The sequence below is a fragment of the Luteibacter sp. P1_D3 genome (assembly GCF_056406135.1).
On the sequence record NZ_JBFUAT010000007.1, the window covers coordinates 53356 to 135785 of the forward strand.

Genomic DNA, 82430 nt, shown 5'->3' on the forward strand with positions numbered 1-82430 from the left:
GCGGGCCGTCATGCCTGCCGTGCTGGCGCATGGGCCGACAGCTGAGCAGCTCACGGCTGCCGAAATGTATCTCGCCTCGCTGGCGCCTTCGCCGCAGGCCTCGTTGTTCAACCAGCAGCACGCTAACTCGGGGGTAGCTACCCGGGGACAGCCGAGTCCGGTCGGTTGCGTGTCTGCACTTTCCCGGACGCCGGAGTAGGTATGGCAACAGAACACTGGTATCGCTGGCACCACGGCACCGTCACAGATCCGAAGTGGCGGACCATCGCGTCACGCGCATCAAAGGCACTGTCACGCAATGTCACGATTGGTCACGTCGTGTCCATTTGGGCGGCGATGATGGAGAACGCGTCACAGTCTCCTGTGCGTGGCGAGCTGTGCAACTGGTCGCACGAGGACATCGGTGCCGCCCTCGACATACCCGAGGATGAGGTCGAACAGATCTTCATCGCGATGCAGGGGAAGACCATCGAAGGTGAGCGTCTCACCTCGTGGAATCGTAGGCAGCCCAAGGCCGAGGACCGTACTGCGGCCGACCGAAAGCGTGCTCAGCGAGAGCGTGACAAGTCCCATGACGTCACGGCTCACAACATTGAGTCACGCAATGTCACGGGCGGTCACGACAGAGGAGAGGAGAGGAGAGTAGAAGAGAAGAAGCAAGAGCAGATGCCGCCAACTTCGTCGGCGCCCGCTGCACTTGCTCTTGTTTCCGATCAGGCTCCCGGCGAAAAGGCGCCGAGGCGCAACGGCACCCGCCTTCCTGCGGACTGGAAGCCTTCGAGCGAGTTGATCGCCGCGGCCCGCGCCGAACGCCCCGACATCGACCTTCGCGTGGAGACGGCCAAGTTCCGCGACCACTGGCACGCCAAGGCCGGAAGGGACGCAGCGAAGCTCGACTGGGACGCGACCTACCGGAACTGGATCCGCAACGCGCGCGGCCCGACCGGCTTCGGTGGCCGTTCTGAGCCTGCGCGCAATCGCCAGGAGCTTCGCCGATGAGGCCGCCCGAGACTGGCTGGATGGGTCTGCGCGTTCCACCATCGGCCGTGGACGCCGAGCAGAGCGTGCTGGGTGGCCTGATGATGGTTCCGGATCGTATCGACGCCGTGTCGGCGAAGCTGGTCGAGGACGACTTCTACCGCCGCGACCACCGGATGATCTACCGGTCCATGATCGAGCTGGCGCGCCGTGGCACGCCGTGCGACGCGATCACCCTTGGCGAGTGGTTCGTGCGCAACGGCATCGAGATGATCGAGCCCGCCTACCTGCTCGACCTGGTGAACAACACCCCGAGCGCGGCGAACATCGAGGCGTATGCCGCCATCGTCCGTGAGAAGTCCGTCCGCCGCCGTGTGATCGACGTTGCGACCCAGATGGTGGAGAACGCCTTCGGTGCCGAGCAAGACGCCACGGCGTTGGTGGATGGTGGCATTGCTCAGCTGATGGGCATGCAGCACATCGAGAAGAGCACCGAGTACACGCTCCGTCAGGCCCTAACGATCGCGTATGACGCCGCCGACGCCGCCAAGGCTCGTGGCGGCAAGATCCCCGGTATCCCCACCGGCCTGACGGAGCTCGACGACGTGCTCGGCGGACTGCACAAGTCGGACCTGATCATCATCGGTGCGCGTCCGTCGATGGGTAAGACGGCGCTGCTGCTCAACATGGCGCTCGGTGATGACGGCGACGCGGGGCTCATTTCCACCGAGCAGCCGGTGGTCCAGATCGGCTCGCGCATCCTCGCCATCCAGGGCAACGTCAACGCCTCACGGCTGCGCAACGGCTCGCACGACGACGAAGACCTGGCGCGGCTGTTCAACGCTACCGCCGCGCTGCTGGACCCCGAGAACCCTCGTGAGCTCATGGTCTGCGACCAGGCCGGCATGACTATCGGCGAGCTGCAGCGCATCGCCCGCCGCTGGAAGCAGAAGCACGGTATCAAGCGCCTTCTCGTCGATTACGTTCAGCGCGTCAAAGGGAACGACCCGCGCGCCTCCCGCATCGACCAGGTGGGCGAGGTTGCCATCGGTCTGAAGGACATCGCCCGCGAGCTGGACATCCCCGTCGTGGCGCTTGCCCAGGTGAACCGCGACGTCGAAAAGCGCGCGGACAAGCGCCCGAACATGGGCGACCTGGCCAACTCGAGCGAGATCGAGAAGGAAGCCGACCAAATCCTGATGCTCTACCGGGACGAGGTCTACAACAAGGACACGCCGGACAAGGGCATCGCCGAGATCAGCGTCGAGAAGAACCGTCACGGTCCGACGGGCTTCGTTCGTGCGGTCTGGCAGGCCGAGACCATGCGCTTCCGCGACCTCTCGCACCACGGCGCCTATGACTACTGACCTGCTGACGCGGATCACCGCTGATCGCCAGCGCATCGAGCAGGAGCGCGAGGCCAACCGTGCGCGCCACCCTTATGCGATGGAGTTGTTCGATGGGCTCCGCGAAGCAGGCCTGGCGCCGAAGCTGAGGCACTCCGTGAACGCCGCCGGCGAAGAGCTCGGCGCACCGGTGAAGCTTCCAGGAATCGGCGTAGCCGGCGACAAGCTGGCGCACCTTCCGGCCTACGAGGCCTCCTGGCGAAAGTTCTACGGCAAGAAAGCCGAGACCAACGCCACCTACCGCTAGCGCATGCAGCGCGCCATCAAGCCCGGAATGGAGCCACGCCATGACTGACACACCCGAAAAGTCCAAGCTGCCATTGAGGATCAGGGCTCGCCTAGCGCTGGAATGGTCACGCCACTATGTGGAGACCTCTCGGTTCGCCACGAAGTCCTCGAAGAAACACATCACTGACCTGTGCGATCTCGTGCAGGAGTTGGCCGAACCGCCGGCGCCGCCGGCGATTACGCACGGCTTCAGTGCTGGCGCGCCACCCAAGAGGATGCCGACGCATCCCAAGGCACTGCCCGTACCCGCACCCGGACTCCGCTGGGGCACTGCGCCAACGATCATTCGGCTGAGCGAAAGCGACTGCTCACCAATCGTTTTCGTCACTGAGGACCGGCGTGCGTTCACTGAGGCATGCGTGGTCGAGGCCGTGCGCCGCATGGAATCCGGCCAGTGAAACGAGCGCCTCTGCTGCGCAAGACCCCGATCAAGTCCGCCCGTGGCTTCGCCGCCACAGCCGTCGTCAAGGCTGCTGCGAAGCGCGTGACGGTCGAGCTAGACGAGTCGGGGAAGGTCATCGCCGTGTATGGCCGTAAGGGTCTGACGGTCCGCCGGCAGCCTGTGGCAACCAAGGCCCAGAAGAAGCGCTGGGCCGATGCCAAGGCGCGCGGCTGTGTCGCTTGCCACCTCAACGGCGTCGATCATGGGCTGGCGCGTGCGAGCTATGGCAACGACCTTGAGATGCACCACCTTCTGTCCGGCGGCCGTCGCATCGGCCATGACGCGACCGTGTGTCTATGCCACTTCCACCATCAATCAAAACGCCTGCCATACCCCGAAGCAGGCTATCAGTGGCACGCCATATGCTTCGGGCCCAGCCTTGAGCGCGAGTCGCGCCGCTTCCACGAGTTCTACGGCACGGACGAGCAGCTGCTCGCCTACCAGGAAACCATGCTCGCGCAGCTGGCGCCCCAGTTCGGACCGGAGGCGTCATGGTGAAGCCGCTGGTCATCGAGGTCGACGACTTCAAGCTGCTGGCCGGCCCGAACTCGCGCGGACACTACCTGGTGAAGGCGCGTCGCACGAAGCGAGAACGCCAGACAGCACACTGGCTGCTGCTCGACGCCAAACGCCCACCGCTTCCTGTGGTCGTGCACATGGTCCGCGTGGCGCCACGCCGCATCGACGAGGACGACAACCTGCCGGGGATGTTCAAGGCCATGCGTGACGGCGTGGCCGACGCCTACGGCATCGCGGACAACGACAAGACGAAGATCCGCTTCACGTATGACCAGGAGCGCGGCAAGCCTCACCAGTACAGCGTCCGCATCGAAGTGTCGCCGGCATGAACCTTGGCGGCCTGCTCGCGGAACGCGCCCAGTACAAGCTGGACGCAGTCTCGCGCCTGACCGCCGATATCGCCGACCCATCGTTAAGCCTTGACGACATCGCAAACCGCTGTGACCAGGCGGCCCGCGACCTGATAGCGGCAGCGTCTCTCGTACGGCGAATCGCCAAGCAACAGAAAAAGAGCGGTGCCGCTGGCGCCGTGCACGACACGCATCAGAAATAGGGGAACACCATGCACACCGGGAAACGTCTCGCCATGCTCAACGCCAAGAACTGCAGGTTCGACATCGGGTCGGGTGGCATCCCTGACATCGTCGCCACGGACGTCGCCGCTGCCCTGGGCATGGTCGCCGCCGGCATCGGCCGCGAGGTGCTGTGTCGCGTCTGGTGGCCCGATGGCGCCAAGCTGTCCAAGGATCAACTCAACGACATGGTCGACGCCCTGATGCGCGACGAGTGGGCGAAACGCGAGGCGTCAATGCTTGACGGTCTTCTGGCGATCGCGTCCCGTGGCAGCCGAGGGCAGGGTGCCTACGCGACGGCGCACGCGAACCGGTGGCCGCGCCTGGTCATCACCGAGCGCGGTCTCACGACGCTGGCCGAAGGCTACGGAAAGGTTCGGACCGCCGTCCTGAACGAGCTGGCCAGCGCAGGGCTCTGTCAGTACTGCTCCGGGCGCGGCATGACCGCGAACACCATGGGCGTCTACAAGGCCTGCACCGAGTGCACGGGAGCCGGCCACCTGCGCCTGAGCGACCGTGGCCGCGCCGAGCTCGCCGGTTTCTCGTGGAAGACCTACCGGGAGGGCTGGGCGTCGGTCTACGACTGGACGTTCCAGCGTTGCACCGATGACCTCCACCAAGCCGAGCGCCAGTTCCAGCACGCCCTCACGTAGGATGGCAGCCATGAAAGACCTTAAATCGATGACGCCCGGTTATTACTGGTGCACCCACGAACTGGCCATGTGGATCCCTGATGGACAGGAGTTCCCGCGCGAGTGGAACGTGGTCTACGTTGCCGACGGCTGCGTTGCTCACGCTGGCGCGGACCAGCAGACGCCAGCCGATGAGTTGCCGGAATATGTATCGTTCTATGGACCGCTTGTAGGTGCTCGCCATGCTTGGCAACCCATCGCGACAGCGCCCAAGGATGGAACTCGAGTTCTTGTCCATGAGATGGGCGAGCGTATCCCCTGTGTCGCATTCTTCAACGGCGCCGGGTGGATGGCAGACGAGACGCATTATTTCGGCGACTATGGGCTGCATGACGACATATCGATGCTCGACACTCATAGCGTGACGCACTGGGTGCCATTGCCGGATCTACCCGTTGAACTGGGTGGGTGATGCCCACCCAAAAAATCGCTATCCTCGCGCCTAGTGATAGTCACCTTCGAAACCCGGCCCCGTGCCGGGTTTCTTCGTTTTGCGTCCGCCGCTGGGCGGTAGACGGCCTTCCAAGCCGACGAAGATGGGTTCGATTCCCTCAGGACGCTCCACTTGTGCCCGCCTCCCCTTGGGCGCATCGGCCAGTGCGTTGCTCCCCTCAGCGCGCTGGCCAACCTATTGAGATACCCCATGGACGCCATGACTCTGAGCGCGGCGGCTGGGATCAGCGTGCCGCGCGCCGAACTATGGGCGCTGCCCATCACCGCGGGCATGAGCCGGTTCAACGTGAACACGACTCTTCGTCAGGCCTGCTACATCGCGCAGACGGGACATGAGTCCCTCGGTTTCGCCGTCGTTCGCGAGATATGGAACCCCAAGCAGGTTCCGGCACAGGCCAGGTATGAGGGCCGCGCGGACCTCGGCAACACCCAGCCTGGCGATGGCATGCGCTTCATGGGCCGTGGGCTGATTCAGATCACAGGGCGCGACAACTACACAAAGGCGGCGAAAGCTCTTGGCGTCGACTTCGTGCGCAACCCCCAGTTGCTCGAGCGCGACGACCATGCGGCGATGGCGTCCGCGTGGTGGTGGTACGAGCACGGCTGCAACGAGCTGGCGGACAGCGGCGACTACCTGGCGCTGTCGATCCGGATCAATGGGAAGAACAAGAGCACCGGCCTGCCCAATGGATGGGAGGACCGCCTCGCTCGATTCGAGCGGGCAAAGAAAGCGCTTGGTGTTCAGTGACCGATAACGACCCGGAGCTCGAACCCGTGTATCTCCTCGCCGAAGTGACCGAAGCCCGAGCTGCCGAAGTGGCGATGCAGCACATCACCGCATACGCGCCATTCGTTTCGGCTTCGGAAGAGATCGACGAGCGGAGCATCTCGGCGTTCGAGCGCCTCGCCGCGACCAGGGCGGTCGGCAAGACGGAAATGACGGAGCTTCTGGGCCGTGACATCCGTCGATTCGTTCGCTCGTTGCGCTCAAAAACGGTCATCTACCCGCAGATGGGCTCGGTTCGTCTGGCGGTCCTCGCACACGTCGCGATGGTCATTGGTCAGCGCGCGCTGATGGAGTGCCGACCTCTTTGGGATGCGATCTCCGGCAGTCGTTGGGATGACGCCTCTGACGCGCTCCTGCTGACTCGCTGGCCCGAGAAGGCAAAGGTCGAGGAAGAGCGCCGTCGCGTGCTTGAGCTTGCCCGGATGATGCGCACCGGATCCCAGCCAATTGCCTGGACTCATTGACCATGACCACGCCTCGCGATGCCCGGGTCCTAAAGGGTGGAATCGCCATCCTCGTGTGGCTGCTCATGGGCCTGATCGGTATGGCGCTCCTGCAGCTCAAGGTTCCGCCCGAGAACAAAGACCTTTTGAACCTGATCGTCGGTGCCCTGATCGCCAATGCCGGCGCTGTCGTCGGTGACCTATTCGGGAACAGCCGAGGCTCGGCTAAGGCGGAAACGCAGTGAACCCCTGGATCAAGATCCTGTGCCTGGTGATTGCCGGCGCGATCGGCTTCGGTGGTGGGTACTACGTCGCGCACCTGATCGGAGCACGCGACCTGTCCACGGCCACCTCGGCTTGGGACAAGGAGCGCACAAAGCTTGCCAGCGCGACAGCCGACGCCGTGACCGCCCAGCGCACTGCCGAACAAGGCCAGGCCAACGCAATCAGCGAGGCCGCCAAGTCCTACGCCAAGGGGAAGACCGATGCCGAACAGAACGCCAAGCAGGCTATTGCTGACCTCGATGCTGGCACTCGCCGGCTGCGCGCACAGTGGGCCACCTGTAAAGCCACCACCGGCGTCGTGTCATCTGCCGCCAGTGGACCAGTCGCTGATGGAGAGGACCGACTACGTGAAGGCGGTATCCGACGTGTTCTTTCAGCCGTTGGACAGTGCCAAGCCCAGCGTGATTCCCTCCAGCAAGCGCTGATGGGTGAGCGTCAGGTGCTTCCTTCCCTCTGATGCCCAGGCTTAAGACGCTAGGAAACAGGGTGGCCATGGCGCCGAGCAGGCAGCCAGCCACCCATCGGGCGGCCGACAGGCGCATGACTGGCCGAGCACTACAGGAGCGTCGGCTACGCATCTGGGCGCGTGACCCGCACTGTGCCGACTGCGGTCGTCTCGTGGCGATGCATGAGTTCGAGCTCGATCACAAGGTGGCCCTGATCAACGGCGGTGCCGATGTGGACGCCAACTGCCAGGTGCTGTGCATCGGGCCCGACGGGTGCCACCACCGGAAGACGCAGGTTGACCTCGGTCGGGCAACGTGAACGAGAACGAGTCTCATCCGATACGGACCAGACCGATCGGTCGGCAGGGCGACAGGCCGCGAGGTCGATCGGACCAAAACCGACCGACCGATAGGTAGGGGCGGGTCGAAAGTCTGGGCCGATCTGGCCCGGAAACCGACTGTCCTCTCACGCACAGAAAATATCCCCTGTTTGATTAATCGCAGCAGGGTCCGGAAATCAAACAACCGGCGTCCCGCAAGGCTTTGACGCCTGCCGGTCGCACCGAGGTGATGCATGCCGCGCGGAGGTCCCCGCCCAGGCGCTGGCCGACCGAAGGGCAGCGGCACGAAGGGCAAGAAAGCGTCCGCCCCGAAGGCGGAAACAAAGAAGACGAAGGCAAAGCCCCGGAAGGTGAGGGTTCTTCCGCCTGGCCCGCCGCCGAACGCTGAAGTGTTCGAGGGCGAGGTGCTGCCGGCGAACATGAACCCGCTGGAGTACATGCTCCACGTGATGAACAACCGGAAGGCCGAACCGGAACGTCGCGACAGGATGGCCGTCGCGGCTGCGCCTTACGTTCATGGGAAGAAGGGCGAGCAGGGCAAGAAGGCCGCGAAGGATGATGCCGCTGCCGCCGTCGGCGGCGCTGGGCGGTTCTCTTCTGCACCGCCTCCGCGCCGAAACAACGTGAACTGATCGGATGGAATGGACCACAGCGTGTCCCGACTGGGCAGACCGCCTTGTCGCGGGCAGGTCGATCATTCCCGCGCCCATCTTTCCGGAGGAGGCCGACCGCGCCCTGGGCATCTTCAAGCAGCTCCGGGTCGTGGACTTGCCTGGAAAGCCAACGTTCGGGGAGTGCAGCGACCAGTTCGTTTTCGACTTCGTCGCCGCGATCTTCGGCGCCTATGACGCCGAAACTGGCAAGCAGCTGATCCGAGAGTTCTTCCTGCTGATCAGCAAGAAGAACACGAAGTCGACGGTCGCCGCGGGGATCATGTTGACGGCCGTGATCCTCTGCTGGCGAGAGGATGAGGAACACCTAATCCTGGCGCCGACGAAGGAGGTCGCGGACAACAGCTTCAAGCCGGCGGCTGGCATGGTCCGCGCGGACGAGGAGCTAAGCGACCTGTTCCACGTTCAGGACCACATCCGAACCATCACGCGCCGCGACTCGAAGGCATCGCTGAAGGTTGTGGCTGCCGACACCGAGACGGTCTCGGGAAAGAAGTCGGGAAAGATCCTGGTCGATGAGCATTGGCTGTTCGGCAAGAAGGCGAACGCACAAGCGATGTTCATGGAGGCCACAGGTGGCCAGGTGTCTCGTGATGAGGGTTGGGTGATCTTCCTCACCACTCAGAGCGACGACCCGCCGGCTGGTGTGTTCAAAGAAAAGCTTCAGTACTACAGGGACGTGCGAGACGGACTGATCGTCGACCGGAAGTCGTTGGGCATCCTCTACGAGTTTCCGCCGGCGATGGTGAAGGCCAAGGCCTATCTCGATCCGAAGAATTTCTACATCACCAACCCGAATCTGGGCCGGTCGGTCAGCGAGGAATGGCTAGGCGACCAGCTGACGAAGAACCTGCCGAAGACGGATGGATCGCTTCAGCAGTTCCTTGCCAAGCACCTGAACGTCGAGATCGGGCTGAACCTTCGCTCCGACCGGTGGACGGGGGCGGACTACTGGGAGCAGCAGGGGCGCCGCGAGGTGACCCTCGAATATCTTCTTGAATGGTCCGAGGTGATCGACTTCGGCATCGATGGTGGTGGCCTGGACGATCTCCTAGGTGGCAGCGCTATCGGGCGGCACCGAGACACGAAAGAGTGGCTGATATGGACCCACGCGTGGGCCCACCCTTCGGTCCTTGAGCGGCGTATGGAGATCGCGCCTGCACTGCGCGACTTCGCGCGAGATGGTCATCTCACGCTGGTGGAGCGAATCGGCGACGACGTCGACGAGCTGGCCGGCTATGTGGCGCGAATTCACGGCGCGGGCCTGCTCGACATGGCGGGCGTGGATCCCGCGGGACTCGGCGGCATTCTCGATGCCCTCGAAGCTTCCGGCGTACCAAAGGACAAGATCGTCGGTATCAGCCAGGGCTGGAAGCTCGGGGGTGCCATCAAGACCCTGGAGCGGAAACTGGCAGAAGGATCAGCCTGGCACGGACTCCAACCGATGATGAACTGGTGTGTGGGTAACGCTCGAATCGTCGTCACCAGCAACGCCATCAACATCACGAAGCAGGCCAGCGGCACCGCGAAGATCGATCCGCTGATGGCGGTCTTCAACGCGGCGTCGCTGATGAGCCTGAACCCGGCGGCAAGTGCACCTTCGGTGTACGAAACGCGCGGCATCCGCTTTCTCTGAGGACAGGCATGAGCCTTCTCGATATCTTCCGGCGACCGGCAGCGCCGGAAGCCTCGGCTGTGCCCGCGCCAACGCCCGATCCAGAAGTTTCGCCGGTGCCTGCACTCCATGCTCAGGCCCCGGTCGGGCAGACGTTTGACGGCCTGACGGATCCGGGCCTTCTGGAATACATCCGGCGGGGCGAAGCGGGAGGCATGGGCAGCCGCCACCTGCACTCGCTCCGCAACATGGCGGCGCTGCGTTGCGTGTCCCTTCTAAGCCAGATGGTGGGCATGCTGCCCGTGAACCTTCTGGAGAACGGCCCGGACAAGAAATATGCCGAGGATCACCCGGCGTACAGGCTTCTTAAGCTGAAGCCGAACAGTTGGCAGACGCCATTCGAGTTCAAGTCGACCATGCAGATGGTCTGCCTTGAGGAAGGCAACGCCTACGCGCGAGTTATCTGGTCCGCCGGTCGCCCCATCGGGATGATCCCGCTTGCGATCGGATCGACAATTCCCCGGCTGACCAGCCAGTGGGAGATGGTTTACGACTACACCCGGCCTGACGGTCAGCTGGTCACGCTGCCTGCCAATGAGGTCTTTCACCTAAAGGACCTGAGCGTCGATGGCGTGCTTGGGATGTCGCGCATGCGCCTGGCGAAGGATGCCCTGGCGCTGGCACGGCAGGCCGAGCGCGCGGCCGACAGGCTGCTTCGTACCGGCGTGATGGCAGGTGGATCTATCGAGGTGCCCAATGCCTTGAGCGACCAAGCCTACACGCGGATGACGTCATCGCTGACCACGGATTACGCCGGTGCCGAGAACAACGGCAAGTGGATGGTGCTCGAGGAAGGCGCCGTAGCGAACAAGTTCGGTTCCACGGCCTCCGACGCCCAGCACATCGAGAACCGCAACGCCCAGATCGAAGAAGTCGCCCGAGCATTCGGCATCCCGCGCCCGCTCCTGATGATGGACGACACCAGTTGGGGCTCGGGTATCAAGGAGCTGAACAAGTTCTTTGTGAGCTATGGCCTCGGGCCGTGGTTTACCAGCTGGGAGCAGGCTGCCGCGCGCGTCTTCCTGCCGGGCAAAGATCTGGACAAATACACGTTCAAGTTCAACGCGAACGCGTTGTTGCGCGGCACGCCTGAAGAACAGGCCGACTACATCGCCAAATCGCTTGGCGCTGGCGGCCAGGCGCCGTGGCAAACCCAGAACGAGGCTCGCGAAACGCTGGATATGCCGCGGTCGAAAGACCCGAACGCAGACCTTCTTCGCAACCCAATGACACAACCGAGGACCGGCAATGAGCCTCCGAAACCTGCCTGAAATTCGCGCTGACCAGCGCTTGAGCGCGGCAGAGTTTGACGTCCGCCAAGACGCTTTCGAACGTTGGCATCCCGAGGTCCAGGCCGCGAGCGAGACAGAGACATCGATCTCGATCTATGACTCGATCGGCGAAAATTGGGACGGCACTGGCATCACCGCCAAACTCGTCAGCTCGATCTTGCGAAACATCGGTGCTGACAAAGATGTGACGGTCAACATCAACTCGCCGGGTGGCAATTTTTTCGAAGGCGTCGCCATCTACAACCTGTTGCGCGAGCACAAGGGCAAGGTAACGACGCGTGTGATCGGCGTCGCGGCCTCTGCGGCGTCGGTGGTTGCTATGGCTGGCGACGACATCCTCATGGGTGACGGCACCTTCCTGATGATCCACAACGCCTGGACCGTGGCCATAGGCAATCGCCATGACATGGCTGAAGCCGCGGCTCTTCTGGAGCCGTTCGACGCAGCAATGGCGAAGCTATACGCGAATCGCGCCGGCATTACGGTGGCAGCCGCCGCGGCCCTGATGGACGACGAGACATGGATCGATGCCGACCAGGCGCTGAAGGACGGCTTTGCCACCGGACGCGTCGACACCTCGGATGTCGCCGAGGTCGAGCCCGCGAAGGCCAGTAGCAAGAAGTCTCTTGCCATGGTTGAAGCCTCAATGAAGCGTTCGGGGTACTCCCGAGCGGCTCGCCGAGACGCCCTTAAATCACTTTTCACTGGTACGCCGAGCGCTGCCGATGAACCTGCCACGCCGTGCGCTGGCGCCGACCTCGCGGATTCCCTGCGAGCAGCTTTGCTTACCCTCGGAGTCAACCAGCAATGAATATGAAGCCCAACGCCCGCGTCCAGCGTGGTATCCAGTCCGTTCGTGCCGAAGGCGCGAACAACCCGGGCGAGGTCAAGGCCCTCGTCGAGTCCCTGAACCAGGCGTTCGCCACGTTCAAGGCCGAGCACACGAAGCAGCTCGAAGACATCAAGCAGGGCCAGACCGACGCACTGCAGGCCCTGAAAGTTGACAAGATCAACGCTGATATCGATCGCCTGCAGGCCGCGGTCGACACCGCGAACACGCAGCTCGCAGCTGCCCAGATGGGTGCCGGTGGCGATCAGCGGCGCTTGCGCGACGCCGACTACAGCGCTGCGTTCCAGGCGCATGTCCGCAAGGGCGCCATCGAGGCATCGATGTCGAAGGGTTCTGCGCCGGATGGTGGTTACACCGCCCCCGTCGAATGGGACCGTACGATTACCGACAAGCTCGTTCTGGTCTCCCCGATGCGTCAGATCGCACGTGTCCAGCCCATCTCTGGGAACAGCTTTACCAAGCTGATTAACCTGCGCGGTACGGCCTCCGGTTGGGTCGGTGAAACGGCTGCTCGGCCGGCCACGGCAACCTCCCAGTTCGGCTCGCTTCAGTACGATACGGGCGAGATCTACGCCAACCCGGCCGCGACGCAGCAGCTCCTCGATGATTCCGAAGTCGATATCGAGGCGTGGCTCGGCGACGAGGTCGAGCTCGAGTTCTCCCATCAGGAAGGCCTCGCCTTCGTCTCGGGTGACGGCACGAATGGCCGACCGAACGGCTTTCTGACCTACGTAACCGGCGGTGCGAACGCGGCCAAACATCCGCTCGGCGCCATCAGCCTGGTGAACACCGGTGCTGCTGCGGCCATCACGTCGGATTCCCTCATCGACTTGGTGTACGCCGTCCCCAGTGCCTATCGCGGTGCTGCGCGATTCCTGATGAACAACACCACGCAGGGCATCGTGCGCAAGCTGAAGGACGGCCAGGGCAACTACCTGTGGCAGCCGTCGGCCGTCGCCGGTCAGCCGGCCACGCTCAATGGCTATGCGCTGACCGAGATGCCGGATATGCCGGATGTGGCGGCGAACTCGCTGCCGATCGCCTTTGGCGACTTCAACCGCGGCTACCTGGTCATTGATCGCAAGGGTGTGACCGTGCTGCGCGATCCGTTCACCAACAAGCCGTTCGTGCAGTTCTACACGACCAAGCGCGTTGGCGGCGGCCTGCTCGACCCGACGCCGATCAAGGTTCTGAAGGTCTCGGCGTAAGCCACCAACCACCAACCACCAACTACGGGGCCGGAAGGTCCGGCCCCGTTCGGAGAAACGCATGGCAAAGCTCACGAAGGCCTTCCGGGGCGTAAAAAGCGGCGATATTTATCCCACCGACTTCGCCCAGGGCGACGATTGCCCGCGTGAGTTGGAGGCGGGCGCCAAGGCATCCGGAGCCCTCAACGGCGCCGTCCAGCTGACCGCCGCCGAACAATTCGTGTCGGGCACCGCTGCGGATGTCATCGCTAGCCTGGCCGACCAGAAGGACGTCGACCTGCTCAACGAGGCGTTGACGGCCGAGAATGACAAGCAGAACTCGCGGAAGACGGTGGTTGATGCGATCACCGCTGCCATCGCCGCCCTGCAGGGCTGATCATGGGCCTGATCACGATTGAGCAGGCGCGTGCGCACTGCCGTGCCGACGCCGATGTGCCGGATGCCCAGCTGCAGCCTTACATCGACGGAGCCGAGAGCGCGGCGTGCGCTTACCTCAATCGTGCTGTTTTTGGCACTCAGGGCGACCTTGATGCCGCCTTGGACGCCCTTCCAGCAAAGGCCGCTACCGCGGCGCAGGCATATGCTGACGCCGTTGAGGCTGCGGCGTCCATTGTTGACGCCGACCAGCGCCGTGTGACGCTTGAGGTCGCCAGTTTGCGGAAGAGCATCTCCTCCGCAGACGCCACTCGCGTCATGAACGGCATCGTCGCGGCGCCCAGTGTCGTAAGTGCCATCTTGCTGACCCTCGGCAGCCTCTACTCGAACCGTGAGGCGGTGATCGTGGGCCTGCAGGTAGCAGAGTTGCCGCTCGGCGCGTGCGAGCTCCTTCGGCCGTATCGCCTGGTAATGATGCCGTGAGCCTTGCCGCTGGTTCGTTGAACCGTCAGATCAGGATCCAGGAGAAGATCGACGGCCACGACGCCGCCGGCCAGCCCACGAAGGTGTGGGCAGACTTCCTGTCGACGTGGGCGAATGTGAGGGGTCAGACCGGCGTCGGCACGATTGTCGGGGCCCAGGGCGACATTGCCTCGGCGGTTACGCAGTACAGCTTCCGCATCCGCTACAGGCAGGGCCTCGATGCTGGGATGCGCGTGTTGCTGGATGGAGCCCCGTATGACATCACGTCCGTGCAGATGGACGAAGACCGCCGCGAGTGGACCGACCTGGTCTGTAATCGAGGAGCGAACGATGGCTGACCAGCATATCCACACCCCTGACTACGGCCGCGGCCCTCGCCATGTGTACGTCAATGGTAAGCCGATGAAGCGCGTCGTTTACGCGGACACCCGTCGCGGCATCGTGCGTTACGTACCGGAGCCGATACGGTTGAACAAGCGCGGGGACTGCGTCATCGAGCGTACTCGCCGCGGCAAGGTCGAAGTGAAGCCGATCGATGGCTGAGGGCTTCCAGGCGAAGGCGGACACGAGTAGCGCCTTCGCGGGTCTTGACCAACTCACCGGCCCGCTCGCGACCAAGCTCGCGCGGTCAATGGGCGTTGCCAGCGGCACGGTGTATCGCGACGAAGCGAAACTGCTGGCCCCTAAGGACGATGGATTGCTGGAAAGCGCGATCTACCTTGCCTACAAGGACAACCGGTCCAACGACGACAGCGTGACGTACTCCATCACGTGGAACGCAAAGAAGGCACCGCATGGGCACCTTCAGGAGTTCGGTCACTGGCAGACGCATGTGACCTACAAGGGATCGGACGGGCATTGGTACACGCTGCCGAACGTTCCCTTGGCTCAGCCGCGGTGGGTTCCGGCGCATCCGTTTCTCCGCCCAGCCTTCGACTCCGCTCGGGCCCGGGCGCAGCATGCCGCGATTGACCGCGGTCGCGAGCGCCTTCCCGAGCTTTTCCGCGAAGCCTACCAACCACCTGACGAAGACTTCGTATGAGCCTGGAGGAGAGCCTTTTCGCGCTGCTTGGCCCGCTCGTCGAAGGGCGCTGCACGCCGGACGTCACCGACGACAACCCCGTCTATCCGCTGATCGTCTATCAGGGCGCCGGCGGCCAGGCCATCGACTTTGCTGACCAGACGCCGGCCGACAAGGACAACGCCAGAGTTCAGGTCTGGGTGTGGTGCCGCACCCGCCTGGAGGCGAGCGCGCTCGCGCGGCAAGTGCGCGACGTTCTGCTAGCGAGCAGCCTGACCGTGAAGACCCTCGGCGCCGCCGTTCCCGACACCAACGCCGTCCTGAAGCTTTACGGGGCTCGCACCGATTTCAGCATCTGGTATCCGCGCACGTAGCGGCGACCTGACAGCAGCACCACCGGCCGCCGCAGGGCGGCTTTTTCTTGCCCGCCGTTTGGCGGCGAACCAACCCACCGTCAAACTCAGAGGACTCACGCATGAGCCTGAAATTCCCCAACGGCGCCGTTTTCGGTATCTCCACCGCGATCGCCGCCGCCATTGCAGCCACTGCTGTATCGAACGCGAACCCCGCGGTGGCCACGGTTCCGACCGGCTCGATCGATGAGGGAGATGTCCTCGTCCTTCTCTCCGATTGGGTCGATGCCAACAACACTGCCGTCGAGGCTGGCGATGTCACTGTCGGCGCGAGCGACACCGTGAAGTTGCTCGGTTTCGACGCGACGGACACGGACACCTTCGAGGCTGGCAAGGCGAACGCTCGCCTGGCCGTCGCGTCCGGCTTCGTCGACTTCAGCCAGCAGGGCGAGGTGTCCACCAGTGGCGGCGATCAGCAGTTCTGGACGGGCCAGTTCCTTGAGGCGACCCGCCAGATCAGCGTGCCGACGGTGAAGAACGCGAAGACATTCACGCTTCCGCTGTTCTTCGATCCGAAGCTGCCGTGGTACGCGGCGGCGAAGGCCGCTGACCGCAAGCGTGAGCCCATCGTGCTGCGATGCAAGCTTCCCGGCGGTGACACCATCTACCGCTACGGCTACCTGTCGTTCGATGCCGACCCGACGATGGCGGCCAATACCCCGATGGGCAACACGGCGACCTTCTCGGCGCTGGGTGACTCCATCCTGGTGGAGGCTGACGCTTGAGCCTGAAGAAGGGCTCCGGCCCCAAGACCCTGCCGGCGACCCTGACCATCACCGGCCAGGGTGCGACCGACAAGATCGACGTCACCTACCACAACCGGAAACAGTCGGAAGTCATCGAGCGCGCCCAGAGCGGCGCGTCGCTGATCACCTACGTGGTCGAGTCGTGGAGCCTGGACTTCGAGCTGACCGAAGAGGGCGTCGGCGAACTCGAGGACGAGTACCCCGGCATGGTCGGAATCCTGATGGAAGGATTCCACCAGGCCCGGCGGAAGGCCATCGAAAAAAACTGATCGCCGCCACTCGGGCGCTTTACTGGAAGCGCCCGAGCGAGGCGGAGCTCGCGGGTACCGGCCTGAAGCCGAAGCACTACATCGAGCCTGACGTGAGCGTCTTGCCCGAAGTGTGGGATTCCATCCAGTTCTTCTACAAGGTCTGGCGCCAATGGCGCGTTGGCCAGGGCGGCGCCTACGCCCTCGATTACCTCGTCGTGTTCCACGAACTCGACCGCATGAACCTTCCCCCCGATCGCTACGACGAGATGCTCGCGCACCTGCGCGTCATCGAAGAGACGGCGCTCGAAGTCATCCACAAGGGCTGAGCAATGGCTGACGAAGAAAGCATCGGCACCGCCCGAATCGATGTCACGATCAACACCGCGACGATGGATGTCGGGGCGGAAGCTGCCAAGCGGAAGGTATCTGGGCTCGGTGCGGAGGCTGCAGCCCAGTTCGACAAGGCGAATGCCAGCACGAAGCGGTACGCCGACAGCCTCCTTCGCCAGGCTGACATGCTGGGCAAAACCCGCGCCGAGCAGATCGCCTATAACGCCAAGGTGAAGATCGGCGGCGAGCTGGGTGACCAGATCGCAAAGAAGGCGCTCGCCAACCAGGCCGCGCTGACGAAGGCGACTGACGATTACGTTATGAGCGACAAGGCGCGTGCCGCCGCGATGCGCGGCGTGCCCGCCCAGATCACGGACATTGTGTCGGGCCTGGCGACGGGCCAACGGCCGTTGTCGGTCTTGCTGCAGCAGGGCGGGCAGCTGAAGGACATGTTCGGCGGTGTTGTACCTGCTGCGAAGGCCCTAGGCGCATCTGTGCTCGGCCTGATCAACCCGGTCACGATCCTTGCGGGGGCTTCGGCGCTGCTTTTTGCCGCATGGAAGGCTGGCAGCGACGAACAGACCGCCTTCCAGAAGGCGATCATCAACACGGGCAACTACGCAAACACCACGGCTCAGCAGCTGCAGGGCTATGCGGCGGACCTCGGCGCAGCGAATGGCAAGCAGCACGATGCTGCGCTCGTGCTCGCGGAAGTGACCGGATCGGGCAAGTTCACGTCTGATCAGCTGCGCCTGGTTGCCCAGGCCGCGCTTGCGGCCGGCGACGGTGCAAGCGACGTCGTCGCGCAGTTCGCGAAGCTCGGCGACGACCCCGTAAAGGCTTCGGTCGAGCTCAATTCGACCATGCACTTCCTCACCGCAGCCACCTACGACCAGATCAAGGCGCTGGAGGATCAGGGTCGCACGCAGGATGCCGCCACGCTGGCTATGCAGACCTACAGTGCCGCCGTGGTTTCGCGGACCAACGAGGTGAAGGCGAACCTCGGCCTGCTGGAAAAGTCCTGGGCTGGCGTCACCGGCGCCGCCAAGACTGCATGGGACACCATGATGGACGTGGGCCGGCCGCAGACCGACCAGGCCAAGTTCGATGTCCTTGCTCAGAATCGCGATGCGGCGAAACAACTTATCGACCGCGGCAAGGGCGGGATCTCGTTCTACGGCACGACGGCGCAGAAGTACTACGACGACGCCACCCAGCAGCTCAGTGCGATGCAGGATGCCTACATCGCGGCCCAGAAGAAATCCACGCAGCAGGCGAACCTTCAGCAGGCCAATGATGCCGCTATTTCGCTGTCGCAGCAGGCCCAGCAGTACGAGTCCGACGAGACGAAGCGCGCCCGCGAGATCGCTGCCATCCACCAGCAGGCCAACGATGCGATCGCGAAAGCCAACCTGGCCGGCGACAAGGACCTCGCGGCGAAGATTCGAGCCAGTGAGGCCGCCGCTGTGGCTGGTATTCAGTCCAGGGCGCCGAAGGAAAAGGATCTGACGATCGACGTGTCTGACGGCTACAAGCAGATGCTTGACCAGATCGAAAAGAACATCACGGCCGACAAGAAAGAGATCGAGCAGCGCGCGAGGGCGACGGTTGAGCTGATCTCCTACCGGGAGGCCATGCAGCAGCGCCTCCAGACCGACAAGCAGGCCTTGGACCTTCAGGTGCAGAGCCTGGGGATGGGGCAGCACCAGATCGACCTACAGCGGCAGCTGCTGGACGTTCAGAGAGACGCAGACCGGGACCTGGCCAAGCTCAACGAGCCCTCGAATCGTCGCACGCTGACCGACGACGAGTACCAGGCGCGCCTCGCCGCGATCAAGGACTACGAGGATCAGCGCACCCAGCTGATCTACGACGCCGATGAAAAGATTCAGGCGGCGCGTGGCGACTGGACCAATGGTGCCAAGCGCGCGATCGCGGATATCCAGTACGACGCGGCCGACACGGCGGCCAGCGTGGGCAACCTGGTACAGAGCACCTACGGGAGCTTGTCGGACTTCATCGTCAACGCGGCGACCACCGGCAAGGCCAGTATCAAGGACCTGGTGTCCTCAATCCTGAAGGAAGTGGCGCGACTCGAAGCCAACAAGGCGGCGGCCGGCCTGCTGAGCTACGGGATCAATGCGCTGATTGGTGGCGGCTAYGGCGGCACGAACGGCAGTGGCGGGGTCGACTACAACTCGTCGGGTTTCGTGTCGCACGTGTACGCGAAGGGTGGTGTCGTCGATGGCGCCGCCCTCTCGAGCTATTCGAACAGCATCGTCGATAGACCGACGACCTTTGCCTTCGCCCGCGGCGCTGGTCTGATGGGCGAGGCCGGACCGGAGGCGATCATCCCGCTGACGCGCACTGCCGACGGCAAGCTCGGCGTCAAGCAGGTGGGCGGTGGTGGCGGCAGCGGGGACGGAGTGAGCGTCAGCGTCGTCGTGAACGCCGATGGCAGCAGCGGCGTGTCCACACAGGGTGATGACGCACGCTTCGGTCAGCAGCTCGGCGATGCCATCAAAGCCACGGTGAAGCAGGAGCTGGCCATGGCAATGCGGCCTGGCGGCGCGCTCTGGCGGAGGCAGCCGGCATGACCGACACCTTCACTTGGGCGACTCAGGCCGGCAACACTGGGACCGAGACGGGCTCGGTGCTCGAGAGCCGCTATGGCGACGGGTACCGGGCGATCGTCGCCAACGGCATTGATCCGGTGTCGCGATCGTGGCCCTTCTCGTGGACGGGCCGGTGGCAGGACGTCTTCGCTATGCGCGATTTCCTCCGCGCACACACTGGCGTGCCGTTCTACTGGACGGCCCCGCGTGACGTGCAGCAGCTCTTCACCTGCAAGGAATGGCAGGTCCGTGACGTTGGCGGCCCGATCTACACCATCTCGGGCACCTTCGAGCAGTTCAACGCGTCATGACGATCTATGCAGATATCCAGACCCTTGCGCCTGGCGCCTGGGTCGAGCTCTTCGAGATCGACGCACGCGCAATCACTGGCGGTGGTTCGGGCGACATCCTCCGGTTTCACGGCTATACGCGAATGGGCCAGATTTTCTGGCAGGGGAATGCCTACGACCCATGGCCGATCACGACCCAGGGGTTCAAGGTCGATCCCGACCAGCCACCGGTGCCGACCCTATCGGCCGGCAACATCAACGGTCGCATGACTGCGTTGTGCCTGGCCTTCCAAGACCTGGTCGGCGCGCGAATGACGCGCCGTCGCACGCTGGGTAAGTACCTCGACGCCATCAACTTCCCCGAAGGCAACCCGACGGCCGACCCAGAGCAGGAGATCCCTCCAGAGCTGTGGTTCATCGAGCGTCGCTCGGCCGAGGATTCCACGCAGGTCACCTGGGAGTTGGCAAGTCCGATGGACTTCGGCGGGCGACAGCTGCCGGCGCGGCAGATCATCGCGAACGTGTGCAGCTGGCTGATCAAGGGCGGCTATCGCGGGCCCTACTGCGGCTATACGGGTCCCGCGGTCGCCCAGGCCGACGACACGCCAACGGATGACCCTGTGCTCGACGCGTGCAGCGGTCGCCTGCGCGGCTGCCGGCTTCGCTTCGGCGAAAACAGTGAGCTCCCCTATGGATCGTTCCCTGCCGCGACCCTGATCAAGTGATGAAACTGACGACGCAAGCCGACATCCACGCGCACGCGCTGGCGGAGTACCCACGCGAGTGCTGCGGCGTGATCGTGGTCCGCAAGGGGCGTGAGCGCTACATTCCCTGCCGGAATGTGGCCGAGACGCCTTCCGACCATTTCCGGATGTCCACGCAGGACGTGAAGCTCGCCGAGGGCGAAGGCGAAATCACAGCCGTTGTGCACTCGCATCCCAACGTGCCAGCGAGGCCTTCAGAGGCGGATCTGGTCGGGTGCGAGCACTCGGAGCTTCCTTGGGTGATCGTCAGCGTGATGCCCGGGCCGGTGATTGCGGATACGCAGGTCATCCAGCCGAGCGGCTACGCGGCACCTCTGGTGGGCCGTAGCTGGGCGCACGGTGTGCTCGACTGCTGGGCACTGTGCCGGGACTGGTATGTGGCCGAGCGTGGCGTGCAGTTGCCGGACCCCGAACGGGCTGATAACTGGTGGGACGACGGCGTCAGCGACCTGTACGGCGATGCCGCCATGGAGTCCGCTGGGTTCACGAAGATCAACCTGAGTGACATCGCCGAGGGCGACCTGATCCTCATGCAGATTCGGTCGAAGAACCTCGTCCCGAACCACGCTGCGATCTATCTGGGTGGCGGCCACATCCTCCACCACCTCTATGGCCGCCTGAGCTCGCGGGACGTTTACGGCGGCTACTGGCAAGAGACGACGCGCTCGGTGTGGCGCCTGGAAACGACATGACCGCAACGACCATCATTTTGTCTGGCCAGATGCGAAAGCGCTTTGGCCGATCCTTTCAGTTGCATCTCGACACCAAGACGCCGGCAGAAGCGATACGCGCCCTGTGCACGATGGTCGACGGCTTCAGGCAATTCCTCATGGATGGGATGGACCGCGGCATCGAGTTCGCCATCTGGCGCGGCGAGGGCGCGCACGCCGAGAACATCGGCAAAGAGCAAATGCGCGAACCGGCAGGGTCGGTGATCCGTATTGCGCCGGTCCATGCGGGCGCGAAGAACGGCGGTGTGCTGACCACGATCGTGGGCGCCGTGCTGGTGTTCATCGGGTTCGCGATCTCCGGTTTCTCCTTCGGTACCCTGTCGCCCTTGGGCGCGATCTTCGTCACGGCCGGTATCGGCATGATCGCCGGCGGCGTGGTGCAGCTGCTCAGCCCTCAGCCGAAGCTGCAGAAGGGCGGCGCGGACTCGGCGGAAAACCAGGCCAGCTACGTCTTCAACGGTCCGGTCAATACGACGGCCCAGGGCGGGTGCATCCCGGTCCTTTACGGCGGCCCGATGGAGATCGGCTCGACCGTGATTTCAGCCGGGATCGAGGCCATGGACTACAGCTCGCGGCCATCGAACGTCCATCTCGGTACGGCCCTCGGAAACACCAAGACCAGCCCCTACGACGCCGACTGATTCAGTCAAGTACGAACACCACCCAGGCCCGCCATGAGCGGGCCTTTTCTTTGGGACATCCATGGGCCTCGATCGAATCCTCGGTGCGAAGGGCGGCGCCGCGGCGCACACCCCTGTCGAAGCGCCGGACACGCTGCGCTCGATTTCCTACTTCCAGATCGAGGACGCGCTTTCCGAGGGAGAGATCGCCGGCCTGGTGAATGGCCTGCAGTCCGTGAAACTGGACGGCACACCAGTCGCTAACGCGGATGGGTCGCTGAACTTCACCGGCGTCTCGGTGCAATACCGGAGCGGCACGCAGGACCAGGCCTCTATCCCCGGCTATGGCTCAGTAAAGAACGAAATCGCCATTGCCACCGAGCTGAAGTCGGTCACCCCGTGGGTGCGGGCGGTCGACAATATCGAACTCTCTGCGGTGTCACTGACGCTTCAGGTAGACGCGCTTCAAAAGAGCGATACATCGAACGGTGACATCAACGGCTTCCTGGTCGGTTTCGCCATCGATATCTCCACGGATGGAGGTGCCTACAACACGGTGGTCAACGGTGCGTTCAACGGTAAGGCCAGTGGCCCGTATCAAAGGACGATTCGTGTCGACCTTCCGCCGGCAACCCTCGGGTGGAACGTCCGTGTCCGTCGTCTGACCCCGAACGCCAACAGCGCAACGGTCGCAGATACCACGCGCATCGTCTCGATGACCGAGATCATCGACGCAAAGCTTCGCTACCCGAACACCGCTTATATCGCCATCAGTGGCGACGCTTCGCAGTTCTCGAATATCCCGGCTCGATCGTACGTGTGCTTTGGCCGAATGATCCGCGTGCCCAGCAACTACGACCCACAGACCCGCGCGTATAACGGCATCTGGGACGGCTCGTTCAAGATCGCCTGGACGAACAATCCGGCGTGGATCGTCTACGACATGATCGTTCAGGACCGCTTTGGCTTGGGCGATCTCGTCGACGCGTCCCTTATCGACAAGTGGGAGCTGTATCGGATCGCTCAATACTGCGACCAGCTCGTGCCGGACGGAAAGGGCGGCCAGGAGCCGCGCTACACCTGCACGGTATACCTCCAGTCCCGCGCGGATGCCTTCCGCCTGATGGGCGATCTCGCCTCGGTATTCAGCGGCGTGACCTACTGGATGGGTGGGGCGATCACGACGATCGCCGACATGCCGCAGGACCCGGTCTACACCTACACCGCAGCGAACGTGATCGACGGGCGGTTCACTTACCAGTCCAGTGCCCGCAAGACTCGCTTCTCGACCGCCCTGGTCACGTACAGCGATCCTACCAACAGCTATAAGCAGGTTCCTGAGTACGTTCAGGACGCAGCGGCGATCGCTCGCTATGGCGTTCAGCAGGACGAGTTCGTGGCGTTCGGTTGCACAAGCCAGGGCCAGGCGCATCGACGCGGACTGTGGGCCATCACGACGAGCCAGTACGAGACCGACTCGGTCGTCTTCTCGGTGGGCCTCGAAGGGCTACGCGCGGCGCCTGGCCAGATCATCCGCGTGCAGGACCCTTCTCGCGCTGGCTTTCGCCAGGGTGGCCGCATTAGTGCATCGACGGAAACGAAGGTTACGGTCGATCGCGCGCCCGGCGAGGTTGCCGTGGGGGACACGCTGACAATCCATCTGCCGACAGGCACTGCCGAGACGCGCACGATCAGCCAGGTCAATGGCCGCGACCTCTACGTCAGCCAGCCCTTCACCGAGGCACCGGTGGGGCAGTCCGTGTGGACAGTTGAGAGCGCGACACTGGCCAACCAGACGTTCCGCATCCTCAATGTCTCCGAGGACAGCAGCCAGGGGGCCATCAGCTTCACGATCAGCGCTGTGCAGCATAACGCGAGCAAGTTCGCGCACATCGACAACGGCGCGCAAATCCAGATCCCGCCGATCAGCAAGCTGCCCACCGGCGTCCAGCCACCGCCGACTAACGTGCGCGTGTCCAGCCACCAGGTGGTCGAGCAGGGCATCGCCAACAACGTGATGACCATCGAGTGGGACGCGGCGATCGGCGCGGCCACCTACAAGGTCGAGTGGCAGAAGGATAACGGCCAATGGATTCAGGCCGGCCAACCACCGACGACATCGGTCGATGTTATCGGCGTTTACACCGGTACCTACGTGGCGCGGGTAACAGCCATCAATAGCGGCAACACCCCGTCGCTTGCAGCCTTGAGTGCTCCCACGCCCATTCTGGGCAAGACGGGTGCTCCGCCGCTGCTTACGACTCTCACGACGGTCTCGCTGCCGTTCGGCATCGGCTTGGACTGGACGTTTCCGCCGAACGCGACCGACAGTCAGCGAACGGAGATCTGGGCGAGCACCAATCCGGTCCGTCCTGACGCCGAGGGAACGATCGCTTACCACATGGGCGACTACGCCTATCCGGGAAGCCACACCGAGCTCCACGGCCTGTCTGCCGGTGCCTCGTTGTTCTTCTGGGGTCGTATCGTCGACAAGGCCGGAAATATCGGTGGCTGGTATCCGGTGGCTGGTGCCGTCAACGGGCAGAGCATTTCGGACCCGGACCAGCTGCAGGACTACTGGAAGCAGACCATCGGTCGTGGTGCGCTGCAGGCGTCCCTGATGGCGGACATCGACGCTGGCGCCTCGTACGGCCAGTACGTCAACGCGCCCGTTTGGGCCGCCGGCACCGCATACGCAGCCGACAGCATCGTCAGCCATGCCGATCGCCTATGGCGTGCTGCCCAACCTGTACCGATCGGCGGCGCGGAGCCGGGCACGAACCCGACTTTCTGGGAGGACATCGGCGACATCGTGCAGACCGCTTATGGTCAGGCTGCGTCGATCCATGACGCGACGCTGAAGGTCGACGAGCTCGACGGGCAAGTCCAGACCRTTGCATCGCAACTCGATGCGCTGGAGGTCACCGCTGGGACACCGGTGAAGGCTGGCGCGGATACCTCGCCGGCAGGTGGTAACACGCGGCGTGCCGGTATCTACACCTACTCGGTGGCGCGCGTAGACGGGGATCTGGCGGAGGCGACCAAGACCGAGACGCTGACGGCTCAGGTCAGCGGGTATTCGGCTTCTATCCAGACCATTCAGCAGGCCCAGGCGACGCTCGACGGTAAAGTAAGCGCCTCCTACACGATGAAGGTGCAGGTCGCGGCGAACGGCCAGTTGTACATGGCGGGCATCGCCATCGGCGTCGACTATAGCGGTGGCGACGCCTCTTCGCAGGTTCTGGTGAATGCGGGCACGTTCGCCGTGATCAACGCGGTCGATGGTGGGTCGCCGGCGACGTACCCCTTCGTGATTCAGGGTGGGCAGGTGTTCATCAGCCAAGCGCTTATCGGCACCGGCTGGATCACCGACGCGATGATCGGGAATCAGATCAAATCGACCGCCGTGACCAGCGGCGGCTTGCCTGTGTGGGAAATCAACAAGTCTGGAACCCGCATTGTTCGCGGTGAGGTTTTCACGATGACCGAGGACACCAATAGCTGGCGCATGGCGGCTAACGCGACGGGTGTGGTCGTAATCGAGATGGGGAACCTGGTCTGATGGCCGTCGGTCTTCGTGTTCGCGATCCGGTGACGGGTGTAGTGCTCATCACACTCGATACGCACCTGACGAAGGTCCTCGGTTTCTTCAACACAGGTACGGCCGATGGCTCTATCGCCGACGGAAGCCTGGCCAACGGAACACCCTTCTTCGCGCCGCTTCCTGCGGACGGATCGAGTGGCAAGCAAACCCCGACGTTCGTCATCACTTCAAGCGGAATGAGTTGGTCGTGGCCTGGGAACCCGCCCGCGAACGCGCGCGTGGCAGTGGACGTCACCTATGGATTCTGGACCTGATGCCTGTCGGCTTTCGAACAAGAAACTCTGGTGGAGGGATCCAGATCGACCAGACCTACCGCAATCTCGCGCTGCGGTCGAAGGGATCGTTTTCCCCTGGAACACCATTCAACAGCAATGCGTGGCGTCTCGGATCGATCACGGTATCAGGTAACAACCCCGTACTCGCATGGCGCTGTTCGCAGCCATGCGCGCTGATCTCAGCCACCCGTTCGGGAACGTCCATCACCTACCAGTTTGTGGTGGCCGCGACCACCGGCACAGTCGAATGGTGGCTTTTCGACGATCCAACATTCGGCGTTCCCGTTGGTAACGTAGGTCTTCGCATCCGCAACCCAGCAACGGGAGGCGTAGTCTTCGATTCGCGCATGAAGTACATGCGCGTAGTCGGTTCCGTTGCTGGCGACTACAGCCAGCTCGTTCCCCCAGCGAACGGAAACTACTCGGGAAGCCCAGCGATCATCACTGGCAACGCCGCCTATCGTTACATCGTCCAGACGATCGGTGCGCCCACCGGGCCGCCGCCCTATCCATGGATTGAGATAGCGATGTGGCCAATGGCAGCCGTCAACGGCTCACAGGTGACATGGTCTCAGCAGGCCACCGGTGGTGTGAACCACCAGGCTAACGAGACCATCTCAACCCCGAGTACGCAGCAGAACTCGTACAGCTACCTCTTCGTCGACGTCTCCAACTACTGAGAATCCCATGCCCCAGTCCCGTCCCAACTTCGACCCGGCTACCGGCGACGACACGAGCGGCGCGCTGCGCAAGCTCGACAACAACTGCAACGATCTGGATACGCGCCTCATTGCAGTTAAGACCACGGCGGATGGGGCGAGCACCGCTGCGGGGAACGCCCAGACGACGGCCACGGCCGCCAATACGCTCGCGAACACAGCCAACAACACCGCCAACTCTGCCCTGACTAAGGCTAACGCGGCGCTCCCGAAGGCGGGCGGCGCTACGACAGGAGCCATTACAGCATCAGTTGGTGCAGGGCTGGCGTTTGGGTCGACGGGTGCCGCCGCCATTGGTGGAACCTACTACAGCGACTATTACCAAGCCTCAGTGAACGCCGTAAGTGCGAACATCCATATGCGCATGCAGTGCGTCGACGTGAATGGGGGTGCGACCTATTCGTTGATCAACACCGCGCACTTCGACAACACGAACGCAGACTTCCGGTTCCAGCACAACGGCATCGCGCAGGCGACCACTTGGCAGAGCACGTCGGACGTGCGGATTAAGCGCAACCTCGTGCCACTGACGGATCCCCTCGACAAGATCGACCATCTGACCGGGTACGAGTTCTACGAGAAGCGAATCAGCTCGGGCCCCCTGCTGGACGAGGAAGGAGGTTTCGTCCTGGATGAGGACGGCAACCCGAAGATGGGCCCAGGCCAGTACATGGCGACCTGCGGGGTGCTCGCCCAGGATGTGAACAGCGTTCTGCCAGCTGCGATCGACAACCTGGGCAGCGGCTTCGATACGGACGACCTGCCTATCGACAATATCCTCGGCGTGAACGACGCCGGCCTGTCGGCCCTCTTTGTTGAGTGCATCAAGGCCCAGAAGGCTCAGATCGCCGACCTGCTCGCCCGGGTGGCTGCCCTCGAGGCCCGCTGACACCCGCGTCACGCCGCGGCGGTATGCTGGCGGCCATGTGCGGACGCTACGCCACCTTCGGACCGGTATCGATCAGCCGTGAGGCCAAGACGGTGCTGGACCAGCTCGAGCTGGATATCGTCAGCGAGATCAACCAGCGGGACGACCAGTTCAACATCGCCCCGACCCAGAAGGCCCTGGTCATTGCCAGTGGGGAGCACGGCTACGAGATCAAGCCGCTGCGCTGGGGCCTGATCCCTGTCTGGGCGAAGGACGAAAAGATCGGCGCGAAGACGATTAACGCCAGGGCGGAGACGGTGGCCACCAAGCCGGCCTTCCGGGCGGCGTTCAAGAAGCGCCGGTGCCTGGTACCCGCATCGGGCTACTTCGAGTGGAAGGGCGAGGCCGGGCACAAGCAGCCGTACTTCATCCACGACCCCGCCGGCGACCTGCTGATGTTCGCCGGCCTCTGGGAGGCCTGGCGCCCCGCCGATGGCGAGGACTGGGTCAAGACCTTCACCATCGTCACTGGCGAGCCTGGGAAGGTCTCCGGCGACATCCACGACCGGCAGCCCGTGATCCTGCCGCCCGACCTTTGGGCGGTGTGGTGCGATGGCATGCCCGACGAGGCCAGTGCAACGCTGGTAGCGGCCCCCGAGGCCGAACTCGTCTATCACCCCGTGCCGAAGGCCGTGGGCTCCCCCAGGAACAAGGGCCCCGAGCTGGTCCAGCCGATCACGCTCTGAGACGGCCACCCGATAATCTGCGGCGATGCCTGTTATCTGGAAACCACCGAATATTCCTGGGGGCGCCCATTTCGCCTACTGGAACGGCGGGGTCTTCGGCTACGTCACCCAGACGGCACACCCGGACGGTCGCTGGCTGATGAAGGTCTTCCCGAGCGGTCAGGACGACGGGACCGGGGCATTCGCCTATGTCCGTACGGAGGCCCAGGCAAAGAAGTTCGTGGAGCGCTGGACGGCGGTGAACCACCATCGGATCGCGCCGGCCAAGGGCCGCCAGATCATGCCGCACGAGGGTCCGCAGCCACGGAAGCCGAAGGGATCCGACGATCGCTCGTGATTAGGGCGGGTTTTCCGGGGCTTGGGTCGCAGTGGCCTCATAGCGCTCTCGATCGCATCCAGGGCAATCCCTTCGCACCCAACCGTATCGACCAGGCATGTTGGGGCAGTAGCCGCCATGCTTGTCGCAGATCAGCCACTCATTGGCGAGACGCCCCGCGGCTTCTCGTGATCGTTGGGAGGCGCGTCGGTCGAACTTCAACGGCGAACGCCGCGGTGACCGATCGCTGCCGGCGGCATGCATGTCGGGCAGTGGGCGCCGATGGGGTAGCGCTTGCGATGGCGCTCGCAGAAACGGAAGCCTCGGCCGCCATCGGAAGATCGTCGGGTCAGCGCCTGGCGCTGTTCGCGCATGTCGCGCGCGATGCGGCTGAAAGAGTCCATGTGGTCATTTTCTCGCCACTCGATGTCACCCAGCGCGACGCCTTGAGCGCCGTAATCAGCCTTCTTTTTTACACATCAATTTACACATCAGGCAAAAGAAAAGGGCCTGCATCGCTGCAAGCCCTTCAAAAACCTGGCGCCCGAAGTTGGACTCGAACCAACGACCCCCTGATTAACAGTCAAGTGCTCTAACCGGCTGAGCTATTCGGGCGGGGAGTTGCGTATTGTCTTTATGTGGGGTGGGGCTGTCAAGCGGGTCTTAACGATTTCGTGAATGTCGCGCAGCGCAGGTGCGTGCGACGTCGGCCGAGGCAGGTTCAACGTGGCTATGGCCATTCTTCGCAACAACGACCGTGATCGTGGTGGCTGGCTTGCCGCGCAGGCACAGTGCCAGGGTCTGGTTGCCCGGCTTGGCGTGTTTGTCGTCGACAGCATGACGTAAGGCGATTTCCGTGCGGGTGCCCATGGCGACCGCGGTCAGCCGTGGATCCAGTGCGTCTTCGACGGCCAGGATGTCGCCGGTGTGCCCGTCGCGGCTGATCCAGCCTACCCCCCCCAGTCCGTTTGCCCCGAACACGCGCGGCCGTCTGCGCTGGGGCAGACGACGGTGCCCTGGTCGCGATCGAGGGCGGCCGTGCGGGCGTGCTGAAGGCTGTTCGTCAGGGCGGTGGTCGCCGCGCGAAGCCGATGGCGCGCGATGGCGTCCGAAAGGGATGGCAGGGCCGTGGCGGCGAGCATGCCCGTGATGGCGAGGGTCATGACGAGCTCGAGCCAGGTAAAGCCGCGACAGGGCGGACGGGGCATGATGGACTCCGAAAGCGGAGTCTGGATCGTGCCTCCGCCCCGAGGCGGTGGTCTGTGGGCGAATGCCTCACATCCCGTAGGCGTTAGCGCTTTAAACTCGTGTTCCTAGCCAGCATATCGTCAGCCATGACAGATCGCTTTCAGCTTGCCTCCCCGTTCCAGCCCTCCGGTGACCAGCCCGAGGCCATTCGACGGCTTACCGAGGGCTTCGACGCCGGCCTGGCGGCGCAGACCCTGCTTGGTGTGACCGGTTCCGGCAAGACCTTCACGATCGCCAACGTGATCGAGAAGATCCAGAAGCCGACCATCGTACTGGCGCCTAACAAGACGCTGGCTGCGCAGCTCTACGGCGAGTTCAAGGAATTCTTCCCGAATAACGCGGTGGAGTATTTCGTCAGCTACTACGACTATTACCAGCCGGAAGCGTATGTGGTCGCGTCGGATACCTTCATCGAGAAGGATTCGAGCATCAACGATCACATCGAGCAAATGCGACTGGCCGCGACCAAGGCGCTGTTGTCCCGGCGCGATTCGTTGATCGTGGCGACTGTGTCGGCCATCTACGGACTGGGCGATCCGGAGGACTACATGAGCCTCCGCCTGATCCTCTCGCGCGGCGAGCACATCGACCAGCGCGCCCTGATCAAGCAACTCACCGAGCTGCAATACGTGCGCAACGAGATGGAGCTGCGCCGTGGCACCTACCGCGTGCGCGGCGAAATCGTGGACGTCTTCCCGGCGGAGTCGGAGGCCGAGGCGCTGCGCATCGAACTCTTCGACGGCGACGTGGAAAATCTCTCTATCTTTGACCCCCTCACGGGCGAGGTGTTGCGCAAGGTGCCGCGCTACACCGTGTACCCGAAGACGCACTATGCGAGCACGCGACAGAGCGTGCTCAATGCCATGGAGACGATCAAGGTCGAGCTCTCCGAGCGTCTCGAGCAGCTTTACAGGGACAACAAGCTGGTGGAAGCGCAGCGTCTCGAACAGCGCACGCGTTTCGACCTCGAGATGATGGCCGAAGTGGGCTTCTGCCAGGGCATCGAAAACTATTCGCGGCACATGACGCGACGCGGCCCCGGCGAGCCGCCGCCGACCCTGTTCGATTACCTGCCGCCCGATGCCTTGATGGTGGTCGATGAGTCGCACGTGACCGTGCCGCAGCTCGGCGCCATGTACAAGGGCGATCGCTCGCGCAAGGAGACGCTGGTCGAGTTCGGCTTCCGTCTGCCCTCGGCGATGGACAACCGGCCGCTGCGCTTCGAAGAATGGGAGCGCCGCGCGCCGCGCGCCATCTATGTGTCGGCGACGCCGGCGAAGTACGAGTTGGAGAAGGCCGACGACAATGTCGTCGAACTGGTGGTCCGTCCCACCGGCCTGATCGATCCGGAAGTCGAAGTGCGACCGGTTCGCACCCAGGTGGACGACCTGCTCGGCGAAATTCGCTTGCGCGTCGCCATGGGCGATCGCGTGCTGGTGACGACGCTGACCAAGCGCATGTCGGAGAATCTCACCGACTACCTCTCCGAGCACGACGTGAAGGTGCGCTACCTGCATTCGGATATCGACACCGTGGAGCGCACGGAGATCATCCGCGACCTGCGACTAGGCGAATTCGACGTGCTGGTAGGTATCAACCTGTTGCGCGAAGGTCTGGACATGCCCGAGGTGTCACTCGTGGCGATCCTGGATGCGGACAAGGAAGGCTTCCTGCGATCGAACCGCTCGTTGATCCAGACGATCGGTCGCGCGGCGCGTAACGTTCGCGGCAAAGCCATTCTCTACGCCGACGAGATCACCGGGTCGATGAAGATCGCCATGGACGAGACGGCGCGCCGTCGCGAGAAGCAGATCGAGTACAACGCGGCCCATGGGATCACACCGACCACCGTGGTACGGCGTATCGCCGACATCATGGAAGGCGCTCGTTCCGACTTCGGTTCGCGCGGCAAGGGTAAACGCGGCAAGGAGGCGAAAAAGGTCGCCGAGGAAGCCGCGGACTACGGCTCGCTTACGCCGGAGCAGGTCGGCTCGACCATCAAGAAGCTCGAAACGAAGATGTATAAGCACGCCCAGAACCTCGAATTCGAGGAGGCCGGCAAGATCCGCGACGAGATCCATCGTCTGAGGGAGCGGGCCCTGCGCTAGGGCCATCATCGGGCGCGGCGGAAAAAAATCCGTCGCACCCTCTTGCAGACCCCGCCGGGCGCCGGTAAACTGCGCAGCTCTTCGGGCGGTTAGCTCAGCGGTAGAGCACTACCTTGACATGGTAGGGGTCACAAGTTCGATCCTTGTACCGCCCACCACTTTTCCCCAGTGCGGAAAGTGGCTTGAAGACAGTGATTAAGGAGCCTCTCAGGGCTCCTTTTTTATTGCCTTTCGGTTGGGTTGGTACCCCTCGAAAGCGCCCGTTGTAAAGCGAGTCCTGGTCGAGGGCCAGTCATCCGGCTTGGTGCACTCATCGCCGAACAAGCTCACGGTGGCAACAGCGCGCGCGGGTGTCGTCTGTTCCAGGGTGATGCGATGTCCAGCAGAGACCCCGGTGGTCAGGAGGTCCATCCCAGCTGCCAGTCCGTCCTTGGCACCGCGATCCAGTTCCAGCTGGTACCGACATTCGAAGTCGTCGGTATGCTTACCTTGCAGCCGCTTCGCCGAGACCACGCCACCTTCCAGCGGAACGGCGCGAATCAGTGACTTCTGAGCAGGTGGAAGGGTAGGCAACCCGTAAACCTTGCGCCGTTCGTCTCCCTTGCGCATGAGAAACGAGCCTTGCGCGCCTTCCCGCGGCTCGTCACCCAGATTGACTGCGCTGGCGAAGGCTGGAAGTTCCTTCTCGGAAATCATGTACGTGCGTTCGCCCCAGGACACGGGCACGACATGGTCGGCAAAGCCGGTACCCCTCGGATCGTTGGGCTGCTCGTACTTTAGAAGCAGACTGCCGTCCGCTTGAGGGATTGCCTTTCCCTTGTTGGCTGCGTAAGTGCCAAGACATCCTTCCCACGTGGCTGCAACACCAGCATGGGGCGCGAGCGAGAGGGATACGTTTGCGCCAAGGCCATCGCCGGAATAATAGTCGCCAGCCCAGGCGACGCTCGGCGTTGTCGAATTCTCTCTGTCTATGGCGGCGCGCTGCGCGTTCACGACGTGTTTGAAGGATTCTTGTGTTGCGACGTCTTGGGCATTCTCCGCTTGAGGTGGGGTGGCCTGCGGCGGGGATGCATGGCTGAGGGTTGCGGCGCCGAGCAGCGCCAGGGTCAGCCCGAACTGGAACAGATGACAGTTCTTCCTAAGCGAGTGCACGATCCCTGTCTCCTCGTAACCCGGTCGCCACCGTTGGCTTCCTCCGATAGTAAATCAGTCTCTTGATCCAGAGGGGCCGAGAGATAGCTGATGGCGCGGCCTCACCCGTAACGGATGCTGGCGCAGGGCCCACGAAAGCTGTCGCACAGTGCGGATAGGCGCCCTGAGAGCGACAGATCATTCTTCTGATCAACGCCATCGAAATCGGTCGAAAATCTCATGATTCGGCCCCTGAGCCTGGCCCAAGCTAGCCACTGACCTGGCTAAGACATCTCGTCCAGCAGGAATCGACCTCATGGAGCAAACGGTGCGCAAACGTGGTCCGCGTCAGCCTTATCGGTCTTATTCGCCCCCTCGTACCCGCAGCGGACACTCGCGCGAGCTGCTGGCTGGGGACCCCCTGCTTGTCGTCCTGCAGAGGATGGAAGGCTCAATGCAGGAGCAGCAGGGCGCAATGCACGACATGCAGGGATCGGTACATGCCCTGCAGAACACCGTGTACGACATGCAGGGCGTGATGCAGACCATGCAGAGCACGTTGTATGGCATGCAAACGAAGCTCGTTCAGCTCGACGAGAGAACGATCTCGATCGTTCAACGCGCCGATGCCCTGGACGTCCGGCTCGACAGATTCGAGATCAGTGTGCATTCTCGATTCGATAAAGTGGAGGCTCGATTCGAGAGAGTGGACGCCTGCTTCGATAAGGTGGACGCTCGATTCGAGAAAGTGGACGCATGCTTCGGGAAGCTCGAGGGGCAGGTCGGTAACCTGATCGACTGGAAGCATYGGGCGGCAGGCGTCCTGATCGCGAGCGCCGGCCTTGCGACCATCATCGGTTTTCTCGCTGATGCCATCCCGAAATGGCTGGGGGTCGTTACCCAGTGATCCGGGGCGTTGGGTCGCAGGCCACCCGAGCCCCGACCGGCTACACTCACGCCTTTCCCGATGGAGCGGCGTGCGTGGCCTATCTACTGATCAAATCCCTGCACATCGTGTTCGTCATCGCCTGGATGGCGACGGTGTTCTACCTGCCGCGCATCCTGGTGAACATCGCCGAAGCGACCGGCGAGCCGCCGGCGGTGAAGGCGCGGCTCGAGCTGATGGGGCGCCGGTTGTACAAGTTCGGCCACAGCATGTTCGGCATGGCCCTCGTGTTCGGCCTCATCCTCTGGTTCTACTTCCACATCAGTGGCGGCTGGCTGCACGCCAAGCTGGCGTTGGTGGCCGTGATGCTCGCCTACTTCATCTGGTCGGGCCGGGCTCTCAAGCGCAGCATCGCCGGCGGAGCGCTGCCCTCGTCGAAGGCACTGCGGATCGGTAACGAGCTGCCCGTGCTGGTACTGCTCGCCATCGTCTATCTCGTTGTCGCCAAACCGTTCTGAGATCTCGCTCCGTGCGACCTGGATCGGTCATGATCGGCACTGACCTCATGGATACGGGAGCCGCTGGTTGAGCGACGGGAACGACATCGCGTCAGGCCTCATGGTGCTGCACGGCAACCGGCTCGAAGAGCTGCGGGATGTCCTTGTCGCCTGGTTGCGGCGGGCGCCGCTGGCACCGCTCGAGGACGAATGGGTCCTGGTGCAGTCCAACGGCATCGCGCAGTGGTTCCGGCTGGCGCTGGCGCGCGCGGTCGACGACGGCGGCCTGGGTATCGCCGCGGCGGTCAAGGTCGAGTTACCCGGTCGCTTCCTGTGGGTGGCCTATCGCGCCGTGCTCGGACGTGATGCCGTGCCTCCCGAATCGCCTTTCGACAAATCCCGTCTGGTCTGGCGCTTGATGCGCCTCTTGCCGTCGGTTGCCCGTGAGCCCGACTTCGAACCGCTCGCCGCCTTCCTCGGCACGGACGGTGACGCTCGGAAATGTCACCAGCTCGCCGAGCGTCTGGCCGACCTCTACGACCAGTACCAGGTATATCGCGCGGACTGGCTCGACGACTGGGCCGACGGGCGTGACGTGCTGCGCGACGCCCGTGGCGGTGCGGCGGCCATGGCCGCCGCGGATCGCTGGCAGGCGGCGCTGTGGCGGCGTCTGCTGGACGATGTCGGTGTGGTCGAGGCCGACGGCCATCGCGCCGCCGTCCACGCGCGCTTTTTGCATGCGGTGGCGGCATTGACCGAACGCCCCAAGGCGCTGCCGCGACGTATCGTGGTTTTCGGCATGTCGTCGCTACCCCGGCAGACGCTGGAGGCCTTGTCCGCTCTGGCGCGCTGGTCGCAGGTCGTGCTGGTGGTGATGAATCCCTGCCGGCATTACTGGGCGGACATCGTCGACGACCGCGAGCTGCTTCGTGCCGAGCGCCGTCGACAGGCAGCGAAGCCCGGCATGCCGCTGGCGTTGTCCGACGACGACATGCATCTGCATGCCAATCCGCTGCTGGCCGCCTGGGGTAAGCAGGGGCGTGACTACATCCGTCTGCTCGACGAGTTCGATCATCCCGAAAGCTACCGGGAGCGTTTCGATGCCTGGGACCAGCGCATCGACCTCTTCGCCGAGCCGACCTCCACGGATCTCCTCGGCCAGGTTCAGGCCGCCATTCTCGAACTCGAACCACTGCCCGCGACGCCGCAGCCGATCGAGCCTGGCGACACGTCCATCGCCTTTCACGTGGCGCACGGGCCGCAGCGCGAAGTCGAGATCCTGCACGACCAGTTGCTGGCGCGATTCGAGGCTTCCGCGCAGGCGGGCGATCCCATCCTGCCGCGCGATGTCATCGTCATGGTGCCCGACATCGAGACCTACGGTCCGCATATCGACGCCGTGTTCGGTCGCGTACCGCGTGACGATCCGCGCTTCATTCCCTACAGCGTGGCTGACCGTGCGGCCCGAGGCACGGTGCCTGTGGTGATGGCACTCGATGTCTTGCTCGGCATGACCGAATCGCGTTTCGGCGCTGGCGAGATGGCCGATCTTCTGGACGTTCCGGCCGTGCGCGCACGTTTCGGGCTCGCGGAAGACGATCTGCCCCTGCTGCACCGCTGGATCGAAGGTGCCGGTATTCGTTGGGGGCTCGATGCCGCCCAACGCGCCTCGCTCGACCTGCCGGCCCTCGAGCAGAACACCTGGGCCTTCGGTCTGCGCCGCATGCTGCTCGGCTATGCCGTGGGTGCGGGCGACGCCTGGAGCGAGATCGAACCGTATCCCGAAGTGGGTGGCCTGGATGCGAGCCTGGTCGGGCCACTGGCCGATCTGCTCGAGCGCCTTGGCGAGCATTGGCTCGCCCTGCGCGAACCTGCGTCGGCGACGGAGTGGGGTGTGCGGTTGCGCCGCCTCCTGCGTGATTTCTTTCAGGGCGCCGAGCCCGACGACGACATGCGTATCGAACGTCTTCTCGACGGACTCGACGCCTGGGAGCGTGCCTGCATCGAAGCGGCCTTCGACGAGGCTTTGCCAATCGAGGTCGTGCGCGAAGCGTGGCTCGGTCAGTTCGACCAGGGTGGTCTTTCCAAACGATTCCTCGCCGGTGCGGTGAGCTTCGGCACGCTGATGCCGATGCGCGCCATTCCGTTCCGGCTGGTCTGCCTGCTGGGCATGAACGATGGCGACTATCCGCGCGCACGGCCGCCGATGGACTTCGATCTGATGTCCCGGCAGGGAGCGTGGCGGCCGGGCGATCGCTCGCGTCGCGAAGACGATCGCTACCTGTTCCTCGAAGCACTGCTTTCGGCGCGCGATGCACTGCACATCGGCTGGGTGGGGCGCAGCGCGCGCGACAACGCCGAACGCGCGCCGTCGGTGCTGGTCGGTCAGTTGCGCGACTATCTTGCGGCGGCGTGGCAGGGGCAGGGTGGCGCTGACCTGCTGCATGGGCTGACGGTCGAACATCCGCTCCAGCCCTTCAGTCGCGCGTATTTTCGCGGTGAGGATGCCCGGTTGTTCACTTACGCGCGTGAGTGGCGCCAGGCCCATGATGACGTCGAGCCGACCGAGGATGCCCGGCTGGCGGCTGTCACGGTCGATCGACCGATCGGGCTCGGTGTCCTGCGCCGCTTCCTTCGCCACCCGGTGCGTGAATTCTTCCAGGCGCGCCTCGGCGTGCGTTTCGACACGGTCGATCCCGGCGGTGACGACCGTGAACCATTCGCGGTCGATAGCCTGGGCCGATTTGCGATGGCCGATGCGTTGCTACGTGCCGCCTTGCGTAGCGAAGGCAGTGCGACTGTGGCCATCGGCGAAGCGGCCTCGAAGCTGCAGCGGAGTGGCGCCCTTCCCATGGGTGGATTCGCGGCGCCGGTGCGCACGGATATCGAGGCCGTCGCCGCGGCGGTCTACGGACGCTTCGTCGTGGAGCGGCGCGCCTGGCCGCACGAGGCGGGCAAGCGCGAGATCCGTCTCGACGTCGAAGGCGTCACCCTCGAGGACTGGCTGGCCGATCTCCGCAGCGATGACCAGGGGCGCCTGGCGGCGTTCCTCTTGTCGCCGTCCAACGTGCTCGATACCGACGGAGCGCCTCGCGCGCATCGCCTCGTCATGCCCTGGATCGACCATCTCGTCGCACAGGCCGCCGGCCTGTCCGTGGTCACGCGCTACATTGGTCCGGATGCCACGATCGTTCTCGATCCGCTGGCGGCGGACGACGCCACGGCCATGCTGGCTACCCTGCTACGCGCCTGGCGCGAAGGTATGGCGGCGCCGCAACCGATCGCAGTGAAGACAGCGCTCGCCTGGCTCAATGCGCGGTCTGTCGACGAGGCGCAGCAAGCGGCGCGTGCCACCTACGAGGCCACGCACGACCGTGCGCACGGCGAAATCGATGGCGACCCTTACCTGCTTCGCGCGTTCCCCGATTTCGCCTCCCTGATGCATGCCGGCTTCGTCGATGGCCTCACGCCGTATCGCGATTTTCTCGGCGCTCTGCGCGTGGAGGTGTCATGAGTACGGTGATGGAGCCGCTGCGGCCGCTGGCCATACCGTTGTCCGGCATTCGGCTGATCGAAGCCAGCGCGGGTACGGGCAAGACCTGGACGATCGCGGCGCTCTACGTGCGTGCCGTGCTCGGGCACGGCGTGGCACAGCCATTGCTGCCGCCGAACATCCTCGTGGTGACCTTTACCGAGGCAGCGACACAGGAGTTGCGCGAGCGCATTCGCGCGCGTCTCGTCGACGCGGCGCGTGCCTTTCGTGCGGGCGAGTCGGGTGAGGCCTTCCTTGCCGAGTTGCTGGCATCGTATCCGGCGTCGGCTCACGCGGCGTGCGCGCGCCGTGTCGAGCAGGCGGCACAGTGGATGGACGAGGCCGCCATTTTCACCATTCACGGTTGGAGCCAGCGCATGCTGACCCAGCACGCGTTCGGTAGTGGTCATGCCTTCGTACAGACGCTGGAGCCCGACGAAAGCGAGCTGCTTGCCGACTGCGTGCGTGACTACTGGCGCCAGGCGTTCTATCCGCTGGAGGCGCGCCAGGTGGCCGCCGTGCTGGCGGAGTGGAAAACGCCGGACGCGCTGATCCAGACCCTGCGGCCGCTCCTGTCGGGCGGCGAGACGACCTTGCGTGTCAATGGTCACGCCTTGGACAAAGCCGACGTCGGTGCCCTGTTTACCGCCTTGCGTGCCTGGGAAGACGAAGACGTCAGCCGGCTGGCTGCCGCGCGCGAGGCGTGGATGGGCGACGTCGAACGTATCGAGGCCCTGTTGCGCGATGCCGTGCGTACCAAGGCGCTGAAGAACAATATCCATCAGCCCGCCTCGCTCGAACGCAATCTCGCGGGTGTCCGTCACTGGCTCGAAACCGGCGAGGCAGGCGCGGTCGATGTCGCTCGCTATGGATCCGCGCGTCTCGAGGCTGCGACGAGCAAGGGCAATAGCCGGCCCGAGCACCCCGCCTTCGGGGCGGTCGGGCACTGGGCCGAGTGGCAGTCGGGGAAGCCGGCCATTCGTTTCGCGATCCTGGCCGACGCCGTAGAGCGTGTGCGCGAACGCTTCGCCGCACAGAAGCGCCGGCGTGCCCAGATTGGCTTCGACGATCTGCTGTCCCGGCTCGACCGGGCGCTGGTATCGGTCTCGGGCATCGAGCTTGCCGAGACCATCCGGCGGCAGTATCCGTTGGCGCTCATCGACGAATTCCAGGATACCGATCCCCTCCAGTACCGGATTTTCCGCGCTGTCTATGCCGCGAATCCAGACGTGGGCCTGTTGCTGATCGGTGATCCGAAGCAGGCGATCTACGCATTTCGTGGCGCGGATATCCATACGTATCTTTCCGCACGCAGCGAAGCCGAGGCACCGCACTACAGCCTGGATACCAATCATCGGTCGAGCACGGGCATGGTCGCCGCCGTCAACGCGATGTTCGCTCGCGCCGAGGGGCATCCAACGGGCGCCTTCCATTTTGCCGACCAGGGACTGCCGTTCCACCGCGTCCAGGCGCGCGGCAGGGCCGAACGCTTCATCGTCGGCGGTGCCGACCAGCCTGCCTTGCACGTCTGGCTACTCGACGACGAGGGGCCGGTCGGCGTGCGCACGTACCGCGAGCAGATGGCCGAGGCGTGCGCGACGGAGATCGTTCGCCTGCTCGAAGCGGCGAAACAGGGGCGTACGGGTTTCGAGCAGGACGGCTCGGTGACCGCGCTTCAGCCCGCCGACGTCGCCGTCCTCGTGCGCAGCCACAACGAGGCATCGGAAGTCCGTGCGGCGCTGTCGGCCCGTCGCGTCCGCAGTGTCTTCCTGTCCGACCGGGACTCGGTGCTGGAAAGCATCGAGGCACACGACGTGCTGCTCTGGCTGCGCGCCGTCGCCGACCCGTCGTCGGATACCGCGATGCGCGCGGCGCTCGCGACGCGCACGCTTTACCTGGGCTATGGCGAGCTCGAGCAACTGAACGTCGACGAGCGCCACTGGGAGCGACGCGGCCAGCAACTGTTCGAACTGCGCGAGATCTGGCGACGTGCCGGCGTGCTGGCGATGCTGCATCGCTTCCTGCACATTTTCGAGCTCCCGGCGCGTCTGCTCGGGCAGACCGGTGGCGAACGGGCGTTGACCAACCTCCTGCATCTCGCCGAATTGCTCCAGCAGGCGGCCTCGACGATCGAAGGCGAGCAGGTCTTGATCCGCCATCTTGGCGAGCGCATCGAGGATGCGGCCAGCCATACGGGCGACGATCAGATCGTCCGGCTGGAAAGTGACGACGACCTGGTCAAGGTCGTGACGATTCACAAGTCCAAGGGCCTGGAATACCCGCTGGTGTTCCTGCCTTTCGTCTGTGCGAGCGGCGGGACGCGACCGGGGCAGGGTTATCGGTATCACGACGGTGCCGGTGCGCAGCTCGAGCTGCTCTCATCCAGCCACGAGGCGGCGGGCGAGTCCGTGCGCGACGCGAAGGACGCCGCCGAGCGCGCGGCGTTGCAGGAAGACCTGCGACTGCTTTACGTGGCGATGACACGCGCGCGCCATGCCACCTGGCTGGGCGTCGCGCCGGTTTGCTACAACGCCGCGAAGAAGCCGCAGGTTCACCGCTCCGCCTTCGGGCATCTCCTCGGTGGCGGTCAGGAAATCGACAACGGTGCGATCGAAGGCCTGCTGCGCGCCATGGCACAGGGCGAGCCGGCGATCAGCATCGACTATATGCCAGCGCCCGACGAGCGCCTCTACGTGCCGCCGGCACGCGACGAGCGGCCGTTACCGGCGCGCGAAGCCCGCTTGGCGAAGGCGGAGCCCTGGTGGATCGCGAGCTACAGCGCCTTGCGCTATGCCGATAGTGAGGTGGCCGCCCCCGAGACGGCCTCGGACGACGTGATCGTCGAGTACGCGGGCGAAGTGGCGGCGGCATCCGCCGATGCCGCGACCATCCATGCCTTCGAACGCGGGGCGGAGGCCGGCACCTTCCTGCACGACCTGCTCGAATGGATCGCCGAGGAAGGCTTTGCCGCCGTCGCCGCCGATCCGGAACGCCTGCGCGACACCGTTGCCCGGCGTTGCGAGCGACGTGGCTGGGAAGCGTCCATCGATCTGCTGACGCACTGGTTGCTCGTGCTGTTGCGCACGCCGCTGCCGCTTCCCGATGGCGGTTCGTTCGCGCTCGATTCCCTGGACGATGCATCGCGTTATCGTGCCGAACTGGAGTTTCTTTTCGAGGCGCGCCGCGTGGATACGCTGGCGCTCGACCGGATCGTCCGCGAGCACACACTCGCTGGCGCACCGCGCCCGGTGCTGACCGCGGATCGTGTCAACGGCATGCTCAAGGGCTTCATCGATCTGATCGTCGAGCACGATGGCCGCTGGTATGTCGCCGACTACAAGTCCAACTGGCTTGGCGTCGACGAACTGGCCTATACGCCGGCCGCGATGCGCCACTCGATTCTCGATTCCCGTTACGAACTTCAGTACGCGCTGTACCTCCTTGCCCTGCATCGGCAGCTGCGATCGCGGCTGGGCGGTGCCTACGACTACGATACGCACGTCGGTGGCGCGATCTACATCTACCTGCGTGGCGTCGATGGAAACGGACACGGCGTGCATGTCGAGCGCCCGACACGAGCGATGATCGACGCGCTCGATGCGCTCTTCGAAGGTACCGCGGCATGAATGCGCAGGTGATGACATGGCTCGACCGCGGTGTGCTGGAAGCCAGGCTGCGCCCGGTCGATCGCGCATTCGCCCGTTTTCTTGCCAGTCTCGATGTCGACGGTGATGGGCGCGTGCTGATGGCGGCGGCGCTCGCCAGTCGTGAGTTGGGCGAAGGCCACATCTGCGTGGATGTCGAAGCGCTTGTCCTGGTCGAGCCGCTGCTGTCGGAGGCGCAGGCCTGGTTGCCGGACTCGGTCCTGGTCGGTTCGGCAGAGGGTGATCCGACTACGCCGCTGGTGCTGGACGCCGGCTTGCTCTACTTGCGTCGCTTCTGGCGTGACGAGGCGCGTGTCGCCGACGCCATCCTGTCGCGCCTCGCGGCTTCGGGCGTGCCTGCCGATCTGGGGCAGGAACTCGATCGTCTGTTTCCTGCCGAGGCCGATGCCATCGACTGGCAGAAGGTGGCCTGTGCGGTGGCGGCACGCGGGTCGTTCGCTGTCATTACCGGTGGCCCGGGTACAGGCAAGACGACGACGGTCGTGCGCTTGCTCGGCTTGTTGCAAACGCTCGCGCACAAGCGCAATGAGCCTCGGCTGCGCATTCGACTCGCCGCACCGACCGGCAAGGCGGCGGCGCGCCTCAATGCCTCGATTGCCGGGCAGATCGAGCGTCTCGACGTGGACGATGCGGTGAAGCAGGCAATTCCTGCCGAGGTCACCACCCTGCATCGCCTGCTCGGCAGTCGACCGGATACGCGCGCCTTCCGGCACGATCGCGACAATCCGCTTCACCTCGACGTCCTCGTGATCGACGAGGCGTCGATGATCGATCTCGAAATGATGGCGGCGACGCTCGACGCGCTGCCGCGTGATGCGCGGCTCATCCTGCTCGGCGACAAGGATCAGCTTTCGTCGGTCGAGGCCGGTGCGGTCCTGGGCGATCTCTGCGCACGCGCGGATGCCGGTCATTACGACCCTGCCACGCGTGATTGGCTGGCGGCGGTCTGCGGTGTCGACGTGGCGGCATGGACTGATGTGGCCGACGCCCGCGCGCTCGACCAGCGCGTCGTCATGCTGCGTCGCAGTCGCCGCTTCGGCGAAGACAGTGGCATTGGCGCGCTGGCGCAGGCGATCAATGCCGGTGACGCTGGCGCGGTGACCCGGGCTTTTGCCGGCACGCGGGGCGATATTGCCTTCATCACACCCTCGGCTGCAGCGATCGCCGCGCTGGCTATCGACGGACGCGAGGGGGCGCCCGGTCACCGTGTCTACCTTGACTGGATCGAGCGGGAGCGACCCGCGATCGACGCGTCCTTCGAGGCGTTTCAACGGTGGGGTGCCGGCGCGCTCGCCGCCTACGCGCGGTTCCAGCTGCTCTGCGCCACGCGTCACGGGGAAGCCGGGGTGGACAAGCAGAACGAGCGCATCGCCCAGGGTCTGCTCGACCGCGGGCTGATCGATGCGGTAACGGGATGGTACGAAGGGCGTCCGGTGATGGTGACGCGCAACGACTACGCGCTCGGCCTCATGAACGGCGACGTCGGCGTGACGCTATGGGTGCCGGACGGGCAGGGCAGCATGGCCTTGCGTGTCGCCTTCGTGGTCATGGATGAGCAAGGGGGTGAGCGGACGCGCTTCGTCGTGCCCAGCCGCCTCTCGGCGGTCGATACCGTCTACGCGATGACGGTGCATAAGTCGCAGGGCTCGGAATTCGAGCATACAGCGCTGGCCCTGCCATCCGAGCCTTCGCCGGTGCTGACCCGCGAGCTGGTTTATACCGGGGTGACCCGGGCGCGGTCGCATTTCACCTTGCTCGCGGCGCCGGACATGCTTGGCTATGCGGTGTCGCGGAAGACGCGGCGGGCTTCCGGGTTGCTGCGTCGGTTGCTTTGAGGCGAGCACCCATCGGCGATGCTCTTGCTCAGTCGACCCCGTAATGCGCCTTGAACCACGCCGCAAACTTCCCCAGCCCCTCGTCGATCGACGTCGACGGGGCATACCCGACGTCCCGCCGCAGCGCCGACACATCCGCCCAGGTATCCGGCACATCGCCGGGCTGCATCGGCAGCAGGCGCTTCTCCACCGTCCGTCCCAGGTGTTTTTCCAACAGCCCGATGAAATCCAGCAGCTGCACTGGCTCGTCGTTGCCGATGTTGTAGACGCGGTACGGCGCCGCGGAGCTGCCAGGATTCGGCGAGACCGGGTCGTAGGTGGGATCCGGCTGGGCAGGGTGGTCGAGTGTGCGGACGACACCTTCCACCACGTCGTCCACGTAGGTGAAATCCCGGCTGTGGTCGCCATGGTTGTACACGTCGATCGGCTCGCCCTTCACGATGCGGCTGGCGAACAGGATCGGCGACATGTCCGGCCGGCCCCAGGGGCCATACACCGTGAAGAAGCGCAGCCCCGTGGTCGGCAAGCCAAAGAGGTGGCTGTACGTGTGGGCCATCAACTCGTTGGACTTCTTCGTGGCCGCGTACAGGCTCACCGGGTGGTCCACGGCGTCCTCGACGGCGAAAGGCATCTTGCGATTGGCTCCGTAGACCGAGCTCGACGAGGCGTAAACGAGGTGCCCCACGGCATGCCGGCGGCAGGCCTCGAGGATGTTCACGAAGCCCACCAGGTTGCTCTGCACGTAGGCGTGCGGGTGGGTAAGTGAATAGCGGACGCCGGCCTGGGCGGCGAGGTGTGCCACGCGCTCCGGCTGAAAGGCGTCGAACGTGGCGTTCACGGCGGCCTGGTCGGCGAGGTCGGCCCGTACATGCGTGTAGTTCGGGTGGTCGGCAAAACGAGCCACGCGCGCTTCCTTGAGCGCCGGGTCGTAGTAATCGTTGTGGTTGTCGAAACCCAACACGGTATCGCCCTTGGCGAGCAAGCGTTCGGTGAGTTGGGAGCCGACGAAGCCGGCGCTGCCGGTAACCAGGGTGCGCATGGAGGATCTGCCAGTGGAGCGATCCGCCTAGTCTAACGGACGGCGGATTTGACACGGCCGCACGGCTGATCTAGCTTTTGCCCGATATCCACGCGACCAAGGTGGCCCGCGGTAACGCTGGCCGAGAGTGCGACATGCGGACTACGCGCCTCCCAACCTGATCCCACGCCACGTCTTCGTCGTCTCCGAAGGGCGTATGGCGCCCTTTTTGTTTGTCCGGAATTTGCAACCATGATCCAGATCACGCTACCCGACGGCAGCCAGCGGCCGTTCGAACACCCCGTTTCCGTGCAGGATGTCGCCGCCTCGATCGGCGCCGGCCTCGCCAAGGCGACCCTCGCCGGAAAGGTCGATGGCAAGCTGGTCGATGCCGGCTTCACGATCGATCACGACGCTGCCCTCGAAATCGTCACCGAGAAGAGCCCGGAGGCGCTGGATATCCTGCGTCACTCGACAGCCCACCTTCTCGGCCAGGCCGTGCAGCGCTTGTTCCCCGGCGCGCAGGTCACCATCGGCCCGGTGATCGACAACGGTTTCTTCTACGACTTCGCCTACGAACGGCCGTTCACGCCGGACGATCTCGTCGCCATCGAGGCCGAGATGGAGAAGATCGTCAAGGAACAGATCCCGGTCACGCGCTCGGTGAAGAGCCGCGACGAGGCGATCACCTTCTTCCGTGGCCTCGGCGAGGAATACAAGGCGCAGATCATCGAGGGCATTCCGGCCAACGAGGAGCTGTCGCTCTACACCCAGGGCGAGTTCACCGACCTCTGCCGCGGCCCGCACGTGTCCAACACGGGCAAGCTGCGCGCGTTCAAGCTGATGAAGGTGGCCGGCGCCTACTGGCGCGGCGATTCCAACAACGAGATGCTGACCCGCATCTACGGTACCTCGTGGCTGAACGACAAGGACCTCAAGGCCTACCTGCTGCAGCTGGAAGAAGCCGAGAAGCGCGATCACCGCCGCATCGGCAAGCAGCTCGACCTGTTCCACATGCAGGAAGAAGCGCCGGGCATGGTGTTCTGGCACCCCAAGGGCTGGGCCATCTGGCAGGCCGTGGAGCAGTACGTGCGCGGTGTCTACCGCAGCAGCGGCTACAAGGAAGTCCGTGGTCCGCAGATCATGGACGTGAGCCTGTGGAAAAAGTCCGGTCACTGGGACAACTACCAGGAAAACATGTTCTTCACCGAGTCGGAGAAGCGCACCTATGCGCTGAAGCCGATGAACTGCCCCGGCCATATCCAGATCTTCAACACCCATCTGCACAGCTACCGCGACCTGCCGATTCGTTACGGCGAGTTCGGCGGATGCCACCGCAACGAGCCTTCAGGCGCGCTGCACGGCATCATGCGGGTGCGCGCATTCACGCAGGACGATGGCCACATCTTCTGCACCCCGGCCCAGATCAAGGACGAGGTCGCTGCCTTCCACGCCCAGGCGATGAAGGTCTATGCGGACTTCGGCTTCGACGATATCGCCATGAAGATCGCCCTGCGCCCGGAAAAGCGCATCGGTGCCGACGAAGTCTGGGACAAGGCCGAGCACGCCCTTCGTGCGGCCCTGTCGGCAGCGGGTGTCCAGTGGGAGGAGCTGCCGGGCGAGGGTGCCTTCTACGGCCCGAAGATCGAGTACCACATGAAGGACTCGATCGGCCGCGCCTGGCAGGTCGGTACGATGCAGGTCGACTTCATGATGCCCGAGCGCCTTGGCGCCGAGTATGTGGACGAGAACTCACAGCGCCAGCATCCTGTCATGCTGCACCGGGCGATCGTTGGTTCGATGGAGCGTTTCATCGGTATCCTGATCGAACACCACGCGGGCTTGCTTCCGCCCTGGCTTGCCCCCATTCAGGCAGTAGTGTTCAGCATCACCGACGCTCAGGCCGATTATGTGCGTGAAGTTACCCAAACCCTTGTCGGACAAGGCTTCAGGGTAGAGGCTGATTTGCGCAACGAGAAAGTCGGTTATAAAATCAGGGAGCATACGTTGCAGAAGGTGCCCTATCTCATCGTGGTCGGCGACCGCGAGAAGGAAACCGGAGCCATTTCCGTACGTACCCGTGGCGGAGAGGACCTCGGCAGCATGCCGGTGGCCCAGTTCGTCGAAAAGCTAAAGGCCGAGACGCAGCGCTGATCGCTCGCGTCCGGCACCTGGTTCAATCTTCTGGAGGATAGCGGTATCGCTACGACCGATAACAAGGGCAATCGCAAGAACCTCGAAATCCGCGTTCCGCGGGTTCGCGTGCTGGGCGCCGAAGGCGAGCAGATGGGCATCATGGAGACCCGTGACGCCATCAAGGCCGCCGAAGAGCTGGGCATGGACCTGGTCGAAATCCAGCCGAACGGTGACCCGCCGGTCTGCAAGATCATGGATTACGGCAAGTTCAAGTTCGAAGCCCAGAAGAAGGCCTCGGCGGCCAAAAAGAAGCAGAAGCAGGTCGAAATCAAGGAAGTGAAGTTCCGCCCCGTCACCGACGAAGGCGATTACCTCATCAAGCTCCGCAAGATGCGCGAGTTCCTTGAAGAAGGCGACAAGGTCAAGGTCACGATCCGCTTCCGCGGCCGTGAAATGTCCCATCAGGACCTCGGCCAGAACCTGGCTCGTCGGGTCCAGACCGATATCGGCGAAGACGGCGTGGTGGAATCCTTCCCCCGCCTCGAAGGCCGCCAGATGGTCATGATGATCGGCCCGAAAAAGAAGATCTGATCCGGAATGGCGCCCCAGGGGGCGCCATTTTCTCATGTAGGAGCCGATTCATCGGCGATCCCGCGCCAGCGGCCAGGTCCCTGTAGGACCCGACTCATCGGCGATCCCGCGCCAGCGGGCCAGGTCTCGGCAAACCCCCGATCGCCGATGAATCGGCTCCCACACAGAGCCGTCGCCCTGCAGGGCCCACTGGCGCGGCCCTTCACGATTCGGTATCATCGCCGGCTCGGCCCGTATGGATGGGTCGAGCCACCGTACCCGGCAGGAAGGAAAGTGTGTTGCCGCAAGGCACGCCGCCGGAACAGTCAGCAACCGAATACGGAGCATTCCGATGCCCAAGATCAAGACCAACCGGGCGGCAGCGAAGCGTTTTCGCAAGACCGCGTCGGGTAAGTTCAAGGCTGGTCACGCCTTCAAGTCGCACATCCTGACGAAGAAGTCGACCAAGCGTAAGCGCGGCCTGCGCGCTCCCAACCACGTGAAAGCCTGCGACACCAAGAGTGTGGCTCGCATGCTGCCGTATCTTTAAGGGAGGGTTGAACCATGGCTCGTGTTAAGCGTGGCGTTACCGCCCGTCGTCGTCATAAGAAAGTCATCGGCCGTGCAAAGGGTTATTACAACGCCCGTCGCAAGGTCTTCCGCGTAGCTAACCAGGCCGTCATCAAGGCTGGCCAGTACGCCTACATCGGCCGCAAGCAGCGCAAGCGTCAGTTCCGCGCCCTGTGGATCGTTCGTATCAATGCTGCCGCCCGTCAGTTCGGTCTGTCGTACAGCCGCCTGATCAACGGTCTGGCCAAGGCTGAGATCGCCATCGACCGTAAGGTCCTGGCCGACCTCGCCGTGCGCGACATCAAGGCGTTTGGCGTGATCGCAGAGAAGGCCAAGGCCCATCTGGCTGCGTAATCCGCTTTACCACGCGCTGTAGTCATACGGCGCGAAGATGGATAACGTGGGGAGAAGGCCTGGCCTTCTCCCCATTCTTTTTTGCGTGCCTGGAAAAGTCAGGAAAACCGATGGAATCGATCGAGCATATCGACGCGTCCCTGCGCGACATCGAAGCCGCATCTTCGCTCGAAGCACTCGACGCCGTCCGCGTCGGTCTGCTGGGCAAGAACGGCGCGGTCACCGCGGCGCTCAAGGCGCTGGGCCAGTTATCCGGCGACGAGCGGAAGGCGCGTGGCGCGGAGGTCAATCGCGTCAAGGAACGGCTGACCGACGCCATTACCGCTCGCAAGCAGTCCCTGGAGCAGGCCGAACTCGATCGCCGCCTGGCCTCCGAGCGCATCGACGTGACCCTGCCGGGCCGCGATGGCGAATACGGTGGCATCCACCCGATTACCCGCGCCCTCGAGCGCATCGCCGACATCTTCGGGCGTCTCGGCTACCAGCGCGCCGACGGTCCCGAGATCGAGGACGACTGGCACAACTTCGAGGCGCTCAACTTCCCGCCGCACCATCCGGCGCGCGCGATGCACGACACCTTCTACTTCGGTGACGGGCGTCTGCTGCGCACGCACACCTCGCCCGTGCAGATCCGCTCGATGCAGGGACGGCAGCCGCCCATCCGCATCATCGCGCCGGGCAAGGTCTATCGCAGCGATTCGGATCAGACGCATTCGCCGATGTTCCACCAGATCGAAGGCCTGCTGGTCGACGAGACGTCGAGCTTCGCCGATCTGAAGGGCACGCTTTCCGAATTCATCCGCGCCTTTTTCGAGCGCGACTTCGAGATGCGTTTCCGCCCGAGCTATTTCCCGTTCACCGAGCCCTCGGCGGAAGTCGATATCCGCTGGGATGCCGAGGACGGCACGGAACGCTGGCTCGAAGTCCTCGGCTGCGGCATGGTCCATCCGACCGTGCTGAAGAACTGCGGCATCGATCCGGAGCGTTACACGGGCTTCGCCTTCGGCCTCGGCGTCGAGCGCTTCGCCATGCTGCGCTACGGCGTGAGCGACTTGCGCGCCTTCTTTGAGAACGACCTGCGCTTCCTGCGCCAGTTCGCCTGATCGCCGTCGAACCCACGTTAACGAGTCGCTCCCATGAAATTCTCCGAAAACTGGCTGCGTGAACTGGTTGCCATCGACGCGGATCGCGCGACCCTGGTTCATGCGCTGACGATGGCTGGCCTGGAAGTCGAAGGCGTCACCCCGTTGGGTGAGGATCTCGACGGCGTCGTCGTCGCCGAGATCGTCGAGGCCGTGAAGCATCCCGAAGCCGACCGCCTGCAGGTGTGCAAGGTGGATGCAGGGCAGGGTGAGTTGCTGCAGATCGTCTGCGGCGCACCGAATGCCCGCGTAGGCATCCGTGTGCCGCTGGCCAAGGTCGGCGCGAAGCTACCCAACAATGTCGACATCAAGGCCGCGAAGCTGCGTGGTGTCGAATCCTTCGGCATGCTCTGCTCGGCCAAAGAGCTCGACATCGACGCCGACGCGTCCGGCCTGCTCGAACTTCCCGCGGATGCGCCGGTCGGTAAGCCGCTCGCCGATTACCTCGGGCTGCCCGATGCCAGTATCGAGCTGAAGATCACGCCGAATCGTCCGGACGTGCTGGGCCTCAATGGCCTGGCGCACGACGTCGCTGCGCTGTTCGGCAGCCGCGTAAAGGCGATCGGCGCTGCCAGCGCACCGGTGACTGCCAGCTCGAAGCGCGACGTTCGCCTGGAAGCCGGCGGCGACGCACCGCGTTACATCGGCCGCGTCATCGAAGGCGTGAATGCCAGCGTGGCATCGCCGCTGTGGATGGCCGAGCGCCTGCGTCGCGCAGGTATCCGACCGATCAGCGCCATCGTCGATATCACGCAATACGTCATGCTCGAGCTCGGCCACCCGATGCACGCGTTCGACAACGACACGCTCTCCGGTGCCGTTATCGTGCGACACGCGGGGCAGGGCGAAGCCATCAAGCTGCTCGACGGGCGTGAGGTCAAGCTCGATCCGTCCTTCGTCGTCATCGCGGACGAAACCCATGCCCTTGCCCTCGGCGGCATCATGGGTGGCTTCGATTCGCGCGTGACCGACACCACGCGCAACGTGTTCCTCGAAGCGGCGCACTTCGCGCCGGCCGCGATCATGGGCCGCGCACGCAAGCTCGGCATGCATACGGACGCGTCGCATCGCTACGAGCGCGGCGTCGACCCGGCGCTTCCGCAGCGTGCGATCGAGCGCGCGACGGAACTGCTGTTGCAGATCGCCGGCGGCAGCGCCGGCCCGCTGACCCTCGCCGAGCGTCCGGACGATCTGCGCGAGCACGCACCCGTCATGCTGCGCCACGCGCGTCTGCGCCGCCTGCTCGGCATCGACATCGCCGGCAGCGAGGTCACCCGCATCTTCACCGCCCTTGGCATGCATGTGGTCGAGCTGGCGGACGGTTGGGAAGTGACGCCGCCGAGCAGCCGTTTCGACATCGAGCGCGAAGAGGACCTGGTCGAAGAGGTCGCGCGCATCCATGGTTACGACCGCATTCCGACGCATATCCCGGCCGGACAGATCGCCCTGCGTTCCGAGCCGGAGGCACGCCTCAGCGAGATGGCGCTGCGCGACCAGATCGCGGCGCGTGGCTACTTCGAAGCCGTGACGCTGTCCTTCGTCAATGCCGACCTGCTCACGAGCTGGGGCGTCGACAAGGGCTGGGTGCCGCTGGCCAATCCGCTCTCGGCGGATCTGGCCGTGATGCGGACCTCGTTGCTGCCCGGACTGATCGAGGCGCTGCGTCATAACCGCGCACGCCAGCAGGAGCGTGTTCGTCTGTTCGAGGTGGCCCGTAGCTTCCATGCTACCGGTGAGGCGCCCGACGAAGTGGGTCGCGTGGCCCTTGTCGCCAGCGGCGCCGCCCGTGCGGAGCAGTGGGGTGAACCGACCCGTCCGGTCGATTTCTTCGACCTCAAGGGCGACCTCGATGCCTTGGTCGCCCACACGGGCGAGCCGCAGCGCTGGTCGGTCGACACCGATGACCTGCCGTCCTGGCTGCATCCCGGCCGCGGTGCACGCATCCTTCGCGATGGTCGGCCCGCTGGCTTCCTGGGTGCGCTGCATCCGGCGCTGGCCAAGGCACTGGACCTCGGTCCGGACGTTCATGTGATGGAACTGGCGCTCGAGTCGATTCTTGCCCGTCGCCTTCCCAGCGCCGGCCGCGTTGCCCGTTTCCCGGCCGTTCGTCGCGATATCGCCGTGGAACTGCCAGAAGAAGTGTCCTGGGCTGCCGTGGAGACCGCCGTGCGCGGGGTGCTCGGCGAGGTCCTGAGGGAGATCCGTCTGTTCGATCGCTACGCTGGCAAGGGGATCGACGAAGGACGAAAGAGTCTCGCTATGGGCTTGATTTTACAGGACGCTTCACGCACCCTTACCGACGAAGATGCCGACGCTCGCGTGGCAGAAGCGGTGGGGGCATTGGAGAAGACATGCAAGGCAAGACTGCGAGGATAAGATGGCGCTGACCAAGGCGGAAATGGCCGAGCGGCTTTTCCTCGACGTGGGTCTCAACAAGCGTGAGGCCAAGGAATTCGTGGACGCCTATTTCGAGGTCGTGCGCGAGGCCCTGGAGCGAGGTGAGCAGGTCAAGTTGTCGGGCTTCGGCAATTTCGACCTTCGGCAGAAGAATCAGCGGCCCGGTCGTAATCCCAAGACCGGCGAAGAAATTCCCATCTCGGCCCGGCGGGTTGTCACCTTCCGTCCTGGTCAGAAACTCAAGGTAAGAGTCGAGGGCTATGCTGGATCCAGGGAATAACACCGAACTTCCGGCGATCCCGGCGAAGCGCTACTTCACCATTGGTGAAGTCAGTGAGCTTTGCGGCGTCAAGCCGCACGTCCTTCGCTACTGGGAGCAGGAGTTCCCGGCCCTCAAGCCCGTCAAGCGCCGCGGCAATCGCCGCTATTACCAGCGCCATGACGTGCTCATGATTCGCCAGATCCGCTCTTTGCTTTACGACGAGGGTTTCACCATCACAGGGGCTCGCGCCCGCCTGGAAGGCCCGCAGGCTCGTATGGAAGCGAGCATGTCACATCAGATCGTGCGTCAGGTGCGTCTGGAGCTGGAAGAAGTACTGACCCTCCTTCGTCGTTGAACTGCTTCCGCAGGTCGCGGCGTTGCTGCTACAATCGTTAGCTCGTCGGGGTGTAGCGCAGCCTGGTAGCGCACTACGCTGGGGGTGTAGTGGTCGCGAGTTCGAATCTCGCCACCCCGACCATTATTCAAAAAAGCGGCGCTCTCTCGGGGCGCCGTTTTTTTTTGCTGGATCATGCCCCGGTAGGAGCCGATTCATCGGCGAAAAGCCAACAAAGCGATGAAGCGACGGACGTCAGGTGGACGGTGTCGCCAGCGTCGGCGTGACCACCCCCGACCCTGCGGGCGTCGCCGTGAATTCCCTCACCACGGAAACGGTCTTCGACTTCTTCTTGAACTCGGTCGTGACGACCAGTCGCGAATGGTCGGCTGCCACGTCGTAATGCTGCACGATGTCCCCGCGCTTGTCGTCGATGTGAATGACGACCACCAGACTGTCGCCGTCCCAGCCGGCTCGTGTGACGTCACCGCCCGTGTCCTTGCCGGTCACCATCGGGACACTGCTCGGATGGCCGTTAGGCGCGATCTGCAGGTTGCCCGGATGGACGGCGATGTCCAGCGTGTCGGGGAGCAGGAGCGCCCGGCGCAGCATGTCGCCGTTTCCGCCGCCGGTCGTGCTACTGGCGACGCTGCCATTGCTCGCGCCAGCGTTACCGCCACCACCGTGTCGGCCACCGCCACCCATGCCACCGCCACCCATGCCACCGCCCATGCCCCCACCACCGCCGTGACCGTGCCCTCCGCCCATGCCGCCGCCGCGACCGCCACTGCCCGCCGCCGGCGAGGCATCGGGATCCTCGCTGTGCGAAACGTCCACGACCCAGTGGCCGTCGAATGAGTGCGGATGGTCGGGTATGGCACTCAATCGGATGCTGTTGCCGGCACACGCCGCGAGACCGACAGTGCAGACGATTGTCAGGCCGCGCAGGGTAGGGGAGAAGCGACGCATCGATGAGGTCCTGATCCGGGGTATGGAAGGACCAACGTGGCGCAGGACATTAGGTTGACCAAAAAAAAGCCGCCTGTGGGAGCAGGCGGCGATCTGGGGATCAGCGTGTTGGTTCCCATCCCTGGGATGTTGTTCTTAGTAGTCGATTAAAGACAAACCCGTCAGGATCAGAAGTCGTACGAGGCCGTCAGTCGTGCATAGCGCGGCGTCTGGTAGAACTGACCCAGGTTGTAGTTGTTGAGCACGGTCTTCGAGATCGACTCATCGGGCGAGAAGCTGGTCAGCGGCTTGCGCTCGTTGGTGACGTTGAAGACGCTCAGGCCGAAGGCCAGCTTGTTGTCGAACAGGGCCGGACGGTAGGTCACGGCCAGGTCGAGCTGGCGATACCACGGGTTGCGCGTCTTGCCCGGGGGCGACGGCTCACCGAAGCAGTTGTGGTACGAGGAGCCGTAACCGATCGGATCCGGATCGGCGTTGGCGTTCTCGTAACCCAGGCAGGACTTGGGCGAACCCGAGGCCAGGCGCAGGTTGCCGGAGATCATCCATTCCGGGGTCAGCAGGTACGCGCCGTACGCCTTGAACTGGTGCGTGCGGTCGTTGGTCAACAGGCCGTTGGAGTTGAGCATCAACTCGCCCGAATCCCAGTCCTGGGTCTTGGAGATGTCGGTCTGGCCGATGTCGGACTTGGTCTGGCCTTCGGTGTTGCCGTAGCTACGCGAGAAGGTGTAGTCGACGCGACCCTGCCACTTGCCGTTGAACGGATGCTCCAGGTACAGGTCCAGCGCGTAGTAGCGACGGATCGCCTTCTGGTTGAAGCCCCATTCCTGCGAGCTCATCGTCACTTCGGTACGACCCACGCCGTTGGCGTTGGCCAGGCTGAAGGTGTTGGTGAAGCCGGGGTTGAAGATGACGCAGCCCGGGATCGTCACCGAGTCCGGATCGATGCCTTCGGCATCGAGCTTGTCGGCGATCTTGCCCGTGTCGCAGACGTCATCGATCGCCGTGCGCAGCTTGCGCACCGTGATCTTGGCGCCGGTCACCCAGTCGCTGCCGAGCATCTTGTCGAAGCCGAGGATGCCTTCGTCCTGGTACTGCGAGCGCAGGTCACGCGCGGTCACCGATTCCGGATCGATCGCCTGGCCGTATTCGCCGTTGGCCGAGACCGGGCCTGGGCCGAGCGGGCGCAGGCCGGTCGGGCGACCCTGGGCGTCGATGCCGGTGTAGGCGAAGTACTCATCCGTGAAGGTCGACGGCGAGGCGCCGCGGACGGCCACGTTGTTGGGCAGGGCGAGGTAGTAACGACCCAGGTTGCCGTAGATCTTCAGCGAGGAGTCGCCGAACACGTCCCAGGCGGCGCCCAGGCGCGGGGCCCACTGCGCGGCGTTGTTGACGAACGAGCGGCCGGAGTCGTTGAGGTTCTTGAAGCGGTCGTTACGCACGCCGATGCTCAGCAGGACTTTGTCGGTCACCTGCCAGCGATCTTCGAGGTACTGCGCGCGCTGGTCGAGCGACATGCTGGTCACCGAGGTGAACACGCGCTGGTCGACGTAGTAGCCGGCGCCACCCGGGGCACCGACGCCCAGCGAGTTGCTGATCGGGGTGTTCGGGTTGGCGGCACGGCGATAGCGCAGGTAGTAACCCGGACCGCTGGTCGACTGGCCGACGTTGTCGCCGGAGTAATGCATGTTGTCGATACCACCGGCGAGGTGGTGATCGCCGAGCTGCCATTCGAGATCGAGGCGCAGACCACGCGTATGGCTGCCCGCACCCGGATCCTGCGACAGGTTCGAGGTGTTGAGGTTGGTGATCGGACGGCCGCCGTTGAGCGTCGGGTTCTGCAGGTCCGGACGGTCGATGTACGGCTGGTTGACGATGTTCGGCGTCGGGTTCTGCAGGTAGTCGGTCGTCCAGCTCTTGCCGTAGGTCGCCGTCAGGGTCACGTCATCGGTGATGTACGAGGTGTACTTGGCGATGGCGTACTTGGAGTCGAGCTTGGTCGTGTCGGCGTCCGAGCCGAGCGCCGCACCCTGCGAACGGGTCGGGTAGYCGTAGTTGTAGTACGTGCCGCGCTGCTCGTCGGTCGAGTGGATACCGGTCAATTCCAGGATGTTGGAATCGTTGATGTTCCAGTTGACCTTCGCGTAGTACTTGGGAAGATTGTAGGTGTAGTGGTTGTTGGCGACCGGGTTGGCTTCCACCGACGCGGTCGACACACCTTCGGACTTCTCCGCTTCCGCGGCGATGAAGAAGAACAGCTTGTCCTTGATCAGCGGGCCACCGGCGTAGGCGCTGTAGGTGGTCGTCCACTTGGTGTTGTCGGCGCGGTTACGGTAGATCGTGCCGGCCCTGGCCGGCGTCTGGTAGCCGTAGCCCGGCGGCAGGGTGGCATCGCTGTAATAGATGCTGCCCGGGGCGGACGAGGCGAACTTCGGCTCCCACAGCACCTGGGCACCGAAATGCCAGTCGTTGGTGCCGCTCTTGCCGACCTGCGAAATCACGCCGCCATCGGAACGACCGTACTTGGCGCTGTAGCCGCCCGTATAGACTTCCTGCTGGTCGATCGCGCCATACGGCAGGCCCACGCCGCCGAGGTTGCGGTAAGGATCCGTCGTCGCATAACCGTTGACGTAGTAGGCGTTTTCCGAGGCGCCCGAACCGCCGAAGGAGACGGTGCGATAGCGGCCGTTACCCAGGGTCTGGGCGCCCGGCACGGCACCCGGTGCCAGCAGGGCGATAGCTTCGGCGTTACGACCCAGCGGCAGGCGGGCCAGGGTCTCGGAAGTGATCACGGTGCGCGCATCGACTGCGGTGGCGTCGATGGGCGGCAAGGTGTTGGCGGTGACGGTCACCGAATCCAGCGACTGGGCCGAGGTGGCCGAAGCAGCGGCGGCGAACGACACGTCGGTGCTGCCACCGACCTTGATCGGTACGTCCTTGCGCGTATCGACCACGGCACCKTCGCGCTTGAGGCTGACGGTGTAGCTGCCCAGCGGCAGGTTGCTAGCGCGGTAGCGGCCGTCGGCATCGACAGGCACGTCGCGGGTAAAGCCGGTGTCACTGGTGACGCTGACCGTGGTGCCAGTGCCAGCCGGCACCTGGCCGAAGATCGCGCCGGTGGTGGACTGGGCCATGACCGGAGCGATGGTACCGATAGACAGGCCAAGCGCGATGGCCAACGCGGTCGGCCGGAAGCCTCCGCGTCGACGGATGCTGTGCAGATACATGTATGACTCCCCGAAATTGACCCAGAAAGGTGGGCCACTAAAACGATTGGTTATTCGTCCAAAGCGGTTCTGGCGGGTCACTTGGCGCCGGATAACCTGCAGCGCTCACTCCCCCGAGCGAGCGCTCCCCCGTACCCCACTTGCCYCCGCAAGTTCCTCCTTTTGCCCAGGTCCCGCCATGGAGTGACTTTTGGCAGGTGCCTGGGTTTTGCGAAAATACGTGGGCTCTTGCGGCCGTGTCAACACTATTTTACGAACATTCGTAAGTAAATGGCGTTCCGCCCTGGTCGCGACAGCACTGAGACTCAAGCTTTACGGCCTTTCGCCGCTACACTGGCGCCGCCGTCAGTGGGGAAGGCCATGAGCATCGAAGACATCATTCTCGAGGAAGACGTCGGGGTCTATAAGACCCTGCTCGAATCCACGCGTGCCATTCCCTGGAAAATCGACTGGGCGACGCTGCGCTTCGCCTACATCGGTCCACAGATCGAAGCGCTTCTCGGCTGGGCCCCGCAATCCTGGGCGACGGTGCAGGACTGGGCGGACCGCATGCATCCCGAAGACCGCGCCTGGGTCTTCGACTTCTGCGTATCGCAGTCGCAGGCCGGTGTCGACCACGAAGCGGACTATCGTGCGCTGACCAAGAATGGCGAATACGTCTGGATTCGCGACGTGGTCCATGTCGTGCGCAATCCCGACGGCTCGCCCAACGCGCTCATTGGCTTCATGTTCGACATCAGTGAGCGTAAGCGCACCGAAGAGAAGCTGCTCGACATGCAGCGCGAACTCGAAGAGTTGTCGTTCAAGGATGGACTCACCGGCGTCGCCAACCGTCGTCGCTTCGACATGGTCATGGAGACCGCGTGGCGGGATGCGCGGCAGGGGCGACAGACCTTGTCGCTGGTTGTCCTGGATATCGATTTCTTCAAGCAATACAACGACCATTACGGCCACCTGGAAGGTGACGAGTGCCTCAAGCGCGTGGCCACGGCGCTGTCCAACATCGTACGCAACCCGGACGACCTGCTCTGCCGYTTCGGTGGCGAGGAGTTCGTGCTGCTACTGCAGGATACCGATGAGGCCACCGCCCTGGCCCTGGCCTGGCGCTGCCTGGATCTGGTCGAGAAGGCGATGATTCCGCACGGCGGCCTCGGTCCCGGCAAGCGCGTGACGCTCAGTGCCGGCGTGCATACCCTGGTGCCCAAGGAAGGCGACGAGATCCTGCCGGCCATTGCCGTGGCAGACCGTCGCCTCTACCTGGCCAAGCAACGCGGCCGCGCCCGCGTCGTCGCCGACGGCGGCGACCAATAAATACATGTGGGAGCCGCTTCAGCGGCGAATGGCACACAACGCGCTGCGCAGTAGCGCTTCCTTAAGGTTGCTGGCCTCAGCCCCTCTCGAAGGAAGAGCTCGCCGCTGAAGCGGCTCCCACAACGAAGGTGACACACCGTGGACCCGGAGTTACTACGCCGCCTGTTACGAGCCAAGGATCAGATAGACGCCGCGTCACACGAGACGTGGCCGGTCTGCCGGCTCGCACGCGTGAGCCACGTCTCCGAAGCCCACTTCGCCCGATCGTTCAAGCAAGCCTTCGGCCTGCCACCCCACCGCTACCTGCTTACTCGCCGACTTGAGCGCGCCAAGGCCCTGCTTCGCGACACGACGATGCCGATCCTCGATATCGCGCTGCAGACAGGGTGGAACAGCCTCGGCACCTTTGGCCGCGTGTTTCGCGACGTCAACGGCACGAGTCCGAGCGACTGGCGGGCCCATGAGCATGCAGGCAGGCACGACCTCGAACGCGTGCCCCACTGCTTCGTCAGTGCCGCCTACCGACCCGGCCTGACAAGCGCAGTTTCGGAGAAGCGCCGTCGGGAACGGCCTGCTAAAAAAGAGCCTTCCCACAAACCGGAGGTTGTATGAGCCAGGGTATCGGAGTCGTCGGGCTGTACGTTCGTGACCAGGATGAAGCGCTCGAGTTTTACGTTGAAAAGCTAGGGTTTCGCGTGCACACCGACGCGCAGAATGGCAGTTTTCGCTGGCTGACCGTGCAGCATCCGGAGCAGCCCTCCTTGCAACTGGGCTTGTTCAAGCCGCAAGCGCCGGTGCTCGACGAAGCCACGGCACAGACCATGAGCGAGGTGGTGGCCAAGGGCGCGATGCCGCCGCTGGTGCTCAACGTCGACGATTGCCGCGCTGCCTACGAGCGCATGCGGGCCCGGGGCGTGGAGTTCACGCAGGCGCCCGAGGAGCGCTACGGCAACGTCGACGCCAACTTTCGCGACCCCTCGGGCAATGGCTGGAAGATGATCGAGTCTCGCCGGACTCAGTAGAGCGCGCGCGCCTTCAGCGTGCCTTCGATCGCCGCCAGCTCGTTGCGCAGCGAGGCGGCGTGCTCGTCGGTCGTGGATACGTCGATCACCACGTAGCCGACCTGGCCCGACGTCTGCAGGTACTGGCCGTCGATATTGACGGCGGCGCGAGAGAACACGTCGTTCACCCGTGAGAGCACACCGGGAATGTTGCGGTGAATGTGCAGCAAGCGACGGCTGGTCGGATGGCCGGGCAGGGAGACTTCCGGGAAATTCACCGCGGAAAGCGTGCTGCCGTTATCGCTGTAACGCACCAGCTTGGATGCCACCTCGATGCCGATGTTCTCCTGCGCTTCGGCGGTGCTGCCGCCGACGTGCGGGGTGAGGATGACGTTGTCCATGCCGACCAGGGGCGAGACGAAGGGGTCGGTGTTGCCCTTGGGCTCGACCGGGAAGACGTCGATCGCTGCACCGGCCAGGTGCTTGGACCGCAGTGCGGCAGCCAGTGCATCGATATCGACGACGGTGCCACGCGAGGCGTTGACCAGCATCGAGCCGGGGCGCATGCGCGCGATCTCGGCGGCGCCGATCAGGTTCTTCGTTTGCGCGGTTTCCGGCACGTGCAGGGTGACCACGTCCGCGCGCTCCAGCAGATCGTCCAGGCTGGACGCCGGTCGGGCATTGCCGAGCGAGAGCTTGGCTTCCACATCGTGGAAGATCACCCGCATGCCCAGCGATTCGGCCAGCACACCGACCTGGGTGCCGATATGGCCGTAGCCGACAATGCCCAGCACCTTGTCGCGGACCTCGAAGCTGCCGGCGGCCGACTTCGACCAGCCGCCGCGGTGGCATTCGGCGTTCTTCTCCGGAATGCGGCGCACCAGCATGATCGTTTCGGCGATGACCAGCTCGGCGACGCTGCGCGTGTTGGAGTAGGGCGCGTTGAAGACCGGCACGCCCAGGCGCTCGGCCTCCGCGGTGTCCACCTGGTTGGTGCCGATGCAGAAACAGCCCACGGCGATGAGCCGGCGTGCCTCGGCCAGTACCTCGGCAGTGAGATGGGTGCGCGAGCGAATGCCGACGATATGCGCATCGGCGATGCGTTCCTTGAGATCGTCCTCGGAGAGGGACTTCTCATGGAACTCGATCTGCGAGTAGCCGGCCTGGCGGAAGGTGTCGAGCGCACTGCGGCTGACGCCTTCGAGCAGCAGGACCTTGATGTCTTCTTTCGGGTACGACGTGCGCTTCATAGCCGGGCTTCAGATCCGTGGGCGAGACGCTCACTATGCCAGAGAGTGACGTTCATGTTGCAGCGCAGTGGACGCCCGGCCGCCGCGCTGGCACCCTGCCTCCGATACCCGAGCGAGAGCCCCATGACCGATCCACGCCTGTCCGAACTTGCCCGCCTGCTGCCCGAGCTCAAGCTGTCCACCGACCCGGGCGATCTCGAGCACCACGGTCGCGACTGGACCCGGCGATGGACCCCCGCGCCCCTGGCGATCGCCTATCCGGCCTCGATCGAGGAGGTTCAAGGCATCGTTCGCTGGGCGAACGGCGCCGGTGTGGGGGTGGTGCCCTCCGGCGGACGGACCGGCCTGTCCGGCGGCGCTGTCGCAGCACATGGCGAGATCGTGGTCAGCCTGGACCGGATGAACCGGGTGCTCGACTTCGACCCCATCGACCGCATCCTCACCGTGCAGCCTGGTATCGCCCTCGAGGCGGTGCACAACGCGGCCCGTGAGCGCGGCCTGCTTTATCCCGTGGATTTCGCCGCGCGTGGCTCCTGCCAGATCGGCGGCAATATCGCGACGAATGCCGGTGGAATCCGCGTCATCCGCTATGGGAATACGCGTCAGTGGATCGCCGGGCTAAAGGTGGTGACGGGAACGGGCGAACTGCTCGACCTCAACCGTGGCCTGGTGAAGAACGCGTCCGGCTATGACTTGCGTCACCTGGTGATCGGCTCGGAAGGCACCCTCGGCATCGTGGTCGAGGCCAGCCTGAATCTGACCTCGCCTCCGCCGCCGTCCCAGGTCATGCTGCTCGCCGTGCCCGCGATGGACAGTCTGATGCGCGTGTTCGCCGAGGCAAGGCATCGCCTTACGCTGAGTGCCTTCGAGTTCTTTACCGATCGTGCCCTGCACCATGTCCTGGCACACGGCGCGCAGCGGCCGTTCGAAGAGACCCATCCGTTCTACGTGGTCACCGAGTTCGACGCGGCGGATGACAAGGCCGAGGCATCCGCTCTTTCGTTCTTCGAACTCTGCCTCAACGAGGGCTGGGTGGTGGATGGCGCGATCGGTTCCAGCGATGCGCAGGCCGCCGCGCTCTGGCGCTTGCGCGAGGGCATCACCGAAAGTCTTGCACCGCATAAGCCCTATAAAAACGACGTTTCCGTGCGGATTTCCGCCGTACCCGCCTTCATGGCCGAGATGCAGGAACTGCTGTCAGCCGAGTACCCGCACTTCGACGTGGTCTGGTTCGGCCACATCGGCGACGGCAATCTGCACATCAACGTGCTCAAGCCGGCCGACCTCGACAACGCCGTGTTCGTCGAGCAGTGCGAGCACGTCACCTCGCTGCTGGTCGACACGCTGCACCGGCACGGTGGCAGCATCTCGGCCGAGCACGGCATCGGGCTGGTGAAGAAGCCCTGGTTGGGCAGCGTCCGCAGCGAAGCCGAGATCGCCCTGATGCGTGGGATCAAGGCCGTCTGGGACCCGAAGGGCATCATGAATCCCGGAAAGCTGTTGTAGGCGCCGTTCCAGCGGACGCATGTGCTCTGGGTAGGAGCCGATTCATCGGCGATCCCGCGGTAGCGGGCCAGGGTGCCGCCAGCACCCAATCGCCGATGAATCGGCTCCTACGAAAAGCGGCCGTCGCGGGGTGGCTTCTCCGGGAAAGGCCCATTAGCCTTGTCATCTCCCCGTCATCGAAGACCCACCCCCCATGGCCCAGGACTCCTCCGACCTCTATCCCGCGATCGAGGCCTACAACACCGGCACGCTCAAGGTGTCGGCGCTGCACACGCTTTACTTTGAGGAAAGCGGCAACCCCAAGGGCAAGCCGGTGGTGTTTCTCCATGGCGGCCCCGGCGGCGGTACCAATCCGCGCTGCCGTCGTTTCTTCGATCCCACCAAGTACCGCATCGTGCTTTTCGATCAGCGTGGTTGTGGCAAGTCCACGCCGCACGCCGAACTCACCGACAACACGACCTGGGACCTCGTCGCCGATATCGAGACGCTGCGTCAGCACCTGGGCATCGACACGTGGCAGGTATTCGGTGGCTCCTGGGGCTCGACCCTAGCGCTGGCCTATGCCGAAACCCATCCGACGCGCGTCAGCGAACTCGTGCTGCGCGGCATCTTCATGCTGCGTCGCTCGGAGCTGGAATGGTTCTACCAGGGTGGCTGCGACATGCTTTATCCGGACGCGTGGGAGACCTATCTCTCCGCCATTCCGCAGGCCGAACACGGCGACCTGATCAGTGCCTACCATCGCCGGCTGACCAGTACGGATCACGCCGTTCGCGTGGCTGCGGCACGGGCGTGGTCGGTGTGGGAGGGCGCGACAAGCTACCTCTACCAGGACCAGGGCCACATCGCGTCCAGCGGTGAAGACGAGTTCGCGCTCGCGTTTTCACGCATCGAGTGCCACTACTTCGTCAACGCCGGTTTCTTCGAGGTCGACGGACAGCTGTTGCGCGATGTCGGCAAGATCCGCCATATCCCGACGGTGATCGTGCAGGGGCGTTACGACGTGGTCTGTCCCGTGCGTAGCGCCTGGGATTTGCATCGCGCGTTCCCGGAAGCCGATCTGAGGATCGTGCAGGACGCGGGGCATTCGGCATTCGAGCCGGGGATCGTGCGGGAACTGGTCGAGGCGACGGATCGGTTCGCGTCGTGAAGCATCGCCGATGAATCGGCTCCTACCGGGCAAGGCCTGGCCCGCTCGGTAGGAGCCGATTCATCGGCGACAGGCGCTCGGCAGAAGCCGGACGCCAAGGATCACATCAGAACAACCCCAACGGCAGGGTCAACATATCCACCACGAAACCATCGTGGTCGGACGAACCCATCGCCTTCTTCGCATCCGTCGCCGTGGCCGAATCGTCCAGCGTCTGCACCGGTGCATCGAGGTTGCCGCGACCGTACTGCATCTTMAGGAACAGGCCGCGTGCCACGGTGTTCAGCAGGGCGTTGTCGAGCACCTGATGCGTCGGCACCTGGCGCGGGGCCTGGCCCTGGATGTTGCCGAAGTTCTCGGTGAACAGGAACGAGTAGCGATCCTGCTCCGGTACCGAATCCACGGCGTTCCACAGCGTCGGCTTGACCAGGTTCTTGCCCAGCTTCAGCAGGTTCTGGCTGTCGTCGTAACGGCCGGCAATCAGGCCGACCACGTCGGTGAAGCCATCGCTGAACTGGTAGGAGTTGAAATCACCCACCACGAGCAGCGGCGTGAGCAGGTTCTTCCGGTCGGTCTGGATCGCCTGCACCTGGGTGGCCAGCGATTTGGCCTGGAGGAAACGCTTCTCGCGGTCGCGATCGGCGGCATCGCCGGTCTTGTCCACGTTTTGGCGCGCCTTTGGGTGCACGGCGATCACATTGACGCGCATGCGGCCGAGGATCGACGGCACGTCAGCCGTGAGCAGCAGCGGCGGATGGTCGTGCAGGAACGAGACGGACCCTTCGTCGTTCCAGGTTTCGTCCGCACCCAGCTGACGCACGTCGAGCACGCGCACCCGGTCCGTACGGACGAGGAAGCCGACGTTGATGCCGCTCGGATCGTGACCCGGCTGGAGGATGGCTTCGTACTGGGCCGGGTAGTCGTCACCCAGCTGCTTGGCCAGACCCTGCAGTACCGCCAGGCTCTTCACTTCCTCGACTGAGAGGATATCCGGCAGCTTGAGCACGCTACCGACGTAGGCCGACAACCGCTGCGTCTTCAGCTTGACCTGATCCGGCGTCGGTTCGGTGGTGTCGCCGCTGCAGGTGAAGACCGTATTGAAGTCCGAATCGCAGAAGCGCTCCATGTTGAACGCGCCAACGCGCACCGCGTAGAACGGACGCGAGTCCACGGCACGCGGCAAGGTGGCGGCCTTCTTGATCGTGATCTTCGTCGGGATGAAGGTGTACATGCCGAACGCATACGACATCACACCTTCGGCCTTGAAGGTCGTGCCGGCGTTGAACGGTGTGTTCGCGGGCACGGCGCCGAAGTCCGCCGTGTTCATCTTGAACACTTCGGGATTGCCCGACCAGTTCGGCAGGTTCACGCCATCGGGCACCGGCACGGTGTAACGCACGCCGGGCTTACGCAGCGAGCGCGTGCCGTTCGCGGTGATGTAGACCTCGGCGAAAGGCTCATTGCTGAAGCGCAGGTTGCCGGTGGTGATCATGCCGTTGTCGATGACCACGCGCATGCCGACGTAGCACTGGTAGTTCGTCGTGCCGCAGGAGAGCGCGTTCGGATCCAGCGACGGCGTGCTGTTGCCGAAGACGACGGCCTTCGGCAGGGCGGCACCGTGCATGCTCGTGGTGATCGTCGCGTTCTTCAGTTCGGGGAGGTTGAAGTAGTTGTCGACCGTGGCTTCGACATCGACCACGTCACCGGCCTTCACCGTCGGTGCGGTGCTGGTGAACACGTAGATGCCGTTCGAGGTGAGCGGGTCGGCGTCGGCGCGAGCGTCCGGCGTCTGGATGGTGAAGCCGGCGGGACCGACCGCCGTGACGATGTTCGCATGCGTGGCCACACGCTTGCCGACCAGCGGCGAGACCTGGCCCGTGCCGGTGACCTGCCAGATTTCCGCCGCGACGGGGATCTCGTTGAGGATCGCACCGACCGCCGTGCTCTTGGCGAGGGTGACGTTGCCCGTGGCGTCGCTCAGGTTGACCCGGAATGCCTTGTCGGGACCGGCAGCCTTGGCGCCGTGCACGGTGACGTTGAGCGTGCTGCTATTGCCGCCGGCCGGAATGGTCAGCGTGGTGTCGACGGCGTCGTAGTCGCCGGCTGCGACCGTAGCGGTGTCGTCCGCCGTCGTGGCATGCACGGTGACATCGGTCGTGACGGGCTGGCTGAGCGTCACGGTGAACGGCATCGAGACGTCGTCACCGTTACGCAGGCTGACGGTCGCATCCGCGATGGACAGGCTCGGGCCCTGCGCGACGCAAGGTGAGGTACTGGCGCGCGGCGTGGTCGGTGCCACCTTGACCCAGTCGGCCGAGTTGTCGCCGCTGGACTGCGGGAAGCCGGCAGCGTTCGTCTTGCGGCCGTAACCCTGGTCGGCGTTGGTGCTGCCGAGGGTGGTAAGCGGCGTGCCCAGCTTATAGGCCGAGCCGGTGCTCAGGCCAACCTGGTCGATGACGGTGCCGGAGCTATTCAGCAGAGCGAGGCCGCCGTCATCGGTCACGCCGGTGCTGTACTTCAGGTCGGGCGTGACGCTTCCGGAGTACCCGGAGGCGGCCGTGTTCGCCAGCAGGAGGAAGCAACCGGGTGCGACCGAGGTTCCTGCCGGAAACGTGAAGCGCGTGCCGGTCGTCCCGGCCGAATTGGAGGCGTTGAGCTTGTAGCCGGAAACGTCCAGTGCGGCCGTGCCGGTGTTCTGCACTTCGACGAATTCGTCGTTACCGCCCGCCGGTCCGCGAACGCGGAACTGGGTGAGCGTGAGGTCCGCCGCCTGCAGCGGGAGAACGGCCATGAGGCCTGCCAGCGCCGCCCATGTGGCGCGCTGTTTCGTGGTCAAACGCATTCGAATATCCCCTCGAGTCGTTGAGTTGTATGCGACCCGAAGCACCGCGCAATCCCATGCGTGGCGTTCCCCCTGTCGGATCCGCCGGCGAAGTGTGCCGCGAATTTATGACAGGGGGATGTGACACACCCGACGACTCAGGAAGGTTTTTGCTTGGTTCCGAAAATCTTGTCGCCGGCATCGCCCAGGCCGGGGAGGATGTAACCCAACTCGTTGAGATGGTCGTCGATCGAGGCGACGTAGATCTCGATATCCGGATGCGCAGCCTCGATGCGCTTGAGGCCTTCGGGGGCGGCCACCAGGAACAGGCCCTTGATCTTCTTTGCGCCGGCCGCCTTGAGCATGTCGACGGTCGCGACCAGGGTGCCGGCGGTGGCGAGCATGGGGTCGACGATGATCGCCGTGCGCTCGTCCATGCCGCCACTGAGCTTTTCGTAGTACGTGACCGGCTCGAGCGTCTCTTCGTCACGTTGCAGGCCGACGACGCTGACTTTCGCCGCGGGGATCATCTCCAGCACGCCGCTGAGCATGCCCAGGCCGGCACGCAGAATCGGCACGATGGTGACCTTCTTGCCCTTGATGTGCGTGACCTCGACCGGGCCGGCCCAGCCGTCGATCATCTTGCACTCGGTTTCCATGTCGGCCGTGGCTTCGTAGGTGAGCAGGGCGGCGACTTCCGACGCGAGTTCGCGGAACTCCTTCGTGCTGATCCCGGCGCGGCGCATCAGGCCGAGCTTGTGCTGGATGAGGGGGTGACGGACTTCGACGATTTTCATGGGCAGGCGGTCGATGGCAGGAATGCCGCGATTGTCGCATTGCGCGGCTGGTGTAGGAGCCGATTCATCGGCGATAGGGTGCTAGCGACACCCGTGCCCGCTGCCGCGGGATCGCCGATGAATCGGCTCCTACAACCACTGGCACAGCCAGCCCCCTAGGTTTCTAGGGGCCGCTCAGCCCTTCAGGCACGTACTCATGAAGGTCTTGCGCTCGTCGCCTTTGAGGCTCTTGGCCGAGGCGTCCTTGTTGCAGGAGGTCATCTTCTGCTGCTGGGTCTGTTTGGCGGGCGCGGCCGCCGGCGTTTCGCCCTTGAGGCAGCTGCTCATGAAGGTCTTGCGTTCGTCGCCCTTCTTGCCGGTTGCCTGCGTATTGCATGTCGACATGCGCTGCTGCTGCGGCGTCAGCTCTTTCTTGGCCGCCGCCTGGGGGGCAGCCATCGCACTGGCGGAAAAGACGAGCAGGGAAGCAACGGCGAGGACACGAAGCTGCATACACATGGCAAACCCCTACGTGACGCCGGGCGAATCCGGCGTCGCTGAGCTTACCGCTGTCTGTGGGAGCCGGCTATGCCGGCGATGTCGGCGATGGGGTTTTCTACTTCACCGCTTTGTTGGCTTTTCGCCGCTGAAGCGGCTCCCACATGTACTCATTCGCCGATGAATCGGCTCCTACCTTAGTGTTCGCTCAGGCGGCCTTGTTCGACGAGGCCGAGCGGCGCGGGCCTTCCTTCAGCGCGTGGCGGATTTCCTCGATGATCAGGTCCACCTCGGCGCTGGTCACCCGGAAGTGCGGGGTGAAGCGCAGCGAGTTGGCGCCACCGTGGATCACGCCCACGCCGCGCTCGCGCATGTATTCCTCGGTCGAGCCTTCGCCGTAGCACTTGTAGTCGGTGGCCAGCTCGCAGGAGAACAGCAGGCCGGTGCCCTGGACCTTGGTGATCATGCCGCCGAGTTCGTTCTTCAGGCCTTCCAGCTTCTGCAGGAATTCCTGGCCCTTGTCGCGGATGTTGGCGCGAACCTCGTCGGTCAGTTCGGCCAGCGTGGCGACGGCGACGTCGAGGGCGCGCGGGTTCGCGGTCATCGTGTTGCCGTAGATACCCTTGCGGTAGAGGCCGGCGACACGGTCGGTCACGGCGAGCACGGAGAGCGGATACTGACCGGCATTGAGCGCCTTGGAGAAGGTCTCCATGTCCGGCGCGTCCAGCGATTCGAAGCCCGGGTAGTCGATGATGGACAGCACGCCGTGCGCACGCAGGCCGGCCTGGATCGAATCGACCAGGAGCAGGGTGCCGTGTTCGCGCGTGAGTTCGCGTGCGGCGGCRTAGAACTCCGGCGTGAGCGCGCGGCCCGGATCGCCTTCGCCCATGACCGGCTCGAGGAACATCGCTTCGATGAACCAGCCCTGGCGGTCGGCTTCGGCGAACGCTGCCTTCAGCGAGGCCACGTTGTACGGCTCGACGGTGATCAGCGTGTCTTCGTTGCGGAAGCTGGCCAGGTGCTGCTGATAGTTGCGGCGCGAGGAATCGGAGTAGATCGCCGGACGCTCGGTGCGGCCGTGGAAGGCGCCCTTCACGGCGAGGCGCTTGATGGTGCGGCCGGCGTGACGTGCACCCGGGTCGGTCATCACGCGTGCATTGACGTCTGCGATGCGGCCGGCGAGCGTCACCGATTCCGAGCCCGAGTTCAGGCAGAGGAAATGCGTGTAGGGGCTGCCGCCACGCTGGCGACCGAGCTCTTTGTTCAGCGCTTCGCACAGGCGCAGCTGCGAGACGTTCGCCGTCATGACGTTGGCCATGACCTGCGGGCGCGCCATCGCATCGAGGATGTGCTGCGGGTTGTGGCCGAAGCCGAGCATGCCGTAGCCGCCGTTGTCGTGAATCACGGCGCCCTTGAGCGTCACCACCCAGGGGCCGCGCGCGGCGGCGGGCACGTACGGGTTGACGCCGTCGTCGGGGTAGAAGTTCACCAGGCCGCACTGCAGATGGTTGATCTGCTCGGCCTCGTCCATGCGCAGGAAGTCACCCATGTTGGCGCGCAGCGCCTGGTGGTAGGCAGCCGCCTCTTCGATGGCCTGGACCAGGGAGGGATCGATACCGGCAAAACGCTCGACCGTGGCGTCTGCCAGGCCTTGCGTGCGCGGCGTACCGCCAAAGTCGCGCATATCGCGCAGAAGACCGATGACGTTCATAACCCACTCCTCAACTTCTCGTGACGCGGCACTGTTCGGTCCGATCCCTTAAGACGCCGCTAAGTGTCTATATGTAAAGGGATTATTCCCCCAGCATATCACGCGCATTTTGGCCGCGTAACCCCCGGGTGACGCTTGTCACATCCGCACAATGACGCAAGCGACTGCCGCCAAGGGGTTGCGAAGGAATATGTTGCGTCGCAAGGGAGGACACCATGATCAACGACACCTGCATTGCACGTCTCGAACAGGTCGGCAAGCGCTACGGCGCCATCGTCGCACTGGACGGTATCGACCTGGAAATCCACCGGGGCGAACTGCTCGCCCTGTTGGGCCCCAACGGCGCCGGCAAGAGCACCAGTATCGGCCTGCTGCTTGGCCTGCATCGGGCGGACAGCGGCAAAGTCAGCCTGTTCGGCCGCGATCCTCAGGACATCGAGGCGCGTCGGCGCATCGGGGTGATGCTGCAGTCGGCCGCCTTGCCGCCGACCCTGAAGGTGGGTGAGCTGATCCGTCTCACGGCCAGCTATTACCCGGCGCCGAGGTCGGTCGCCGAGTGTGCCGACCTCGCCGGCGTCGCCGATCTGCTCGGCCGCCGCTACGCCGATCTCTCCGGTGGCCAGCAGCGCCGCGTGCAGTTCGCCATGGCCCTGGCGGGGCGTCCGGAAATCCTCTTCCTCGACGAACCCACGGTCGGCATGGACATCGTCGCCCGGCAGGCCCTGTGGGCGGCGATCCGCAAGGCCGTGGCCGGCGGATGCGCCGTGGTTCTCACCACACACTACCTCGAAGAGGCCGAAGCGCTGGCCGACCGCGTCTGCGTGATCGCCAAGGGGCGAGTCGTATTCGAAGGCACGGTCGATGCCCTGCGTGCCCACGTCGCCGTGCGTCGCATCCGCTGCATCACCACGATCACCGCTGAAGCCATCGCCGCGTGGCCAGAGGTCATTTCAGCCGAACTGGTGCAGGGTCGCCTGACGATCGCCACGGCGGACGCCGAAACCGTCGTCCGTCGCCTGCTCGATAACGACGCCACCCTCAGTGAGCTCGAAGTGCAGCGCGCCGGCCTGGCCGAGGCGTTTACCGAGATCACCCGCGACACCGATTCGACCGCGCTTTCCCAGGAGGCTGCATGAACACCATCGACAGCATCGCCACGCCGGTGATGACCACGGGGCGCCTCATCAACGCCTATGTGCAGGAGGCAAAGTCGGAGTGCCTGCGTTACCTGCGCAACCCGGGCTTCCTGCTGCCGACCCTGYTGTTTCCGTCGGTGTTCTACCTCATGTTCGGTATCTTCCTGGCGCACTCGAACAGCGCCGACGCGCCGCGTTACCTGCTGGCGTCGTACGGCAGCTTCGGTGTGATGGCGCCGGGCCTGTTCGGCTTCGGTGTCTCGCTGGCGCTCGAACGGGACACCGGCCTGCTTACGCTCAAACGCGCCATGCCGATGCCGCCGGGCGCGTATCTCATCGGCAAGATGTGCATGGCCATGCTGGTTGCCGCGGTCATTTCGATCATCCTGCTGTGCATGGCCGTGTTCCTGGCCGGCGTGTCTTTGCCGGCGTCCCGGCTCGGCATGTTCTTCGTCCTCGAGATACTCGGCGTGCTGCCTTTCTGTGCCCTCGGCCTGCTTATCGGCACGCTGGTCAAGGGGCAGGGTGCCCCCGGCGTGGTCAACCTGATCTATCTGCCGATGGCCTTCCTGTCGGGCCTGTGGTTTCCGTTGTCCGTGATGCCGTCCTTCATCCAGTCGATCGCGCCGGTCTGGCCGGCGTACCACCTGGACCAGATCGCCTTGTCCGTCGTCGGTCTCGGCCAGGGAAGCGTGCTGGTTCATGTGCTCGTGCTGGTCGGCTTCACGGCCGCCTTCCTGCTTATCGCCGCACGCCGCCTGCGCCGCTACGGTTGAAGTAGCATGAACGCACGCCTTTCTTCGGATATCCGCATGGCTCGCACCTGGCTTCAGCCGACACCGGATTCGCTATGGAGCCGCTTTGAAGGAAAGCCGCGGCTCCGTGTGGCGAGCCTGTTCCACCTGGTGTGGACGGTCTATGTCTTCGGCGACCTGGTCTTCGCCGACACGCTGAAGCCGCATTGGTGGCTGGCGACGCTGATCGCCTTTCCGCTCTTCCTGGCGCTCTACGCACTCAGCTACATCCGGCCCGTGCGCGAGGCATCGTGGTTCGCCGTCGTCGTCGTCGTGCTGGCCTGCGGCTTGATGGGGATCAATGCGAGCGGTGGCGGCTGCCTGATGATCTATGCCTGCGCGATGATGGGATTCGAGGGCTCCGCGAAGCGATCGTACGCCGGCATGGCCTTCGTCATCGGCACATTCGCCCTGGCCGGCACCTTCATCTACGACTGGCCGTTGAGCATCCTGGCGACGATCAGCTTCATCGCCGTGTCCGTGGGTTCGATCAATGTGATCTACCGCGTGAATGCGCAGCGCGATGCGGAGCTGAAACTTTCCCACGACGAGGTGCGCCGGCTCGCTGCGATGGCCGAGCGTGAACGTATCGGCCGCGACCTCCATGACCTGCTCGGCCACACGCTGTCGCTGATCACGTTGAAGCTCGAGCTTTCGCGTCGCCTGATCGATCGCGACGCCGATGCCGCACGCCGTGAAATGGAAGAAGCCGAAGCCGTCGCTCGCCATGCCCTTGCCGAAGTGCGATCCGCCGTCACTGGCATCCGCGCCACCGGTCTGGCCGGCGAGCTTGCTTCGGCGCGTTTGCTACTCAATGCGTCGATGGTGAAGTTCGACTACGTGAGCGACCTGCCCGAGCTGCCCGAGCGCATGGAAGCCGGCCTTGCGCTCATCCTGCGTGAGGCGGTGACCAACATTCATCGCCATGCGCGGGCGTCCTTCGCCGAAGCCCGCGTCGAGGTCAAAGGCGCCGAGCTGACCCTGTGCATCGCCGACAACGGCACCGGCGGTGTCAGCGGCGAGGGCAACGGCATCTGCGGCATGCGCGAACGTGTACGTGCCTTGGGTGGCACGCTGGCGTTTGAATCGGAGCGCGGCAAGGGCACACGTGTACGCATCGTCGTACCGCTGACCGCTGCCGATCGGCGCCTCGCACCCACCACGGCGCCGGACGCGCTTGGCCTCGAGCCGCGGCCGATCTCGTGATGCGGCTGCCGTCCGCCACCCCGGATTCGTTGCTCGGCAGCCTGCGCTCGCCGACGTACCTGCGTTGGCAGGCCGGCTTGCAGGTGTTCTGGTTGATCGCGTTGATACAGGGGCCCCTCGCGCTGCGCGGTTTCGCCTGGGAGTGGTTCGCGCCGACTCTGCTCTCGATCGTCGTCTACCTGGTCAGCTACCTGGGCGTGTACATCGCGCCGCTGCGGCGCCTGCCGTTCCATGCGGCATGCATCATCGTGATGGGTTTCATCCTCTGGCCGGTCAATCCGCTGTCACTGGGTTACGTGATCATCGGCGTGACCCTGCTCGCGTATGCGTCCACACCGCGCTATTGGCTCATGGGCGTGGGGCTCGCCACCCTGGCCACGTTCGTCTGGGTGCTGGCCTTCCACGTGCCGATGATCCATCTGGCCATCGTCTTCGGCGCCGGCCTCGCTGCCGGCTTCAGTAACTATCTTTATGTGCGTGGCGCGCGCCGCGATGCGGAGTTGCGGCTCTCGCAAGGTGAAGTGCGCCGGCTGGCGACGCTGGCCGAGCGCGAACGCATCGGTCGCGATCTTCACGATCTGCTCGGCCACACCCTGTCCTTGATCACGCTGAAGTCCGAACTCGCCAAGCGTCTCGCGCTGGTGGATGCCGCGCGCGCCCAGCAGGAAATGGAAGAAGTCGAACGCGTCGCCCGCCATACGCTGGCCGAGGTGCGCAGTGCCGTGACCGGCATGCGTGCAGGCGATCTCGGCAGCGAACTGGTCTCCGCGCGCGTCATGCTCGAAGCCTCGGGTATCGCGCTGGACGTTGTCATGCCCGAGCGGCTTGCCTTGCCCGAGCCCACGGAAGCCGCGCTTTCGCTGGTGCTGCGCGAAGCGATCACCAACATCCACCGACACTCGCGCGCTACGGAAGCCCGCGTGGTCATCACCCGTAACGGACAGGATTTTTCGATGCGCATCACGGACAACGGTTGTGGCGGACTCGCCGCGCACGGCAATGGGGTTTCCGGCATGCGCGAGCGTGTGCGGCAGGTGGGTGGCCGCCTGGCCATCGAGTCGCCGGCGAAGCAGGGCACGGTGCTGGACATCGGTGTGGCGCTGCCGCCAGCGCTGCAAGGGAGCCCGGCATGATCCGCGTCTTTCTCGCCGAGGACCAGGCGATGGTCCGGGGTGCGCTGTCGGCCTTGTTGAGCCTGGAATCCGACATCGAAGTGCTTGGCTCCGCCGCGGATGGCGAGAKCGCGTGGCGCGAGCTGCAGCGGCTCAAGCCGGATGTACTGGTCACCGACATCGAGATGCCAGGCCTCACCGGCTTGGAAATCGCCCAGCGCATCCATCGGCACGAGCTGCCGATGAAGGTGATCATCGTGACGACGTTCGCCCGGCCGGGCTTTCTTCGTCGCGCGCTGGATGCGGGCGTGAGCGGATATCTGCTCAAGGACGCGCCGGCCGAGAATCTCGCCGAGGCGCTGCGCATGGTCCACCGGGGTGGTCGCGCCATCGACCCGCAGCTGGCGCTCGAAGCCTGGTCGGAAGCCGATCCGCTCAACGATCGTGAGCGGCAGGTGCTGCGTCTTGCCGGGGAGGGGCAGTCGGCCAGCGATATCGGCACGCAACTGAATCTCTCGCATGGCACGGTGCGCAATTACCTGTCCGAAGCCATTGGCAAGCTCGGTGCGGCGAACCGCATCGAGGCCTACCGCCTGGCCCGCCAGAAAGGCTGGCTGTGACCGCTACAATGCGCCGGTAGCGAACCGCTTTCGACGCATGCAGGGGAACGCCATCAGGATGGCCCACGGGCTGTGGATTCTTTTGATCGTCGCGATCGCGGCGATGCTCGTCGCCGCCTGTGCCCCTGCACCCGCGCCGTTGAGCCACGACGCCTATGTCTGGCAGCGAACATGGACACCGGCATTGCGCGCGTCCGTGGCCAGCTCCGCGGATCTCGTGCGCGACTGGCGCGTCCTCGTCGCACAAGCCGATCGGGACGGGCAGTTTCATGTCTTTGCCCCGGATGCGCAGGCACTGGTTCGCAGTGGCCGGCCTGTCGTGTTGGTCGTTCGAATAGACGGGCGGCTCGCGGCTTTCGATGCACAGGCGCTGGCCGCGCGCATCGCGACACTCGCCAGCGGATGGCCCGCCGGCCGGGTCGCCGGCATCGAGATCGATTACGACTGTCCCACGGCGCGCCTGCCCGCGTATGCGGCCTTCCTGGCGACGTTGCGCCCCCGGCTGGGAGCGCTCCCGCTCTCGATCACGGCCTTGCCGACCTGGATCGGTTCGCCCGATCTCGATGCGCTGCTGGCGCTGCCGGACGAGTCCGTCCTGCAGGTCCATGCGGTGCAGGCGCCACAGGCGGGCCTGTTCGATCCGGTCGTGGCCGATCGCTGGGTGGACGAGTTTGCGACACACACGCGCAAGCCCTTCCGCGTCGCGTTGCCGACGTACGGGTCCCGTGTGAGCTGGAACGACGACGGGATTCTGCTTGCCGTCGAAAGCGAGCAAGCTGCGCTCGCCGCTGGCGCCACCTCGGCTGAGCTGTATGCGGCACCCGATACGCTGCTCGCCTTCGTGCAACACCTGGCCAACGACCGGCCTCGCGGTCTTGTCGGGGTGGTGTGGTTTCGTCTGCCGACCGCGGACGACGCGCGCGCGTGGAGCCTCGCCACCTGGCGCGGCGTCGTGGCGGGTCACCTCGATAGTCGCCCCCTGATGGTGACCTTGCAGCCGGGTTCGTCAGCCGACGCTCCCTTCGATGTGATGGTCGACAACGCCAGCGAGTTCGATGCGGCCCCGCCGGCGCGCGTTGCCTTGCCCGCATCGTGCGATGTGGCCGATGGCATCGACGGATACCGTCTGCAGCGCCGCGATGCATCCCTCCAACTCATCGCCGCGAATGCGCGCCCGATGCCTGCCCATACACGCCGATCGATCGGCTGGGCTCGCTGCAAGGCGGGCACGCCACTTACCCTGTTACCGATACCCGCACAAGGAACGCCCGTTTCATGATGAAGCAGAAGACGCTCGCGATCGGTTTCGCGGTCGCCGTAGTCGGCGCCGTGGCCTGGGCCTGTGGCCCGGATTTCCCGACGCAGATGCTGGACGATCGTGCGGCCACGCTGAAGGCGGTGCCACAAAACACCTTCGCCTTCGAGGCACAGCACCTCTTGCCTGCAAGCGACGGTCTGGTCGCGGTCGAGACGGGACGCTATGGCGAGGAGTCGAAGACGAAACCCGACCTGACCCCTGAGCAGATCGAGCGGGTCAAGGCGCTGCACGGCTCCGAGACGGGTGCGGAAGCGTTTGAGAAGGGCGGTGACCTTCCGGCGGACGTGCGCTCCTATGTAGCCGGCGCCGTGGACTGGGGTCGTGCGACGCAGGACTGCCCGGATGCACCCGACAGTCCGTACGGCGACACGTTGAGCAAGCCGCCGTGTGCGGTGTTCGATGCCGATGCCCTCGACAAGGCACAGGCTAGCTTCGAACAGGTGCTCGCCTTACCTGCGGACCAGTCGGTTCGCCGAGGCGCCTGGGCCGCCTACATGCTCGGCGAAGTGCACGCCTTGCGGGCCGCGCAGGCGGCAGCCACGCCCGCGTTCGCGACTCATCGTGATGCAGCGGCAAAAGCCTTCCAGCAGGTGCGTGCACGCGTGCTTGCCGGCGCGTCCGACGCGCAGGGACTGGCCGTGGCGAGCTTTGGTGAAGAGGCCCGTCTGAGCTTGTATGCCGACGGTAAACCCTGCGTCTGGGTGGATCTCTACAACGGCGAGGATTGCGCGTCCTCGCTTTCGCCGACGGACCTCAATCACGCCATTGCGCTTTATGCCGCGCAGGCGGGGCATGGCTCGGGCAACGCCGTGCAGTCGTTGGCATCGATTGCCAGCGCCGTGCTGACCAACCCGGTCCAGCTCGATGCGCTGATCGACGGTCCCGTGTCGCAGCGACTGCTGGTCACGTATGCGCTGAGCTGGGTGTCGCCGCAGACCACTGACGGCCAGCCGCAACCGGTGCTGACGGCCCTGGTCGATGCGATCCAGAAGAACGGTGCCGACAAGGTCAGCGCGGCGGATCGACTTGCCTCGCTCGCCTATGAGCTCGGTCGCTACGACGAGGCGGAGAAGCTGGTCGCCAAAGCCGACGGCCCCCTGGCCAGCTGGGTGCGCGCCAAGCTGGCCCTGCGCAAAGGCGACCGCGAAGCCGCTGCGCGCGCGTACGCCGATGCCGCCAAGGCCTTTCCTCGCGTCGACGATCCCAAGGCATCCCTGGAGACGGACAGCGTGCATCGGCTGATGGGCGAACGCGGCGTGCTGGCGCTTGCGCGAGGCGAGTACGTCGAAGCGATGACACACCTGTACGAGGCGTCGATGGCCGTTGGCGACGGCAACGTCTATGACGGTGAGTTGGAAGAGTCGGGCGCCGGTTATGGCAACGATATGAATTACATCGCCGAGCGTGTGCTCACGGTCGACGAGCTGAAGACCTTCGTCGACGCCCGGGCGCCCGCCTCGCCGGCACCCGCGGCAAAGCCGGACAAGGATCACCCTGCCGAGTCGCTGTCGCTCAACGATCGCCTGCGCTGGCTTCTGGCCCGGCGCCTGATGCGCGCCGGTCGCTTCGATGATGCCGAAGCCTATTTCGCACAGGGCGTGGATGCCCGCTTCGGCGACGTCGACCTGCGCGCCAAGGCAAAGGCATACGCCGCCGATGTCCATGACGGCGACCACGCGTGGACCGACATCGGCAAGGCCGAAGCACGCTACGCGGCGGCGAAGATCGCGCGCGACAACGGCATGGAACTATTCGGCTTCGAGCAGGGGCCGGATTATGGCGACAACGGCGGCGGCTACCAGGGCGGCAGCGGACAGAGCGCGGAAACGCTCAAGGGCGACCTGGTCACGGCCGGCGAACACCAGCGCTTCAATGACAGCGCCGCCCAGCCGGACCGTCGTTTCCACTACCGCTACCTCGCCGCCGACCGGGCCGTCTCGGCCGCGGACCTGCTGCCCCCGCGTTCGCAGGCCTTCGCCGCCAGCCTGTGCATGGCCACCCACTGGATGCTCGAAGGCCCGCCGGACTACAACGAAGCCAGCGACGGTGACACCACCAAGCCACTCAATGAACGCCAGCGTCGCGCTCAGGCGTACTACGCCCGCTACGTGAAGCAGGGGCCGTACGTCGAGTGGGCCGACAGCTTCGGCTGGAACTGTGAAGAGCCCGATTTCGCCAGCGCCCGCAAGCTGCAGCGCGCCCAGCAGATAAAGGCGGTAAAGCACGCGATCCGCAAATACCTCCCCGTCGAAATCGCCGTGCTCGTCCTGGCAGTAGCCGGTGTTATTTACCTGCTGATCCGTAGGCGCCGGCGCGCTGTTGCCCGGTAGGAGCCGATTCATCGGCGATCCCGCGGCAGCGGGCAAGGGTGTCGCAAGCACCCGGTTCGCCGATGAATCGGCTCCTACCGAGCCCATCCGGCCGCGATGGGCGATAATGCCCAACCCGCCGCCCGAAACCCCCTCTCGTGAAGAAATCCGACTTCGACTTCGACCTGCCGCCTGACCTCATCGCCCAGGCCCCCCTGGCCCGGCGCTCCGGGAGCCGGCTGCTGGTGGTCGACGTCGGCGCACACACGAAGAAGGACCGGAAGTTCTACGAGCTTCCGGAAATGCTCCAGCCCGGCGATTTGCTGATCTTCAACGACACCCGGGTGCTCCCGGCGCGCCTTTATGGCCGCAAGGACACCGGCGGTGAGGTCGAGATCCTGATCGAGCGGGTCACCGGCCCGCATGAGGCTCGCGCCCAGCTGGGCGTGAGCAAGAAGCCGAAAGAGGGCGGTCGGATCGAGCTGGCCGACGGCAGCATGATCACGGTGCTGGGTCGTGAAGGTGAGTTCTTCCTGCTGCGCTTCGAAAGCGAGGAGCCGCTCGAACGCCTGCTGTCGCGCCTGGGCGAAATGCCCCTGCCGCCCTATATCGAGCGCGGCGCCGAGGAAGCCGATAACGAGCGCTACCAGACCGTCTTCGCCCGCGAGCCCGGCGCCGTCGCCGCGCCGACGGCAGGCCTTCATTTCGACGAAGAATTGCTGGCCAAGCTGCGGGCTCGCGGTGTCGAGATGGGCTACGTCACCTTGCATGTCGGCGCCGGAACCTTCCAGCCGATGCGCGCCGAGGACGTCCGCGACCACGTGATGCATCGCGAATGGCTCAACGTCGGCGCCGGCCTCGTCGAGAAAATCCGCGAGACGCGTGCGGCCGGCGGTCGGGTCATCGCGGTGGGCACCACCGTTGTCCGGGCGCTGGAGAGCGCAACGGTCGAGGGCGTGCTGCGGCCGTTCGCCGGTGAAACGCAGATCTTCATCTTCCCCGGCTACAAGATCACCAGCGTCGACGCCCTGATCACCAACTTCCACCTGCCGCAGTCGACCTTGCTGATGCTGGTCTCGGCCCTGGCCGGCAAGGAAGCGATCCTCGAGTCGTACCGCTACGCCGTGCTGCAGCGTTACCGCTTTTTCTCATACGGTGACGCGATGCTGATCGTGCCGGCGAAGGCCAACTGAGCCTCGCCGCCCCCCTCGTAGCGTGACGCGGCTCACCGATTCTTGCGAAATCTCTCCTAAAGTTCTTACGCTGCCTGCCGAATAGGCTCATTGAAGAGCCGGACGCGGCCACCCGAGAGGGTTCCCGCGTGCCATGAACCAGGATGGTTTGGAGTAGTAGCAAGATGCGGGTTGCAGGGAATGACCGTTGGCGCACAACGGTGTACGGGCTGATTTACCTGTTTGCCAGCGGTGCCAGCGTCACGGTGGCCGCACARCAGACCACGTTGGACAAACAAGAGCAGCTGCGTCGCGCGCAGCAACTCGACCAGAAGGAAACCGAGCGCCAGGAGGCGCCGTTTCAGCCCCCGCCGCCGACCCAGGTCGAGCGGCTGGATGCGCCGTTGCCGAAGGAAGCGCCATGCTTTCCGTTGCAGAGCCTTCGCCTGGAAGGTGAGCGGCTGGCGGATTTCGCCTGGGCGCAACGCTACCTCGGCCGGTTCGTCGGCCAATGTGTCGGCCGTGAGGGGCTGGAAGCCCTGCAGCATCGCCTGTCGAATCTGCTGATTGCGCGTGGCTATGTCACGACGCGGGTCGGCGTGCCAGCGCAGGACATTTCCCAGGGCCATCTGCGCATGCTTCTCGTGCCAGGCATCCTGCGGCATGTCCGGTTTGCCGAGGACTCGCCGGAACTCGACTGGCGTACGGCCTTTCCGATCCATGAAGGCGACCTGCTCAACCTGCATGCGATCGAGCAGGGTCTCGAGCAGCTCAAGCGCGTGCCGTCGCAGGACGTGACCATGGACATCGCCCCGGGCGAGCAGGTCGGTGAATCCGACGTGGTGCTCACGGTGCACACGACGCGCCGCTGGCATGTCGTGGTCGACACGGGCGACGCCGGGCTCAAGGGTACGGGTCGTTATCAGGGCAACCTGAATTTTTCGCTCGACAATCCGCTCGGCTGGAACGACCTGTTCTCGATCGGTGCGGGGCACGCGCTGTTCACCCATCCTTATGGCGGCAGCACCTTCAGCGAGAATGCCACGTACAGCGTTCCACTGGGCTGGTGGACCTTCAGCGGATCGGTGTCGACATACCGCTACCAGCAATGGATCGAAGGCTTCGACAACCGGTTCCGTTCGACCGGCAGTTCCACCTCGAGCGACATCACCGTGCAGCGTCTGCTGACCCGCGGCACCTCGAGCAAGACCTCGGTCGAAATGCGCCTCGCCGCACGCAGCGCGCACAGCTATATCCAGGGCGTCGAAGTCGGCATCCAGCGGCAGCGTGTGGCGAGTGCCGAGCTCGCGCTGGTGCATCGCCATTACATCGGCCAGGCGCAGATCGATGCGCGCCTCGGCTATCAGCGGGGCACGCCGTGGTTCGGCAGTCAGTGGATCGGTTACGACCCGCAGGTCGGCTATCCGACCAACCGTTACGGCCTGACCACGCTCGACCTCTCGTTGAGCAAGCCGTTGGCGTTGGGCAGCCTCCAGGCGATCTGGGACAGCAGCCTGCGCGTGCAGCGCTCCACCGATCATCTGCCCGCCGCCGAGCTCATCACCATCGGCGGGCGCTACTCGGTGCGTGGCTTCGACGGCGAGCAGACGCTGGCCGGCGAACGCGGCGCCTATCTGCGCAACACGCTTACGCTGCCGCTCGGCATGGTCGCGCCCTACCTGGGTGCGGATATCGGTCGCGTGGCCGGTCCGTCGACGCAGGCGGGTCATCGCCAGCTTGCCGGCGCGGTCCTCGGACTTCGCGGCAGCTATGGCGGGCTGAGTTGGGACCTCTTCGCGGGACGACGCATCCATGCGCCCCGCGGATTCGATACCGAACAGCCGACGACGGGCTTCCAGCTCATCTATCAGTACTGAAACACGAGTAAGGGCGTCCAGGCGGACGTCCGATACGAGGATAGTCATGAAGACGATCAAGGAAACGATGATGGTGGTGCGCAGCCTGGTGCTGGCAATCACCCTGGCCGCAGTCGGCATCCCGGTGGTGTCGTGGGCCCAGCAGGTGCCCGACGCCGCGGCGGGAGCGAACCGCCCGCGGATGGACTCGGCAGCGAACGGCGTGCCGGTGGTGGATATCGTCGCGCCCAACGCGCGCGGTGTGTCGCACAACAAATACCAGCGATTCGACGTCGACCAGCGTGGCGTCATCCTCAACAACAGCGCCGGCATCGTGCGTACCCAGCTGGGCGGCTACATCGCCGGCAACGACAACCTCAAGGGTGGCGCCGCGTCGCTGATCCTCAACGAGGTGACCTCGGCGCTGCCGAGCAGCCTGCGCGGCTTCATCGAGGTGGGTGGCCAGGCCGCACCGGTGGTGATCGCCAATCCTTACGGCATCACCTGCGACGGCTGCGGCATCATCAACAGCCAGCGCTTCACGCTCACCACCGGCACGCCCGTGTTCGGCGGCAGCGGTAGCCTGGACGCGTTCCATGTCACCGGTGGCAGCGTCACCATCGGTAGTGGTGGCCTCGATGGCTCCGTCGCCGATCGCACCGACATCATCGCTCGCGCGGTGCAGGTGAACGGTCAGCTCTGGGCGAAGGACCTCAACGTCGTCACGGGCAGCAACGATGCCAACTACGCCGACGGCGGCGTGCGCGCCAATGCCGCGGACGCCAATCGTCCGGCCGTCGCGATCGACGTCGCCGCGCTGGGTGGCATGTACGCGCAGAAGATCCGTCTCGTCGGCACCGAAGCCGGCGTGGGCGTCGTCAGCAGTGGTGTGATCGCCGCGCAGGCGGGAGACCTCGAGCTGACCAGCGCGGGTGAAGTGCGCCTCGGCGGCACCACCGTGGCCTCCAACAACGTATCCCTCGCGACACCAGGAAGCTTCAGCAATACTGGCCAGCTATACGCCGGGCAGTCCTTCGACCTGCGCTCGGGCACGCTGCATAACGACGGCACGATCTACAGCCTCGGCGGTAACGGAAATATCGTCACGGCAGGCCTGTTCGAAACGACGGCGGCGAGCGCGCTCCACGCGGGGAATGGCCTCACGCTCGATGCCGGTGCGGTCAACAGCAGTGGCATTGTGGATGCGGCGGGCGCACTGGCTATCGCCAGCCGCGGCGACGCGAATCTCGCCGGCGCCGTGCAGGGCGGTGGCGATGTCGCCGTGCGCGCGGCCAACCAGCTCAGCAATGCGGCGGTCGTGCTCTCGGGCGGTCGACTCGATCTTCAGGCGGCACGCCTTGCCAACGCGTCGGGCGGTGTCGCCTTCGCCGGCGTCGATCTGTCGGTGGCGACCGCAGGTGACCTCACCAACGACGGCAGCCTTGTCGCCACCCGAAATCTCACCGTCAACGCGGCGGGCATCGTCAGTCATGGCGAGCTGGGTACGCAGCAGGGGGATGCTTCGATCACCAGCACGGCCGACGCGCTATTGGCCGGTAACTCGGTGGTCGCGGGCACGTTGACCGTGCGTGCGCAGGGCGCACTGCGGCAGCAAGGCCAGCTCACCGTCACCGGCTTGAATGCAGTTGCGCAATCGCTCGATAACAGCGGCGAACTCTACGCACGTGGTGATGCGCAGCTTCATGCGCTGGGCGGTCTATCCAATACCGGCTCGCTACACGGTGACGGCAGCCTTGCGGTGAGCGCCGACGGCGCGCTCGTCAACAGCGGTAGCGTGCACACCGAGAAGGCGCTGACGCTCAAGGGCTTCAGCATCAGCCAGACGCAGAACGCTCAGGTCAATGCCACTGGTGCTTTGAAACTTGTCAGTGCCGGTGCGCTCGACAACCAGGGAACCATCATCGGCGGCCAGGGGCTTGACGTGCGCGCGGGTAGCCTGCGCAGCGGTGGCCAGTTGGGAACGACGTCGGGCGATGTGTCCTTGGTGACGACCACGGGCGATCTCACCCTCGCAGGTACGACCGTTTCGGCGGGTCGCCTTTCCGCGACGGCGGCGGCCGCGTTGGTCCAGTCCGGTTCCATGAATGCGGCTTCGGCTTCGCTGGCTTCCACAGGCGACCTGACGATCTCCGGCGATACGTCAGCCACCGGCGCGCTGGCACTCGACGCAGGCCATGATCTGCACAACACCGGTAGCGTCCGTGCGGGTGGTGCCATCGACGTGCACGCGGCCGGCGACCTCGACAATGGCGGCAGTATCGCAGCGGAAGGTGGCGGTGCTGTTCGTGTCGATGGCGCGCTAGTGCAGACCAGTGATGGCAAGTTGCAGAGCAACGGTGACCTGTCGGTCACGGCAGGTCGTGTCGATAATGCCGGTACGCTCGCCAGCACGAAGAATCTCGCGTTGAAGGCCCAGGGTGACCTGGCGTTGTCTGGCACGACCCAGGCGGGCGGCGCCCTGACCATCGA

The 82430-nt window shown here is 64.6% G+C and carries 80 protein-coding genes and 3 tRNA genes; 70 read left to right on the forward strand and 13 right to left on the reverse strand.

What is annotated here, in order from left to right:
• Positions 1-165 precede the first annotated feature (165 nt).
• The 39 genes from AC1DYM_RS06830 to AC1DYM_RS07020 all read left to right on the forward strand — a co-directional run bounded on the left by AC1DYM_RS06830 (position 166) and on the right by AC1DYM_RS07020 (position 28536).
• Positions 166-999 carry a hypothetical protein gene (locus AC1DYM_RS06830; RefSeq protein WP_477337229.1) on the forward strand — a complete coding sequence of 278 codons (834 nt, stop codon included), beginning with the start codon at positions 166-168 and terminating at the stop codon, positions 997-999.
• The gene (locus AC1DYM_RS06835; RefSeq protein ID WP_477337230.1) at positions 996-2345 is read left to right on the forward strand and encodes a replicative DNA helicase; all 1350 of its coding nucleotides are present in this window, start codon (positions 996-998) and stop codon (positions 2343-2345) included. The genes AC1DYM_RS06830 and AC1DYM_RS06835 overlap by 4 nt, the downstream gene beginning before the upstream one ends.
• Positions 2335-2631 (forward strand): hypothetical protein, encoded by a 297-nt coding sequence (locus tag AC1DYM_RS06840; RefSeq protein ID WP_477337231.1) that lies wholly within the window; start codon positions 2335-2337, stop codon positions 2629-2631. Before AC1DYM_RS06835 ends, AC1DYM_RS06840 begins: the two co-directional genes overlap by 11 nt.
• A 40-nt stretch (positions 2632-2671) precedes the next feature.
• Positions 2672-3070: a hypothetical protein gene (locus AC1DYM_RS06845; RefSeq protein WP_477337232.1), complete on the forward strand. Its 399-nt coding sequence runs from the start codon at positions 2672-2674 to the stop codon at positions 3068-3070.
• Positions 3067-3612 (forward strand): Ref family recombination enhancement nuclease, encoded by a 546-nt coding sequence (locus AC1DYM_RS06850; protein WP_477337233.1) that lies wholly within the window; start codon positions 3067-3069, stop codon positions 3610-3612. Before AC1DYM_RS06845 ends, AC1DYM_RS06850 begins: the two co-directional genes overlap by 4 nt.
• A complete protein-coding gene (locus AC1DYM_RS06855; protein WP_477337234.1) occupies positions 3606-3962 on the forward strand; it encodes a hypothetical protein in 357 nt (118 codons plus the stop codon). The genes AC1DYM_RS06850 and AC1DYM_RS06855 overlap by 7 nt, the downstream gene beginning before the upstream one ends.
• Positions 3959-4186: a hypothetical protein gene (locus tag AC1DYM_RS06860; protein WP_477337235.1), complete on the forward strand. Its 228-nt coding sequence runs from the start codon at positions 3959-3961 to the stop codon at positions 4184-4186. Before AC1DYM_RS06855 ends, AC1DYM_RS06860 begins: the two co-directional genes overlap by 4 nt.
• A 9-nt stretch (positions 4187-4195) precedes the next feature.
• A complete protein-coding gene (locus tag AC1DYM_RS06865) occupies positions 4196-4858 on the forward strand; it encodes a hypothetical protein (protein ID WP_477337236.1) in 663 nt (220 codons plus the stop codon).
• Between the two features lie 10 nt (positions 4859-4868).
• Complete coding sequence (locus tag AC1DYM_RS06870) at positions 4869-5309, forward strand: DUF551 domain-containing protein (protein WP_477337237.1); 441 nt, start codon at positions 4869-4871, stop codon at positions 5307-5309.
• 231 nt (positions 5310-5540) lie between these two features.
• Complete coding sequence (locus AC1DYM_RS06875) at positions 5541-6098, forward strand: glycoside hydrolase family 19 protein (RefSeq protein ID WP_477337238.1); 558 nt, start codon at positions 5541-5543, stop codon at positions 6096-6098.
• Positions 6095-6601, forward strand: coding sequence for a hypothetical protein (locus tag AC1DYM_RS06880; protein WP_477337239.1), 507 nt, complete (start codon positions 6095-6097; stop codon positions 6599-6601). The genes AC1DYM_RS06875 and AC1DYM_RS06880 overlap by 4 nt, the downstream gene beginning before the upstream one ends.
• Before the next feature lie 2 nt (positions 6602-6603).
• The gene (locus AC1DYM_RS06885; protein WP_477337240.1) at positions 6604-6825 is read left to right on the forward strand and encodes a hypothetical protein; all 222 of its coding nucleotides are present in this window, start codon (positions 6604-6606) and stop codon (positions 6823-6825) included.
• A complete protein-coding gene (locus tag AC1DYM_RS06890) occupies positions 6822-7322 on the forward strand; it encodes a hypothetical protein (RefSeq protein WP_477337241.1) in 501 nt (166 codons plus the stop codon). Before AC1DYM_RS06885 ends, AC1DYM_RS06890 begins: the two co-directional genes overlap by 4 nt.
• Before the next feature lie 83 nt (positions 7323-7405).
• On the forward strand, positions 7406-7630 hold the full coding sequence (locus AC1DYM_RS06895) for an HNH endonuclease (protein WP_477337242.1): 225 nt from the start codon (positions 7406-7408) through the stop codon (positions 7628-7630).
• 372 nt (positions 7631-8002) lie between these two features.
• Complete coding sequence (locus AC1DYM_RS06900) at positions 8003-8284, forward strand: hypothetical protein (RefSeq protein WP_477337243.1); 282 nt, start codon at positions 8003-8005, stop codon at positions 8282-8284.
• Positions 8285-8288: 4 nt separating this feature from the next.
• Positions 8289-9959: a terminase large subunit gene (locus tag AC1DYM_RS06905; RefSeq protein WP_477337244.1), complete on the forward strand. Its 1671-nt coding sequence runs from the start codon at positions 8289-8291 to the stop codon at positions 9957-9959.
• Positions 9960-9967: 8 nt separating this feature from the next.
• Entirely contained in the window at positions 9968-11269 is a 1302-nt protein-coding gene (locus tag AC1DYM_RS06910) for a phage portal protein (protein ID WP_477337245.1), read from the forward strand.
• Positions 11247-12101 carry a head maturation protease, ClpP-related gene (locus AC1DYM_RS06915; RefSeq protein ID WP_477337246.1) on the forward strand — a complete coding sequence of 285 codons (855 nt, stop codon included), beginning with the start codon at positions 11247-11249 and terminating at the stop codon, positions 12099-12101. Before AC1DYM_RS06910 ends, AC1DYM_RS06915 begins: the two co-directional genes overlap by 23 nt.
• Positions 12098-13348 (forward strand): phage major capsid protein, encoded by a 1251-nt coding sequence (locus AC1DYM_RS06920; RefSeq protein WP_477337247.1) that lies wholly within the window; start codon positions 12098-12100, stop codon positions 13346-13348. Before AC1DYM_RS06915 ends, AC1DYM_RS06920 begins: the two co-directional genes overlap by 4 nt.
• Positions 13349-13409: 61 nt before the next feature.
• Positions 13410-13724 carry a hypothetical protein gene (locus tag AC1DYM_RS06925; RefSeq protein WP_477337248.1) on the forward strand — a complete coding sequence of 105 codons (315 nt, stop codon included), beginning with the start codon at positions 13410-13412 and terminating at the stop codon, positions 13722-13724.
• Positions 13725-13726: 2 nt separating this feature from the next.
• Positions 13727-14206, forward strand: a complete 480-nt coding sequence (locus AC1DYM_RS06930) for a head-tail connector protein (RefSeq protein WP_477337249.1) — start codon at positions 13727-13729, stop codon at positions 14204-14206.
• Complete coding sequence (locus tag AC1DYM_RS06935; protein ID WP_477337250.1) at positions 14203-14544, forward strand: phage head closure protein; 342 nt, start codon at positions 14203-14205, stop codon at positions 14542-14544. Before AC1DYM_RS06930 ends, AC1DYM_RS06935 begins: the two co-directional genes overlap by 4 nt.
• Positions 14537-14749: a hypothetical protein gene (locus AC1DYM_RS06940; RefSeq protein WP_477337251.1), complete on the forward strand. Its 213-nt coding sequence runs from the start codon at positions 14537-14539 to the stop codon at positions 14747-14749. The genes AC1DYM_RS06935 and AC1DYM_RS06940 overlap by 8 nt, the downstream gene beginning before the upstream one ends.
• The gene (locus AC1DYM_RS06945; RefSeq protein ID WP_477337252.1) at positions 14742-15248 is read left to right on the forward strand and encodes an HK97 gp10 family phage protein; all 507 of its coding nucleotides are present in this window, start codon (positions 14742-14744) and stop codon (positions 15246-15248) included. Before AC1DYM_RS06940 ends, AC1DYM_RS06945 begins: the two co-directional genes overlap by 8 nt.
• Entirely contained in the window at positions 15245-15601 is a 357-nt protein-coding gene (gene gp17 / locus AC1DYM_RS06950; protein WP_477337253.1) for a tail completion protein gp17, read from the forward strand. The genes AC1DYM_RS06945 and gp17 overlap by 4 nt, the downstream gene beginning before the upstream one ends.
• Positions 15602-15702: 101 nt before the next feature.
• Positions 15703-16365: a phage tail tube protein gene (locus AC1DYM_RS06955; RefSeq protein ID WP_477337254.1), complete on the forward strand. Its 663-nt coding sequence runs from the start codon at positions 15703-15705 to the stop codon at positions 16363-16365.
• The gene (locus AC1DYM_RS06960) at positions 16362-16655 is read left to right on the forward strand and encodes a phage tail assembly chaperone (RefSeq protein ID WP_477337255.1); all 294 of its coding nucleotides are present in this window, start codon (positions 16362-16364) and stop codon (positions 16653-16655) included. Before AC1DYM_RS06955 ends, AC1DYM_RS06960 begins: the two co-directional genes overlap by 4 nt.
• 62 nt (positions 16656-16717) lie before the next feature.
• Entirely contained in the window at positions 16718-16963 is a 246-nt protein-coding gene (locus AC1DYM_RS06965; protein ID WP_477337299.1) for a DUF1799 domain-containing protein, read from the forward strand.
• A gap of 3 nt (positions 16964-16966) precedes the next feature.
• The gene (locus tag AC1DYM_RS06970; RefSeq protein ID WP_477337256.1) at positions 16967-19564 is read left to right on the forward strand and encodes a phage tail tape measure protein; all 2598 of its coding nucleotides are present in this window, start codon (positions 16967-16969) and stop codon (positions 19562-19564) included.
• Positions 19561-19893, forward strand: coding sequence for a phage tail protein (locus AC1DYM_RS06975; protein WP_477337257.1), 333 nt, complete (start codon positions 19561-19563; stop codon positions 19891-19893). Before AC1DYM_RS06970 ends, AC1DYM_RS06975 begins: the two co-directional genes overlap by 4 nt.
• On the forward strand, positions 19890-20597 hold the full coding sequence (locus tag AC1DYM_RS06980) for a phage minor tail protein L (protein ID WP_477337258.1): 708 nt from the start codon (positions 19890-19892) through the stop codon (positions 20595-20597). Before AC1DYM_RS06975 ends, AC1DYM_RS06980 begins: the two co-directional genes overlap by 4 nt.
• The gene (locus tag AC1DYM_RS06985) at positions 20597-21328 is read left to right on the forward strand and encodes a C40 family peptidase (protein ID WP_477337259.1); all 732 of its coding nucleotides are present in this window, start codon (positions 20597-20599) and stop codon (positions 21326-21328) included. Before AC1DYM_RS06980 ends, AC1DYM_RS06985 begins: the two co-directional genes overlap by 1 nt.
• Complete coding sequence (locus AC1DYM_RS06990; RefSeq protein ID WP_477337260.1) at positions 21325-22008, forward strand: tail assembly protein; 684 nt, start codon at positions 21325-21327, stop codon at positions 22006-22008. Before AC1DYM_RS06985 ends, AC1DYM_RS06990 begins: the two co-directional genes overlap by 4 nt.
• A gap of 61 nt (positions 22009-22069) precedes the next feature.
• Complete coding sequence (locus AC1DYM_RS06995; protein ID WP_477337261.1) at positions 22070-25549, forward strand: TipJ family phage tail tip protein; 3480 nt, start codon at positions 22070-22072, stop codon at positions 25547-25549.
• The gene (locus AC1DYM_RS07000; RefSeq protein WP_477337262.1) at positions 25549-25845 is read left to right on the forward strand and encodes a hypothetical protein; all 297 of its coding nucleotides are present in this window, start codon (positions 25549-25551) and stop codon (positions 25843-25845) included. Before AC1DYM_RS06995 ends, AC1DYM_RS07000 begins: the two co-directional genes overlap by 1 nt.
• Positions 25845-26546, forward strand: coding sequence for a hypothetical protein (locus tag AC1DYM_RS07005; RefSeq protein ID WP_477337263.1), 702 nt, complete (start codon positions 25845-25847; stop codon positions 26544-26546). The genes AC1DYM_RS07000 and AC1DYM_RS07005 overlap by 1 nt, the downstream gene beginning before the upstream one ends.
• 7 nt (positions 26547-26553) lie before the next feature.
• Positions 26554-27474 (forward strand): tail fiber domain-containing protein, encoded by a 921-nt coding sequence (locus AC1DYM_RS07010; RefSeq protein WP_477337264.1) that lies wholly within the window; start codon positions 26554-26556, stop codon positions 27472-27474.
• A gap of 35 nt (positions 27475-27509) precedes the next feature.
• Positions 27510-28199, forward strand: coding sequence for an SOS response-associated peptidase (locus tag AC1DYM_RS07015; RefSeq protein WP_477337265.1), 690 nt, complete (start codon positions 27510-27512; stop codon positions 28197-28199).
• A gap of 25 nt (positions 28200-28224) precedes the next feature.
• Complete coding sequence (locus AC1DYM_RS07020) at positions 28225-28536, forward strand: hypothetical protein (RefSeq protein WP_477337266.1); 312 nt, start codon at positions 28225-28227, stop codon at positions 28534-28536.
• 197 nt (positions 28537-28733) lie between these two features.
• Here AC1DYM_RS07020 and AC1DYM_RS07025 read toward each other — a convergent pair whose 3' ends face one another.
• The 4 genes from AC1DYM_RS07025 to AC1DYM_RS07040 form a co-directional block, all read right to left on the reverse strand.
• On the reverse strand, positions 28734-28919 hold the full coding sequence (locus tag AC1DYM_RS07025) for a hypothetical protein (RefSeq protein WP_477337267.1): 186 nt from the start codon (positions 28917-28919) through the stop codon (positions 28734-28736).
• 134 nt (positions 28920-29053) lie between these two features.
• Positions 29054-29130 (reverse strand) — tRNA-Asn (locus tag AC1DYM_RS07030).
• 48 nt (positions 29131-29178) lie between these two features.
• Positions 29179-29496: a hypothetical protein gene (locus AC1DYM_RS07035; protein WP_477337268.1), complete on the reverse strand. Its 318-nt coding sequence runs from the start codon at positions 29494-29496 to the stop codon at positions 29179-29181.
• Complete coding sequence (locus AC1DYM_RS07040) at positions 29466-29723, reverse strand: pilus assembly FimT family protein (RefSeq protein ID WP_477337269.1); 258 nt, start codon at positions 29721-29723, stop codon at positions 29466-29468. The genes AC1DYM_RS07035 and AC1DYM_RS07040 overlap by 31 nt, the downstream gene beginning before the upstream one ends.
• A gap of 126 nt (positions 29724-29849) precedes the next feature.
• On the opposite strand from AC1DYM_RS07040, the gene uvrB reads away from it, so the two are divergent.
• Together uvrB and AC1DYM_RS07050 are read left to right on the forward strand one after the other, a co-directional pair.
• The gene (gene uvrB / locus AC1DYM_RS07045; protein WP_477337270.1) at positions 29850-31871 is read left to right on the forward strand and encodes an excinuclease ABC subunit UvrB; all 2022 of its coding nucleotides are present in this window, start codon (positions 29850-29852) and stop codon (positions 31869-31871) included.
• Between the two features lie 83 nt (positions 31872-31954).
• A tRNA-Val gene (locus AC1DYM_RS07050) sits at positions 31955-32029 on the forward strand.
• A gap of 49 nt (positions 32030-32078) precedes the next feature.
• On the opposite strand, the gene AC1DYM_RS07055 is transcribed toward AC1DYM_RS07050, so the two are convergent.
• The gene (locus tag AC1DYM_RS07055) at positions 32079-33023 is read right to left on the reverse strand and encodes a hypothetical protein (protein ID WP_477337271.1); all 945 of its coding nucleotides are present in this window, start codon (positions 33021-33023) and stop codon (positions 32079-32081) included.
• 433 nt (positions 33024-33456) lie between these two features.
• Between AC1DYM_RS07055 and AC1DYM_RS07060 the strand changes: the two genes are divergently transcribed.
• The 5 genes from AC1DYM_RS07060 to recD all read left to right on the forward strand — a co-directional run bounded on the left by AC1DYM_RS07060 (position 33457) and on the right by recD (position 43417).
• Positions 33457-33909 (forward strand): hypothetical protein, encoded by a 453-nt coding sequence (locus AC1DYM_RS07060; protein ID WP_477337272.1) that lies wholly within the window; start codon positions 33457-33459, stop codon positions 33907-33909.
• 74 nt (positions 33910-33983) lie between these two features.
• Positions 33984-34406 carry a CopD family protein gene (locus AC1DYM_RS07065; RefSeq protein WP_046966433.1) on the forward strand — a complete coding sequence of 141 codons (423 nt, stop codon included), beginning with the start codon at positions 33984-33986 and terminating at the stop codon, positions 34404-34406.
• Positions 34407-34473: 67 nt separating this feature from the next.
• Complete coding sequence (gene recC / locus AC1DYM_RS07070) at positions 34474-37899, forward strand: exodeoxyribonuclease V subunit gamma (RefSeq protein ID WP_477337273.1); 3426 nt, start codon at positions 34474-34476, stop codon at positions 37897-37899.
• Positions 37896-41543 (forward strand): exodeoxyribonuclease V subunit beta, encoded by a 3648-nt coding sequence (gene recB, locus AC1DYM_RS07075; protein WP_477337274.1) that lies wholly within the window; start codon positions 37896-37898, stop codon positions 41541-41543. Before recC ends, recB begins: the two co-directional genes overlap by 4 nt.
• The gene (gene recD / locus AC1DYM_RS07080; RefSeq protein ID WP_477337275.1) at positions 41540-43417 is read left to right on the forward strand and encodes an exodeoxyribonuclease V subunit alpha; all 1878 of its coding nucleotides are present in this window, start codon (positions 41540-41542) and stop codon (positions 43415-43417) included. Before recB ends, recD begins: the two co-directional genes overlap by 4 nt.
• Positions 43418-43445: 28 nt before the next feature.
• Here the strand turns inward: recD and AC1DYM_RS07085 are convergent, their stop codons facing one another.
• On the reverse strand, positions 43446-44456 hold the full coding sequence (locus tag AC1DYM_RS07085; RefSeq protein WP_477337276.1) for an NAD-dependent epimerase: 1011 nt from the start codon (positions 44454-44456) through the stop codon (positions 43446-43448).
• A gap of 231 nt (positions 44457-44687) precedes the next feature.
• Here AC1DYM_RS07085 and thrS point away from each other — a divergent pair, with 231 nt between their 5' ends.
• The 9 genes from thrS to AC1DYM_RS07130 all read left to right on the forward strand — a co-directional run bounded on the left by thrS (position 44688) and on the right by AC1DYM_RS07130 (position 52344).
• Complete coding sequence (thrS, locus tag AC1DYM_RS07090; RefSeq protein ID WP_477337277.1) at positions 44688-46589, forward strand: threonine--tRNA ligase; 1902 nt, start codon at positions 44688-44690, stop codon at positions 46587-46589.
• Between the two features lie 45 nt (positions 46590-46634).
• Positions 46635-47162: a translation initiation factor IF-3 gene (gene infC / locus AC1DYM_RS07095; protein WP_477337300.1), complete on the forward strand. Its 528-nt coding sequence runs from the start codon at positions 46635-46637 to the stop codon at positions 47160-47162.
• Between the two features lie 331 nt (positions 47163-47493).
• Positions 47494-47691 (forward strand): 50S ribosomal protein L35, encoded by a 198-nt coding sequence (rpmI, locus tag AC1DYM_RS07100; RefSeq protein WP_046966439.1) that lies wholly within the window; start codon positions 47494-47496, stop codon positions 47689-47691.
• Between the two features lie 14 nt (positions 47692-47705).
• A complete protein-coding gene (gene rplT / locus AC1DYM_RS07105) occupies positions 47706-48065 on the forward strand; it encodes a 50S ribosomal protein L20 (RefSeq protein WP_107913398.1) in 360 nt (119 codons plus the stop codon).
• A gap of 110 nt (positions 48066-48175) precedes the next feature.
• Complete coding sequence (gene pheS / locus AC1DYM_RS07110) at positions 48176-49168, forward strand: phenylalanine--tRNA ligase subunit alpha (protein ID WP_477337278.1); 993 nt, start codon at positions 48176-48178, stop codon at positions 49166-49168.
• 33 nt (positions 49169-49201) lie between these two features.
• Entirely contained in the window at positions 49202-51583 is a 2382-nt protein-coding gene (pheT, locus tag AC1DYM_RS07115) for a phenylalanine--tRNA ligase subunit beta (RefSeq protein WP_477337279.1), read from the forward strand.
• A 1-nt stretch (position 51584) separates the two neighbouring features.
• Positions 51585-51884 carry an integration host factor subunit alpha gene (gene ihfA / locus AC1DYM_RS07120; protein ID WP_036114917.1) on the forward strand — a complete coding sequence of 100 codons (300 nt, stop codon included), beginning with the start codon at positions 51585-51587 and terminating at the stop codon, positions 51882-51884.
• Positions 51865-52221, forward strand: coding sequence for a MerR family transcriptional regulator (locus AC1DYM_RS07125; protein WP_036114913.1), 357 nt, complete (start codon positions 51865-51867; stop codon positions 52219-52221). The genes ihfA and AC1DYM_RS07125 overlap by 20 nt, the downstream gene beginning before the upstream one ends.
• Positions 52222-52267: 46 nt before the next feature.
• Positions 52268-52344: transfer RNA gene (locus AC1DYM_RS07130), tRNA-Pro, on the forward strand.
• 111 nt (positions 52345-52455) lie between these two features.
• Here AC1DYM_RS07130 and AC1DYM_RS07135 read toward each other — a convergent pair.
• Both AC1DYM_RS07135 and AC1DYM_RS07140 read right to left on the reverse strand, forming a co-directional pair.
• Positions 52456-53169, reverse strand: a complete 714-nt coding sequence (locus AC1DYM_RS07135) for a hypothetical protein (protein WP_477337280.1) — start codon at positions 53167-53169, stop codon at positions 52456-52458.
• Positions 53170-53336: 167 nt separating this feature from the next.
• Positions 53337-56387, reverse strand: a complete 3051-nt coding sequence (locus tag AC1DYM_RS07140) for a TonB-dependent receptor (RefSeq protein WP_477337301.1) — start codon at positions 56385-56387, stop codon at positions 53337-53339.
• 366 nt (positions 56388-56753) lie between these two features.
• Between AC1DYM_RS07140 and AC1DYM_RS07145 the strand changes: the two genes are divergently transcribed.
• From AC1DYM_RS07145 to AC1DYM_RS07155, 3 genes are all read left to right on the forward strand, one after another.
• Positions 56754-57704 carry a GGDEF domain-containing protein gene (locus AC1DYM_RS07145; RefSeq protein ID WP_477337281.1) on the forward strand — a complete coding sequence of 317 codons (951 nt, stop codon included), beginning with the start codon at positions 56754-56756 and terminating at the stop codon, positions 57702-57704.
• A 138-nt stretch (positions 57705-57842) separates the two neighbouring features.
• Complete coding sequence (locus tag AC1DYM_RS07150; RefSeq protein ID WP_477337282.1) at positions 57843-58316, forward strand: helix-turn-helix domain-containing protein; 474 nt, start codon at positions 57843-57845, stop codon at positions 58314-58316.
• Complete coding sequence (locus tag AC1DYM_RS07155) at positions 58313-58726, forward strand: VOC family protein (protein ID WP_046969671.1); 414 nt, start codon at positions 58313-58315, stop codon at positions 58724-58726. The genes AC1DYM_RS07150 and AC1DYM_RS07155 overlap by 4 nt, the downstream gene beginning before the upstream one ends.
• Here AC1DYM_RS07155 and serA read toward each other — a convergent pair.
• Positions 58720-59955, reverse strand: a complete 1236-nt coding sequence (gene serA, locus AC1DYM_RS07160) for a phosphoglycerate dehydrogenase (protein WP_477337283.1) — start codon at positions 59953-59955, stop codon at positions 58720-58722. The genes AC1DYM_RS07155 and serA overlap by 7 nt on opposite strands.
• Before the next feature lie 123 nt (positions 59956-60078).
• Between serA and AC1DYM_RS07165 the strand changes: the two genes are divergently transcribed.
• Both AC1DYM_RS07165 and pip read left to right on the forward strand, forming a co-directional pair.
• Complete coding sequence (locus tag AC1DYM_RS07165; RefSeq protein WP_477337284.1) at positions 60079-61461, forward strand: FAD-binding oxidoreductase; 1383 nt, start codon at positions 60079-60081, stop codon at positions 61459-61461.
• Between the two features lie 193 nt (positions 61462-61654).
• Positions 61655-62611, forward strand: a complete 957-nt coding sequence (gene pip, locus AC1DYM_RS07170; RefSeq protein ID WP_477337285.1) for a prolyl aminopeptidase — start codon at positions 61655-61657, stop codon at positions 62609-62611.
• 106 nt (positions 62612-62717) lie between these two features.
• On the opposite strand, the gene AC1DYM_RS07175 is transcribed toward pip, so the two are convergent.
• The 4 genes from AC1DYM_RS07175 to AC1DYM_RS07190 form a co-directional block, all read right to left on the reverse strand.
• Positions 62718-65453 (reverse strand): lamin tail domain-containing protein, encoded by a 2736-nt coding sequence (locus AC1DYM_RS07175; protein ID WP_477337286.1) that lies wholly within the window; start codon positions 65451-65453, stop codon positions 62718-62720.
• A gap of 137 nt (positions 65454-65590) precedes the next feature.
• The gene (gene upp / locus AC1DYM_RS07180; protein ID WP_046977640.1) at positions 65591-66229 is read right to left on the reverse strand and encodes a uracil phosphoribosyltransferase; all 639 of its coding nucleotides are present in this window, start codon (positions 66227-66229) and stop codon (positions 65591-65593) included.
• A gap of 174 nt (positions 66230-66403) precedes the next feature.
• Positions 66404-66727, reverse strand: a complete 324-nt coding sequence (locus AC1DYM_RS07185) for a PsiF family protein (RefSeq protein ID WP_477337287.1) — start codon at positions 66725-66727, stop codon at positions 66404-66406.
• A gap of 187 nt (positions 66728-66914) precedes the next feature.
• Complete coding sequence (locus tag AC1DYM_RS07190) at positions 66915-68417, reverse strand: aminotransferase class III-fold pyridoxal phosphate-dependent enzyme (RefSeq protein ID WP_477337288.1); 1503 nt, start codon at positions 68415-68417, stop codon at positions 66915-66917.
• A 215-nt stretch (positions 68418-68632) separates the two neighbouring features.
• Between AC1DYM_RS07190 and AC1DYM_RS07195 the strand changes: the two genes are divergently transcribed.
• From AC1DYM_RS07195 to AC1DYM_RS07240, 10 genes are all read left to right on the forward strand, one after another.
• The gene (locus tag AC1DYM_RS07195; RefSeq protein WP_477337289.1) at positions 68633-69553 is read left to right on the forward strand and encodes an ABC transporter ATP-binding protein; all 921 of its coding nucleotides are present in this window, start codon (positions 68633-68635) and stop codon (positions 69551-69553) included.
• A complete protein-coding gene (locus AC1DYM_RS07200) occupies positions 69550-70329 on the forward strand; it encodes an ABC transporter permease (RefSeq protein WP_477337290.1) in 780 nt (259 codons plus the stop codon). Before AC1DYM_RS07195 ends, AC1DYM_RS07200 begins: the two co-directional genes overlap by 4 nt.
• A gap of 6 nt (positions 70330-70335) precedes the next feature.
• Positions 70336-71553 (forward strand): sensor histidine kinase, encoded by a 1218-nt coding sequence (locus tag AC1DYM_RS07205; RefSeq protein ID WP_477337291.1) that lies wholly within the window; start codon positions 70336-70338, stop codon positions 71551-71553.
• A complete protein-coding gene (locus AC1DYM_RS07210; protein WP_477337292.1) occupies positions 71553-72686 on the forward strand; it encodes a sensor histidine kinase in 1134 nt (377 codons plus the stop codon). The genes AC1DYM_RS07205 and AC1DYM_RS07210 overlap by 1 nt, the downstream gene beginning before the upstream one ends.
• Positions 72683-73285: a response regulator transcription factor gene (locus AC1DYM_RS07215; protein ID WP_477337293.1), complete on the forward strand. Its 603-nt coding sequence runs from the start codon at positions 72683-72685 to the stop codon at positions 73283-73285. Before AC1DYM_RS07210 ends, AC1DYM_RS07215 begins: the two co-directional genes overlap by 4 nt.
• A 58-nt stretch (positions 73286-73343) precedes the next feature.
• Complete coding sequence (locus AC1DYM_RS07220) at positions 73344-74564, forward strand: DUF3142 domain-containing protein (protein WP_477337294.1); 1221 nt, start codon at positions 73344-73346, stop codon at positions 74562-74564.
• Positions 74561-76933 carry a hypothetical protein gene (locus AC1DYM_RS07225; RefSeq protein ID WP_477337295.1) on the forward strand — a complete coding sequence of 791 codons (2373 nt, stop codon included), beginning with the start codon at positions 74561-74563 and terminating at the stop codon, positions 76931-76933. The genes AC1DYM_RS07220 and AC1DYM_RS07225 overlap by 4 nt, the downstream gene beginning before the upstream one ends.
• Before the next feature lie 137 nt (positions 76934-77070).
• Complete coding sequence (gene queA, locus AC1DYM_RS07230; RefSeq protein ID WP_477337296.1) at positions 77071-78105, forward strand: tRNA preQ1(34) S-adenosylmethionine ribosyltransferase-isomerase QueA; 1035 nt, start codon at positions 77071-77073, stop codon at positions 78103-78105.
• Between the two features lie 200 nt (positions 78106-78305).
• Positions 78306-79961 carry a ShlB/FhaC/HecB family hemolysin secretion/activation protein gene (locus tag AC1DYM_RS07235; protein WP_477337297.1) on the forward strand — a complete coding sequence of 552 codons (1656 nt, stop codon included), beginning with the start codon at positions 78306-78308 and terminating at the stop codon, positions 79959-79961.
• Between the two features lie 46 nt (positions 79962-80007).
• The coding region (locus tag AC1DYM_RS07240) for a two-partner secretion domain-containing protein (protein ID WP_477337298.1) at positions 80008-82430 on the forward strand (2423 nt) is incomplete at its 3' end.

Bases quoted from the DNA above. Each gene is read 5' to 3' on its own strand.
- AC1DYM_RS06920 (WP_477337247.1), top strand. From the start codon at position 12,098: ATGAATATGAAGCCCAACGCCCGCGTCCAGCGTGGTATCCAGTCCGTT.
- AC1DYM_RS06855 (WP_477337234.1), top strand. From the start codon at position 3,606: ATGGTGAAGCCGCTGGTCATCGAGGTCGACGACTTCAAGCTGCTGGCC.
- AC1DYM_RS06895 (WP_477337242.1), top strand. From the start codon at position 7,406: ATGACTGGCCGAGCACTACAGGAGCGTCGGCTACGCATCTGGGCGCGT.
- AC1DYM_RS07205 (WP_477337291.1), top strand. From the start codon at position 70,336: ATGAACGCACGCCTTTCTTCGGATATCCGCATGGCTCGCACCTGGCTT.
- AC1DYM_RS07210 (WP_477337292.1), top strand. From the start codon at position 71,553: ATGCGGCTGCCGTCCGCCACCCCGGATTCGTTGCTCGGCAGCCTGCGC.
- serA (WP_477337283.1), bottom strand. From the start codon at position 59,955: ATGAAGCGCACGTCGTACCCGAAAGAAGACATCAAGGTCCTGCTGCTC.
- AC1DYM_RS07135 (WP_477337280.1), bottom strand. From the start codon at position 53,169: ATGCGTCGCTTCTCCCCTACCCTGCGCGGCCTGACAATCGTCTGCACT.
- AC1DYM_RS06885 (WP_477337240.1), top strand. From the start codon at position 6,604: ATGACCACGCCTCGCGATGCCCGGGTCCTAAAGGGTGGAATCGCCATC.
- pheS (WP_477337278.1), top strand. From the start codon at position 48,176: ATGGAATCGATCGAGCATATCGACGCGTCCCTGCGCGACATCGAAGCC.
- AC1DYM_RS06955 (WP_477337254.1), top strand. From the start codon at position 15,703: ATGAGCCTGAAATTCCCCAACGGCGCCGTTTTCGGTATCTCCACCGCG.
- AC1DYM_RS06915 (WP_477337246.1), top strand. From the start codon at position 11,247: ATGAGCCTCCGAAACCTGCCTGAAATTCGCGCTGACCAGCGCTTGAGC.
- AC1DYM_RS07165 (WP_477337284.1), top strand. From the start codon at position 60,079: ATGACCGATCCACGCCTGTCCGAACTTGCCCGCCTGCTGCCCGAGCTC.
- gp17 (WP_477337253.1), top strand. From the start codon at position 15,245: ATGAGCCTGGAGGAGAGCCTTTTCGCGCTGCTTGGCCCGCTCGTCGAA.
- AC1DYM_RS06930 (WP_477337249.1), top strand. From the start codon at position 13,727: ATGGGCCTGATCACGATTGAGCAGGCGCGTGCGCACTGCCGTGCCGAC.
- AC1DYM_RS07020 (WP_477337266.1), top strand. From the start codon at position 28,225: ATGCCTGTTATCTGGAAACCACCGAATATTCCTGGGGGCGCCCATTTC.
- recB (WP_477337274.1), top strand. From the start codon at position 37,896: ATGAGTACGGTGATGGAGCCGCTGCGGCCGCTGGCCATACCGTTGTCC.
- AC1DYM_RS06910 (WP_477337245.1), top strand. From the start codon at position 9,968: ATGAGCCTTCTCGATATCTTCCGGCGACCGGCAGCGCCGGAAGCCTCG.
- AC1DYM_RS06835 (WP_477337230.1), top strand. From the start codon at position 996: ATGAGGCCGCCCGAGACTGGCTGGATGGGTCTGCGCGTTCCACCATCG.
- AC1DYM_RS06975 (WP_477337257.1), top strand. From the start codon at position 19,561: ATGACCGACACCTTCACTTGGGCGACTCAGGCCGGCAACACTGGGACC.
- AC1DYM_RS07005 (WP_477337263.1), top strand. From the start codon at position 25,845: ATGCCTGTCGGCTTTCGAACAAGAAACTCTGGTGGAGGGATCCAGATC.
- AC1DYM_RS07000 (WP_477337262.1), top strand. From the start codon at position 25,549: ATGGCCGTCGGTCTTCGTGTTCGCGATCCGGTGACGGGTGTAGTGCTC.
- AC1DYM_RS06860 (WP_477337235.1), top strand. From the start codon at position 3,959: ATGAACCTTGGCGGCCTGCTCGCGGAACGCGCCCAGTACAAGCTGGAC.
- AC1DYM_RS06985 (WP_477337259.1), top strand. From the start codon at position 20,597: ATGAAACTGACGACGCAAGCCGACATCCACGCGCACGCGCTGGCGGAG.
- AC1DYM_RS07220 (WP_477337294.1), top strand. From the start codon at position 73,344: ATGGCCCACGGGCTGTGGATTCTTTTGATCGTCGCGATCGCGGCGATG.
- AC1DYM_RS06875 (WP_477337238.1), top strand. From the start codon at position 5,541: ATGGACGCCATGACTCTGAGCGCGGCGGCTGGGATCAGCGTGCCGCGC.
- AC1DYM_RS07015 (WP_477337265.1), top strand. From the start codon at position 27,510: ATGTGCGGACGCTACGCCACCTTCGGACCGGTATCGATCAGCCGTGAG.
- AC1DYM_RS07195 (WP_477337289.1), top strand. From the start codon at position 68,633: ATGATCAACGACACCTGCATTGCACGTCTCGAACAGGTCGGCAAGCGC.
- rplT (WP_107913398.1), top strand. From the start codon at position 47,706: ATGGCTCGTGTTAAGCGTGGCGTTACCGCCCGTCGTCGTCATAAGAAA.
- pip (WP_477337285.1), top strand. From the start codon at position 61,655: ATGGCCCAGGACTCCTCCGACCTCTATCCCGCGATCGAGGCCTACAAC.
- AC1DYM_RS06940 (WP_477337251.1), top strand. From the start codon at position 14,537: ATGGCTGACCAGCATATCCACACCCCTGACTACGGCCGCGGCCCTCGC.
- thrS (WP_477337277.1), top strand. From the start codon at position 44,688: ATGATCCAGATCACGCTACCCGACGGCAGCCAGCGGCCGTTCGAACAC.
- pheT (WP_477337279.1), top strand. From the start codon at position 49,202: ATGAAATTCTCCGAAAACTGGCTGCGTGAACTGGTTGCCATCGACGCG.
- uvrB (WP_477337270.1), top strand. From the start codon at position 29,850: ATGACAGATCGCTTTCAGCTTGCCTCCCCGTTCCAGCCCTCCGGTGAC.
- AC1DYM_RS07010 (WP_477337264.1), top strand. From the start codon at position 26,554: ATGCCCCAGTCCCGTCCCAACTTCGACCCGGCTACCGGCGACGACACG.
- AC1DYM_RS06980 (WP_477337258.1), top strand. From the start codon at position 19,890: ATGACGATCTATGCAGATATCCAGACCCTTGCGCCTGGCGCCTGGGTC.
- ihfA (WP_036114917.1), top strand. From the start codon at position 51,585: ATGGCGCTGACCAAGGCGGAAATGGCCGAGCGGCTTTTCCTCGACGTG.
- upp (WP_046977640.1), bottom strand. From the start codon at position 66,229: ATGAAAATCGTCGAAGTCCGTCACCCCCTCATCCAGCACAAGCTCGGC.
- AC1DYM_RS06870 (WP_477337237.1), top strand. From the start codon at position 4,869: ATGAAAGACCTTAAATCGATGACGCCCGGTTATTACTGGTGCACCCAC.
- AC1DYM_RS06845 (WP_477337232.1), top strand. From the start codon at position 2,672: ATGACTGACACACCCGAAAAGTCCAAGCTGCCATTGAGGATCAGGGCT.
- AC1DYM_RS07025 (WP_477337267.1), bottom strand. From the start codon at position 28,919: ATGGACTCTTTCAGCCGCATCGCGCGCGACATGCGCGAACAGCGCCAG.
- AC1DYM_RS06905 (WP_477337244.1), top strand. From the start codon at position 8,289: ATGGAATGGACCACAGCGTGTCCCGACTGGGCAGACCGCCTTGTCGCG.
- AC1DYM_RS06990 (WP_477337260.1), top strand. From the start codon at position 21,325: ATGACCGCAACGACCATCATTTTGTCTGGCCAGATGCGAAAGCGCTTT.
- AC1DYM_RS07040 (WP_477337269.1), bottom strand. From the start codon at position 29,723: ATGCCCCGTCCGCCCTGTCGCGGCTTTACCTGGCTCGAGCTCGTCATG.
- recD (WP_477337275.1), top strand. From the start codon at position 41,540: ATGAATGCGCAGGTGATGACATGGCTCGACCGCGGTGTGCTGGAAGCC.
- AC1DYM_RS06945 (WP_477337252.1), top strand. From the start codon at position 14,742: ATGGCTGAGGGCTTCCAGGCGAAGGCGGACACGAGTAGCGCCTTCGCG.
- AC1DYM_RS06925 (WP_477337248.1), top strand. From the start codon at position 13,410: ATGGCAAAGCTCACGAAGGCCTTCCGGGGCGTAAAAAGCGGCGATATT.
- rpmI (WP_046966439.1), top strand. From the start codon at position 47,494: ATGCCCAAGATCAAGACCAACCGGGCGGCAGCGAAGCGTTTTCGCAAG.
- AC1DYM_RS07085 (WP_477337276.1), bottom strand. From the start codon at position 44,456: ATGCGCACCCTGGTTACCGGCAGCGCCGGCTTCGTCGGCTCCCAACTC.
- AC1DYM_RS06865 (WP_477337236.1), top strand. From the start codon at position 4,196: ATGCACACCGGGAAACGTCTCGCCATGCTCAACGCCAAGAACTGCAGG.
- AC1DYM_RS07225 (WP_477337295.1), top strand. From the start codon at position 74,561: ATGATGAAGCAGAAGACGCTCGCGATCGGTTTCGCGGTCGCCGTAGTC.
- AC1DYM_RS07125 (WP_036114913.1), top strand. From the start codon at position 51,865: ATGCTGGATCCAGGGAATAACACCGAACTTCCGGCGATCCCGGCGAAG.
- AC1DYM_RS07185 (WP_477337287.1), bottom strand. From the start codon at position 66,727: ATGTGTATGCAGCTTCGTGTCCTCGCCGTTGCTTCCCTGCTCGTCTTT.
- AC1DYM_RS06840 (WP_477337231.1), top strand. From the start codon at position 2,335: ATGACTACTGACCTGCTGACGCGGATCACCGCTGATCGCCAGCGCATC.
- AC1DYM_RS07155 (WP_046969671.1), top strand. From the start codon at position 58,313: ATGAGCCAGGGTATCGGAGTCGTCGGGCTGTACGTTCGTGACCAGGAT.